General features: G+C 69.3%; 94 protein-coding genes, 2 tRNA genes and 2 pseudogenes (2 of these 98 cut by a window edge). 74 read left to right on the forward strand and 24 right to left on the reverse strand.

Annotated features, from left to right (window positions below; all coding sequences use genetic code 11):
- The 3 genes from FK256_RS07310 to FK256_RS07320 all read right to left on the reverse strand — a co-directional run.
- Positions 1-211, reverse strand: partial view of a YveK family protein gene (locus FK256_RS07310; protein ID WP_021606011.1) — the start only. 452 nt of this gene lie to the left of the window's left edge; the window shows 211 of its 663 coding nt (coding positions 1-211); its start codon is at positions 209-211; the stop codon falls past the left edge of the window.
- 227 nt (positions 212-438) lie between these two features.
- A complete protein-coding gene (locus tag FK256_RS07315) occupies positions 439-1,179 on the reverse strand; it encodes a TetR/AcrR family transcriptional regulator (RefSeq protein ID WP_141424288.1) in 741 nt (246 codons plus the stop codon).
- Positions 1,180-1,183: 4 nt separating this feature from the next.
- Entirely contained in the window at positions 1,184-2,419 is a 1,236-nt protein-coding gene (locus tag FK256_RS07320; protein ID WP_141424289.1) for an acyltransferase family protein, read from the reverse strand.
- A gap of 198 nt (positions 2,420-2,617) precedes the next feature.
- Between FK256_RS07320 and FK256_RS07325 the strand changes: the two genes are divergently transcribed.
- The 4 genes from FK256_RS07325 (at position 2,618) to FK256_RS07340 (ending at position 7,267) form a co-directional block, all read left to right on the forward strand.
- Positions 2,618-2,689: transfer RNA gene (locus tag FK256_RS07325), tRNA-Gln, on the forward strand.
- Between the two features lie 181 nt (positions 2,690-2,870).
- Positions 2,871-3,863 carry a bifunctional UDP-N-acetylglucosamine diphosphorylase/glucosamine-1-phosphate N-acetyltransferase GlmU gene (locus FK256_RS07330; RefSeq protein WP_141424290.1) on the forward strand — a complete coding sequence of 331 codons (993 nt, stop codon included), beginning with the start codon at positions 2,871-2,873 and terminating at the stop codon, positions 3,861-3,863.
- Positions 3,864-3,973: 110 nt separating this feature from the next.
- A complete protein-coding gene (locus tag FK256_RS07335; RefSeq protein WP_141424291.1) occupies positions 3,974-4,966 on the forward strand; it encodes a ribose-phosphate diphosphokinase in 993 nt (330 codons plus the stop codon).
- 441 nt (positions 4,967-5,407) lie between these two features.
- Entirely contained in the window at positions 5,408-7,267 is a 1,860-nt protein-coding gene (locus FK256_RS07340) for a lactonase family protein (protein ID WP_141424292.1), read from the forward strand.
- A 114-nt stretch (positions 7,268-7,381) separates the two neighbouring features.
- Here FK256_RS07340 and FK256_RS07345 read toward each other — a convergent pair whose 3' ends face one another.
- A complete protein-coding gene (locus tag FK256_RS07345) occupies positions 7,382-9,655 on the reverse strand; it encodes a chain-length determining protein (RefSeq protein ID WP_141424293.1) in 2,274 nt (757 codons plus the stop codon).
- A gap of 462 nt (positions 9,656-10,117) precedes the next feature.
- Between FK256_RS07345 and FK256_RS07350 the strand changes: the two genes are divergently transcribed.
- The 8 genes from FK256_RS07350 (at position 10,118) to FK256_RS07385 (ending at position 21,369) form a co-directional block, all read left to right on the forward strand.
- On the forward strand, positions 10,118-11,503 hold the full coding sequence (locus tag FK256_RS07350; protein WP_141424294.1) for a hypothetical protein: 1,386 nt from the start codon (positions 10,118-10,120) through the stop codon (positions 11,501-11,503).
- A gap of 10 nt (positions 11,504-11,513) precedes the next feature.
- Positions 11,514-15,299, forward strand: coding sequence for a transcription-repair coupling factor (gene mfd, locus FK256_RS07355; protein WP_141424295.1), 3,786 nt, complete (start codon positions 11,514-11,516; stop codon positions 15,297-15,299).
- A gap of 222 nt (positions 15,300-15,521) precedes the next feature.
- Positions 15,522-16,376: a hypothetical protein gene (locus FK256_RS07360; RefSeq protein WP_141424296.1), complete on the forward strand. Its 855-nt coding sequence runs from the start codon at positions 15,522-15,524 to the stop codon at positions 16,374-16,376.
- A 194-nt stretch (positions 16,377-16,570) separates the two neighbouring features.
- A complete protein-coding gene (gene eno / locus FK256_RS07365; RefSeq protein ID WP_009234837.1) occupies positions 16,571-17,857 on the forward strand; it encodes a phosphopyruvate hydratase in 1,287 nt (428 codons plus the stop codon).
- Positions 17,858-18,035: 178 nt separating this feature from the next.
- Positions 18,036-18,734 (forward strand): FtsB family cell division protein, encoded by a 699-nt coding sequence (locus FK256_RS07370; protein WP_141424297.1) that lies wholly within the window; start codon positions 18,036-18,038, stop codon positions 18,732-18,734.
- Positions 18,731-19,276 carry a DUF501 domain-containing protein gene (locus tag FK256_RS07375; RefSeq protein WP_141424298.1) on the forward strand — a complete coding sequence of 182 codons (546 nt, stop codon included), beginning with the start codon at positions 18,731-18,733 and terminating at the stop codon, positions 19,274-19,276. Before FK256_RS07370 ends, FK256_RS07375 begins: the two co-directional genes overlap by 4 nt.
- Before the next feature lie 183 nt (positions 19,277-19,459).
- Complete coding sequence (locus tag FK256_RS07380) at positions 19,460-20,485, forward strand: Ppx/GppA phosphatase family protein (RefSeq protein WP_141424299.1); 1,026 nt, start codon at positions 19,460-19,462, stop codon at positions 20,483-20,485.
- Complete coding sequence (locus tag FK256_RS07385; RefSeq protein WP_141424300.1) at positions 20,482-21,369, forward strand: type I 3-dehydroquinate dehydratase; 888 nt, start codon at positions 20,482-20,484, stop codon at positions 21,367-21,369. Before FK256_RS07380 ends, FK256_RS07385 begins: the two co-directional genes overlap by 4 nt.
- A gap of 132 nt (positions 21,370-21,501) precedes the next feature.
- Here FK256_RS07385 and FK256_RS07390 read toward each other — a convergent pair whose 3' ends face one another.
- Complete coding sequence (locus FK256_RS07390) at positions 21,502-22,713, reverse strand: alpha/beta fold hydrolase (RefSeq protein ID WP_141424301.1); 1,212 nt, start codon at positions 22,711-22,713, stop codon at positions 21,502-21,504.
- Positions 22,714-22,807: 94 nt separating this feature from the next.
- Between FK256_RS07390 and FK256_RS07395 the strand changes: the two genes are divergently transcribed.
- The 4 genes from FK256_RS07395 to pth all read left to right on the forward strand — a co-directional run bounded on the left by FK256_RS07395 (position 22,808) and on the right by pth (position 25,762).
- The gene (locus FK256_RS07395; RefSeq protein WP_141424302.1) at positions 22,808-23,533 is read left to right on the forward strand and encodes a TetR/AcrR family transcriptional regulator; all 726 of its coding nucleotides are present in this window, start codon (positions 22,808-22,810) and stop codon (positions 23,531-23,533) included.
- Positions 23,526-24,098: a hypothetical protein gene (locus FK256_RS07400; protein WP_141424303.1), complete on the forward strand. Its 573-nt coding sequence runs from the start codon at positions 23,526-23,528 to the stop codon at positions 24,096-24,098. Before FK256_RS07395 ends, FK256_RS07400 begins: the two co-directional genes overlap by 8 nt.
- Before the next feature lie 368 nt (positions 24,099-24,466).
- Positions 24,467-25,078, forward strand: a complete 612-nt coding sequence (locus FK256_RS07405) for a 50S ribosomal protein L25/general stress protein Ctc (RefSeq protein WP_141424374.1) — start codon at positions 24,467-24,469, stop codon at positions 25,076-25,078.
- A gap of 81 nt (positions 25,079-25,159) precedes the next feature.
- On the forward strand, positions 25,160-25,762 hold the full coding sequence (pth, locus tag FK256_RS07410; protein ID WP_141424304.1) for an aminoacyl-tRNA hydrolase: 603 nt from the start codon (positions 25,160-25,162) through the stop codon (positions 25,760-25,762).
- 118 nt (positions 25,763-25,880) lie between these two features.
- Here the strand turns inward: pth and FK256_RS07415 are convergent, their stop codons facing one another.
- The 5 genes from FK256_RS07415 to FK256_RS14275 all read right to left on the reverse strand — a co-directional run bounded on the left by FK256_RS07415 (position 25,881) and on the right by FK256_RS14275 (position 30,917).
- Positions 25,881-26,615, reverse strand: coding sequence for a response regulator (locus FK256_RS07415; protein ID WP_141424305.1), 735 nt, complete (start codon positions 26,613-26,615; stop codon positions 25,881-25,883).
- Positions 26,597-28,351, reverse strand: coding sequence for a sensor histidine kinase (locus FK256_RS07420; RefSeq protein ID WP_211343545.1), 1,755 nt, complete (start codon positions 28,349-28,351; stop codon positions 26,597-26,599). The genes FK256_RS07415 and FK256_RS07420 overlap by 19 nt, the downstream gene beginning before the upstream one ends.
- A gap of 309 nt (positions 28,352-28,660) precedes the next feature.
- Positions 28,661-29,566 carry an ABC transporter permease subunit gene (locus FK256_RS07425; RefSeq protein WP_211343546.1) on the reverse strand — a complete coding sequence of 302 codons (906 nt, stop codon included), beginning with the start codon at positions 29,564-29,566 and terminating at the stop codon, positions 28,661-28,663.
- An 83-nt stretch (positions 29,567-29,649) separates the two neighbouring features.
- On the reverse strand, positions 29,650-30,594 hold the full coding sequence (locus FK256_RS07430) for an ABC transporter ATP-binding protein (RefSeq protein ID WP_141424306.1): 945 nt from the start codon (positions 30,592-30,594) through the stop codon (positions 29,650-29,652).
- A 161-nt stretch (positions 30,595-30,755) separates the two neighbouring features.
- Entirely contained in the window at positions 30,756-30,917 is a 162-nt protein-coding gene (locus tag FK256_RS14275; protein ID WP_156341018.1) for a hypothetical protein, read from the reverse strand.
- A 174-nt stretch (positions 30,918-31,091) separates the two neighbouring features.
- Here FK256_RS14275 and FK256_RS07435 point away from each other — a divergent pair, with 174 nt between their 5' ends.
- From FK256_RS07435 to FK256_RS07475, 9 genes are all read left to right on the forward strand, one after another.
- Entirely contained in the window at positions 31,092-32,045 is a 954-nt protein-coding gene (locus tag FK256_RS07435) for a Bax inhibitor-1/YccA family protein (protein ID WP_141424307.1), read from the forward strand.
- Between the two features lie 237 nt (positions 32,046-32,282).
- Positions 32,283-32,690 carry an FKBP-type peptidyl-prolyl cis-trans isomerase gene (locus FK256_RS07440; RefSeq protein ID WP_141424308.1) on the forward strand — a complete coding sequence of 136 codons (408 nt, stop codon included), beginning with the start codon at positions 32,283-32,285 and terminating at the stop codon, positions 32,688-32,690.
- Between the two features lie 200 nt (positions 32,691-32,890).
- Positions 32,891-33,931 carry a S66 family peptidase gene (locus tag FK256_RS07445; RefSeq protein WP_141424309.1) on the forward strand — a complete coding sequence of 347 codons (1,041 nt, stop codon included), beginning with the start codon at positions 32,891-32,893 and terminating at the stop codon, positions 33,929-33,931.
- Between the two features lie 399 nt (positions 33,932-34,330).
- On the forward strand, positions 34,331-34,837 hold the full coding sequence (locus FK256_RS07450) for a DUF2992 family protein (protein ID WP_141424310.1): 507 nt from the start codon (positions 34,331-34,333) through the stop codon (positions 34,835-34,837).
- A 285-nt stretch (positions 34,838-35,122) separates the two neighbouring features.
- On the forward strand, positions 35,123-37,009 hold the full coding sequence (gene ilvD / locus FK256_RS07455) for a dihydroxy-acid dehydratase (protein ID WP_009234859.1): 1,887 nt from the start codon (positions 35,123-35,125) through the stop codon (positions 37,007-37,009).
- A gap of 80 nt (positions 37,010-37,089) precedes the next feature.
- On the forward strand, positions 37,090-37,941 hold the full coding sequence (locus FK256_RS07460) for an ATP-binding cassette domain-containing protein (protein ID WP_170197929.1): 852 nt from the start codon (positions 37,090-37,092) through the stop codon (positions 37,939-37,941).
- The gene (locus FK256_RS14755) at positions 37,938-38,930 is read left to right on the forward strand and encodes an ATP-binding cassette domain-containing protein (RefSeq protein ID WP_141424311.1); all 993 of its coding nucleotides are present in this window, start codon (positions 37,938-37,940) and stop codon (positions 38,928-38,930) included. The genes FK256_RS07460 and FK256_RS14755 overlap by 4 nt, the downstream gene beginning before the upstream one ends.
- Before the next feature lie 222 nt (positions 38,931-39,152).
- Positions 39,153-40,583, forward strand: a complete 1,431-nt coding sequence (locus tag FK256_RS07470) for an ABC transporter substrate-binding protein (protein WP_309314079.1) — start codon at positions 39,153-39,155, stop codon at positions 40,581-40,583.
- Positions 40,580-42,328: an ABC transporter permease subunit gene (locus FK256_RS07475; protein WP_141424313.1), complete on the forward strand. Its 1,749-nt coding sequence runs from the start codon at positions 40,580-40,582 to the stop codon at positions 42,326-42,328. Before FK256_RS07470 ends, FK256_RS07475 begins: the two co-directional genes overlap by 4 nt.
- Positions 42,329-42,412: 84 nt before the next feature.
- Here FK256_RS07475 and FK256_RS07480 read toward each other — a convergent pair whose 3' ends face one another.
- Both FK256_RS07480 and FK256_RS07485 read right to left on the reverse strand, forming a co-directional pair.
- Positions 42,413-42,946, reverse strand: coding sequence for a DUF4242 domain-containing protein (locus tag FK256_RS07480; RefSeq protein ID WP_009234359.1), 534 nt, complete (start codon positions 42,944-42,946; stop codon positions 42,413-42,415).
- Positions 42,947-43,386: 440 nt separating this feature from the next.
- Positions 43,387-43,575, reverse strand: a complete 189-nt coding sequence (locus tag FK256_RS07485) for a hypothetical protein (protein ID WP_244936267.1) — start codon at positions 43,573-43,575, stop codon at positions 43,387-43,389.
- A gap of 76 nt (positions 43,576-43,651) precedes the next feature.
- Here FK256_RS07485 and ilvA point away from each other — a divergent pair, with 76 nt between their 5' ends.
- The 4 genes from ilvA to FK256_RS07505 all read left to right on the forward strand — a co-directional run bounded on the left by ilvA (position 43,652) and on the right by FK256_RS07505 (position 49,217).
- Positions 43,652-45,217: a threonine ammonia-lyase, biosynthetic gene (ilvA, locus tag FK256_RS07490; RefSeq protein WP_211343547.1), complete on the forward strand. Its 1,566-nt coding sequence runs from the start codon at positions 43,652-43,654 to the stop codon at positions 45,215-45,217.
- Positions 45,218-45,436: 219 nt separating this feature from the next.
- Positions 45,437-45,991, forward strand: a complete 555-nt coding sequence (locus FK256_RS07495; RefSeq protein ID WP_141424314.1) for an NADPH-dependent FMN reductase — start codon at positions 45,437-45,439, stop codon at positions 45,989-45,991.
- Between the two features lie 144 nt (positions 45,992-46,135).
- Positions 46,136-48,046: an ABC-ATPase domain-containing protein gene (locus tag FK256_RS07500; RefSeq protein ID WP_141424315.1), complete on the forward strand. Its 1,911-nt coding sequence runs from the start codon at positions 46,136-46,138 to the stop codon at positions 48,044-48,046.
- A gap of 220 nt (positions 48,047-48,266) precedes the next feature.
- Positions 48,267-49,217, forward strand: coding sequence for a hypothetical protein (locus FK256_RS07505; protein WP_141424316.1), 951 nt, complete (start codon positions 48,267-48,269; stop codon positions 49,215-49,217).
- A gap of 89 nt (positions 49,218-49,306) precedes the next feature.
- Here the strand turns inward: FK256_RS07505 and FK256_RS07510 are convergent, their stop codons facing one another.
- Positions 49,307-50,026 (reverse strand): hypothetical protein, encoded by a 720-nt coding sequence (locus FK256_RS07510; RefSeq protein WP_141424317.1) that lies wholly within the window; start codon positions 50,024-50,026, stop codon positions 49,307-49,309.
- A 137-nt stretch (positions 50,027-50,163) separates the two neighbouring features.
- Positions 50,164-50,736, reverse strand: a pseudogene (locus tag FK256_RS07515) (IS110 family transposase); the annotation flags it as partial.
- Between the two features lie 893 nt (positions 50,737-51,629).
- Between FK256_RS07515 and FK256_RS07520 the strand changes: the two are divergent.
- A complete protein-coding gene (locus FK256_RS07520) occupies positions 51,630-53,093 on the forward strand; it encodes a hypothetical protein (protein ID WP_141424318.1) in 1,464 nt (487 codons plus the stop codon).
- A 302-nt stretch (positions 53,094-53,395) separates the two neighbouring features.
- Entirely contained in the window at positions 53,396-53,782 is a 387-nt protein-coding gene (locus FK256_RS07525) for a hypothetical protein (protein ID WP_141424319.1), read from the forward strand.
- A gap of 129 nt (positions 53,783-53,911) precedes the next feature.
- Here FK256_RS07525 and msrA read toward each other — a convergent pair whose 3' ends face one another.
- From msrA to trhA, 3 genes are all read right to left on the reverse strand, one after another.
- Positions 53,912-54,628, reverse strand: coding sequence for a peptide-methionine (S)-S-oxide reductase MsrA (msrA, locus tag FK256_RS07530; protein ID WP_141424320.1), 717 nt, complete (start codon positions 54,626-54,628; stop codon positions 53,912-53,914).
- A gap of 155 nt (positions 54,629-54,783) precedes the next feature.
- Positions 54,784-55,269, reverse strand: a complete 486-nt coding sequence (locus tag FK256_RS07535; protein WP_003781147.1) for a GreA/GreB family elongation factor — start codon at positions 55,267-55,269, stop codon at positions 54,784-54,786.
- A gap of 324 nt (positions 55,270-55,593) precedes the next feature.
- Positions 55,594-56,310 (reverse strand): PAQR family membrane homeostasis protein TrhA, encoded by a 717-nt coding sequence (gene trhA / locus FK256_RS07540; protein ID WP_141424321.1) that lies wholly within the window; start codon positions 56,308-56,310, stop codon positions 55,594-55,596.
- 366 nt (positions 56,311-56,676) lie between these two features.
- Here trhA and uppS point away from each other — a divergent pair, with 366 nt between their 5' ends.
- A complete protein-coding gene (uppS, locus tag FK256_RS07545) occupies positions 56,677-57,492 on the forward strand; it encodes a polyprenyl diphosphate synthase (protein ID WP_141424322.1) in 816 nt (271 codons plus the stop codon).
- A 102-nt stretch (positions 57,493-57,594) separates the two neighbouring features.
- Positions 57,595-58,539, forward strand: a complete 945-nt coding sequence (locus FK256_RS07550) for an EamA family transporter (RefSeq protein WP_141424323.1) — start codon at positions 57,595-57,597, stop codon at positions 58,537-58,539.
- A 10-nt stretch (positions 58,540-58,549) separates the two neighbouring features.
- Here FK256_RS07550 and FK256_RS07555 read toward each other — a convergent pair whose 3' ends face one another.
- Positions 58,550-59,263: a FadR/GntR family transcriptional regulator gene (locus tag FK256_RS07555; protein ID WP_141424324.1), complete on the reverse strand. Its 714-nt coding sequence runs from the start codon at positions 59,261-59,263 to the stop codon at positions 58,550-58,552.
- A gap of 126 nt (positions 59,264-59,389) precedes the next feature.
- Between FK256_RS07555 and FK256_RS07560 the strand changes: the two genes are divergently transcribed.
- The 5 genes from FK256_RS07560 to FK256_RS07580 all read left to right on the forward strand — a co-directional run bounded on the left by FK256_RS07560 (position 59,390) and on the right by FK256_RS07580 (position 65,286).
- Positions 59,390-59,917 (forward strand): gluconokinase, encoded by a 528-nt coding sequence (locus tag FK256_RS07560; RefSeq protein WP_141424325.1) that lies wholly within the window; start codon positions 59,390-59,392, stop codon positions 59,915-59,917.
- A 137-nt stretch (positions 59,918-60,054) separates the two neighbouring features.
- Positions 60,055-61,467 carry a GntP family permease gene (locus FK256_RS07565; RefSeq protein WP_141424326.1) on the forward strand — a complete coding sequence of 471 codons (1,413 nt, stop codon included), beginning with the start codon at positions 60,055-60,057 and terminating at the stop codon, positions 61,465-61,467.
- Positions 61,468-61,697: 230 nt separating this feature from the next.
- Positions 61,698-63,212 carry a DEAD/DEAH box helicase gene (locus FK256_RS07570; RefSeq protein ID WP_141424327.1) on the forward strand — a complete coding sequence of 505 codons (1,515 nt, stop codon included), beginning with the start codon at positions 61,698-61,700 and terminating at the stop codon, positions 63,210-63,212.
- Positions 63,213-63,524: 312 nt separating this feature from the next.
- Complete coding sequence (locus FK256_RS07575) at positions 63,525-64,298, forward strand: hypothetical protein (protein ID WP_009234344.1); 774 nt, start codon at positions 63,525-63,527, stop codon at positions 64,296-64,298.
- Between the two features lie 130 nt (positions 64,299-64,428).
- Positions 64,429-65,286: a hypothetical protein gene (locus tag FK256_RS07580; RefSeq protein ID WP_141424379.1), complete on the forward strand. Its 858-nt coding sequence runs from the start codon at positions 64,429-64,431 to the stop codon at positions 65,284-65,286.
- A 483-nt stretch (positions 65,287-65,769) separates the two neighbouring features.
- On the opposite strand, the gene FK256_RS07585 is transcribed toward FK256_RS07580, so the two are convergent.
- Positions 65,770-66,273 carry a helix-turn-helix domain-containing protein gene (locus FK256_RS07585; RefSeq protein WP_034472058.1) on the reverse strand — a complete coding sequence of 168 codons (504 nt, stop codon included), beginning with the start codon at positions 66,271-66,273 and terminating at the stop codon, positions 65,770-65,772.
- 726 nt (positions 66,274-66,999) lie between these two features.
- Here FK256_RS07585 and FK256_RS07595 point away from each other — a divergent pair.
- Positions 67,000-67,728 carry a GNAT family N-acetyltransferase gene (locus tag FK256_RS07595; RefSeq protein ID WP_141424328.1) on the forward strand — a complete coding sequence of 243 codons (729 nt, stop codon included), beginning with the start codon at positions 67,000-67,002 and terminating at the stop codon, positions 67,726-67,728.
- A 41-nt stretch (positions 67,729-67,769) separates the two neighbouring features.
- Here the strand turns inward: FK256_RS07595 and FK256_RS14880 are convergent, their stop codons facing one another.
- A complete protein-coding gene (locus FK256_RS14880) occupies positions 67,770-68,099 on the reverse strand; it encodes a helix-turn-helix domain-containing protein (RefSeq protein WP_141424329.1) in 330 nt (109 codons plus the stop codon).
- A 392-nt stretch (positions 68,100-68,491) separates the two neighbouring features.
- Positions 68,492-68,565, reverse strand: a tRNA-Lys gene (locus tag FK256_RS07605).
- Between the two features lie 70 nt (positions 68,566-68,635).
- Between FK256_RS07605 and FK256_RS14760 the strand changes: the two genes are divergently transcribed.
- The 8 genes from FK256_RS14760 (at position 68,636) to pstB (ending at position 78,298) form a co-directional block, all read left to right on the forward strand.
- Positions 68,636-68,764, forward strand: a complete 129-nt coding sequence (locus FK256_RS14760) for a hypothetical protein (protein ID WP_280525785.1) — start codon at positions 68,636-68,638, stop codon at positions 68,762-68,764.
- Between the two features lie 84 nt (positions 68,765-68,848).
- Positions 68,849-69,511: a hypothetical protein gene (locus tag FK256_RS07610; protein WP_141424330.1), complete on the forward strand. Its 663-nt coding sequence runs from the start codon at positions 68,849-68,851 to the stop codon at positions 69,509-69,511.
- A gap of 426 nt (positions 69,512-69,937) precedes the next feature.
- Positions 69,938-72,775 carry an RNA degradosome polyphosphate kinase gene (locus FK256_RS07620; RefSeq protein ID WP_211343548.1) on the forward strand — a complete coding sequence of 946 codons (2,838 nt, stop codon included), beginning with the start codon at positions 69,938-69,940 and terminating at the stop codon, positions 72,773-72,775.
- Positions 72,776-72,787: 12 nt separating this feature from the next.
- The gene (locus tag FK256_RS07625) at positions 72,788-73,816 is read left to right on the forward strand and encodes an NUDIX hydrolase (RefSeq protein WP_141424331.1); all 1,029 of its coding nucleotides are present in this window, start codon (positions 72,788-72,790) and stop codon (positions 73,814-73,816) included.
- A gap of 241 nt (positions 73,817-74,057) precedes the next feature.
- Complete coding sequence (gene pstS / locus FK256_RS07630) at positions 74,058-75,131, forward strand: phosphate ABC transporter substrate-binding protein PstS (protein ID WP_141424332.1); 1,074 nt, start codon at positions 74,058-74,060, stop codon at positions 75,129-75,131.
- Between the two features lie 100 nt (positions 75,132-75,231).
- A complete protein-coding gene (gene pstC / locus FK256_RS07635; protein ID WP_021610404.1) occupies positions 75,232-76,245 on the forward strand; it encodes a phosphate ABC transporter permease subunit PstC in 1,014 nt (337 codons plus the stop codon).
- 1 nt (position 76,246) lies between these two features.
- Complete coding sequence (pstA, locus tag FK256_RS07640) at positions 76,247-77,428, forward strand: phosphate ABC transporter permease PstA (RefSeq protein ID WP_211343549.1); 1,182 nt, start codon at positions 76,247-76,249, stop codon at positions 77,426-77,428.
- Positions 77,429-77,518: 90 nt separating this feature from the next.
- Positions 77,519-78,298: a phosphate ABC transporter ATP-binding protein PstB gene (gene pstB / locus FK256_RS07645; protein WP_003781705.1), complete on the forward strand. Its 780-nt coding sequence runs from the start codon at positions 77,519-77,521 to the stop codon at positions 78,296-78,298.
- A gap of 420 nt (positions 78,299-78,718) precedes the next feature.
- Here pstB and FK256_RS07650 read toward each other — a convergent pair whose 3' ends face one another.
- Positions 78,719-79,390: a winged helix-turn-helix domain-containing protein gene (locus FK256_RS07650; RefSeq protein WP_021610406.1), complete on the reverse strand. Its 672-nt coding sequence runs from the start codon at positions 79,388-79,390 to the stop codon at positions 78,719-78,721.
- A gap of 174 nt (positions 79,391-79,564) precedes the next feature.
- Here FK256_RS07650 and FK256_RS07655 point away from each other — a divergent pair, with 174 nt between their 5' ends.
- From FK256_RS07655 to FK256_RS07715, 12 genes and pseudogenes are all read left to right on the forward strand, one after another.
- Positions 79,565-80,725 carry a hypothetical protein gene (locus FK256_RS07655; RefSeq protein WP_034474440.1) on the forward strand — a complete coding sequence of 387 codons (1,161 nt, stop codon included), beginning with the start codon at positions 79,565-79,567 and terminating at the stop codon, positions 80,723-80,725.
- A 199-nt stretch (positions 80,726-80,924) separates the two neighbouring features.
- Positions 80,925-81,260: an ArsR/SmtB family transcription factor gene (locus FK256_RS07660; protein WP_039894110.1), complete on the forward strand. Its 336-nt coding sequence runs from the start codon at positions 80,925-80,927 to the stop codon at positions 81,258-81,260.
- Positions 81,253-81,687: an SRPBCC family protein gene (locus FK256_RS07665; RefSeq protein WP_021606584.1), complete on the forward strand. Its 435-nt coding sequence runs from the start codon at positions 81,253-81,255 to the stop codon at positions 81,685-81,687. Before FK256_RS07660 ends, FK256_RS07665 begins: the two co-directional genes overlap by 8 nt.
- 21 nt (positions 81,688-81,708) lie before the next feature.
- A complete protein-coding gene (locus tag FK256_RS07670; RefSeq protein WP_039894120.1) occupies positions 81,709-82,065 on the forward strand; it encodes a TfoX/Sxy family protein in 357 nt (118 codons plus the stop codon).
- Between the two features lie 9 nt (positions 82,066-82,074).
- Entirely contained in the window at positions 82,075-82,329 is a 255-nt protein-coding gene (locus FK256_RS07675; protein ID WP_141424333.1) for a DUF2461 family protein, read from the forward strand.
- Between the two features lie 64 nt (positions 82,330-82,393).
- Positions 82,394-83,122 carry a heme-binding beta-barrel domain-containing protein gene (locus FK256_RS07680; RefSeq protein WP_141424334.1) on the forward strand — a complete coding sequence of 243 codons (729 nt, stop codon included), beginning with the start codon at positions 82,394-82,396 and terminating at the stop codon, positions 83,120-83,122.
- The gene (gene ygfZ / locus FK256_RS07685) at positions 83,122-84,375 is read left to right on the forward strand and encodes a CAF17-like 4Fe-4S cluster assembly/insertion protein YgfZ (protein WP_141424335.1); all 1,254 of its coding nucleotides are present in this window, start codon (positions 83,122-83,124) and stop codon (positions 84,373-84,375) included. The genes FK256_RS07680 and ygfZ overlap by 1 nt, the downstream gene beginning before the upstream one ends.
- A gap of 137 nt (positions 84,376-84,512) precedes the next feature.
- Entirely contained in the window at positions 84,513-84,977 is a 465-nt protein-coding gene (locus FK256_RS07690; protein WP_141424336.1) for a DUF2516 family protein, read from the forward strand.
- Entirely contained in the window at positions 84,977-85,405 is a 429-nt protein-coding gene (gene dtd / locus FK256_RS07695; RefSeq protein WP_141424337.1) for a D-aminoacyl-tRNA deacylase, read from the forward strand. Before FK256_RS07690 ends, dtd begins: the two co-directional genes overlap by 1 nt.
- Before the next feature lie 226 nt (positions 85,406-85,631).
- On the forward strand, positions 85,632-86,456 hold the full coding sequence (locus FK256_RS07700; RefSeq protein ID WP_141424338.1) for an arginase family protein: 825 nt from the start codon (positions 85,632-85,634) through the stop codon (positions 86,454-86,456).
- A gap of 172 nt (positions 86,457-86,628) precedes the next feature.
- Positions 86,629-86,808, forward strand: a pseudogene (locus FK256_RS07710) (D-aminoacyl-tRNA deacylase); the annotation flags it as partial.
- 51 nt (positions 86,809-86,859) lie between these two features.
- Complete coding sequence (locus FK256_RS07715; RefSeq protein ID WP_009234319.1) at positions 86,860-87,324, forward strand: DUF3995 domain-containing protein; 465 nt, start codon at positions 86,860-86,862, stop codon at positions 87,322-87,324.
- A gap of 195 nt (positions 87,325-87,519) precedes the next feature.
- On the opposite strand, the gene FK256_RS07720 is transcribed toward FK256_RS07715, so the two are convergent.
- The gene (locus FK256_RS07720) at positions 87,520-88,560 is read right to left on the reverse strand and encodes a threonine ammonia-lyase (RefSeq protein ID WP_141424339.1); all 1,041 of its coding nucleotides are present in this window, start codon (positions 88,558-88,560) and stop codon (positions 87,520-87,522) included.
- A gap of 81 nt (positions 88,561-88,641) precedes the next feature.
- On the opposite strand from FK256_RS07720, the gene FK256_RS07725 reads away from it, so the two are divergent.
- From FK256_RS07725 to ppdK, 13 genes are all read left to right on the forward strand, one after another.
- Positions 88,642-89,559 (forward strand): LysR family transcriptional regulator, encoded by a 918-nt coding sequence (locus tag FK256_RS07725; protein ID WP_141424340.1) that lies wholly within the window; start codon positions 88,642-88,644, stop codon positions 89,557-89,559.
- A 206-nt stretch (positions 89,560-89,765) separates the two neighbouring features.
- Positions 89,766-90,629: an ABC transporter ATP-binding protein gene (locus FK256_RS07730; RefSeq protein WP_141424341.1), complete on the forward strand. Its 864-nt coding sequence runs from the start codon at positions 89,766-89,768 to the stop codon at positions 90,627-90,629.
- Positions 90,630-90,661: 32 nt separating this feature from the next.
- Positions 90,662-91,516: an ABC transporter permease gene (locus FK256_RS07735; RefSeq protein WP_141424342.1), complete on the forward strand. Its 855-nt coding sequence runs from the start codon at positions 90,662-90,664 to the stop codon at positions 91,514-91,516.
- Positions 91,513-92,667 carry a sensor histidine kinase gene (locus FK256_RS07740; RefSeq protein WP_141424343.1) on the forward strand — a complete coding sequence of 385 codons (1,155 nt, stop codon included), beginning with the start codon at positions 91,513-91,515 and terminating at the stop codon, positions 92,665-92,667. Before FK256_RS07735 ends, FK256_RS07740 begins: the two co-directional genes overlap by 4 nt.
- Entirely contained in the window at positions 92,664-93,413 is a 750-nt protein-coding gene (locus tag FK256_RS07745) for a response regulator (protein ID WP_141424344.1), read from the forward strand. Before FK256_RS07740 ends, FK256_RS07745 begins: the two co-directional genes overlap by 4 nt.
- A 186-nt stretch (positions 93,414-93,599) precedes the next feature.
- On the forward strand, positions 93,600-94,235 hold the full coding sequence (locus FK256_RS07750; RefSeq protein ID WP_141424345.1) for an SRPBCC family protein: 636 nt from the start codon (positions 93,600-93,602) through the stop codon (positions 94,233-94,235).
- A 178-nt stretch (positions 94,236-94,413) separates the two neighbouring features.
- A complete protein-coding gene (locus FK256_RS07755; RefSeq protein WP_009234311.1) occupies positions 94,414-97,014 on the forward strand; it encodes an ATP-dependent Clp protease ATP-binding subunit in 2,601 nt (866 codons plus the stop codon).
- A gap of 664 nt (positions 97,015-97,678) precedes the next feature.
- On the forward strand, positions 97,679-99,073 hold the full coding sequence (locus tag FK256_RS07760) for a hypothetical protein (protein WP_021606981.1): 1,395 nt from the start codon (positions 97,679-97,681) through the stop codon (positions 99,071-99,073).
- Positions 99,067-101,799, forward strand: a complete 2,733-nt coding sequence (gene pelF, locus FK256_RS07765; RefSeq protein ID WP_425321582.1) for a GT4 family glycosyltransferase PelF — start codon at positions 99,067-99,069, stop codon at positions 101,797-101,799. Before FK256_RS07760 ends, pelF begins: the two co-directional genes overlap by 7 nt.
- Positions 101,796-102,905: a putative glycoside hydrolase gene (locus FK256_RS07770; protein WP_003785357.1), complete on the forward strand. Its 1,110-nt coding sequence runs from the start codon at positions 101,796-101,798 to the stop codon at positions 102,903-102,905. Before pelF ends, FK256_RS07770 begins: the two co-directional genes overlap by 4 nt.
- Before the next feature lie 202 nt (positions 102,906-103,107).
- Positions 103,108-104,520, forward strand: a complete 1,413-nt coding sequence (locus FK256_RS07780) for an MFS transporter (RefSeq protein WP_009234308.1) — start codon at positions 103,108-103,110, stop codon at positions 104,518-104,520.
- Between the two features lie 28 nt (positions 104,521-104,548).
- Positions 104,549-104,995, forward strand: a complete 447-nt coding sequence (locus FK256_RS07785; RefSeq protein WP_009234307.1) for a universal stress protein — start codon at positions 104,549-104,551, stop codon at positions 104,993-104,995.
- 726 nt (positions 104,996-105,721) lie between these two features.
- Positions 105,722-108,427: a pyruvate, phosphate dikinase gene (gene ppdK, locus FK256_RS07790; protein ID WP_141424347.1), complete on the forward strand. Its 2,706-nt coding sequence runs from the start codon at positions 105,722-105,724 to the stop codon at positions 108,425-108,427.
- Positions 108,428-108,514: 87 nt separating this feature from the next.
- On the opposite strand, the gene FK256_RS07795 is transcribed toward ppdK, so the two are convergent.
- Complete coding sequence (locus FK256_RS07795; protein WP_141424348.1) at positions 108,515-111,100, reverse strand: bifunctional lysylphosphatidylglycerol flippase/synthetase MprF; 2,586 nt, start codon at positions 111,098-111,100, stop codon at positions 108,515-108,517.
- A gap of 489 nt (positions 111,101-111,589) precedes the next feature.
- Between FK256_RS07795 and FK256_RS14280 the strand changes: the two genes are divergently transcribed.
- Together FK256_RS14280 and FK256_RS07805 are read left to right on the forward strand one after the other, a co-directional pair.
- Positions 111,590-113,755: a restriction system modified-DNA reader domain-containing protein gene (locus FK256_RS14280; RefSeq protein WP_170197930.1), complete on the forward strand. Its 2,166-nt coding sequence runs from the start codon at positions 111,590-111,592 to the stop codon at positions 113,753-113,755.
- Positions 113,756-113,935: 180 nt separating this feature from the next.
- On the forward strand, positions 113,936-115,343 hold the 5' portion of the coding sequence (locus FK256_RS07805; protein ID WP_244936270.1) for a serine hydrolase domain-containing protein. 572 nt of this gene lie beyond the right edge of the window; 1,408 of the gene's 1,980 nt are visible here — the first part of the coding sequence; it begins with the start codon at positions 113,936-113,938; its stop codon lies off the right edge, out of view.

Raw genomic sequence — 115,343 nt, forward strand, 5'->3', positions numbered from 1 at the left:
TCGGGATGATCTTGTCGAAGCTGCTGATCGGAGAAGGGGCGTTGGGATCATCGGGCCGGTTCTCGACAGCGAGCTTCGCGCTTGTGGTCGAGGTGTACTGCGCCGGCGTCAGCAGGCCGAAGACGAGGCCAATGATGGTGCCCAGCACGACGTGCATGACCACGAGGACTGCGTTCTTGCGCAGCGCGACGATGAGGGTTTCCGGGTCCATGGGTTCCGTTTCGGTGATTGCGGGAACAACAGAATAGCGTGCCGCTTAGGGCGTGGGCCGGGCGCAGGAGGTGAATCACCTCGTTCCTGGGCACTTCTCAGCACCCGCTCGTGCCCGATTGGCCGGGCTTGTAGGGCGGCCGACGAGTGGGGACGTGATGAACCTGACGGGAGCCGGGTCGAGCCGGAGCGAGGGCCGCGGCCCCGAGTGGTTCTGAGCGGCCCCGGTCAGGTCTGGTCAGAGGTGCGTTCGGCGGCGGGTTCCTCAGTGTTGAGGCCGCTGGTTCGGCCGGGGGAGCCGGAGTGGAGTGTGGGCCTGGCCTTCATGCCGCGCAGGCCATTCCAGGCGAGGTTGACCATGTGGGCGGCCACCTCCTCCTTGCTCATTGAGCGGTTCTCCAACCACCACTGGGCCGGCATGGCCACGATCCCCACGAGCATCTGGGCGTACAGCGGCGCCGTGCGCGGGTCGAGGTCGTGGGCGGCGAACTGCGAGGCGAGAATTCCGGAGACCTCGATGGCGACGTCGGCTAGCAGCGTGGAGTAGGTGCCGGCGGCGCGGTCCGAGCCCGCAGAGAGGATGCGGAACCCGTCGGGGGAGTCCTCGATATAGGTCAGCAGGGCCAGTGCCGCCCGCTCGGCGATCCGTGAGGCTGAGCCGGAGGCGTCAGGTGCGCCCGATCCGTCGGTGGTGGCGTCCGGGTCCGCTGCGGGGCCGGCGGACGGGTCGGTGATCGCCGAGGAGATCGCAGCGGAGATCGTGGTGATCTCCCGGTCGACGACGACGGCGTACAGGCCCTCCTTGCCTCCGAAGTGCTCGTAGACCACCGGCTTGGAGACCTGGGCGCGGGCGGCCACCTCCTCGACGCTGGTGGCGTCGAAGCCGCGCTCTGCAAACAGCCCGCGGGCCACGGCGATGAGCTGCTCGCGCCGTTCACTGGCGCTCATACGGGTGCGCTTGGCGGCCATGGCGTCACACCCCGCCAACCCGGCTGGCCTGACGGGCGGCTCGATGACGCTCAGACCACTGGGCGAAGCGCGCCGAGGCCAGGGCGCCGGTGCGGCGTGCCAGTCGGTGGCTGGGCGCCTCGATGTAGCGCTGGAACAGCCAGGTCAGGGGCGCCGAGGTCGCCGGGGCCAGGATGAGCAGCCACCATGGCGAGGTCGACTGCGTCAGCAGCCGCAGGGAGACCACGACCGGTTCGTGTACGAGGTAGAGGGAGAAGGACATGAGCCCCAGGTACTGCACTGTGCGCGAGCGCAGCAGGCCGCGCAGGGCTCCGGCGCGCACCACGAGGTAGACCAGGTAGCTGGCCGCCGCCAGGGTGACCGCATTGGTGATGCGCTGGGCCACGTGGCTCTCCATCCCCGGCCACCAGGCCAGGGTGATAAGCAGCAGGCAGATCAGGGCCTGCGCCGTCGCCCAGGGACGGGGGCGTTCCGGGACGACGACGGGATCATGCCCCCAGGCCCAGCCCATGACCGCGCCGACGGTGAAGACCGGCAGGTAGCTGCCCGAGCCGGGGCTGGCGGTGATGACCGGGACGGCCAGGGCGGCCGCCACCGGCAGCCAGGAGAGCCGCCATCGGGCGCACAGGGCCACCCCGAGGATCATCAGTGGAAGCACGAAGGAGAAAATCGCCTCGGCGTGCAGCGACCACAGGACCGTGTTGCGATAGGCGTGCTTGGGGATGAGCAGGTACTCCATGAGCATCTGGCGCACATCAAGGCCCGTGGGGTGGATCGCCGTCATCCAGTGCCCCAGCGCCGGGTTCTCCGAGCGCGGCACGAGCAGCATTGCGATGACCGCGAAGGTGGTGGAGGCCGCCGCCGGCAGCCACAGACGCACAAACCGCCTTGGGGCGTAGTCGACCCAATCGAAGCGCCGCCCCTGGGCATGGCGGCGGGCCACCGGATAGGTGAGGGCAACACCGGACAGGATGAAGAAGATAAGGACGGCCTCATGGCCAGCCCACAGCAGGTGGAGGGGGCTCTGGGTCAGGAGCCGGTGGAACGCGCCGGTGGGCACGACTCCGGGGCGGGCGCCAACCGCGGCCAGCGCCGGCACGGTCTCCAGGCTGTGGTAGATGAGGACGACGGCGGCGGCAAGTCCGCGCAGACCGTCGAGCTCGACGAGCCGCACCGCCGCCGGCTTGCGAGAGGATGAGGGAGGAGGGGAGGCGGTGGGACTGGAAGGGGAACTGGACATGGGACCATCCTGCCCTGCCTGCCCGGTCGACTGAGAAGTCCTGTGAGTGTGGCATCGGTCCGCCTGCACCTGGAACGCGCGTAGAGCGGATGCGCAGCACGCTGAGCTGCGTCGAAGGTGCCGAGGACGACCGGGACGTGAGAGACTATCCCGGCGTCGCGCCCCTCGACACTCGGCTTGGGGGCTGGGACGCACCTTTCCGCCCTGGTGTAGCGGCAGCACGCAGGCCTTTGGAGCCTTGAGGCCCGGGTTCGAATCCTGGGGGCGGAGCGGCGTAGCATGAGGGTGTTGGGGTTCCCTCGCTCTCACGTCCGCCGTCGGCCTTCCGGCTGCTGCGGGCCGTGCGCCAGCCGTCCGTCCATCCGTACCTGATCAGAAACTGTTGGAGTCCGTCCCCGTCTCCGCCCGGAGATGTCGGGAGCCAGGGCGAGAACCTGTGAGAAGAGGACACGTGACCCCCACTGCACCAGCCGCCGTCATCGTCATGGCCGCAGGCAAGGGAACCCGTATGCGATCGGTCACCCCCAAGGTCCTGCACCGGATTGGTGGCCGCAGCCTTGTGGACCACGCCGTCACCGCCGCCAGGGGGCTCGCGCCCCGTCACCTCGTCGTGGTCGTGCGCCACGAGCGGGACGCCGTCGTCGCCCACCTCGCCGAGGTCGCCCCCGACGCCGTCCCGGCCGACCAGGACGAGGTCCCCGGCACCGGGCGGGCCGTGGCCTGCGGGCTGGCCCATCTGCCCGAGGACCTGACCGGGCCCGTCGTCGTTACCAGCGGGGACGTCCCCCTCCTGGACACCACCACCCTCCAGGCCCTGCTGGCCCAGCACGCCGAGCGCGGCGACGCCGTCACCCTGCTGACCACCGAGCTCGACGACCCCAGCGGCTACGGGCGCATTGTGCGCGAGGCCGACGGCACCGTCTCGGCCATCGTCGAGCAGCGCGACGCCACCGAGGCCCAGCGCGCCATCCGGGAGATCAACGCCGGCGTCTACATCTTCGACGCCGCCCACCTGCGCACCGCCCTGGCGACCCTGGGTACGGACAATGACCAGGGTGAGGTCTACCTCACCGATGTCGTCGCCCACGCCCACGGCTCGGGGCGGCCCACCAGTGCGCTCGTCGTTACCGACCACTGGCTCGTCGAGGGCTGCAACGACCGTGCCCAGCTCGCCGAGCTCGGCGCCGAGCTCAATCGGCGCGTCCTGCGCGACTGGATGGCTCAGGGCGTCGGCGTCGTTGACCCGTCCTCCACCTGGGTGGACGTCACCGCCGAGCTCGCCCAGGACGTCACCCTCGAACAGGGCGTCCTCGTGCGCGGCGCCACCCGGATCGGCCAGGGCGCCCGCGTGGGCGCGTACGCGATCCTCACCGACGCCGTCATCCCGGCCGGCTGCGTGGTCGCCCCCTTCAGCCAGTTCGACGCCGACGGCGTCCAGGGCTGAATCGTGAGCGCACCGGCCCGTCGGCCCCGGTCGAGTCGGCCACCTGCCTCCACCTCCGTCTCCAACAGTCACACCGAGGGCCGTACCGGCCGTGAGAAGGGAACCACGTCATGACGGGCATCATCACCAAGGGCGAGAAACGTCTGGTCGTCGTCTCCGGGCGGGCCCATCCCGAGCTCGCCCGGGACGTGGCCAGTGAGCTCGGCACCGAGGTGCTGTCCTCCACGGCCTACGACTTCGCCAACGGGGAGACCTACGTCCGCTTCAACGAGTCGGTGCGCGGCTGTGACGTGTTCGTCGTCCAGTCCCACGGTGACCGTGTCAACGACTGGCTCATGGAGCAGCTCATCATGGTCGACGCCCTCAAACGCGCTTCCGCCAAGCGCATCACCGTGGTGGCCCCCTTCTTCCCCTACGCCCGCCAGGACAAGAAGCACCTGGGGCGCGAGCCCATCAGCGCCCGTCTCGTGGCGGACCTGTACAAGACCGCTGGCGCCGACCGCCTCATGAGCGTGGACCTGCACACCTCCCAGGAGCAGGGCTTCTTCGACGGTCCCTGGGACCACCTGTGGGCCCAGCCGGTGCTCGTCGACTACGTGCGCACCCGTGTTGACCCGGCCAACGCCGCCGTCGTCTCCCCCGACGCCGGCCGTATCCGGGTGGCCGAGCGCTGGGCCAACCAGCTCGGCGGCACGCCGCTGGCCTTCGTTCACAAGACCCGCGACGTCACCCGCCCCAACGAGTCCGTGGCCAACCGAGTCGTCGGTGACGTCGAGGGGCGCTCCTGCGTCCTGGTCGACGACATGATCGACACTGGAGGCACGATCGCCAAGGCTGTCCAGGTGCTCCTGGACTCCGGCGCGAAGGACGTCATCGTCGCCGCGACCCACGGGGTGCTCTCCGGGCCGGCCGTGGACCGCCTGTCCACCTGTGGGGCCCGCGAGGTCATCGTCACCGACACTCTGCCGATCCCCGCCGGCAAGCGCTTCGAGCAGCTCACAATTCTGCCGATCGCACCGCTGCTGGCCCGGGCCATCAAGGCCGTCTTCGACGACGGCTCGGTCGCCTCGCTCTTCGACACGGTCGGCGTCCCGGGCGCCTGAGGCGGGAGACCGGTGGGCCGATCCGGCACAGGGCGGCTCTGCGCCGGGGCTGATTCCACGCTCGCCGGTTCTCGCACCGTTGCGTACCACTGTGCGTCGCCCTCGCCGGGCCCCGCCACCGGGCCCGGCGAGGGCTTCGTCATGAGTCCGGTGGACAACGCTGCCCACGAGGAACAGTCGCGGCCGGCGGCTCCAAGGGTTACAGTCGCATTCAGGTAACGATTTCATTGCTATTCAACCTAGCGGTTGCGTAGTGTGGAGTCGTCACCAAATCGTGTCCCGTTCGTACGGAACGTACTACCTGGAATAACGCGCTCTACCGGTTAAATTTTTTGTTGTAGATGTTCCGACTGGTGGAGCTCGTCGTGTGAAATCCCCGTGGTGTCGGCGATATGTCGCCACCCGCGTGCACAGTCGTAGCCATATCTCCCGGAGGTTCCCGTGCAAGGTCGCTCCAGCGCTCCTCGTGTCCTCATCACCCTGTCCCTTCTCCCGCTCCTCCTCGCCTTCACGGTTGTCTTCACTCCCGCCGCTCCGGTGTCGGCGGCAAAGGACCGGGGCGAGGTCAACTCCGATGACGGCTCTGGAAACGCGAACGATCAAGGTAAGGGCGGAGACGGCGCAGGCGCCGCCGGGCGGTCCTCCGACCCGACCGGCCAGTCGTCCAAGGAGCCCCCGTACACGGCCTCGCCCCTGCCCACGGCCCAGATCGACGGCGTCGCCTGGGGCCAGCTCGTCGTCGGCGACGTGGTCTACGTCGTCGGCGATTTCAAGACCGCCCGTCCGGCCGGGGCCCCCAAGGGGCAGCAAGAGGTTCCGCGCTCCAACATCCTGGCCTACGACATCAACACCGGGCAGCTCATCGAGGACTTCGCCCCCACCCTCAACGGCGCGGGAAGAAGCCTGGCTCTCTCCGAGGACGGCAAGACCCTCTACGTCGCCGGGGAGTTCGACAAGGTCAACGACGAGTGGCACAGCCGCCTGGCCGCCTTCGACATCTCCCAGGGGCACGGAACCCTCATCTCCTCCTTCCGTCCCATGTTCAGCACGACCGTTAAGGACATCGCGGTGGCCGGTGACACCCTCTACGCCGGGGGCTACTTCACCAAGGTGAACGGCCGGCCGCGGGTCCGGCTGGCCGCACTCAAGGCCTCCACTGGCGAGCTCCTGAACTGGACCGCCTCCGCGGAGGGCCCCAATGCGCAGGTCTACGCGATCGAGGTCTCGCCGGACCACTCCAAGGTCGTCATCGGCGGCTCCTTCTCCTCGGTCAACGGCTCGAGCCAACCCGGCTACGGGATGGCGCTCCTGAGTGCCTCCACCGGTGAGATGCTGCCCATGCCCGTCAACGACACCGTGCGCACGGCCGGGGAGAAGGCTGCCATCTTCGATATCGCGGTCGACGACGCCGGTTTCTACGCCACCGCCTACTCCGCCGTCGGACGCCTGGATGAGGCCAACCTCGAAGGGAGCTTCAAGGCCGATTGGGACGGCAACCTCATCTGGCTCGAGCCCTGCCACGGCGACACCTACGGGATCGCGCCCACCAAGGAGATGGTTTACACGGTCGGCCACGCCCACTCATGCGAGACCATCTACGGCTTCCCCAACATGCCCGAGGTGCGCAAGGACGGCCCCCACCCCCTGTACGTGCGGGCGATGGCCTTCACCAACAGCCCCGACATCACCATTCGCCACCAGGGGGTGGTCGATGGCTACCAGGACTGGTCGACCTCGGGCTACAAGAGCCCCATGATCGTCGGCTGGTACCCGGACCTGCAGGCCGGTACCAAGACGGGGATGTCCCAGGCCGCCTACAAGGTGGACGTCACCGACAAGTACGTCCTCATGGTGGGCGAGTTCATCGAGGCCGACGGCAAGGTCCAACAGGGAATCGTGCGCTATCCCAGACGTGCGGGCCAACCCACGCTGCCGCCCGAGGGCAAGGCCGAGACCCTGGGCGCCAAGGCCGAGGTCACGACGTCGGGCTCGGTCAAGGTCTCCTTCACCGCCACCTGGGACCGCGACGACCCGACCCTGACCTACAGTCTCTACCGGGACAAGGGGACGACGCCGGTGGCCACCAAGAAGATCGGCGACACCCGTTGGGCGCTGACGTCCCACACCATGGAGGACACGGCATGCCCGGCGGGCGATCACACCTATCGCCTCGTGGTCTCCGATCCCAGCGGCAATACGATCACCGCCCAGATTCCGAGCGTCACGGTCTCTCAGAATGCGAAGGACGCCGATAAGGAGGCGGAGCAGGCCGACGACTCTGAGGACGACGAGGACGGCTGAATCGGCGCCGGCAGGCCATAACTCCTCGGCCGGCGGTGCGCAGAACAAATGGGCGGGTCCGATGCAAACAATCGGACCCGCCCATGACGTGTGTCGCTGCTCGGCGAGGGCCTCCTACCAGGAGCGGCGCGGCGACTGCGTGCTACGTCGAGCGGAGGCGGCGGAAGCGGCCGACACCGTCGGGCCGGAGGCCGCGTGTCGGGCCGAAGCCGCTGAGGAGGCCGAGGCCATCCGCTGGTTGGGCTGGATCGACGGCGGCGGAGGCGGCGGCGGAGCGTCCGGCGGGTCGGGGCTGCGATGACGACCGCCGACCGAGGCCGAAACCGGCGTGAGGTGGCGGGTCTGATCGGTGGAGGACTCCTCGGCCAGCGGCGCCACAAGTGTGAGACGCGGCTTGGACATCCGCCGACGCCGGGCGAGGGTCTGCCGGCGCGAGGGCGCCTGCTGACGCGCCGATGTCGAACGGGGAGCCGAGGGCTCCTCCGTCTCGAGCAACGACTCCGGGCTGCGGACCGTGGAGTGTGCGGCCCTGGTGGCCGTAGCGGCATCGGGCGCCGACGCCGAAGACTGGGCTCGGCGGCGACTCGTCGCGGGAAGGGAGGTCGCGTCCTGCCGGCCGCTCGGCGATGACGGGCGGTCCGCCGATGGCGACGTGATCCGACGTCGGGTGGGCACACTCGGTGCCGAGGTCGACGTCGGAGCCGAGGCGCGCCTCCGGCCGGGTGCTGGGGCCGGAGAGGATGAGACGGACGCGGACGTCGTCGTGGCGGGCGGGTACTGGTAGGAGGTTCCGGTCGAGGAAGCCGATGAGGCCGAGGACGCCGGAACCGTCTGCCCGGTGGGCAGAGCGGTCCTGCGCCGAGTGGGGGCGTCCGGCGCGCCCGGCGAGCGGTGGCTCCCGGAGACCGGGGCGGACGTGTACGGCTGCACCGCGATCGAGGGGGAGGCCGGCACCGTCAGGTCCGACGGGGTGGGAAGTGGCGGCGGCAGAGGCGCATGCGTGTAGGACGGGGCGGTCTCGGGCGACGGTTCCGGCGAGACGGTCCCGGTCGAGGATGCCGGCGTATGCTCGCGGGCCTGCTGAAGGTGCATGGCCGATGTGATGCCCGACGTGAAGGAGCCGTGTGCTGAGGCCGATGCCGCCGATGCCGAAGACAGCGAAGCCGCCGAGGGAATCGACGCGGCCGAGCCCGTGGAGGCCGCCGACCCCGTCGACGACACGGACGATGTGGAAGGCACTGAGGAGATCGAGGACGGCGTCGGCAGAGGGGCGTGGGGCGGCTCCTGAGTGGAGGACTGCGCCGGTGCGGGGGAGTACAGGGGATCGGGAACCGCGGGCATCGCGGTCGTCTGCTCCGGCGCCTGCTGCGCGGAGAAGGCCGGGGCGGATGACGCCGTCGGCTGAGATGTGGGGACCGGTGCGGACAGCGATGAGGGACCCGGCAGTGCGGGTACCAGGGCAGGTTCTGAGAGAGGCGAGGACGAGGGTGCGCCGAGTTCCTGGGACGAGGCCATCGAGGCCGTCGAGTCGGCCATCGGAGCGGATACCGGCTGGGACTCGACGGCGCCGGATACCGCGCCGCCTGCCCGGGCGGGCTCAGGGCCCTGGGCGAAGGAAGCCTCCGGTGAGGTGGGAACCGGCGACTGGGGCTGGGGCTGAAGCTGCTGATACTGGTAGGGATCCTGCATCTGCGCCTGGGGCGGGGCGGGGGTTGGCCGCAGCAGGTCCGCGGTTTTCTGCCTCAGCGACCGCAGGGAGGCTGCCACTCGTCCGCCGCCGGGCTCGCCGCTGCGCTCGCCGTGGCCGCTGTCGCGGCGGTGGCGGAACATGGCGTAGGAGATGGAGACCAGCAGGCCCAGCAGCAGCCCGGAGAGCGCCGAGGCGCGGGCGCCGGGGCGCTCCATGACCGTGTTGCCCAGGGAGGCCGGCGAGGTCGTGCTCGTCGTCATCCCCAGGCTCTCCTTGCCCAACAGATCGCCGGAGGAGATCTCCTTGTTGAGGGAGACCGCCGTCGCCTGGGCCATGTTGACCGCCTTCTGCCTGTCGTCGGCCTTGGCGGTGATGGTCAGGACCAGGGTCTCGGGCGGGTTGGTGACCGTCAGGGCGTCCGACAGATCGGTGGTCTTCATCTTCAAGGAGCTCGCCGCGGGATCCAGGACCTTCGGGCTCTTGGAGAGCTCCACCACGGTGGGCATGAGGTCCTTGGCCTGGGTCGAGAAGGAGGGGGTCTCCTTGGACTTGGGCTGGATCCCCAGGGTGGTGGTCGCCACCGCGACCGGTTTCGTCGACAGGGCTACTCCGAGCCCGGCCAGGATGCATACGAGCAGGATGACGAGGCAGGCTATGAGATTCCTGCGGATGGCGTGAAGGATCTGCGAAGGCTGCACGCTGCTCCTCATCTGGACTGGAACTGGTCGATTCGGGCGGCCCGTCGGCCCTTTGAGGACTCGGCGGATGCTGAAAGGCTACGGCCCAACCCTAACTGTAAGATCACGCTCAGGTCTCGATGACTGTAGTAACCTTCGCTGCGCCCCCGGCCATGCCGGGGTTCTCCAGTTGTGTGGGACCGAATGATGTGGTGAGTCTTTCACCGGAGCTGCGCGACGGGCGAGGGTCCTCGGGACTCCCGCTACGGCGCTGAAGAAGGCCCCGGAGCCGGCCGAGTGCGGCCGACGCCGTCGGACTTCTTACGGCTCCACCTGACCTTGGTCAGGGCCTCGGAGGTGCTCTCAGCATCTTCCCGGGCAGTTCCCACGACGTCCTACCTGTCCTCATGCACCCCTGCGCCCAGCGTCAGCCGACGACCAGCAGCCCGCCCACCGATCAGCCACCATTACGAGGGAGGAACGATGTCCTTCGCCAGGACCCTGTTCATCGTCCTCCCCATGGCGGCCGCCGCCCTGGCGGTCCTCGTCTTCGTGGCCGACCGCATCCACCGCCGTCCCATCGTCGGGGCAGGGCTGGTCATGTGCGCCATCGGGTTCGTACCGGTGTGGGTGATGATCCCCTTCGAGCCCAACGTGCCTCCGGCCACGCTGGCCTGCTTCCTGGTGATCGTCGCCCTCCTCCCCGGTTTCTCGTGGCGGTTGACCAGCGGGGACCTCATGGTCGCCACCGCCTGGGTCCTGGTGGGCCTGTCCGCCGCCATGGGCTCCCCGCTCAACTACGTCCTGTCTGACGTCGTCTTCGGGGCTCTGCCCGCCTACCTCGCCGGGCGGTTGCTCGTGGAGCGCCTCGGGCTGCGGCGCATGGCCGAGGTCCTGGCGATCGTCTGGATCGTGGTGTCCGTGCTGGCGCTGTTCGAGGCCGTCACCACCATCAATCCCTTCAGCCGCATCCTCATTCACAACAACCTCTACGAGGAGTGGGCCCCGTCCCTGGCCCGGGGGAGCTTCACCCGCGTCGAGGGGGCTTTCGGACACCCCATCGCCCTGGGGGTGTGCCTGGCCGCGGGGATTCCACTGATTCTGGCGACGAGGTGGAAGCCGGGCTACCGAATTGCGGCCGGCGCCCTCGTCCTGGGAGCGACCGTCCCGACCTTCTCCCGTGCGGCGATCGCCTGCGCCGTCATCGCCGTCATTCTCAGCCTCATGCAGGTGCACACCAACATTCCCGCCCTGTGGCGGATGGGTTTCCTCACGGTGCTGGTCGGTGTGGGCAGCGTCCTGCTGCCCCACATTCTGGGTGTCTTCGACTCGGCCGGCCGCGAGCAGGAGGATTCGGCCGGCTACCGCGGGGACATCCTGGTCCTGGTGCGCCAGCTTAAGCCGCTGGGGCTGTCCTCGGCCTACCAGAAATCGGGGAACTCCGTCGCCTGGGGCGGCTATACCTCCATCGACAATGACCTGCTTCTGACCGCGCTGCGCTTCGGCTGGCTCCCCGTGGTGCTCATCATGGCCGGACTGCTGGTCTACCTGGCACGCGCCCTCCTCCAGCGATCCAACCCCGCCCAGATCTCCCTGCTCAGCCTCATTCCGGCTTATGGGACGGTTGCCTTCATCACCCAGATCGGCACCGTCGTGTGGCTCATCGCCGGAATGGCGGCCTCGGCGCAGGTCTCGGTCCTGCTGGAGAGCCGCAACAACACCGTGGGAGGGGGCGTGGGCGTCGTCGCCGGGCGAGACAACCCCTGGAACCGGATCCGCAGCAGGGACTGGTCCCGCAGCGCTTTCACCGGCCGGCCGGTCCGCTCCGCCATCCACGCTGCCGGTGATGCCGAGGCGGGGAGTCACTAGACTCGCCGCCGTGCTCCTGACCGCGCTCCTGCCCCCGCTGCTCGCCGACGCCGACATCGCCCGCACCGTTCGCGCCGCCTCCTCACGCCAGCGCTCCGACCGCAGTCTCGTCGTGGCCCCCGGTGCCCGGCCCGCCGTCCTGGCCGCCATGACCCTGGGTGAAGAGGGCGTCGACCGGGTTGCCGGGGGAGAGGGCGGGGCGGCCAGCTCCGCAAACGCCTCCGGCACGCCCCTGCTGGTCGTCACCGCCACGGGCCGTGAGGCCGAGGAGACGGCCCTGGCCTTGCGCAGCTACTTGCCGGCCGACGACGTCGCCGTCATGCCCGCCTGGGAGACCCTGCCCCACGAGCGCCTCTCGCCGCGCGCCGACACCGTGGCCCAGCGCCTGTCCGTTCTGCGCCGCCTGGCCCACCCCGAGGAGGGCGGGGCGATCCGCGTTCTCGTCGTGCCCGTGCGCGCCCTGCTCGCCCCTGTCATCGCGGGGCTGGGCGAGCTCGAGCCTGTTCGGCTGGCCCCGGGTCTGGCCGTCGGTCTGGAGGAGACCGCCCGCCGCCTGGAGGCCGCCGCCTACACGCGCGTCGACATGGTCGAGTCCCGCGGCGAGTACGCCGTGCGCGGCGGCATCCTCGACGTCTTCCCACCCTCCGAGCCGCGGCCCGTGCGTGTGGACTTCTTTGGTGACGAGATCGACGAGGTCTCCTCCTTCGCCGTCGCCGACCAGCGCACCATCGAGGCGTTGGCCTCCGTGACCGCCACCGCCTGCCGCGAGCTGGTCCTCACCGGCGAGGTCCGCGGGCGCGCCGCCGCCCTGACTGAAGCCGTCCCCGGCGCTGCCGACATGCTGGAGAAGATCAGCCAGGGCATCGCCGTCGAGGGCATGGAGTCCCTCGCCCCGGTCCTGGTCGACAAGATGATCCCGCTGCTCGACCTCGTCGGCGACCGGCTCACGGTGCTCCTGGAACCCGAACGAGTGCGCAAGCGCGCCGAGGATCTGACGGCCACCACCGCCGAGTTCCTCGCGGCCGCCTGGACCTCGGCAGCCTCCGGAGGCACGGTCCCGGTCGACCTGTCCGCCGCCGCCTTCGCCCACCTGGCCGAGGCCCGGGCCCTGGCCCTGTCCACCAATCGCGGCTGGTGGTCCTTCACCGCCCTGGCCTCCGGCCCCGAGGCCACCCGCCTGGACCTCAGCGACCCGCGCACCTACCGCGGCGAACTCGAGCGGGCGGTGTCCGACCTGGGCCAGTGGGCCCGTCAGGGCTGGACCGTCGTTGTGGCTACCGACGGGCCCGGGCCCGGCAGGCGCATGGCCCAGCTCCTGGGCGACGGCGGCGTGCCCGCCCGTATCGTCGACCAGCTCTCCGAGGCGGCCGAGCTCGGCCGCGAGGTCGACTGGGTCCCCGCCCCGGCCGCCTCCGCCGAGGATGAGGCCGATGAGACGGTGAGTCCGGTCGGCGGCGCTGCCGGCGCTGCGGCTGATGATCCGGCGTCCGGCCCCGGCGACGGCGTCGTGCGCGTCACCCGGGCCAGCGCCGGTCACGGCTTCCTCGCCGAGGGGCTGCGTCTGGCCCTCATCGCCGAGTCCGACCTCACCGGGCGGGCCTCGGCCGGGCCCCGCGAGCGCCGCAGCCTGCCGGCCCGCCGTGCCCGCCGCTCCGTGGACCCCTTGTCCCTGCGCGCCGGTGACCTGGTGGTCCATGCCCAGCACGGGGTGGGGCGCTTCATCGAGCTGAGCCGGCGCACTGTGGGCGGGGCCCGCTCGTCGGCCACCCGCGAGTACCTCGTCATCGAGTACGCGCCCTCCAAACGCGGCCAGCCCGGCGACCGCCTCCTGGTGCCCACCGACGCCCTGGACCAGGTCACCAAGTACGTCGGAGGCGACAGCCCCGCCTTGAGCAAGATGGGCGGCGCTGACTGGGCCAAGACCAAGTCCAGGGCCCGCAAGGCCGTGCGCGAGATCGCCGGTGAACTCGTGCGCCTCTACGCGGCGCGCGCCGCCACCACCGGCCACGCCTTCAGCGCCGACACCCCCTGGCAGGCCGAGCTGGAGGAGGCCTTCCCTTACACCGAGACCCCCGACCAGCTCTCCACCATCGACGAGGTCAAGGCCGACATGGAGAAGGCCCAGCCGATGGACCGCCTGGTGTGCGGCGATGTCGGCTACGGCAAGACCGAGATCGCCGTGCGCGCCGCCTTCAAGGCCGTTCAGGATGGCAAGCAGGTGGCGGTCCTGGTGCCCACGACCCTGCTGGTGAGCCAGCACGCCGAGACCTTCACCGAGCGCTACGCCGGCTTCCCGGTGACCGTGAGGGCCCTGTCCCGCTTCCAGGACGCCGCCGAGTCCGCCGAGGTGCTCCAGGGCCTGGAGAAGGGGACGGTGGACGTTGTCGTGGGAACCCACCGCCTCATCACCGGCCAGGTGAGGTTCAAGGACCTGGGCCTGGTCATCATCGACGAGGAGCAGCGTTTCGGGGTGGAGCACAAGGAGACCCTCAAGGCGTTGCGCACCAACGTGGACGTCCTGTCGATGTCCGCCACCCCGATCCCGCGGACCCTGGAGATGGCGGTCACCGGCCTGCGCGAGATGTCCACCCTGGCGACCCCTCCCGAGGACCGCCACCCGATCCTGACCTACGTGGGCGCCTACGAGACCAAGCAGGTCTCCGCCGCGATCCGCCGTGAGCTGCTGCGCGAGGGCCAGGTGTTCTTCGTCCACAACCGGGTTGAGGACATTGACGCCACCGCCGCGCGCCTGGCCGAGCTGGTGCCCGAGGCGCGCGTGGCCACCGCCCACGGGCAGATGAACGAGCATCAGCTGGAGGCGGTCATCGACTCCTTCTGGCGCAAGGAGACCGACGTGCTCGTGTGCACCACGATCGTGGAGACCGGGCTGGATGTCTCCAACGCCAACACCCTCATCGTCGACCGCGCCGACCGCATGGGCCTGTCCCAGCTCCACCAACTGCGCGGGCGCGTGGGACGCGGCCGGGAGCGGGCCTACGCCTACTTCCTCTACCCTTCGGACAGGCCCCTGACCGAGACGGCCCTGGAGCGGTTGCGCACCATCGCCTCCAACACGGATCTCGGGGCCGGGATGCAGGTGGCCATGAAGGATCTGGAGATCCGCGGCTCGGGCAACTTGCTGGGCGGCGAGCAGTCCGGGCACATCGCCGGGGTCGGCTTTGACCTGTACGTGCGCATGGTCTCCGAGGCCGTCTCCGCCTACAAGAAAGCCCTGGCCCGCTCCGGGAAGGCCGGGGCCGACGCCGTCGGATTCGAGGAGGGCGACGACGAGGACGTCGAGCTGCGCATCGAGCTGCCCGTGGACGCCACCGTCCCCGAGGACTACATCCCCCACGAGCGGCTGCGACTGGAGGCGTACACGAAGTTCGCGGCGGCGCGCTCGGGCGAGCAGGTCGATGACGTCCTGGAGGAGCTGGCCGACCGCTACGGGCCGGTGCCCGAGGCGACCGCCCGCCTGGCGGCGCTGGCGCGGCTGCGGGCCCTGGCCGCCGAGCTGGGGGTGCGCGAGATCGTCGCTCAGGGGAAGTCGGTGCGCTTCGCGCCGGTGGACCTGCCCGAGTCGGCGCGCATGAAGGTCACCCGGCTCTACCCGGGCACGGTCCTCAAGCCGGCCACGCGCACCATCGTGGTGCCCGCGCCGGGCACCAACCGCATGGGCGGGGCGGCCCTGTCCGGCGAGGAGGTCGTGCGCTGGGCCGAGGTGCTCCTGCACGCCGTCGTCGAGGGCGATGCCGCCTACGAGACCGAGGCCACTACCTACCGCAAACGCCGGTGACGGCCGGGCTCCCGCTGCTGCACGAAGGGCGGGTGCTATTGGGGGAGGATCGGGTGTAGTGCATGTACAGGGGCCGGGTTCTCGTGCGGTGCGGCCGGAACCGCACTGGCGGGCATCGGGGTGAGGGCTGCGTGCGTCGTCGCAGGCGGAACGGTAGGGTCTGGGGCAGAAATGTTGTGACACCATGTCGCCCTCCGGCGTCGTCCCTTCCAGGAGCAGACCGTGACCCGAAGCCTCACTGCACGCACGCGCGTCCTCGCCGCCGGCGCTGCACTCTTCCTCGCCGTCGGGGCGCTCACCGGCTGCGCCGGCCGTCCGGGCCAGGCGGCCGACCTGACCTACACCGGCCTGGACGGGACGAGCCACTCCATCGTCGTGACCGAGAAGGACATCGACGTGGTGGCCAAGGACATGGAGCCTAGGCCCGGCCAGCAGGCGGACCAGGAGCGCAAGACTCCGACACGCCTGGACATCGCCGGCGCTCTCATCGAGGCGCCCATCATCGCAGAGGTCGGCCAGGCCCACGGTATCGCTGTCACCGACGAGGAAATCGTGCAGCTGGCCAAGGAGCAGCTGGGCTTCGAGCCCCGCAAGGCGAGCACACTGACCTACCTGCGAGCGAACATCCTGTTCAACCAGTTCAACCAGCTCCGCCAGCAGCCGGAGCTGGCCCAGGCCGTCTCCACCGACCTGCGCACGCTCCGTGCCACGCTCACCGGTGATCGCTCCCCCCGCTACCCAGACAACGCTCCGGCCTGGTGGACTCAGACGGATCCCCGACTGAGCGCCGGTAACAACTCCACCGGCGGTGGTCAGCAGCAGGCTCCCCAGCAGGGCGGTGGCCAGCAGCAAGCCCCTCAGCAGGGTAGTGGTCAGCAGCAAGCCCCCCAGCAGGGTGGTGGCCAGCAGCAGGCCCCCCAGCAGGACGGGGCCGAGCAGCCCGCCGATTCCGGCCAGGCGGAGGGGCGGACCGAGGGCGAGCAGGGCTCTGCCGATGGTGCCGCTCAGCCCGGCCAGGCCGACGGCGGCGCCGGTGATGGCGGTCAGGACACCGGTCAGGCCGGCGGCGCCCGGTAAGAGACCGGCGGAACCGGGGCCGCAATGGCGTCCAGTGTTTCTCGCCGGGCGTGAACACTGTGTATTCCCCAGGACCATTGCCCTCGTGGTGTGATGGCGGGCCCGCTAGGCTGGCCCTGCATTCGGCAGTCGTGCGCGATGTGCGTGCCCGACTCCGACGACCGCATCACGATCCCCTCAGCAAGGAGCACCAAGTGGCCCTCATCGAGAACGTTCACGCCCGCGAGATCCTCGATTCCCGTGGCAACCCGACCCTCGAGGTCGAGATCCTCCTGGAGGACGGTGCCTCCGCTCGCGCCGCCGTCCCCTCCGGCGCCTCCACCGGTGCCTTCGAGGCCGTCGAGCTGCGAGACGGCGACAAGGACCGCTACGGCGCCAAGGGCGTCGAGAAGGCCGTCGCCAATGTCAATGACGTCATCGCCCCCGAGGTCATCGGTTTCGACGCCGCCGACCAGCGTGGCCTCGACCAGCTCATGATCGAGCTCGATGGCACCCCCAACAAGGGCAAGCTCGGCGCCAACGCCATCCTCGGCGTCTCCCTGGCCGCCGCCCAGGCTTCCGCCGAGTCCGCCGGCCTGGACCTGTTCCAGTACGTCGGTGGTCCCAACGCCCACGTCCTGCCCGTGCCCATGATGAACATTCTCAACGGCGGTTCCCACGCGGACTCCAACGTGGACATCCAGGAGTTCATGATCGCCCCCATCGGCGCCCCCACCTTCCGTGAGGCCCTGCGCATGGGCGCCGAAGTCTACCACGCCCTCAAGGCGGTCGTGAAGGAGCGCGGCCTGTCCACCGGTCTGGGCGACGAGGGCGGCTTCGCCCCCAACCTCGACTCCAACCGCGAGGCCCTCGAGCTCATCGTCGAGGCCATCGAGAAGGCCGGCTACAAGCCCGGCAAGGACGTCGCCCTGGCCATGGACGTCGCCTCCTCGGAGTTCTTCGACGAGAAGACCAAGACCTACCAGTTCGAGGGCGAGGCCCGCGACAACGCCTTCATGGTCGAGTACTACAAGCAGCTCGTGAAGGACTTCCCGATCGTGTCCATCGAGGACCCGCTCTCCGAGGACGAGTGGGACGACTGGAAGCACCTCACCGAGCAGATCGGCGACAAGGTTCAGATCGTCGGCGACGACTTCTTCGTCACCAACCCCGAGCGCCTCGCCAAGGGCATCAAGCTCGGCGCCGCCAACGCCCTGCTGGTCAAGGTCAACCAGATCGGCTCCCTGACCGAGACCCTCGAGGCCGTCGAGATGGCCCACCGCGCCGGCTACAAGTCCATGACCTCCCACCGCTCCGGTGAGACCGAGGACGTCACCATCGCCGACCTGGCCGTGGCCACCAACTCCGGCCAGATCAAGACCGGCGCCCCCGCCCGCGGCGAGCGCGTCAACAAGTACAACCAGCTCCTGCGCATCGAGGAGGCCCTCGGCGACGCCGCGGTCTACGCCGGCGCTGGCGCCTTCCCCCGCTTCCAGGCCTGAGCCTGACGGCGGACCGTCGCTTCGAATAGCCGATTGACGGCGACTCGACGACGGCGCACGCTCTCGCTCCGGGGCAGACGGGTGATCCTCCCGTCTGCCCCGGAGCGTTTCCGGGGCGTGAGCAACGCGCCCGGTCAGGTGCGTTCCCGCCCGTCCCGCGGTGAGGCAGGATGCCCATATGACTCCGCGCCGCCCCACCTCCAGCCAGTCCGGGACGCGCCGCGTCTCCCGCGGCGCCCGCTCCCGCCAGGTCCCGGCCGAGCGGGCCGCCTCCCCATCCGGATCGGGCTCGGGCGGCTCCGAGCCCGAGGGGATCCCGACGACGGCGCCCGAGCGGATCCTGCCTCCGAGGATCGTCACCCTGGCGGTCGTCTGCCTGTTGGCCTTCGTCGTCGTCTTCACCTCGCTGCGTGCCTACCTGTCCCAGCAGGCCCAGTACGACGCCGTCGTCGCCAAGATCAAGGAGGCCTCCGACACCTCCACCGCCCTGGAGAACGAGTTGGCCCAGTGGAAGGACGACACCTACGTGCGCGCCCAGGTGCGTGAGCGCCTCGGCTACGTTATGCCCGGTGACACCAGCTACGTCGTCGTCGGCGCCGACTCCGTCGAGCAGTCGGACACCGGCGAGGGGGCCGCCCAGGGCTCCCAGGACGTCCCCTGGTACCAGACGCTCAAGGAGTCCTCACAGGCTGCCGGCCAGTCCGAGGACAAGACCGACGGCGCCTCTCAGAACGGTTCGAAGGGCGACACGGGCGGCAAGGTCCTCAACCCCACCCAGAAGGGCCTGCCGACCGTCGCGCCTAGCCGGGCGCCATCGGATCCGCCCAGGACCTCGCCGAGCCCGGCCCCCACCCCGCAGACGAAGGAGACCCCGTGAGCCCCGCCCCCGAGACCCCGGCGACTGAACCGGCACCTGAGCGGGCGACTGAGACGGTCACGCCGGCCGACCTCGAGACCCTGGCCGCCCAGCTGGGCCGGGTGCCGCGCGGCGTCGTGGCCATCGCGGCCCGCTGCGTGTGCGGGCGCCCCACCGTGGTGCGCACCGCCCCGCGCCTCGACGACGGCACCCCCTTCCCGACCAGCTACTACCTCACCCACCCGGCCGCCGTGAAGGGTTGCTCCACCCTGGAGGCCGAGCACCTCATGGAGACCTTCAACGCCGACCTGGCCGCCGACGAGGAACTCGCCGCCGCCTACGCCGCCGCCCACGCGGACTACCTGGCCCGGCGCGCCGAGCTCGGGCAGGTCCCCGAGATCGGGGGCGTCTCCGCCGGCGGCATGCCCACCCGCGTCAAGTGCCTCCACGCCCTGCTCGGGCATGCTCTGGCCGCCGGTCCCGGTGTCAACCCCATCGGCGACCGCACGCTGGAGGCTCTGCGCGAGCGCGGACTGTGGGATCCTCAGCGCTGCTTCTGCTGACCGCCCGGGCCGTTCTGGACCGGAGGTGTGCGATTGTGCGCCGGGGTGCCTGCGCGTCCTTGCGTTCGTACCTTACGATTCCAAGACGTACCTCAAGGGAGCTCCCCGCGCCGAAAACTACGATCCCGCGCTCCCGTCCGCCCCGTTCTCTGCCATCCCGTCCCTGCCCAGGAGGCCGCCGCCATGACCCGCGTCGCCGCAATCGACTGCGGTACCAACACCATCCGCCTCCTCATCGCCGAGGCCGACCGCGACCAGATGGGCCGTCCCCGGCTGGAGGTGCTGCGCCGCCGCAACGAGATCGTGCGCCTGGGGCAGGGGGTGGACCGCACCGGCGTGCTCGACCCCGAGGCCCTCGAGCGCACCCTGACGGTCGTGGCCGCCTACGCCGCCGACTGCGCCGAGCTGGGCGTCGCCCCCGGGGAGGCGGTCCGGCGCTTCGTGGCCACCTCCGCCACCCGAGACGCCCGCAATCGGGAGGACTTCGTCGCCGGTGTGCGCCGGCTGCTGGGCATCGCGCCCGAGGTCGTCAGCGGTCAGGAGGAGGCCCGCCTGTCCTTCAGCGGCTCGCTCCTGGGAGCTCGTGAGGGCACCGGTGGGGGAGCGCAGGGCGAGCGCGCGCAGGCACCGCGCCTCATCGTCGACCTCGGGGGCGGTTCCACCGAGCTGGTCCTGGGCGTGGACGCCCCCAGCGCCGCCATCAGCCTGGATACCGGCAGCGTGCGCATCACCGAGCGGTTCCTGACCGGCGGCGTCACCGCCGAGGCCGAGGCCGCCGCCCGCGCCGAGGTGCGGGGCCTCCTGGACGGCGCCGAACGGGTCGTCGACCTGTCCGCCCCCGGGCAACTGGTGGGCCTGGCCGGCACCATTACGACCGTCACCGCCCACGCCCTGGGTCTTCAGGCCTTCGACCCGCAGGCGTTGGGCGGCGCCGAGCTGAGCCCGCAGGCCGTCCTGGCCTCCTGCGAGGCGATCGTCCACTCCACTGCCGAGCAGCGCGCCTCCTGGGGCTACCTCGCTCCCGGGCGCCGCGACGTCATCGCCGCCGGGGCTCTCGTGTGGAGCGAGGTCGTCTCCCGCGTGGTGGAGCGGACCACCGCCGCCGGGCGCCCACTGGAACGGGTCATCACCAGCCTCTACGACATCCTCGACGGCATCGCCCTGTCACTCGTGCCCGCGCAGAGGCCCGCGGAAGGGGCCGGAGCATGAGCCGGGCGCCGTTACTGACCTGGGGCGGGCACGCCGTCACCAGTTGCCCCGGGGAGCCGCCCGCGGTCGCCGTCTCCCTAACCGGACCGACCGCTGCCCGCGCTCGGGTCCAGGCCCGCCGCGCCATCGACGCCGGCGCCGATGTCCTCGAGTTGCGCGTCGACCTGCTTGAGGAGGCCGACGCCCTGGTCGCCTTCGGTGAGGTCGCCGGTGAGGAGGCGCCCGCCCCGGACCCGATGGTCGTGGCCACGGCCGCCGCCCAGGTCCTGGAGTGCCTGCGACGCATGAGTGACGTCGTCGATGGCGCTCCCCTCCTGCTCACCTGCCGCACCGCCGCCGAGGGCGGTCGGGCCCACCTGGACGACGCCGGCTACGGCGCCCTCCTCGGCGCCGTGCTTGACGAGCTGGCCGACTGGGCGCCCTCGCGCCGCCCGAGTGCCGTCGACGTCGAGGTCCAGCGCGGCTGTCTGTCGCAGGTCGCCGCTCAGGCCCACGGTCTGGGTATCGGTGTCGTCGCCTCCTTCCACGACTTCGAGGCCACCCCCGCCGACGCCGTCTTGGAGGAGGTCCTGACCCGTATGGCCTCCGAGGGCGCGGACCTGGCCAAGATCGCCGTGTGGCCCACCAGCGCCGACGACGTCGCCCGGCTCCTGGGCGTGTGCGCGCGGGCCACGGCGGCCCCGGGGGAGGGGACGGGCCCGGGTGTGCCCGTGGCCGCCATGTCCATGGGGGCGCTCGGCGCGGTCAGCCGCGTCTGCCCGGCCTTCGGATCGGCCCTCACCTTCGCCGTCGTTCCCGACGAGCATGGGGAGGTTCTGGCCTCCGCCCCCGGCCAGCTGCCGATGCGGGACGTGCGCCGCTGCCTGGAGCTGCTGCGGGTCTGACTCGTCCTCCTGGTGAGCTCGTGCCGGGGCCGGTTGGTCGGCCGCGTGCGTTCGTAGGGTAGGTCGCGCGTTCGAGGGGTAGAGGATACGACCGCGACACCTACGGTACGAACGCGTGGAGCTGTCGGCGTCTCACAGGCCCTCCTCCCAGGCCAGGATCGTGCGGGCCACGAGACCGGGGTTGCCGGTCTGGCAGTGGCTCGCCGCGCTCTCGGCCCTGGTGAAGGTGCGGGTGGTGACCGAGCGGGCGGCAGTGAGACGCTCGGCCTGACGAACCATCTGGTGGAGTGGCACGAACTCGTCCTCGGCGCCCTGCATGAGCAGAACGTCCCCGGTGACCCTGGGGGAGACGTCGGCCGTGGAGAAGGCGGCCGCGGCGCGCAGGAACGCGGCAGGCGAATGCGTCCCCGTCACGTGCATGCCCTGCCACATACCCCACCAGGCCATCAGGCTGCGACGGGATCGTGTGGCCAGCACTCGATTGAGCATCCCTCCGGGAACGCGGGCGATAAGTGGTTCGATGCGTGCGAGGGTGCGGCCGGCAATACGCGCTGGAGTCGGCGGAAGCGACTGGGAGACGAGGACCTCCAGGAAGTCGTCGAGCACGTCGAAGGCGACGACGCGCCTGATCCGCGGCTCTCCGGCGGCGGCGTGCATGACGAGTCCGCCTCCCAGGGACATGCCCATGAGCGTGGCCTCATCGACGTCGAAGTGGTCCAGGACCGCGCGGACCGGCGCCGCCCAGTCAGCGCGCATAGTGAGCCTCTCGACTCTCCCGGGCACCGTGTCCACTTCCAGATCGGCCTCCAGGGCGCCGCCCTGACCTGGCCCCTCGAAGGCGATGACCCTCCGGCCGCGCTGCGCCACCGCGGCCAGGAGAGGGAAAAGCTCCTCGATGTAGGAGTCGAATCCACCGAAGACGACCCAGGTGCTCGTCGGAGGCCTCGTGGCGCCCGCATCCACCAGCTCATAGGCGGGCAGGACCCCTCCCTCGAAACGAACCGGCTCGGGTTCCAGTGCGAAGCAGCGTCGCACAGAGGAGACGAACCTCCGGCGAGTCGGCGCCTTGAGCGGATTGCCGGGCTGCATAAAGAACTCCGCCCCGCGGGCGAAGAAGGCCGCCTCCAGATCGTGTCCCTGATCCCCGACCCGATCGGCCAGGTCCAGATAGGTCCGCACCCAGTCGGCGATCCGGGTGGTGCGCGGCACCACCGGCAGGAAGTCGGCGGCCGCCTGCTCAGTGACGAGCCACCGGTTGGCCTGCAGGTTGAGGAAGCTGTTGCCGCTCAGATGCTGGAAACCGATAGCGGGTGCGTCCAGGTCGAGCGCGTGCGTGACATCCATGAGAGCCCCTTGAACTATAAAAGCAAGAAAGTTGCTTTTAGGACTGTAGTGCGCGATCCGCCGTCGACGCAAGCTGCTGGCCTAGGCTGTCGGCATGAAGCCGAGCGGAAATGGCGGGACGACGGGGATCTGCATCAAGAACGCTGTGCGCCCGCGCCCCGGGGGGCGTTCTGCGCGTGTACGCCGGGCGGTGCTGGACGCCGTCGTCGAGCTTCTGGGGGAAGGCGGGGTTCGGGCGGTCACCATCGCCGAGGTCGCCAAGCGCTCCGGGGTCAACGCCTCCTCGATCTACCGCCGCTGGCGGAGTATTGACGCTCTCATCCTCGATGCGGCCCAGGACCTGAGCCTGGGCGCCATCGAGGTGGCCGACACCGGCTCCCTCGAAGGAGACCTGTGCGCGACGGTGAAGTCGGTGGCCGCCTTCCTGCGCACGGACCTGGGCAGCGCCATGGCCCGCGCCCTCATCGACGCGCCCGTGGAGGTCCTGGAGCGCATCGGCGACTGGCCGCAGTTCTGGGCATCCCGCCTCCTGCGCTTCGAGCCGGTCTTCGCCCGCGCCGCCGCGCGCGGAGAGCTGGCCGATGTCGACCGCTCCGCCATCGCCTCCGTCGGCGAGGTGATCGCGGCACAGGTCTACTTCCGCGTCCTCTTCCGCCGCGAGGAGATCGACGCCGACGCCGCCCGACTCATCGTCCGCCGCGCGCTCGCGGCCGAAGGGCTGTCAGTCCGCGCGACCGTACCTTGCGACTTACGGACAGCTTCGGGAGTTCGGAATCCGGGCCGTAAGGCACGGTCACAAGAAAGGTATGAGCATGACTGAGTGCGAGCGGCGCAGCGTCATCGGTATAGGGGCTCTCTCCGGGGTCCTTCTCGCGACGGGCGGATGTTTCTCGCTGCCCGGGAGTCGCCGGCAGGCCCAGGACGACCGCTTCGCCACGTTCACCGAGTACGTCCCTAAGAAGCTGGATGTCAAGACAGAGCTGGAGCAGCTTGAGAAGTGGATGCCCGGTGCTCACCTGTCGAAGGCCCATTGGGTTATGCAGTATCGGCAAGAGAAGCGCGAGATGCTGCCATATCCTGATCGCCCTCTGTGGGTTAACGCGGTTCTTGTACTTGATTCTGAAGTCACCAAGGCTTTTGTCACGGCATCAACCGGTAAAGTCGATCGTCTTCCAGGGATCTATCCCGACCTGCATCAGTACGTCCCCGAGGGTGACGTCTTCTCTTCAGTCCCGAAGGAGAAGGCCGACGAAATCCTCGACGTCGAGCACATGATTCAGGATGACCCCAATATTGCTGAGCCACACCACTTCCAAACCGATCAGGCCGTCATCTGCTCCGACTCCAACCTCCTGATCCTCATTGCGACGGAGTGGCACGCGTGATTCGGCAGCCCGGCTGTAGGCCTGCGGCTCATGCGTTCGTAGGGTAGGTCGCGCGTTCGAGGGGTAGAGGATACGACCGCGCGACCTAAGGTACGACCGCGCGAACCGGTCCGGTCCTGCTGGGGCCCGTTGCATGTGCCTGGCCCGTCGGCCCCGTCAGGTGGGGCGCCTCACCGGGGTGTGGCTGTTCGTGGGGTGCGCCCATGCCGTAGTCTTGCCCACGTTGCCCCGGCGAGGGACGCGCCATAAGAAGGTGCGCATCCGTGATCGACGTGGTGGTACCCGGCGGTACTGCGCGTCGTCGCGCCCAGCCGGACCACCATCAGCCGCGGGGCACCGGGCCCCGCCTCATCCGCAAGGAGAGCCTCATGGCCAACAACGCCATCACCCTCAAGGCCCAGGACCGCACCGAGTTCGGCAAGGGCTCCGCCCGCCAGGCCCGCCGCGCCGGCCGGGTCCCCGTCGTCGTCTACGGTCACGGCACCGAGCCCCGCCACCTCCTGCTCGAGGAGCACGCCACCCGCCTGGCCCTGCGCAACAACGACAACGCCCTGGTCGAGCTGGACATCGACGGCGGCGAGACCCTCCTGGCCCTGGCCAAGGACGTGCAGCGCCACCCCATCCGCCCCGGCGTGCAGCACGTCGACTTCCTCCTGGTGAACCGTAACGAGCGCGTCGACGTCGAGGTCCCGGTCACCGTCATCGGCACCGCCGAGCCCGGCACCATGCACATGATCGAGGCCGCCACCATCATGGTCTCCGCCCCGGCCGTCTCCGTCCCCGAGGCCATCGAGGTCGACATCACTGGCGTCGCGGCCGGTACCGTCCTCACCATCGCGGACATCACCTTGCCCGAGGGTCTGGAGGCCGTCTCCGACACCGAGACCGCCGTGGTCAACGTGGCCAACGAGCACGTCGTCGCCTCCGAGGTCCCCGAGGCCGTCCCCGCCGAGGGCGACGCTGAGGCCGCGGCTGAGTGAACCGCGCGTGATTCGCATGAACAGCCATGACGACGTCGCGGTCTGCTCCTGCCGCGTCCGCCCCGCCCAGTGGTGGGCCGCATGAGTGAGCCCTGGCTCGTCGTCGGGCTGGGGAATCCCGGGACCCGGTACGCCCGCAACCGCCACAACGTCGGCTACATGGTGCTCGACGTTTTGGCCGAGCGCACCGGGTCCCGGTTCTCCAACCACAAGAAGGCCCGCGCCCGCGTGGCCGAGGGACGTCTGGGGCTCCTGCCCGGCGGCGCCCCCGGTCCTCGCGTCATCCTGGCCGAGCCCTCGGTGCTCATGAACCTCTCCGGCGGCCCCGTGGCCGGGCTCGTCTCCTACTACGGCATCGACCCCTCCGCCCGACTGCTCGTCATCCACGACGAGCTCGACCTGCCCGCCCACGAGCTGCGACTCAAGCGCGGCGGCGGCGAGGGCGGCCACAACGGCTTGCGCTCTATCAGCAAGTCCGTCTCCACCAAGGACTACGCGCGCCTGCGCGTGGGCATCGGCCGCCCACCGGGCCGCCAGGACCCCTCCGACTTCGTCCTGTCCGACTTCCCCGGCCGCGAGCGCGCCGACCTCGGCGTCACCATGGAGCGGGCCGCCGACGCCGTCGAGCAGGTCGTCGCGCTCGGCTTCGACGGCGCCCAGCAACGTCTCCACGCCCCCCGATGACGCGGAGCCGCTCAATCCGGGGCCGGGCGGGACTGGTGCTCGAAGGCGTGGACGGGTCTGGCGGGAGTACGTGCGCCGCCCGGCCCGTTGCCTGCCGCCCCAACGATGGTGCTCGGGCTCAGGCCATGAGACCGGTCTCGTAGGCGACGACGACGGCCTGGACCCGGTCGCGCACGTCGAGCTTGGCGAGCACGTTGCCCACATGGGTCTTGACGGTGGTGGCCGACACGACGAGGCTGTCCGCGATCTCCGCGTTCGACATGCCCTGGCTTATGAGCACCAGGATCTCCTTCTCGCGCGGGGTCAGCGAGTCGATGCGCGGGTCCGAGGGCTGGGCCGGCTTGCCCGAGTTCGGCAGTGAGGAGGCGAACATCTCCAGCATCCGCTGGGTGATGCGCGGCGAGACGACCGCCTCTCCGGAGGCCACCGTGCGGATCGCCTCGGCGAGCTCGGTGGGGCGGGTGTCCTTGAGCAGGAACCCGGAGGCCCCGGCGCGCAGCCCGGCGAAGGCGTACTCGTCCAGGTCGAAGGTGGTCAGGATGAGCACGCGCGTGCCCGGGCACTCCCGGGCGATGAGCTCGGTGGCCTCGATGCCGTTCATGCCCGGCATGCGCACGTCCATGAGGATGACGTCGGGGTGCAGGGCCTTGGCCTGAGCCAGGGCGGCCGTTCCGTCGGAGGCCTCGCCGACGACGTTGATGTCGTCCTCGGCCTCCAGCACCATGCGGAAGCCCATTCGCATGAGGGCCTGGTCGTCGGCGAGCACGACGCTGATCGGTCCGCTGACCTCTCCGGGCCGCTCGGCCCCACCGGGCTGGACGGGCTCGCCGTTACTCACAGGGGCATCTGCCATGAGGAAGTCCCTTCGTCATGCTCGTCCCAGCGCAGGACCGCGCGGACTCGCCAGCCCGTGGTGGTTGGACCGGCCTGTACGGTCCCACCATAGACCGATGCGCGCTCCCGCATGCCGATGAGGCCCTTGCCGGATCCGTGCATCGGCCGCGTGCCGGGTGCGGCGTCGTTGTCCACGGTGAGGACCACGGTGCCGATGTGCCTCTCGACGTCGACGCTGACGGCCGGTGTCGTCGGTGCGTAGCGCAGCACGTTGGTCAGCGCCTCCTGGGCGATGCGGAACACCGTGAGCTGGAGCGCCTTGTCCGTCGGGAGGGCGGCGCCGACCCACCGGTAGCTGACGGGCACGCCGGCCGCCTTGAAGCGCTTGACCAGCTCGGTGATGTCGGCCTGCTCGGGGGCCGGCGCCAGGGGCAGGTCGCCCCGGGACCGGTCGGTCCCGCTGTCGGTGGCCTGCCGGCGCAGGCTGGCGATGGGGGCGCTAGGCTCGACCGGCGCCACCGTGCCCAGTGGCGCGAACTCGGGTACCGGCACGTCGCGGACCTCGTGGCTGTGGGCCGACGGTGCAGAGGCCGCCGAGGGTGCCGACAGCTTTGAAGCCGCTGTCTTTCTCCCGAAGCTCCAGCGGGAGCGACGTGCGGGGGCAGGACGTCCGGGGGCTGTGGATGCCTCCGGGGAGATGCCCGCAGCTGAAGGTGCTGACGGCGTCTGCGGGACGTAGTCGGGAGATGATGCGGTCTGCCCCGAACCCGCCGACGCCGCGGGGCCCGACGAGCCGGTCGGGCTGGTGGCGGGGGCGCCGGCGACCGACGGGTCCTCTCGTAGGACTCCCACCAGGCGGCGGGTATCGGCCAGGGCACTGCGTCCGGCCTCGGCCAGGGTCTCCATGGCCTGCTTGGCCGTGGCTGGGTTGCGCTCGACGGTGGCGGCGGCGCCGTCGGCCATGGTGATCATGACGGCCAGGGAGTGGGCGACGACGTCGTGCATCTCCCGGGCGATGCGGCTGCGCTCCTCGGCGGCCGCCAGCAGCGCGGCCTGCTCGCCGGCCAGGGCCATCCTGGCTGAGCGGGCCTCCAGGGCTTTGAGGCGAAGGCGGGCGGAGCGAGTGTTGAGGCCCACGAGAACACCAATGGCCGTGATGAGGCTCACTATAAATAGGGCGCGCCCGAACTGCAGCAAGGAGTAGGGCGAGCCCAGGAGGAAGCCGTCGCAGGTGGTGACGATGAGGTTGATGGCCCACACCGTCCAGGCGATGACCGCTCTGCGGTGCGAGGCGATAGTGCCCAGGCAGATCGGAATGGCCAGGGTGGGAACGAATATGAGGCCGAATGTCATGGCCGAGCTCTGCTGCGCGTCGAGGTGATAGACGTGAACCTGCATGAAGGCGTAGAGCTCGAGGACCACTAGCAAGGCCGCCCATACCCATATGGGATAGCGTCGTCGCAGTGCGAGTAGAACTCCGCAAACCCCCAGTGTGGAGAGCGTTATCGGCAGGTGCAGGGTGATGTTGGCATCGGCATCCGGCCCTTTGATGGATAGGACCATCATGAGCAGGTTCAACAGAACGATCCCGCCTGCGATGAGCGTGTCCGCAATGATCGGGTGACGGTGGTACCACTGCCTGATCGTGCGCAGTAGGCCTCTGGGGACGGGCTCCAGCTGGAGATCCGGGTCGTCGTCTGCGGGTGCATCAGCGGCTGGACGGCCGGTGGTGGGGCTGGGCAGCTGGCTGGACATAGGTCTCAGTGTGTCATTCCAAGGGGTCGTGATCGACGGCGATTTGAGCGGCTGAGGCAGCCGAGCCCGGTGGATGGGCGTCTGACCGTCGTTTGGGGCGGGGGTTGAGCGGTCTGGTGAGGGGGTCGCCGTCGGCAGGGAACGGACCATGGCCCGCAGGAGGGCCGGGTTGCTCAGGACCGAGCGGAGCGACCCCCTCGCCTCGGGAGAGCCGGAATTCTCCCGAGGCGAGATGGGTAAAGGGGCTGAGGGAGGAGGCGTGGGGACTGACATGGGTCAAGACCTCCGATAGCAGGCTGATTCGCCGGCTCAGGCGTCGCGCCGTGAGAAGACGAACCAGGCGATGATGAGCGGGACGAGCGCCCAGGCGGCGAAGACAGCTACGGCCTGGCCGTGGCTGAGGAACTGGACGCCCTGCGCGCCCCATTCGGTGGTGCGCTGGAACGGGTCGGAGACGGCCTCGGAGACGGTGCTGGGCAGGCAGCCGATGACCTTGTTGATCCACTCCCACTTGCTGGCTGCGAGCTGGAGGGGGATGGTGATGACGAACAGCAGGGAGACGACCACGGTGATGGCGCCGGCGGTGGAGCGCAGCAGGAAGCCGATGCCCAGGGTCATCAGGGCGATACCGACGAAGACCAGACCCGAGCCCCAGATGTGGCCGAAATAGTGCGAGTCGGTGAGCGAACCGGCGTGCTCGCCGAGGAAGGGCTTGGAGATCGCCCAGGACAGGAAGATGGATACCGAGCCCAGGAGGAAGGCGGAGACGCTCAGGACCACGGCCTTGGACAGCAGGAGTCGTCCGCGGCGGGGGACGGCAGCCAGGGAGGAACGGATCTGTCCGGAAGAGTACTCGCCGGTGATGATGAGGGCTCCCAGGACCGCCACCACGATCTGCCCGAATGTCAGACCGGAGGTGATCAGGTTCATGGCCCTGTCCTGGTACTCCTCGGACTGTCCGAGAGCGGCGGCCAAGCCGGCGCCGAACAGGACGGTCAGGGCGATGGCGATGAAGGAGGTGATCCAGGTCGAGCGCAGGGTCCAGAACTTGATCCACTCCGAGCGCGCGGAGCGCAGGATGGTCTGACGGCCCTGGATGCGCAGGCCGGTGGGGCGGGGGATGACGTTGCTGGCGGCATTGACGGCATTGACGGCATTGGCGGCGGTGCTCGCCGGTGTCTGGAAGGTGGGGCTGGCGGGAGCGTTGGCAGTCATGGCAGGACTTTCTGTGCGAGACGAATGGTGATTGGGAGCGTGTCGGCGGGAGCGTGAACCTGGGTGCCGGGGTAGGCCCCCTGTTACGCCGCCTGGCCGTGGTGCTGCAATGCGTCCTGGTGGGCGGGGTCGGTGCGGTACTCCACAGAGTCGCTGGTCAGAGTCAGGTAGGCCTCTTCAAGGCTGGCGCGGATGGTGGTGAGCTCGTGCAGGACGATGCCGGCCTGCGCGGCGAGCTCGCCGATGGTGGCGGCGGTGGTGTCCGTGGTCTCCAGGACGCTGGGGCCCACGGGACGGGCGGCCAGTTTGCGGGAAGCCATGAGCTCGGCGAGCTGGGTGGCCTGGGGGGAGGCCACGCGTACGCGGTCAGTGGTGGCCGAGGCGATGACGTCGTCGACGGGGCCGGATGACAGGATGCGGCCGCGGCCGATGACCAGGAGCTGGTCGGCGGTCTGGGCCATCTCACTCATGAGGTGAGAGGAGATGAAGACGGTGCGGCCTTCGCCGGCCAGACGGCGGCAGGTTTCGCGCACCCATTTGACGCCCTCGGGGTCCAGGCCGTTGACGGGCTCGTCGAACAGGAGCACGCCAGGGTCGCCCAGCAGTGCGGCGGCGATGCCCAGACGCTGGCCCATGCCCAGGGAGAAGCCCTTGACGCGCTTCTTGGCCACTGAGGTCAGGCCGGTGATCTCCAGGACCTCGTCGACCCTCTTGGCGGGGATGCCATTGGAGGCGGCCAGCTGGCGCAGGTGGTTGCGGGCGCTGCGCGAGCCGTGCAGGCCCTTGGCGTCCAGTAGGGCGCCAACCTCGCACAGGGGGGCTGACAGCTCCCGGTAGGGGCGCCCGTTGACGGTGACCTGGCCACCGGTGGGCTTGTCCAGGCCCATGATCATGCGCATCGTGGTGGACTTGCCCGCCCCGTTGGGGCCCAGGAAACCGGTCACCGTGCCGGGCTCCACGGTGAAGGAGATGTTGTCCACCGCGGTCTTGCGACCGTAGCGCTTGGTGAGATTGACTGCCTCGATCATGATCTTCCCTCTCGGAAACGGGCCTCTGGGGAGGCTGGTGGTGCGCGTGCGGGATGACGTGGGAGCCGGGTCCTGCGACCCGGACGGTCTACGGCTCGCCCGCTGTGGGATTGGACTGGTTGCCCCGGGGTTTCTCCCGGTTCCAACCTGATGGCTCCAGCCTAGGAAGGCGCCGTCGTCGGCGAATCGGCCGGGGTGACGAACCCGGAGCCGGGCCGGGCCAGGCCGTCAGAGGGAGGAGGGTCATCCTGGAGGATGAGAACCGGTTGGTCGGAGCCGGACCGGGGACGCTGGAAGGACCGGCCGTCGCCCCTGATGCGCATGGGTATCTCTCCCCAGGGCGCTACGTCGTCAGGGAAAAGGGTTTCCCTCACCGCAGTGGGGATGCGCATAATGAGGGCAGTCCCCGGCAGCGGCCCTCTTCGGCCGGCCGGGCTGCGCGCGACCGGCCTCTCCGGACCGGGCGCCCCAGACCCCTCAGAGAGGATGAGAGGATCATGTCCAACCCCTTCTTCAGCCGTAGCGCCGCATTCCAGGAGGGCGGCCGGGTGGCGGGGGCGGCTCCGGCCCAGACGCCCAACGGCTACCCCACGATGCCCGGTTATCAGGCCGGTCAGTACGGCCAGCAGGCCACCGGTTATGGGCAGCAGCCCAACCATTACGGCCAGAGCGCCGGCTACGGCCAGGTGAGCCCTGAGCAGATGGCCGGCCTGGAGGCCCAGTACCAGGCGCCGTCGGCCACCAACGTGGACATGCGCCGCATGACCTACGACGACGTCATCATCCGCACCGCCGGTATTTTCGCCGTCATTCTGGCCGTGGGCGCCATCTCCTGGACCCTGGTGACCAGCGCCGATCAGGCGACCGCCGCACTGGGCGGCATGGCGATGGTCGCGGGTGTGGTCGGAAGCCTGGTCCTGGGGGTGGTCAACGCCATCAAGCGGGTGCCCTCCCCGGCCCTCATCATCGCCTACGCGGTCTTCGAGGGCCTCCTGCTCGGTGGCTTTTCCGGATTCATGGAGGCCCGCTACGAGGGCATCGTGGTCCAGGCCGTGTTGGCGACGGTGGTGACCTTCGCCGTCATGCTCGCCGCCTACTCCTACGGCGGCTTCCGGGTTCAGGGCCGGTTCCGCCGGGTCCTGGGCGTGGCCGCCCTGGGCTACGGGCTCTTCTGCCTGATCAACCTCGGCCTGATGATGACCGGCGCGACCACCGGGGCGTGGGGGCTGCGATCCTTGACCATCATGGGGATCCCGCTGGGAGTCATTCTGGGCATCCTCGCCGTCATCATGGCGTCCTTCTTCCTGGCCGTGGACTTCGAATCCATCGAGAACGGGGTCCGCAACGGGCTGCCCCAGCGCTACGCCTGGGCCGGAGCCTTCGGCCTGGTCCTCACCATCGTGTGGCTCTACGTGGAGTTCCTCCGCCTGCTGAAATACATGCGCGACTGACTTGAGCCGCGAGGTCGGGCCGGTTCAGACCGATCCGGGTTCGCACTGTCATCTCGCCGGGGCCGGGACGCGTCACACGCGTCCCGGCCCCGGCGCGTGCCCGCCCCGACGCCCGTAGCGGTGCCCGCCCCGAAACGTCCTGGCCCGCCACGGGGCTGCATGGATGCGTGTACCCGGTTCGCGCTGGGCCGAGGCCCGCTGCGGTGCCGGACGGACGCGTTCACGTAGGCTCGCCGCATGATCAACATCAACATGCCCTCCGTAGAAGGTGCCAAGGGCACCAAGCCCGTGCTCGCCTTCCCCGGTCCCGACGCCCCCGAGGGGCTGCAGGTCCAGGTGCTCGACGCCGGAGACGGCCAGGTGGTCGAGGCCGGTGACACGATCGTGGCCAATTACCTGGGGCAGATCTGGGGCGGTGAGGTCTTCGACAACTCCTACGATCGCGGCCAGCCGCTGAGCTTCCAGGTCGGCGTCGGCATGGTCATCCGCGGCTGGGACGACGCCCTCGTGGGGCAGCGCGTCGGCTCGCGCCTCCTGCTGTCCATCCCCTCCGAGCTCGGCTACGGCGACCGCGGCGTCCCGCAGGCCGGTATCCGGGGCGGCGACACCCTCGTCTTCGTCACGGAGATCCTCGGCGTCGTCTGAACCGACGTCCCCCGTCCGCTCTTCGCGCGTTCGTACCGCAGGCGCCGCAGACGCACCAACAAGGTGCGCCCCGGAGGCCTACGGTGCGGACGCGCGCTTGCCGTGGAGGCCAGGTCTGCGATAGCTGCGATAGTCTGGGCGCGGCGCACTCGCCCGCCGGATGCTTGCCGGCTCTCCCGCGCGGCTGCTGTAATGGCGCGATGAAGCTGCTTCCGCCCAAGGCTCGTCCCGGTGATCGCGTCGCGATCCTGTCTCCCTCCCTGGCGGCTCCCGGCTTCGCCCCGGCGGTTCACGAGCAGGCCATGGCTAGGCTTGCCGCTCTCACCGGCCTGGTCCCCGTGGAGTACCCGACCACGAGGCAGCTCGGCGCCTCGCCCGAGGAACGCGCCCGCGACCTCAATGCCGCCTTCGCCGACCCAAGCATCCGCGCGGTCTTGGCGACCGTGGGCGGCGATGACCAGATCGCGGTCATACCGCACCTCGACGGCGCCGCGGCGCTGTCCGACCCCAAGCCCTTCCTCGGGTACAGCGACAACACGAACCTTCACCAGTGGCTGTGGTCGCTGGGCATCGCCAGCTTCTACGGCGGCTCCACCCAGATCCACGTCGGCCCGGGGCCACACGTCGACCCGATCCACCTCGACTCGCTGCGGGCGGCGCTGCTGACCGGGGCCGAGCTGGAGATCACCGAGCCGGGGGAGTCCGAGGACATGGGTCATGACTGGCTCGACCCCCGCGCCCTCACCGAGTTCGGCGAGCGCGAGGCCACCGAGCCCTGGACCTGGGCGGGGCCGCCCCTCTCGGTGACCGGCCCCACCTGGGGTGGCTGCCTCGAGGTGCTCCAGTGGGTACTGACCGCAGGCCGGTTCCCGGCCGACCACCACGTTCTGGACGGCGCCGTCATGCTCATCGAGACCTCCGAGACACTCCCGTCAGCTTCTGAGGTGGGGTGGGTCCTGCGCGCCATGGGAGAGCGCGGACTATTGGCCGCCGTCGACGCGGTCCTCGTGGCTCGCCCACCCGCCTCATCGCTGGAGGACCGCCGGAACGCCCCGGCCAGGGCCCGCTTCCGAGCAGAGCAGCGCGATGCCGTCGTCGAGACCGTCGGGCGCTACAACCCTGAGGCGGTCATCTGTGTAGGGGTCCCCTTCGGACACACCCGCCCCCAGTGGATCGTGCCGCACGGCGGAACCATGACTCTTGACGGCGCCTCGCGCCGGATCACTGCCAGCTACGCCTGAACGGCCCGGGGTGAGCGCTTCTCAGGTCCAGCCGTCGGCCGCGACCGCTGCCACGGGGCTCCGGCCGCTACCCTGGGGTAGTCGAAACGCTCGCCCCAAGGAGACGTCCGTGCCTCCGATGCAGGCACGAGGGCGTCGTTACGTGCCCTTCGGCGGCTCGGCCCGGCGATAGCTGCGATAGTCTAAGGGCGGCGCACTTGCGCCACACCCGGTAGCGCGAACTGCACGGTCCGGAGGAAGTCCGGATGACGCCGTCGGGGCTGCAGGCCCCGGACCCGCCCCAACCTCGTCGTGGGCAAGCGAGAACCAGGCGTTCGTCACCTCGGGGCCGCCGTTCATCGGCCGCCGCGGGGACTCCTGCTGCACCGGGTGCGATTACTCGCACCCGAAGGAGTCCACATGCCTGACAGTCGGCCCGACATCCCCGCCAGCATCTCAGCCCAGCTCACCGTCTTCTTCGACGGCCGCTTCTGGGTCGGCGTCCTCGAGCACCATGAACTCCGCCGTGGTGGCGACACGATCGGTCGTGCCATCACGGTGCGGGCGGCGCGACACGTCTTCGGCTCCGAGCCCAGCGACGTCGAGCTCTACGATTTCCTCCTGGCTCACGGCGGGGCCCTCATCGACCGGGCCGCCGCCTCTCCTCCGATACCGACGTCCGGATCGGCGGGATCGTCGGGATCGTCGGCGGCTCCTCGTCCCAACCCCAAGCGCGCCGCCCGACGGGCCGCCAAGGAGGCCGCCAGAGCGCGCCCGTCCACCGCGGCGCAGGCCGCCCTGTCCGCTGCCCGCGAGGAGACCTCCGCCCGTGCAGCCCACGACCGGAGCCGGCGCCGACGCCAGGAGGCGGACGAGGCCTGGGCCCGCCATCGGCAGAGGGCCAAGCGCCGCCACCGCGGCCGATGACCTGTGCCAGGAGCGCCTGCCCCGGCACGCGCAGTCACGCAAGTCGAGTGTTCCGGAAATACTGGCCGCAATTGCCTCGAGATCGGCGTCGACGTCGAGGCGGGAGAGCCCCCGGAACCGCGGCGGGTCAGCCGTATCACGTCTCAGGGAGAGAATGCGGTGCGGCGCCGGGGGCCGGCTGGGGCTACGCTATGGCAACACGGCGTCGTGAAGCGCTGGCCATATCCCCTGCGGCCGGTTCCTTGCGACGCCGTTCCAGTCCGACTGCCTGAAAAGGAACCGCTCATGCCGCAGTACCGCAGCGCTACCTCCACCCATGGTCGCAACATGGCCGGTGCCCGCGCGCTGTGGCGGGCCACGGGCGTCAAGGACTCGGATTTCGGTAAGCCTATTATCGCCATCGCGAACTCCTTCACTCAGTTCGTCCCCGGGCATGTGGGGCTGCGCGACGTCGGACGCCTTGTGGCCACCGAGATCGAGGCCGCCGGTGGCCTGGCCAAGGAGTTCAACACGATCGCCGTCGACGACGGCATCGCCATGGGCCACGACGGCATGCTCTACTCCCTGCCCAGCCGCGACCTCATCGCCGACTCCGTGGAGTACATGGTCGGCGCCCACTGCGCCGACGCCCTCGTGTGCATCTCCAACTGCGACAAAATCACCCCGGGCATGCTCATGGCCGCCATGCGCCTCAACATCCCGGCCATCTTCATCTCTGGCGGCCCCATGGAGTCGGGCAAGATGACCGCCGCCGACGGCACCACCCGCAAGCTCGACCTCATCGACGCCATGATGGATGCCGCCGACCCCACGGTCGCCGACGAGACCATCAGCGCCATCGAGCGCCTGGCCTGCCCGACCTGCGGCTCCTGCTCGGGCATGTTCACCGCCAACTCCATGAACTGCCTCACCGAGGCCCTCGGGCTGGCCATGCCCATGAACGGCACCCTGCTGGCCACCCACGCCGACCGCGGCGAGCTCTTCAAGCGGGTGGGCCACCAGATCGTCGAGATCACCCGGGCCTACTACGAGCACGACGACGTCTCCGTCCTGCCTCGCTCCATCGCCACCAAGGCCGCCTTCGAGAACGCCATGAGCCTTGACATCGCCATGGGCGGCTCCACCAACACCGTCCTGCACCTGCTGGCTGCCGCCCAGGAGGCCGAGGTCGACTTCACCATGGCCGACATCGACCGCCTCTCGCGCAAGGTCCCCCACCTGGCCAAGGTCGCGCCGTCGACGAACCTCTACCACATCGAGGACGTCCACCGCGCCGGCGGAATCCTCGGCATCCTCGGTGAGCTCGACCGCGGCGGCCTGCTGGACACCACCACCTCCAACGTCCTGCGCTCCACCCTGGGAGACGAGCTCGCCGCCTACGACATCGCCCGCCCCGGCACCGACGGCGTCCCCGGCTCCCAGGTGAGCGAGGAGATCCGCACCGGCTACCTCGCCGCACCCGCCGGCGTGCGCACCACCGAGATGTTCTCCCAGGCCTCCCGCTGGGCCTCCCTGGACACCGACCGCGCAGGCGGCTGCATCCGCGACATCGAGCACGCCTACTCCGCCGACGGCGGCCTGGCCGTCCTCTTCGGCAACATCGCCGAGAAGGGCTGCATCGTCAAGACCGCCGGTGTGGACGAGTCGATCCTGACCTTCTCCGGGCCCGCCGTCGTCTTCGAGTCCCAGGAGGATGCCGTCGCCGGGATCCTGGGCAAGCGGGTGAAATCCGGCGACGTCGTCATCATCAGCCATGAGGGGCCGCGCGGCGGGCCCGGCATGCAGGAGATGCTCTATCCAACGACCTACATCAAGTCCATGCACCTGGGCAAGGAGTGCGCCCTGCTCACCGACGGGCGCTTCTCCGGGGGTACCTCCGGCCTGAGCATCGGCCACGTCTCCCCGGAGGCGGCGGCCGGCGGACTCATCGGCCTGGTGCGCAGCGGCGACGTCATCGACATCGACATCCCGGGCCGTTCCATCTCCGTGCGCCTGAGCGATGAGGAGATCGAACGCCGCCGGGCCGAGGAGGAGGCCCGCGGCGAGGACGCCTGGACCCCGCACGTGGACCGCCCCCGCAAGGTCTCCGCGGCACTGCGCGCCTACGCGATGCTCGCCACCAGCGCCGACCTGGGCGCCGTGCGCGACCTCAAGCGCCTCGGAGTGAAGTAGCCCGGGCGGGCCGGGGCGACGACCCAGACTGACCAATTGCATATTTGAAAATCGTTGTCACTTGTATCTAAAGTTTGCTTGTGACAATCGTTCTCAGATCGTTGGTGGTGCGCTCCGGCGACACGACACTGGTCGACGGCGTCGACCTACGCCTCGCCCTCGGAAGCCGGACCGCCCTGGTCGGTGCCTCAGGGGCCGGCAAGTCCCTGACTTGCGCCGCGCTCGCGGGCACCCTCCCGGCCGGGCTGGAGGTCTCCGGCTCCCTGACCGTTGAACCCGACGGCGTTGGTTCTGATAACGGCTCGCGCGCGGACTCCGATCAAGGAGGTGGGACAGAGGTCACCGACCTTCTGAGGCTTCCCGCCGCGCGGCGTCACCGCAGCTGTCGCATCGCGTTGGTGGCCCAGGACCACTCGACCGCCCTGCACCCGCTCATCCCGGTCGGTCGCCAGATCTCCCAAGCCTCCCAGGCCGCCGGATACACCCAGAGAGAGGCCGACGTGCGCGCCACCGACTATCTCTACGCCGTCGGACTCGACGAGTCCTTCGCCGACCGCGTGCCCGGTCGCCTCTCCGGAGGCCAGCGCCAACGCATCAGCCTCGCCCTCGCCCTGGCCGCTGAGCCCGCCCTCATGATCGCCGACGAGCCCACTACCGCCCTCGACGTCGTCGCCCGAGCCGAGATCCTCAGGCTCCTGACCTCCCTCACCAGCCTGCCTGAGGCTCCGGCCCTGCTTCTCATCACTCATGACCTGCCCGCCGCCGCGATCTGCGAGAACGTCGTGGTCCTCCACGGCGGCGCTGTCATAGAGCACGGCCCCACAGCCCAGGTCCTGGCCCACCCTGAGCATCCGGTGACGGTCGCCATGTGCGAGGCCGCCGCCGAGGAGACCATTGAGGGGGCCCTGGCCGCTGTCGGAGCGGCTGCATGAGCGGGCTTGAGGCACGTGGTCTGACGCGCTCCCACCTGGGGCTCGACGGTGAGCATCATGTGACGGTGCGTGGCGTGGACCTGAGCCTGGCGCCGGGGGAGAACGTGGCGCTGATCGGGCGCTCGGGGTGCGGGAAGACGACCCTGCTGCGGGCCCTGCTGCTGCTCGACTCCCCGGGTCTGCAGGACCGGGGCGAGGTTCTGCTGGACGGTGAGGTCGTGCGCCGGGGCGGTGCCAGGCGTCTGCGGGCCTTCCGTCGGGCGGTGCAGTACGTGCCCCAGGAGGCCGCCGCCACGCTCGATCCCCGCCGTTCGGTGCTGGCGCAGGTGACCACCCCGCTGCGCACCCTGGGCGTGGTAGGCGACCGTGATGAGGCCGCCCATCGGGCCCGCAAGATGCTGGGAAGCCTGGACGTCCCGCGCGATACCTGGGACTCGCGGCCCCACGAGATCTCCGGGGGCCAGGCTCAGCGAGTCTCCATCGCCCGGGCTCTGGCCCTGTCGCCGCGCTACCTACTGCTCGATGAGCCGGTCTCCGGGCTGGACCCGGCCCTGCGCCGCCAGACCCTCGACCTACTCGCCTCCATCGAGATCGGCACTGAGACGGCATCGACGCCGGACAGGAGCAACAGAGGCGGTAAGGGTGAACCGGCCGCCCGGCCCGCCCCGGCCCCCGCCGCCGACGGCGCCGTGCCCGCCCCGGCCCCCGCCGCCGACGGCGCCGTGCCCGCCCCGGCTGCCGGCTGCGCCGTGCCCGCTCCGGCTGCCGACTGCGCCGTGCCCGCCCCGGCCCTACTGGTCGTGTCGCACGACCTGGCCGCCGTCGCCCGTGTCTGTCGGCGCGCACTGGTCATGGACGACGGCGCCATTGTCGAGGACGCCCCCATGCACCACATCCTCACCCAACCCAGCCACCCGGCCACCCGCGCCCTGCGCGACGCCGTCCCAACCCTCCCACAACCACCCGACCGACAACCAACGCCCCGGTAGCCACGACGGCACCTCCGTCTCATGCCGTACCGACCGCCACCGACCCGACCGATGACACACCGACACGAGCCTGAAGGAGCCGCCTTGTCCCCCGACACATCCGCCCGGACCCCCGCCGTCACCCGCCGCCAGGTCCTCGCCGCCCTCAGCGTCGGAGCAGGCGCCGCCGCCATCGCCGCCTGCTCGCGCAGCTCCTCCGGTGACGGCCGCATCCGCCTGGCCATGTTCCACGCCCCCGAGAGCAAGCTCAACCCGCTCACCAATGACGGCGTCAAACTCGTTCGCTGGTCGTGCGCCGAGACCCTCACCAAGCTCAACGCCGACGGCGACGCCGAGGAGCTCCTCGCCACCTCATGGAAGCGCGAGGGCGAGACCACCTGGCGCTTCACCCTGCGCGACGGCGTCACCTTCCACGACGGCACCGCCCTGAGCGCCGAGAACGTCGCCGCCGCCCTCACCTTCGCCGCCACCGCCGCCAAACCGCCCCGCAGCCTCGACGGCATCACCCTGACCGCGACGGCCGACGGCAAGGACCTCCTCCTGACCACCGCGGCCCCCGACCCCCTCATGCCGCAGCGCGTCTCCAGCCCCCAGCTCGTCATCCTCTCCCCGGCCGCCTACCCGAGCTCCTCCGACGGCGCCGTCGACCCCGTCGGCCACGGCACCGGCGCCTTCATCCTCAAGCAGAGCAACGGCAGCGCCTCGGCCGCTCTGGACCGCAACGACAAGTACTGGGGCAAGAAGGCCGCCGCCCCCGGCATCGACGTCACCTACGTTCCCGACGGCGCCGCCCGCGGAACCGCCCTGAGAACCGATACCGCCGACATCGTCGAGGCCGTTCCCGTCGCCCAGGCCGGCAACGTGGACAAGAACCTCCTGCATGAGATCGCCAGACCGCGCACCTCCACCCTCTACCTCAACACCCGCTCCGGCGCCTTCGCCGACCCCGCCGTGCGGGCCGCCGCCCGCAACGCCGTCGACCCGGCCGCCCTCATCAAGACCGTCTTCGAGGGCCACGCCGACGCCCCCGCCGGGCTCCTGGGCCCGGCCGTGCCCTGGGCCGCCGACCTGCGCGCATGGAAGAAGGAGACCTACCCCGGCTCCACCGGCGCGGCCGCCACCGGCAAGGTCCCCGGCGCCACCGCAGCCGGCAGTGTCCCCGCCGGCACCGCCATCACCCTGGCCTCCTACACCGACCGCCCCGAACTCGGTGAGATGGTCCCCCTCCTGGCCCAACAGCTCGAGGCCGCCGGCTTCACCGTCACCCAGGACGTGCGCGAGTACAACCAGATCGAGTCCGAGGCTCTGGCCGGGGCCTTCGACGCCGTCCTCCTGTCGCGCTCCACCGTCCTGGACTCGGGGGACCCGGTGGCTTACATGGTCTCCGACTTCTCCTCCACCGGCTCCTTCGCCCTGAGCTTCCTGTCCGATCCCACGGTGGACGCCGCCATCGCCAAGGCCTCCGGCATCGAGCCCGGCGAGGAGCGGCGCAAGGCCATCATGGAGGCCGAGCAGGCCATCCTCGTCACCGACGCGGCCATTCCGGTCGCCCACGAACGCGTTCTGCAGGGGGAAGCCTCCGGTGTCTCGGGCGCCGAGCGCGACCCGAACGAGCGCGACCTCATCACCTCGGCCACCACCGTGAAGAAGTGAACGGCGCGCTCGCCCGGGTCGCCGGGCGCCTGCGCGGACGCTACGACGTCGTCACCGCCGTCTCGCGCCTGGTCGCCCTGGCCTGCCTCGTCGGCCTGGTGGGCGTGCTGCCGTGGCTGTCGGGCAAGGACCCGGCCCTGACCGTTCTGCGCGCCACCTCCTCCGACCGCGAACCCACCCCCGAGGTGCTGGAGTCCATTCGCAAGAGCATCGGGATCGACGGCGGCCCCCTGCACATGATCGGCCACTGGCTCGCCGGACTGGTGCGCGGCGACCTGGGGCGCTCCTGGGTCTCGGGGGCCGACGTCGGGCCGGACGCCGTCGACGCCTTCGGGGTGTCCCTGAGCCTCATGGCCGCTGCGCTCGGCGTCGGAACGATCGTCGCCGCGACCCTGGTCGTTCCCGCCCTGCGCGACGGGCTGCGAGGGCGGAGACGCCCCCGGGGCGGAGCCGTCTCCGCGGTCCTTATCTCCCTGCCCGAGTACCTCCTGGCCCCGATCCTCATGCTCGTCCTGGCCGTCTACCTCAGGGTCCTGCCGCCCTTCGGGTGGGGCAGCCCTGAGAAAGTCATCATGCCCGCCCTCAGCCTGGGCCTGCCCACCGGCGGCTACCTGGGCGGACTCATCTCCGATGCCGTCACCGCCACCTTCTCCGAACGATGGGTGGCCACCTGGTCCACCGCCGGCATCCGCGGCCGGGCCCTGGCAGGGGCCGTCCTGCGCCGGGCCCTGGCGCCCCTGACCGGGCAGATGGCGCTCGTCGTCGTCGCCCTGACCGGCGGGGCGGTCGCCGTGGAGAAGATCTTCGCGATCCCGGGACTCGGGCGAGAGCTCCTGGACGCCGCCACCGCCCAGGACGTCCCAGCACTCCAGGCCCAGATCCTGCTACTGCTCGCACTGGCGCTCACCGCCGGCGTCGTCGCCGGGATCCTCCGCCGCCTCCTCATGGGGCGAGCCGCCGGCGCCGGGGGCCTGAGCGCACCGCCCCCGATGAACCACTCCGGGCGGGCGGCCCGGGTCATCGCCGGGGTCGGGGCGGGGCTGTTGGTGGCCATGGTGGCCTGGGGGATCTGGCGCGATCCGTACGCAGTGGTCGCCGACAAGCTCCAGGCCCCCGGCATCGCGCTTCCGCTCGGCTCGGACTCGCTGGGGCGCGACGTGCTGGCGCGCGTGGCCCACGGAGCGGTCTCCACCGTCACCGGCGCTGTCGCGGTCACGGTCGTCTGCTTCGCTGTCGCCCTGCTCGTGGGTCTGGTGCCGCGGGCCGCGACCGGGTTCATCGAGGTGGCCAACGCCGCCCCTCCGATCCTGGCCGGGCTCATCGTCGCCGGGGTCTGCGGACCCAGCGCGACGGGAGCCGCCATCGCCGTGGCCAGCGTCGGGTGGGCGCCGTTGGCTTCCCACGCCGCCGGGCTCGTCGCCGAAGTCCGTCAGCGACCCGACGTCCTCCTGGCGCCGGTTCTGGGGGAGGGGCGCGCGCGGATCACCCTGACCCGGATCGTGCCCGCCGTCGTCGGCCCCCTGGCGCGCCACGCGGCCCTCAGGCTCCCGGGCAAGGCCCTGGCCCTGGCGGCACTGGGATTCCTGGGCCTGGGTGCCCAGAGCCCTGCCCCCGAGTGGGGCCTGGTCCTGTCCGACGCACTGCCCTACATCGAGCGCGCGCCGTGGGCTGTGGCCACGCCCGCCGTGGCCCTCGTGATCCTGGCGGTCACCGCGGTGGCCGCCTCCCGCAGCGCCAGGCGCTGAGCCGGAAGACGGCCACCGATGGTGCGAACCGGGCCTCGACATCGGGCGGTGTGCCACGGCGCGCCGAGCCGCTCTGCTTGAGCCTCAGCCCTCCAGGGCGTGAAGGCGGTCGATCGGGGTGGAGACGGCCTCGCGGGCGCGCACCACGGCCTCCTTATCGGGGGCGTCGTAGAAGCACAGGCACTTGACCGTGTCCTCACGCACGTAGGTGCGCAGGAAGCTCACCTCCGGGACCTGGGCGTACTTGGGGGAGTTGGCCTTCTTGCGTGCCAGGTAGGTCTCCATCGAGATCTCCTCCGGGATGTCCCACTCCACGAGGTAATCGGCCTTGCGGGCCAGCGCGCGCACGTCCTCGATCTGGGCGCCCACGAGGCGTACCTCGTCGGGGCCGGTGACCTCGGCGCCGGCCGCAGCGGCCCGGACGGCCTCGGTCAGGGCGGCGACGTTGTCGGAGTCGAGTTCGACGACGGTGAAGACGTGCTCGTGGCCGGCGGTGACTTGCGACTCCAGGACGGAGGCGCCCGCGGCCTCGACGGCCTGCGAGACCTGGGCGATGAGGGCCTGGGCGGCCTCGCGCGACGGGGTTGCGGGGACAAGCTCGAAGAGCTGGAGCGACATGGCGGCTCCTTTCCGTAGGGTGTGCGTACCAACCTTGCGGTCCGCCCGAATTATTCCCGCCGGCTCCGGTGAAGTGGGGGTCTGTTCGCTCTGCGGACTCCCATAGGGATGAATATTTCCAGCTATAGGCAGGTGTGGGAGGTGTTGACCGCCAGCGCTGGTGTGAGCCTCCTCCGGCTCTGCGCCCAGCTGTGCGTCGCGGGTCTTGGCACCCCGGGTGCGCCGGCGGGCAGATTAAGGCTGCCTGGCGGTTCCGTTGCGCCGGTTCTTGAGGAGATCGGCCTGAAAATGTCCAAATCGGTGACAAAGACCCGAAACAGGTCCAAGGCGTCGGACAAGAACCGCATGATTCCGCGGTTCCATCAGCGGCCTGATCGAGCCGCAGGCTCCTTTGTCACCGATTTGGACATTCTGAGCCCTTCATCGTGATCGGCGGTCGATCAGTCCTCGGTCCGGGTCGTGCTCTGGGGTGCGTTGTCAACCAGTTCAGCAAGCTGGAGGCGGGGCTCGGCCTCGATGCCAGCCGTGTCGTACTCGGCTTGCTCGGCCTCGGTCATCGAGGCCAGCGACTCCTGCCTGACCTGCTCCCACGAGGATGTGGCCGTGGAGCTGACTGATGTGGTGCTCATATGCCTCGTGCGCAACACGTGCGTGCGCCACCGCCGGCTTGAGCCGGGCGGCGGCCCGCCCGTTACGCTGTTACCCGTGAATGAGCTCGACAGCGTCAGCAGCAACGGAACCCCGGCCTGGGACAGCGCCCGCTACCTGCGGGAGATCCTCAAGGCCCCCGTCTACGAGGCGGCCGAGCACACTCCGCTCCAGGAGATGCCCGCCCTGTCGGCCCGCCTGGGCAACACCGTCGAGGTCAAGCGCGAGGACCTCCAGTCGGTCCACTCCTTCAAGATCCGCGGCGCCTACAACGCCATGCGCTCCCTGGACCCGGTCGAGCGTGAGCGCGGAGTCGTGACCGCCTCGGCCGGTAACCACGCCCAGGGCGTGGCCCGTTCCGCCGCCCTGCTGGGCCTCAGCGCCATCATCGTCATGCCCACCGTCACCCCCCGGATCAAGGTCGACGCCGTCAGGGCCCTGGGCGGAGAGGTCCGCCTCCACGGGGACAACTTCGACGCCGCCAAGGCCGAGGCCGTGCGCCTGTCCGAGGACGAAGGCTACTCCTACATCGCTCCTTTCGACGATCCCCGTGTCATCGCCGGTCAGGGCACCATCGGTCTGGAGCTCATCCAGCAGGACGCCCACCTCGACCGCGTCTTCGTACCCGTGGGCGGCGGGGGCCTGGCCGCCGGCGTTGCCGTCCTCATCAAGCAGCTCATGCCCGCCGTCCAGGTCATCGGCGTCGAGCACGAGGAGTCGGCCTGCCTCAAGGCCGCCCTGCTGGGCGGCGAGCCCATCACCCTGCACCACGTGGGCCTGTTCGCCGAAGGGGTGGCCGTGCGCCGCATCGGCGAGGAGACCTTCCGCATGTGCCACGCCCTGCTCGACGACGTCGTCACCGTCTCCTCTGACGAGACCTCCGCCGCCGTGCGCGACATCTTCGACGACGTGCGCGCCATCTCCGAGCCCTCCGGCGCCCTGGCCCTGGCCGGCCTCAAGCGCTACGCAGCCGAGCACCACCTGTCCGGCGAGCGCCTGGCCTTCATCCTCTCGGGCGCCAACCTCAACTTCCACCAGCTGCGCTACATCTCCGAGCGCTCCGAGATCGGTGAGCAGCGCGAGGCCATCCTCGGGGTGACCATCCCCGAGGAGCAGGGCTCCTTCCTGCGCTTCGCCTCCGTCCTGGGCGCCCGCTCGGTCACCGAGTTCAACTACCGCCTCTCCGCGGCCCGCGCCGCGACCGACCCCGCCCGCATCTTCGTGGGTGTGCGCATCGCCCGCAGCCAGGAGCGCGCCGAGATCGTGGCCGACCTGGAGGAGGCCGGCTACGACGTCATCGACCTCACCGACGACGAGCTCGCCAAGGTACACGTGCGCTCTATGATCGGCGGGCGCGCCACACCCGGCGTGCCCGAGCGCCTCTTCTCCTTCCTCTTCCCCGAGTCGCCCGGGGCGCTGGCCCACTTCCTGGAAGTCCTGGGCACCCGCTGGAACATCACCCTGTTCCACTACCGGACCGACGGCGCCGACTACGGCCGCATCCTGTGCGCTTTCGCGGCCGGTCCCGATGACGTCGAGCTGACCGAGCACATGGACCGGCTCGGCTACTCCTACAATGAGGAGACCACCGACCCCGCCTTCCGCTTCTTCCTGGCTCGCTGAGCCGTGACACCCTCGCGACCTTGACACTTCGGACGATGGGTTCGGGGCCGGCCGGGGCGCGCTGTGGCAGGTGTCATGCAATAAGGGCTCGCTGTTTCTGTCGGGATTCCCATAAGGTTGTTAACAACATGTATCGCGGCCGGACGCGCCATGGCGGCCCATGACGGCCTCAGCCTGACACCGGCCGCACCCCCGACTCGCCATATCAGGAGAAACACCATGACCCGTCTCGCCGTTGTCGTCGGCTCCGTGCGCCCCAACCGCGTGGGCGGCACCATCGCCCAGTGGGTGGTCGACCAGGCCAACGAGATCGAGGGCGTCGACGCCGAGCTCGTCGACATCGCCTCCTTCAACCTGCCCCTGTTCGCCGAGGAGATCCCCCCGCGCATGGCGGTCCCCAATGACCCGGCCGGCGCCGCCTTCGATGAGGCCCTGAAGTCCTTCGACGCCCTGATCTTCGTCACCCCCGAGTACAACTTCTCCATCCCCGGTGCGCTGAAGAACGCCATCGACTTCCTCCAGCCCGGCGCCGTGGCCAACAAGGGCGTGGGCGTGGTCGGCTACTCCTACAACGTCGGCATCCGCGCCGTCAGCCACCTCCAGCAGATCCTCCAGGGCATGGGCGCCACCGTCGTGGCCTCCAACGTGTTCCTGTCGCTCAACACCGACTTCGCCGAGGGCGCCTTCTCGCCGGCCTCCTTCCACGACCCGGAGGTCCCGGCCATGGTGCGCGACGTCGTCGCCCACTCCGACGCCCTGGCCTCCCTGCGCTGAGGCGGACGGGGTCGACAGTGGTCCCGGGCCGTCCGGCTCAGCCCTTCACGTCGCCGTCGGCGGTACCTGCGGGTGCCCCGGCGGTGACGTCGTCTGTGCTCGGGCTGCGGGGGCTCGGGCCGGCGGGTGGGTAGGGTTTCCACCATGACTGAGCGCAGCGAGCGAGGCGGTTCCCACCGCGACGACAGGGGCGGACGCGGCCACCGGGGCGGCGGCGACCGGGGTTACCGAGGCGGTCGCGGGGGAGGGGGCCGCGGCTACCGGGATGGCGCCGGCGGTTACCGGGGCGGCGACCGGGGCCGCTCGCGCCGCGTTTACGACGACGAGCCCCGCGACGGCCTCCTGTCCGACCTCGTGGGCCACCTCCACGCCCTCGACGGGCGCTCCTACGCCGCCTACAAGGCGATCGTCGGGCGCTACCGGGCCCCCGCCGGCTGGTTCCTGCACATCGACCGCGTCCAGTCTGACCCCTATGCCCCGCCCACGCGCATCCACGTGGACGTGCCCACTGACCTGCACGGCCTGGCCCTGCTCGACGAGGCCGACCTGCTGGCCGACGTCGACCGGCGCCTGGCCGTGGGCGACTTCCTCACCCGCGAGCTGCACGCGGGCTTCCGCGGTACGGCCCTGTCGATCGCCTCCCCTGGCCAGGAGATCCTGCAGCGCTCCAGCGTCATACTGCGCCCCGACGAGCAGAAGGAGGGGGCCGGCTGGGTCCTGGAGATCCGCGCCCGCCTGGCCCTGCCCGCCCAGGGACGCTCCATCCAGGGCCGCGAGGCCTCCCGGATCGTGGGGCGCGACCTCGTGCGCGAGCTGGAGGAGGCCACGGACCTCACCGGCGAGCGGGGCGACCGGCTCGTGCGCCACGTCGCCATCCTGGAGGACCACCGGGCCCTGAGGGCGGCGGTGGCCCGCAACGGCTGGGTGTCCTTCCTCGCAGATGGCGCCGTGTTGCCGCGCCGCTCCGGCGTGAGCGATGAGCCCCTGGACGGCGGCGTCCCCCTCCAGGCCCCCGACTCCATGGCCGCCACGGTCGAGCTGCCCCACGCCGGGAGCGTGCGCGGTACCGTCGTCGAGGCCGGTGTGAGCGTCATCGTCGGAGGCGGCTACCACGGCAAGTCCACGCTGCTGAGCGCCATCGAGCGCGGCGTCTACCCGCACGTGCCCGGGGACGGGCGCGAGCTCGTGGCCACGGTTCCCGACGCCGTCAAGGTGCGGGCCGCCGACGGGCGCGCCGTGACCGGCGTGGACCTGACCCCCTTCATCTCTCACCTGCCGGCCGGGCGCGACACCGCCTCCTTCACCACCCGCAACGCCTCGGGATCCACCTCCCAGGCCGCCTCCATCATCGAGGCCGTCGAGGCCGGTTCCACCGCACTGCTGCTGGATGAGGACACCTCCGCCACGAACCTGCTCATCCGCGACTCGCGCATGCGCGAGCTGGTGGCCGCCGAACGTGAGCCCATCACGCCCCTGGTGGACCGCATCACCGCGCTGTTCCGCCAGCGGGGCGTCTCCACGGTCATGGTCATGGGCGGCTCCGGGGACTACCTGGACGTGGCTGACCGGGTCCTGCTCATGGACGCCTACCACCTGCGCGACGTCACCGAGCAGGCCCGCCGGGTCGTGGCCGACCAGCCCCGGCCCCTCACCGAGCTGGAGGACTTCGCCGCGCCCAGGCAGCGCGTCCCCGAACCCGCCCCGCCGCGCACCCGCCGGGGCCCCGTGCGCACCCGCGCCCAGGGCACCTCCACCCTCATCCTGGACCGGGAGGACATCGACATCTCCGACGTCGGCGGCGTCACCGACCCCGGGCAGGCCGAGGCCATCGCCTACGCCCTGCGCGCCCTGCTGGAGCAGCGCTTCGACGGGGTCTCCCCGCTGCGCGAGTGCCTGGACGATCTCGAGGCCCTGCTCGACGACGAGGGCCTGGACGCCCTGACCGACGAGCGCGAGCGCCCCGCCTTCCTTGTGCGCCCCCGCATGGTCGACGTCGGCGCGGCCGTCAGCCGCTACCGCAGGCTAGAACTGGCCGGTCGGACGGACGAGGACTGACGGGCAGTCCCTGCACTTTGACTGACGGACCGAGGACTGACGGCCGGCCTCTCGCACTTCGACAAAAACTTCAAAAACGACGCGGCTCCGGGTCATCTGTGAAGATTTGGTTGAAGTGGTCCGCGATGCGGGTGTCCACATCGGCGTTGTCGGTCTCCTGTGTCCACAGGAGGGCAACCGTGTCGGGTGAGCGCTGTGGCGCCGTGGGCAGCATAGGCGCATGACCACCTCGATCTCCTCCCTGCCCTTGTCCGACGGCGGGGCCCTGCTCCCGCTCCTGTGGAACGAGACTGGTCTCGACGGCGCCGCGTGTGCGCGTCCGGAACTCAGCCACGACTGGCTGCGAGTCGCCGCAGGCGTCTACGCGCCCCGCTTGGCCTGGCAGGCGGCCTCGGGGACGGAGCGCTACGGACTGCTGCTCGAGGCGGCGCACCGGAAGTACGGCGAGGATCTGGTGCTGGCGGGTGCCTCCGCCGTCGCCGCCTACGGGCTGCCGCTGGTGGGGACGGTCCTGCGCAGGGTGGAGGTCGTGGATGGGCGTCCCGGGCGGGTGCGGACCTCCTTGCTGTGGCGCCACGTCCGGCGTCGCGGCACTGAGGTCGTCAGGGTGGGTAGGCATCTCGCCGTCGCGCTGCCGGACTCACTCATTGACCTGGCTCGGTGGAGCGGGGATATGGCGGGAGTCGCCGCCATGGACGCGGCCTTGCACAACAGGCTGTGCTCTGCGGAAGCCATGGAGGAGGCGCTGGAACGTCTGCCCGCTACGGCACGTGGTGGCCCTCGCGCTCGGCAAGCTGTGCGCCTGGCCGACGGCCGATCCGAGTCGCCGGGTGAGTCCATGTCCCGTGTCCGCATGTGGGAGCACTGTCTTCCTCAGCCGGAGCTGCAGGTGAGTGTGCGGGTCGGGCAGAAGGTCTACATCCTGGACTACTACTGGACGGATCGTGAGGTGGCCGGGGAGTTCGACGGCCGAGTTAAGTACCGGTCGGCCTCCTTCGGACAGGATCCGGAGGATGTCGTGTGGCGTGAGAAGCTCCGGGAGGACGAGCTGCGGGCCTCGGGCCTGACGGTGGCCCGCTGGACGTGGTCGCAGGCCTGGGATGAAGCCGGGGCGCAGATGCTGCGGCGACTGGCCGCTGCGGGGGTCAGACCCATTGGCCGACGCTGGTGAATCCCCCAACTTCGACAAAAACTTCAGAAACGACGCGGCTCCGGGTCGTTTCTGAAGTTTTGTTGGTGAGTGAACGTATGGCTTGCACGCTAGGCGGCTGAGCTGGTCCGGTATGTGCTGCGGTACTCGCTGGTCTTGGTGTGGATGAGACGCGGGATCGAGATGGTGTTGTCGAACAGGCCGTCGCGATAGCCGGACTGGAGGGCGAATAGCACCATGAAGCGCAGTGCCATGGGGTTGGTCGTCGGGGCCACGCGCCGCAGCGTGGAGTTGGGCATCTTGCGCAGGATGCCGACGATTTTGCCGGCGTCGCGCCAGTTGGCCCGCACCGGGGGGACATTGAGGCGGTCGAGGGCCTCGACCTCGCGCAGGAAGAAGTCGGCGCCCTCCCGCTCGGCCGAGCGCCACCATCCGGCGCGGTAAGTGGCCTCGAGCTGCGCGACGGCAGCGCACACGGCGGTGTAGTCCACGCCGACGACCTCGGTGCGCAGCTCCTCGGCCCGGATCCGCTCCAGCGTGGCGTGCGCCAGCGGCAGGATGGCCCGGGCGACGTCGTCGACGGCGTTGTTGCGGGTGAGTCGGTCGGCCTCGGGTAGGGGCTCGCCGTCACGCGGCAGGCGCGCGTCGATCTGCTCCAGGCGGGCGATGGAGGTGCGCAGATCTTGGGTGAGGCGGGCGATGGAGCGCGGGACTCCCAGGGCGATGAGCAGCTCGGTTGCGGCGCGCCACTGGAAGTCCGCGTCCTCGGCCCAGTGGATCTCAGGCTCCATCTGGTCCGGCGACGACGTGCTGGTCTGATGAGTGCTCATCGGGGTTGAGCCTCCTGTGGGTGCGCAGGGAAATAGTCAGGCGGTCGCGGCTACTCAAGGCTGAAGAGTGCGGGTTCGCGACCGGTGGCGAGTGTCTCAAGGCAACGTGTGAAAACCCTGATGATTGACACTTCAAAGGCTGGGGTGGGCCAGGCGGCGACGGGCCTCCAGGATGGTGTCGTGCTCCAGCCAGGGTCCCAGCACCCGCTCGAGGGCGGGGTGGATCTGGGTGTACAGGCCCTGGATGCGGCCCTGGGTCTGGTTGACGGCTCGGGCCAGGTCCAGGTCGAAGCCAGTCAGCATACTCAGCGCTGCGGCGTCCTCGTCCGAGGCGTTGATGGCTCTCAGGGTGTGGGGCATGGTCCTGGCCGCGCCGGCGATGACGGCCGCGTCCTTGGCGTCGGTCTTGGCGCTGCCCGGCGTCAGGTCGGCGATGCGGCGCATCGACAGTCCGGGCAGGTAGCCCACGGTGATGCCCATGTCCTGAGCCACCGCCACCGCCAGGGCCCCGATGGTGGCGGGCTGGTCTACTACCACCAGCAGGTGTCCGTGATCGGCCAGCTTCTTGTAGAGAGCACGCAGGCGCTCCTCGTCGTTGGGTAGGGCCCTGTCGAGGACCTTCCGCCCTTCCTGGCTCAGGGCCGTGGCCCAGTGCTCGCTCCTTGCCGACGCCCGGTGCCGATGAAGACGTCGATGTCCTCGATATCCATCTCTCCTGCCGCCTCTCGGTCAAGTCGATACGGGGTCAGCCAGTGGACAACCGGTCCCGCACCCACGCCTGCGAAAGACCTCTACTGTTTTGCGGTGGGTCGTTCCCCTTATCAGCGGTCACCAGCGCCCGGCTACCGCAGGTGACTCTCGCCCCCCGGATCATTAGAAGACAGGGGCAAGACACCCACGCCCACGCCAGCTGGCTCAGCCCCGGACCACCCAAGGTAACGGGCAACAGCCCCCGCAGCGAATCGAACTAATGAGGCTCTTGCAAATTGTACCGGTTTCGTCATGAGGCGCCTCGCCCTTTGCGTAGGGGCGCATTTAGGGGCGAATAGCCCTATCGTTGGGAAAACGATGTAACTACCGTAGAACGCGATGCTCGGGGCATGAACTATGGTGTGATCGTCTTGGCTGGGCGTCTGTTTCTGTGCGCGCGGAAGTGTGCGGTGAGAAAGGTCAAGAACTATGGATGGCGCGAGTCATGACGTGCTGCACCGTGACGGGATTACGTGGTCGCCACTGTTGCTCGTAGTTGGAACAGTACTTCAAGTTGTACTGCTGATGCTGGCGTTCTTGGCAATACTGGCTGTTCCTGGGCTGGCGTACGACGCAGTTGAATCTGTGCGGTCCGTGGTTGGAACTGTCACCTGGATGAACGGGCTCTCGTCATTCGTTGCCAGCCTGTTGTCAATGTTTGTCGTAAGGCGCCGTCTTCGGTCTATAACGATATTTGTAATGCATTCTGTGGTTCCTGCGATTGTTGTGAGCGCCGTCAATATTGTTCCTACGTACGAGGTGCGTGGCTGGGCGCCGGTTTTCATGGTGATCATTTTCGCGATAATCGCATCGATTGTCTCATCTCTGGTGTATGTGTATCTGTTTCGAAGGGATGACTACTTATGATTGTGGAAAGTGGCTCGATATGATGAATATTTCGATTCTTCGTCCCCTGCGTAAGGCTGTTGATGTGCTGGAGCGTGTGGTAAAGGTGGGAAAACGCATGTTGGTCTTGTCGTCGAGCCGGAATGTTTGTGATCGCGGATTCCGGAAAATGCGTGAAAATGGTGCGACACTCGTTGAGTTCGCAGGAATGGCTATCGTTGTGGCGATCTTCATTGGTGGGGTGATTGCTGCGGCTCCGAGCCATGGGCGCGAAATTTCTTGCAGCATCCTCTCCAAGATCAGTGAGGCCGTTGGGGCTGGAGGGATTCAATGTGGTGGGACTGACGATAACGCGCAAGAGGATAAGCATAAGCCGACTGAGGCGTGTACAACTAATCAACGGACCCAGAGCGTCAATGCATCTGTCGGTGTGGCAGTCATCAGTGCTGAAATAAAAGGTGGTTTTGTCGTCGAAAAATTGTCAGATGGTCGCTATAGAATTACCGACACGCGCACGCTAAAAGCTGGAGCCTCTTTCGGAGTGGGTGTAGGAGTTGAAGTGGTCGCTAATAATAAAGGGTATGGGGCATACGCGGGTGCAGATGCTTCCGCTGGCGGGGCTGTTGAGGAGGGGCTCATCTATGAGGTCGATTCTGAGAAGGCAAAAGATGACTTAATGGGTTATTTGACTAGAAAAGCTGTAGGAGATGGGGTTGGTTTTGTAGGTGCTCTACTCAATGAAGTGGTAAACGGCGTTATGGGCTATCGGCCTCCGGGGCCAACTGCATACTATGTTCAGGCTGGTGTGGAAGGCTCTGCGGGTGTTGATGTTACACAAGGAATCGAAGGCGCGCAAGCTGAGGTTAACGCTGCCGCTGCGATGGGGGTTAAGGTCAATCGCGATGCGGGGACGACTACACTGTACTATAAAACAAATGCTGATATCTCGGGAAATGCTAGAAAACTAGGTGTGGGAGCGGAGGCGAGTGCGTCAATGGAGCAGATCGTTGCCGTCACGATTAACAGCGAGGATCCCGATAAGGTGTTGAATGTATCTGTTACCGGTATGTATGATGCCCAAGTCGGGGCGACAACCCCGCTGGGTGTGGGCAATCCTCAGCCACTTGAATCGGGTCAGGTGTGGACTGCGTCAGTCGATCTGAATTCGGCGGAAACGAGCCGAATGGCCCGTAACTTCTTGGCGGCTTCGAAAATTCCTGGGTTTGAGAACGGCAAGGGTGCTTTAGAAAACCTTGGTGAGGCCACATCGACGTTCATTAATGCTGCGGCAGATAGAGGTGTTTTGACGCGCCAGGATATTTCAATGAGTTCCTCTAACTATGGGGTGAAAGTGGGTGCGAAGCTGGGGTTGGAGTTGAGTGCCGGCCTTGGATATTCTGATGAGAATATTGAGTTTTCTAATGGGCAGTACTATTCTGGTGGAAAGTGGAATCGGTGGGAGGGATGCTGATGTCTTTGTTGTTGTCTCGTCGGTCAGTTTTGGTTCCTTTAGGGGTTGTTGGATTGTCATATGTGACAGGTTGTTCGGGGCGCAGTGCTAGAGATGCTGGATCATCCTCGTCAGGAGGCTCTGGTGTGTCAGGAAGACCCTCTTCCAGCCCTGGCGAAACATCCACGTGGCGGCCTGTTGCCGATATCCAGGTCGTCCCTGACACGCAGCCGCGAAACGTGCAGCCGAAGTCCCCCTCGGGTGAGTCGGTTGAGGTTCACGGTCTGACGCTCACCGCCCCTGCTGGTGCAACCCTCAGTGAGGTGAGTAACTCCGAGGGGCATCCAGCCACGGAAATCCTGATGCCGGGGGCGAACAACGGGGTCCCACGGGTGAGAGTCCGGCGGGTGGAGTCGTTCGGGCGTCCGCTTGTTGACGAAACCTACGCGCAAGAGGTGCTTCTGGTTTCAGAGCGTCAAACCAATGTGTTCCGGACGAAGGAGACGTGGCCGCATATGAAGGAGGCCTACATCATCACATGGGACACAACCATCCCGGCCTCGGACGGATCGGATCTGCCGCTGAGCGCTTTGGGGTTCTGGCTCGGTGATACTGAGACCAGTGGCTGGACACTATTTGCCACTGCCGAGCGGGGTAAGCTCGAGAACTCGCCTCTGTGGGACGTCACCTTCTCCGCACGTTCTGCGTAACCGAGTCCCGAGCCTGGGAACACCAAGCAGTGCGTGAGCACAGCCAAGGCGGAAGATGGAACGAGGAGGAATACACGTGCTGGCGGCTAACCGCGATCTCGATGTTCCAACGTGTGGACTGGGTACGGTTCAGGCCGGCGCGTCTTCGGGGGCCAGGATGTCGGTCTGGGCGGGCAGGTCCGTGATGCCAACCGGGCAGGTCACCCCGTTGGGGCCGTGGTTGCAGTAGCCGTTCGGGTTCTTGTGCAGGTAGGCCTGGTGGTAGTCCTCAGCCAGGTAGTAGGGGCCGCCGAACTGAGCCGGCGCGTCCGCCGCATCCCCGATGGTGGTCACGCAGGTGCCCAGGCCCAGGTGGGTCAGCTCGCCCTGGAAGGCCTCGCGGATCCGCACGGCTGCTTCGCGCTGGGCGGGCGTCGTCGTCCATACCGCCGAGCGGTACTGGGTGCCGACGTCGTTGCCGTGGCGGTTCAGGTGCGTGGAGTCGTGGTTCTCCCAGAAGGCCCGCAGCAGGGTCTCCCCACCCTCGCCGCAGACGGCCGGGTCGTAGACGACGCGCACCGTCTCGGCATGACCGGTCGCCCCGGTGCACACCTCCTGGTACGTGGGGTTGGGCGTCTGGCCGCCCATGTAGCCGACCGACGTCGAGACGACGCCGTCCTGGCGCCACAGGATCCGCTCCACGCCCCAGAAGCAGCCGCCCGCCAGATAGATGACCCGACTACCCTCGGGCCACGGTCCGTCCAGGGGCGTCCCCAGCACCGGGTGGTCTCCGGGGGCGGGCAGGACTGGTGTTTCGCGGCCGGTCGGCGCCGATCCGCTGAGCGAGTGACGAAGGGCGTTGAACATGAGAACACGGTACTGCGCCCCGCCTCTATTCCCGCCCGCGCTTCACTGACCGCGAGGAAGAGGAGGTACGAGACATCGAACCGGGCATTTCTCGCGGTGCCCAACAGAATTTCGGTGGGGCTGCGCGAAAAATGCCCGGCTCGGTAGAGACAGAGTCAGACCCGCTCGACCTTGACGATCTCGGCCTTGATCTCCCGGCCGGTGGGGGCCTCGTAGGAGACGGTGTCGCCCGCGCGATGCCCCATGAGGGCCTGGCCCAGCGGGGCGTCAGGGGAGAAGACCTTGACGCCGTCGGGCACGTCCGCGGTGATCTCCTGGCCGCCGAGGGCGAAGACCTGCTCCTTGCCGGCCACCTTCGCGGTGACGATCGTCCCGGCCGAGACCGAGCCGTCGTCGGCCGCCTCGCCGATCTGGGCGTTCTCCAGGGTCTCCTCGAGCTGGATGATGCGCGCCTCGTTGAGCCCTGCCTCCTCGCGGGCCGCGTGGTAGCCGGCGTTCTCCCGCAGGTCACCCTCCTGGCGGGCCGCCTCCACGCGCTGGGCGATCTCCTTGCGCTCGGTCGTCTTGCGGTGCTCGAGCTCGGCGGACAGGCGGTCGTAGGCCTCCTGCGTGAGCCAGGTGCCCTGTGACTGCTCGGACATGGGTCCTCCTTGGATGGCTGGTGCTGGTCACTTGGCGGCGGTTGGGCGGCGCCACCTTGCGACGACGACACCCGGCGGCTCCTCGCAGGGCCAACCGGGTTTGAAGCGCGAGTCTACGCCGGAGCCTGAAAGAACGCTGAATGCTTGGCGGAAGCTGCTGGGGTGTCAGTCGTTCGTGCGCGCCGCAGTGCCGGGCCGAATGTCCGCTGACCTGCCCGATCGGGGTCGGCCGCCGCTTTCAGAAAAGGCGGTGGGGAGATAGACCGATTGACGTCGCGGTGGCGTGCGGCGGTGTTCTCGCCGCGCGCTGCAGCCCCGGTCCGCCTACCGCAGGATTGCCAGGAAGCAGGCCACGCACTGGCAGGCCCATGCGGCCACGGTGCACACGTGGAAGATCTCGTGGAAGCCGAACCAGCGTGGCGAGGGGTCGGGTGTCTTGCGGGCGTAGACAACGGCGCCCAGCGTGTAGGTCACGCCCCCGGCCACCAGCAGCCACACGATCGCCGGGCCGCCGGTTCGCCAGAACTGCGGCAGGAACCAGATCGCCACCCAGCCCAGGATGATGTAAAGCGCGGTGGTGAACCAGCGTGGCGCACTCATCCACAGCAGGTTCGTGGCCGTGCCGATCGCGGCGCCTGCCCACACGATGCCCAGGACCAGGGCGGCCGTGCGCGTCGGCAGTAGCGCCACCGACAGGGGCGTGTAGGTGCCGGCGATGAGCAGGTAGATGTTCGCGTGGTCGATCCGCCGCAGAGTGGCCGCCACCTTCGCGGACCAATAGCCGGTGCCGATGTGGTAGACGCCGGAGTTGGCGAACAGCAGCAGTGAGCAGGTCAGGTAGATGGCACAGGCCCACTTCAGGCCCGCCCCCGGCGCCAGGACGGTCAGCACGATGCAGGCCGCCAGGGCCAGTGGTGCCGTGCCGGCGTGGATCCAGCCGCGCAGCTTCGGCTTGACGGCGGCGATGACCTCTCTGGCGGACGTGGACGCAGTGCGGCGCGGAGCCGGTGTCGGCGGCGTCGGTGACAATGTCGAAGACATGGGCGTGGGCGTCCTTCTGGGTGGCTCGGGCTAAGGGCGGGGTCAGTTCTGGACCTTACGACTCCGTAGGTTACGCGAGCGTAGGTTGCGGTGGTAGCTATCTGAAGGGCGATGTGATGCGGGTGGCACGGCGTCCCTCTCCAGTTGGTTTCTCGGCCGCTGCTGCCTGGGTCGGCACGGTCGAACGGTCCTGATACGCCCCTGTTGTGCCCCGATAACCCTGAGCGAACCTGACGGCCGGATTTGACCCGGCTGTTAGCCGTCTGACCCAGCGCGGGAGGGATGACGCGCGATACCGTTGGCGGTGGCCCCGCGCCGTCGGGTCCCCGTCCCTACAACCCCGCTGAGGAACCCCGAGGAAACGGCATGGCAGGCGACAACTTCCTCTACGACATCTACGAGCGCCGGCTGGCTGCGCGCATCGACCCGGCCACGGTGCCCCGCCACGTGGGTGTCATCCTCGACGGCAACCGGCGCTGGGCCAAGTCCATGGGGTTCGGGGCAGCCCAGGGGCACAAGCGCGGCGCGGACAAGATCGAGGAGTTCCTCGGGTGGGCGGAGCAGATGGGGGTCCGGGTCGTCACCCTGTGGCTGCTGAGCACAGACAACCTCTCCCGGGACCCGGCCGAGCTCTCGCCCCTGCTCGACATCATCGCCCACGCCGTCGACGAGCTCGCCGAGACCGGCCGCTGGAGCCTGCGGCTCGTGGGCGCCGTCGACCTCCTGCCCGAGCCGCTGGCCGAGCGCCTGCGCGCGGCCGTCGCCAGGTCCCGACTGCCAGCCACCGATGCCCCTGAGTCGGACGGGAAGGCGGGTGAGGCCGCCGCTCAGGATCGGCGCATGCAGGTGAACATCGCCGTCGGCTACGGGGGCCGCCAGGAGATCGCCGACGCCGTGCGCGAGCTGCTGCGCGAGCGGGCCACCGCCGGGGCGAGCCTGGAGGAGGTCGCCGCTTCGCTCAGCGAGGAGGACATCACCGACCACCTCTACACCAAGGGTCAGCCCGACCCCGACCTGGTCATCCGCACCTCGGGCGAGCAGCGGCTCTCCGGGTTCCTGCTGTGGCAGTCGGTGCACTCCGAGTACTACTTCTGTGAGGTTAACTGGCCGGCCTTCCGGCGCGTGGACTTCCTGCGGGCGCTGCGCGACTTCGCTGGCCGGGAGCGCCGCCTGGGCAGGTAGCCGGGCGAGCCTTGCTGCGCCCGGCGTGCCGGGTGCGCCGCGCTGGAACCGTGGAGGGGTGGCGCGTGAAGGAGCCGCAGGAGGGCGGGCGACAATACGGGAGTGACGAACGGTGATTCCCGCCCGCCCCACGGCCTGAGCAATAGCGCAGGAGCGAGTGGCGCGGGTAGTGCGGGTAGCGCGGTGGTGGGAAGGGTTCCGGCACCGCTGGTCTTCGTCGTCTCAGCCTTCTCCCAGTACCTCGGTGCGGGCCTGGCCGTCTCCCTGTTCTCGCTCATGCCCTCAACGACGGTGGCCTGGTGGCGCCTGGTGGTGGGTGCCACCGTGCTCATGGCACTTCGATGTCCTTGGCGCCGGAGCTGGACACCCAAGGCGCTGGCGCTGGCCGCTGCCTTCGGGACGGCCACGGCCACCATGAACGTCATCTTCTACGCGGCGATCTCACTGCTTCCGCTGGGGGCGGTCGTCTCCCTGGAGTTCCTCGGGCCGGTCGCCGTCGCCGCCTTCACGGGGCGCGGGTGGCGGCCGCGCTGCTCCGCGGTGCTGGCACTACTGGGAGTCGTGTCCATCTCCGGGCTTGGCGTCGACGTGGGCGAGCCGGATCAGAGGACGGGGGTCGTACTCGCGCTGGCGGCCGGTGCGGCCTGGGCGGGCTACATCCTTCTGGGGCGACGTGTGGCCTCGGCCGGGGCCGGGATCGACTCGCTCGCTGTGGGCATGGTGTTCGGTGCGCTGGTCTACGCTCCCTTCGCCGTCGGCACGGCTGCCGGCGCCCTGGCGTCGGTAAGGTCGACGGCGATGGCGCTGGGAGTCGGGCTGCTGTCGACCGCGGTGCCCTACGGACTCGATCAAGTGGTGCTCAAACGGCTCGGGACAGATACCTTCGCGCTCCTGTCCTCACTCATGCCGGCGACGTCGATGCTGGTGGGAGTGGTGGTGCTGGGCCAGCTGCCCAGCGGCTGGGAGGTCACCGGGCTCGTGCTGGTTTCGGTGGCCGTTGCCCTGGCCAGCGCGGACGGCCGCGCGCCGCGCCCTGCGAGTCACTGAGGAAGGGGCGTCAAGCCTCGAGGAAGCCGCGCAGACCGCGCTCGAGCAGGGCGCCGCGCACCTCGGCGACGAGGTCTCGCATGGAGGACTCCGCCGTCGCGGCGTCGCCAGCAGCGATCGCGCCGGCGACTCGCTCGTGGAGCTCGAGCGCCTCAGGCTGGGGCACCTGTACCCGGCCGGTGAGCCTGGCTCTCCCGGAGAGCACCTCCGCGACGATGCCGGTCAGCGCCTTGAAGGTGTCGTTGTGGCTGGCTTCCAGGACGAGGCTGTGGAAGGCGATGTCGTCGTCGAGATAGGATGCGACGTTCCCGGTAGCGCCCTTGGCCCGGATCTCGGCCGCCAGCGCCAACAGCCCGGAGCGCTGCTCCTCGGTGGCTCGGCGGGCGGCCGCCGCCGCGGCGACCGGCTCGATGGCGGCGCGCAGCTCGGTCAGGGCGCCGAGCTTGGGGCCGTGCGGATCGGCCTCGAGCTGCCAGCGCACGAGCTCGGGCGCAAGGGCTGACCAGTGCTCGCGCGGCTGAACCACGATGCCCACCCGACGTCGCGAGGCGACGATGCCGATGGACTCCAAGGTGTGGACGCAATCGCGCGCCAGTGTCCGGGAGACGCCGTAACGGGACTGGATTGCCTCCAGCGTCAGGCTCTGGCCCGGCGCCATCTCCCCGGTCACGATGGCGCGCCCGAGGGAGTCGAGGACGTCGCGACGTCGGTCAGTGGAGGGCATAGGTGGGCTTCCGGAGGAGTGGCGCGAGATGTTTGTGGGAGATGCTATCCGACCCTTTTAAAAGTACTACGTTTGAGGTATATTCGTCGTATCAGTTCACGACAATGGCGTCATCAAGGAGCAGACATGAGCCGATCCGTCGAGCACCTCGTCCTCATGGGGGTCTCCGGCTGCGGCAAGACCACAGCCGCACTCAACCTTCACAACGCTCTGGGCTGGCCCGTCGCCGAGGCCGACGACTTCCACCCCGAGGCCAACATCGACAAGATGAGCCGCGGCATCGCCCTGACCGACGAGGACCGCTGGCCCTGGCTGGAATCCATGCGCGACTGGATGAGCGAGCGCGCCGCCGATGGCGTCAAGACGATCGTCACGTGCTCAGCGCTCAAGCGCTCCTACCGCGACCTGCTCTCCTGCGCGCAGGGCCGGGTCTTCTTTATCCACCTGCTCGCCCAACCCGAGGAGCTCCAGGAGCGCATGGCCCACCGCGAGGGGCACTTCATGCCCCCGAGCCTGCTGCCGTCCCAGTTCGCCGCCCTCGAGCCCCTGTCCGACGACGAGGACGGCGTCACCGTGGTCTCGCGGGCGACGCCGGAAGAGACCTTCGAGGCAATCCTCGCCGCACTCGAGCAGGCTTCGGCCGACGCTGGCTGAGCGCCGATCTTCGCTGATAGCCGCTGGCGCCCACGTCAACCAACCGAGGCGCGCGGCGCACATTCAACCCGGCCCGCCGAACCCGGCATGCGCACACCTCGTCCTCACTCCACCTCCCGACGACAACGGAGACAACAATGACGTTCACTCTTCCGGCTCAACCGGTCGTGCTGCCGGCAGCCGACACCGTGAGCCACACGGACAATCACACGCAGCTCATCGCGGCCGCTCTGCTCGGCATCGCCACGATCATCGTGCTCATCGTCTGGCGCAAGATGCACCCCTTCCTCGCGCTGACGCTGGGCTCGGCGGTCCTGGCCGTCGTCGCCGGCATCCCGCTGGCCGACACCTTTACCGCCTTCACCAAGGGAATGGGCTCCACGATCGGTGACGTGGGCACCCTCATCGCCTTCGGGGCGATCATCGGCCGCCTCCTCATCGACTCCGGCGGTGCCGACCAGATCGTCGACACCGTCCTGGCCCGCGCTCCCGGCCCCCGCCTTCCCTGGGCGATGGCGCTCATCGCCTTCGTCGTCGGCATCCCGCTGTTTTTCGAGGTCGGCATCGTCCTGCTCATCCCCGTGGTCATGATCGTCGCCCGGCGGGCCCACCAGCCGCTCATTGCGCTGGGCGTGCCCGCCCTGGCCGGCCTGTCCGCGCTCCACGGCCTCGTGCCGCCGCACCCCGGACCGCTCATCGCCATCAACGCCGTCAAGGCCGACTTGGGGCTCACCCTCGGACTGGGGCTGCTGGTCGCCGTACCCACGGTCATCATCTCCGGGCCCATCGCGGCCCGCTTCATGGCCAGGTGGGTACCGATTGAGGCGCCCGAGCCACTGGGGGCCTCGGATGAGGAGCACGGGGGACCGCGACCCTCCTTCGCAACCTCGATCGTGGTGGTTCTGCTGCCCGTGGGACTCATGCTTCTGCGTACTGTCGTCGAGACCCTCGTCCCCGAGGGCAGCGACAACCTGGTAGTCCACGCAGCCCTATTCGTGGGCAAGCCGATTGTCGCCCTGCTGATCACGGTCCTGGCCGCCATGTACCTCTTCGGGGCCCGCCTAGGGCTGGGTGCCGACGACGTCAGCGGACGGGTCGGGGCCTCGCTCGCACCCATCGCCGGGATCCTGCTCATCGTCGGGGCCGGGGGAGGATTCAAGCAGACCCTTGTCGACTCAGGGATCGCCAACATCATCGCTGCCTGGATCCAGCAGGCGGCCGTGCCCGCCCTCCTGGCCGGATGGCTCGTGGCCGTCGCCGTGCGCCTGGCCACGGGATCGGCGACCGTCGCCACCATCACCGCGGCCGGCATCATGGCGCCGCTGACCACTCACATGCCACGGGTCGAGGTCGCTCTTCTCGTCCTGGCGATCGGCGCGGGCTCAGTGTTCCTCTCCCACGTCAACGACGCCGGCTTCTGGTTGGTCAAGGAGTACTTCGGGATGACCGTGGGGCAGACCTTCAAGACCTGGTCGCTGATGGAGACGATCCTGTCCGTGGTCGCCATGGTCGCGATCGGCCTCCTCGCACTCGTCCTGGGAGTCTTCTGACCAGCCGCTGAAGTATGTGAGCGGCGTCCTTGGGGAACGGTGATATCTCGGGCAGGATGGCGTTCTGGTCCGGGCGCCGCCCGGTCTGGCTGGTGCCCCGGTCCCGGCGCGCGTCAACTCATCTGACGCCTCGCGCCGTCGAGCCGCGTACGCCGGCACCTCACGCACCGACGCGCACGCCGCCAGCGACTCGCGCCGGCGTGCTCGCGGTCCCAACCGACAGGACCCTCGTGGCCGCACACCGCACCTCCGCCTCCCACCGCTTCGCCTCCGGGAAGACCCCGGCCGCCGGGGAGGCCACCTTCACCTCCCTCGGCCTGGACTCCGACCTGGCCACCGACCTCGACTCGCGCGGTTTCACCGCGCCCTTCCCCATTCAGGCCGCCACCCTGCCCGACACCCTCGCCGGGCGCGATGTGCTCGGCCGCGGCCGTACCGGATCGGGCAAGACCCTGGCCTTCAGCCTCCCGCTGGTCCAGCGCTTGGCCCAGCAGGACAAGGCCCGCCCCGGCCACCCCATTGGCCTGGTCCTGGCCCCCACCCGCGAGCTCGCCCTCCAGATCGCCGAGGTCATCGAGCCCCTGGCCCGCGTGGTCGATATGGACGTGACCACCATCTTCGGCGGCGTCTCGGCCAAGCCCCAGGAGAAGGCCCTCAAGGCGGGGGTCGACGTCGTCGTCGCCTGCCCCGGCAGGCTCCTGGACCTCATGGGGCAAGGGCTCATCGAGCTCGACGAGGTCGAGATCACCGTCCTGGACGAGGCCGACCACATGGCCGACCTCGGCTTCCTGCCCAATGTCCGCCGCATCCTGCGCGCCACCCCGCAGCGCGGCCAGCGCATGCTGTTCTCCGCCACCCTGGACAACGGCGTGGACACACTGGTCAAGGAGTTCCTCCACAACCCGCTCCAGCACTCCGTGGACCCCTCGACCTCGCCGGTGGACGCCATGGCCCACCGCGTGTGGATGGTCGCGGACAAGACCGCCAAAGACGGCATCGTGCGGCGCCTGGCCTCCGGAGAGGGACAGCGCATCCTGTTCACCCGCACCAAGCACCTCGCCCGGCGCCTGGCCCGCAAGCTCGTCCAGGCCGGCATCCCCGCCGTCGAGCTGCAGGGGAACATGAGTCAGAATGCGCGCGAGCGCGCCATGCGGGCCTTCTCCACCGGGCAGGTCCACGTCATGGTCGCCACCGACATCGCCGCCCGGGGGATCGACGTCTCCGGCGTCGAGCTCGTCGTCCACGTCGACCCGCCCGCCGAGCACAAGGCCTACCTGCACCGCTCCGGGCGCACCGCCCGCGCCGGGGCAGCCGGGAGTGTCGTCACCCTCGTCTTGCCCGAGCAGGGCCGTGACGTCCAGGTCCTGCTCAAGAAGGCGCGTATCCGCGCGGACATCGAGCGCATCCGGCCCGACGACGACGCCGTGGCTGCCCTCGTGGGGCGGGTCGCCGACGCCGTCGCGATCGAGGACATGCCTGAGGGCGTGGCCGTCAAGGGCGGCAGCCCCAGCGGGCGGGCCTCCACCGGCCGGCCGGGACACGGCCACGGCGAGGCGGGACGGGGACGATCCGGGCGCGCTGGCCGTAGCGGGGGCGGCGGTCACGGTCGCGGGGCCAAGAACAGCGGGCGGGCAGCCGGTCAGGGCGGCCGAGGCGGCGGACGCGGCCATGGTTCCCGGCGGGGCGGCGGCGCCTCGCGCTCAGGGCAATCCCGGCGAGGGCGCGCCTCCGGCGGGCAGGGCTGATCGAGCGAATTGATCGAGGACTCAACCTGTCTGTACCGGGGCCGACGTCGACAGCAGTGCGACTGACCTCGTTGATACTGTCTCAACCTTCGATATCAATAGGAAATGCTGGGTGCCGCCGATGGCCTCCGCTGTGATCGCATTATTCATCTACTAAAGTGGAGCGAGACGAAGGTAGGACTGATCGCGCCAATTGTCGGAATCGCGTCAACACCAAAATCTCCTCAGGAATAATATTGCATTATTTCGGGCGGTAGATACACTAGGCTGGTGAGAACTCGGCCCCATTGGGTCTGGAAAGGTGGTTGGTCCATGTCTTGTTCACGTCGTTCTGCAATCGGAGCCACGGCTACTCTTATATTCACTGCTGCTCTCAGTCAGCAAATCGGAGTCGCGGCGGCGGAAGAACCCAGCTCGGAGGAGGCTGTGGTACCGGTGCGGTTCTTCCCAGGAAAAGGTGAGAAGGCTGGGCTGGTCATCTTCTTCGATGGTGATGGTCAAGCGTTGCACGACACCGATGGCGGTGATGGCGAGGGGGTCAGAGGGGGCCTCTCCGGGTCCGGAAGTGTGGCTGGGCCGTCAACGGCCTACGGGTACGACGTGATTTCTATCCGCGCTCCCGGCGAAGAGGGGTCGTGGAGGAATAGCGGTCAAGGGGGCGTTGATTACGTCAAGACCGTGGTCCACGACGTTGCTGCGGAGCATGGTTCGAATACAAAATGCCTGTGGTTCGCCGGATATGCGAGCGGCTCTGACTTCATTACGCAAACAGTCTTCCCCGCGTTCGCGGAAGATTTGGAAGGCGGTGGACTCATTGTTTTCGCCGGCGGCGACTCGCCCAGTGAGACTCTTGTGTTCTCTGAACGAATCAAGTCGTCTTTATCTCTGAACTGGATTACAGGACGATACAGCGCTGGTGGGGGCAGTGGAGACCTCGATCGTGCCAGAAGAGGTATAAAGTATTATAAGGAGGCGGGTTTTAAGAATGTCTGGAAAGAGATCTCTCATGACAACCACGTGTCCGTCATTAGGGTGTTTGGCCACTATGTGAATAGGAGGCTTCTGGCCTATGCGGGCAAACGGTAGGCGCGTGATACTGATGGCCTGAGTGTGCGGGAGCGGGGCGCCGGTGCTACGGTCGAACGGCTGACCGTGATCGGGAAGGTGGGTGGAGAGCGTGGCGGCACACCTTTCGCGGCGGGCCCTGGCCGGGGCGATGGCGGGTGTCATCCTGACCGGTTGCGCTCCGCAGGGGCCACATCAGCCGGCCGCGCACCCGACTCCACCGCCGCACCTGCGTTCGCGAGGGGCGAGCGTTGATCCGAGCCTGCGTCCGGCGCCGGAGGATCTTTCGATTCCCGCCGCGTTCTCCTACACCGACTCCGAGGGCGAGGCCTCCGACTGCATCTTCTACGCGACCGCGGATGCGCCGGTGGGCCTGGTCGTCTACCTCGACGGCGACGGGCAGCCGTTCCACGGTCAGGGCGACCAGAGCCCGAGCGCGAGGTCCCGTGGCGGGCTGGCCGGCACTGGGGGAGTCGTCGAGGCTGCGGGTGCTCGCGGATACGACGTTGTCTCGGTGCGTTCTCCCGGAGATGATGAAGCCTGGTGGTTGGATGACCAGGACGCCAAGGTCCGCTATCTGGAAGAGGCTCTCGACTATGTGGCCATCGAGTGCGGGGCCAATACGGAGCAGGTATGGTTCGTGGGGTACTCCGGCGGTTCGGAGTTCGTCAGCCAATGGTTCTTCCCCGCCTACGCCGAGCGCATGAACGGTGGGGGATTCGTTCTCTTCGGGGGCGGTGACGCACCTGACTCGAGCACCGTGACGTTCTCCGACGACGTCAAGGAACGACTTCGGCTCAACTGGGTGACCGGGACGCGCGACGTTCCCAGCGACAGCGCCGACGGGTTCGACGGCATCGGGCGCGCCCGCAACAGCTTGGCCTACTACCGCTCCGCGGGCTTCCGTCACACCTGGAGCGAGTGGCCCGACGACGATCACGGCAGCATCACTGAGAAGTTCGGCCACTATGTTGGGCGTGTTCTCGATGCTGCTGCAAGCGGAAAATGACAAAGCTGCCTCGGAGGTTGGACGGTGAGTCTCCAGAGCAGTCTGCGATCCGTAAGGCGCGGTCTTCAGATCCGGGTATGTCATTGTGACTGCGTGAGCTGTGCTCGCATCCGGCCACCTGGGCTGGCGCCGATCAAGCCCGGCTCAACATGAGCGTCCTCTCCCGCCCCCGCTGGACTGGGCGTCCACCCCACGTGGATCGGTGCCACCTGAGCTCACCTGATTCCAGCAACCATCACGCAGCCCGAAACCATGTGCTGGCAGGGCACTGGGATACTGCTTTTGGCCTGTTCCGGGTGCCCCACTTCCTATGCTCATTGTGGTCCACGGATCTCGCGGGCAGTCCCACCGGAGGTACCGAGCCCCCTTGGCGGGCGTCCTTGATGCGACTCGTCGAGGTGCAGACATGACAGAGCAGCGCTGGCCATCATGGTGGGGAGTCACCCGGGTACAATCGGGTGACTCCCCAGGCAAGCAATCGGCTTAGCTGAACCAGTTGCTCAGGGCATCCGCAAGGGCGCTGGCGGTCAGGACCAGGCGGGCGGCGTAGTTCACTGCTTCGCCCACCTTCCGGACCGTTACCTTGCACTTGTGGGCTATGATGTGTTGGTCCACCTGCTTGGACGCGGACTCGCTTTGCCTGTGGGGTCCGGTCGGACGAGATCCTTGCGAGCCGTTTCTGGGGGCGCCCCAGTCGGGTGCAGCACCTATATGAACCTGATAGACGTCCGTCAACCGAAGCGTATCGGTCGACTCATCCATCGCCCACCGGTACTCATGCGTCAGCAGCCCCAGTTTCTCCAGATGCCCCAGGCAATGACGCAACGTCGATGGCGATGTCCCCATCATGTGGGCAAGTCGATCTTGTGACAGCCGCACGCAGTCACGATCATCCGCATGCTCCGCTAAGACCAGAAGCAGCAACCTCTCCAGTGGCTCCAGGCCTCGCACCTTGTGAACAGCCCAATGTGACGCCTTGAAACTCACGCCAGCTCTCCTTTCATCAACGCCGGCACTACGCCAGCAGAATTGCTTTCACCTAGGACGACGACCGGGGTGAGCACATTGCGACCCCGCGGCCCAGAAGCAGCGCCTTACTGCTCCCACCTACATCCGTGCCGACGTGCGCCACGCCCTATCCGAACTGACGAGCTCAACATCGAACCCGTGCTCAACCCCCAAGAAACTAGCCCCAAGTGGTCCGTCACAGCTCCACCTCAGAGGGCTGCACCAACATGCACTCCAGGCCTCAGGCTGGATAATCTCGTTGCTTCTTGTGGTGAGGGGGAGTAGGCGCCAGTTGCCTGCGTCCCGGGTGTGAAGAAGGCGCCGGCCCTCGGCACACAGCCGCAGCACACCGCAGTACCTCCTATCCAGGCAACCGCCAGGAGGGCCGAGGGTTCGAACAGCCAGCAGCACCATGGCTCCAGATCCAGCGCATGCCAGTAGGACTCAGGAGAAAACACCATCACGACCACCTCGAACCTCGCCGCAGGAATACTTGTCGTAGGTCACAGGAACAATTGGGGACGTGTGGGAGGACGCCAGCCTGGGCGCCCTCCCACCCCGGCCAGGCGACGCACCACCGCCACCCGGCCACCAGGACCAGCAGAAACCACCTACCGACCCCATAAGGGCGACAACGGACCAACCGCCACGCCCCACTGAAGCAACGACGGAACCGCCGCCGTGCTCCAAGAAAGGAGAGCCACCATGGCTCACAACATCCTCAAAACCCTCAGAAACCTCCTCCGCTGGCCTACCAGCGACACCGACGTCATCCCCACCAGCAGGACAGGAACCACCGAACTCGACATCCGACCCGCCGCGACGCAGGAAGAAGTACAGGCAATCCACACCCTCCTCACCGAACAAGTCCCGTACCCAAACTTCGTTCCGCTCCCAGAAGTCCTGCCCAACCGGCACAACCACCTGCACCGGGAACTGATAGGAGCTTGGCGCGACAGCCACCTCATAGGAGCCGCCTTCATCGGACCCGCCGAACAAGAGGCCCACAACCTCGTAGGACCCACAGCGCACCACGACGCCGAGGTGATCCTCCGCGACGTGGCCATGATCCACAGCCTCGCCGTAGAACCCGCCCACCGGCGCCAAGGCACCGCTCTGGCCATCAAGCACCACCTCAACACCTGGGCGCGCGACCACGGCGCACACCTGATCCTCGCCGTCCCAATGAACCAGGCGTCCCGCAACCTCAACGAGGCAGCCAACTACATCCTCCTCCCACCGGACATCACGCTCATCATGCAGATCAAGGCACACGCAAGCGCCCACGGATTCCCCGCGAAAGAAGGCACCACCTGGGCGCTTCGCATCCTCGACCAAGCAACCGACCCTCCCATCCGCGTGGGAGTACACCAACCGATGCCCCACGCGAACCGGGGCGAACACCACATCCTGAGCGTCCAGTTCCTCAACTGACACCACGCACTCGGCCCACGACCGCCCCCCAACGGCACCCATCACAACAACACCCCCTCACCAGGCAAAACCCCATCCTCAACCCCAGACATCGACGACGAGGGAGAAGCGGGAAGCTCGGATGGGCGCTGCGGTCGAGACAGGCGGGTCATCTTCTCCAGTTCCTCCTTAACGGCCCACCAAGGAACCAGGTACTGACCCCCAAGCGTCTTGCTGGCCGGGAGTCGGCCGCTCCGAATCTGGCGCCGGACAGAGTCCACACTCATCCAGAAGAGAACCTCCGCGACCTCCTTAGGGGTAAGAAAGTCATCGTCCTTCCTGTTGGCAAGAAGATCGTCTTCGTCTCCATATTGCATGTCATGCACCCTCATGGCAGTAACATATGTCGTGCACCGCGTATCGTCAAGACTCGTGTTGCACGTAATGTACGTTATGCACTATGCTCATGCCATGAGAACTACGAGTCCAAGCCGTGCCGCCTACAACGAGGCGTTGGGCATGACTGTCAACCAGTTGCTCTTCGAGCATCGAATGACGCGTAAGGACTTGGCTGACCAGTTCGGTGTCACGCGATCTGTCATCAGTCGCAAACTCCGCGGTCAGGTCAGCTGGACCGCTGAAGAGCTCTCCATCATGGCCTTGCTATTCGACCGTAAGGTGGATGACTTCGCTCCGATCCGCAACGGTGAAGAGTGGGTGCCGGCTGAGTGGCGTCCGGCTATGAAGAAGGCACCGGTCCCTGGTGGGGCGAAGGCTGAGGGAGTACCCCCTGTGGGGCTCGAACCCACGACCTTCGGATTAAAAGTCCGCAGCTCTAACCAACTGAGCTAAGGGGGCGCAGCGACGACCGGAAGCAGAGTCACAGGCGCCGTCGGCAGGGGCCAGCATAACCGAACAACCGATCGTCGTGTCGAACTCGCCGCGCCGCCGGCCCGCCCGGGCCGGCGGCGGTCGTCGCGAGCCCTCCACCGGCCGCGCTCTTCCCGCCCCGTCGAACCCGTTGCCGCCGATCGTCTCCGCCGTCGGCCGGAAGTGAACCGGTGGGGGAGGGCCTGCCCACTCGCGAGACAATAAGCCTGCGCGTCGTCGCCGGCGCGCCCGCACCGCGTGAGGAGTCCCCATGGCCCGCCAGTTCCACCGTCCCGCCCGGCTCGACCCCGAGGCCGCCGAGCAGATCGAGGGCAGCGCCGATACCGCCGTTGCCTCCGAGCTCGCCCACCGGGCCGCTCAGGCCCTCATCGGCGGCTTCCCCGGTACCGAGGACGGTGACGACCCCATCACCCGCTCCGGCATCGTCACCGCGGTCGCCACCAACGGCGTCGACGACATCGCCGAGTTGTGGGCCGACTCCCCGGCCACCACCCTGCCCGGCGCCCTGTGGCGCCTATTCCTCGTGCGCGAGTGGATCCGCCGCGATCCTGAGCTCGTCGCCCGTCGCTACGCCACCGTCGTCGACCTCACTGGCGCCGACGATGCCGCCACCACCCGCCTCGAAGCGGCACTCGGCCAGGCGCGCGCCGTGCCCGCCCCCGACGAGCTGCGCGAGCGCCTCGATGCCGTCCTGGCCGGAGACGTCATGGGCTCCGTCACCGGGCTTGCCCCGCTGCTGACCGCCACCGCAGGTTTCCTGCGCGCTCTGGCGGCCGGCTCCAACCCCGTGTGGATCGAGGACGACACCGACGAGCTCGCCGACCGCGTCACCCGCCGCGACTCCGCCCTCCTGGCCACCGCCGACGAGCTCACCGACTCCGCCGGTCGCGCGGCCGCCGGACTCCTCGACTGAGAGGGCCTTGCGCAGGGGCTATCCGAGCGCGGGATGTCCAAATCGGTGACAAAGGCCTGAAGCAAGCGCCCGTAGGTGGATCAAAACCGCATGATTCCGCGGTTCTGTTGAAGGTATGAAGAGTGTGCAGGCTCCTTTGTCTCCGATTAGGACACCAACGGCACCATCGGCGAGATTATGAACGCTGCGTCGGTGCAGTTACCGGCGTGAATCGCAGCCTCTGTACGTAGGGGAGTCGTGCGGGCCTCCGAATGGCTGCTGCGCGAGGAACAGGTAGGTGCATTGCGCGCGAGGTAGGGGCGTGCAGCGGGGTTGAGGTTCAGCCGGTGCACCCCGGGGCTCGCGCAGTAGCGGCGCCCTGCGCATTCGCCCAACCGGAGCGGATCATCGTCCCACAAGGCCGCTCGGACGTGGGACCATGTGGTCATGACCAACGACGCGCCTCACTCCGCCCCTACGCCGCTCTCCCGCTTCCTGGGCGGGTGGATGCGTCACCCGAGCCCCCAGGAGCCTGAGCAGGTGTCCGACGACGTCGAGGCGGCCGAGGCGGCCCAGTCGGCGGTGTCCCCGGAGGCCGCGGGCCCCGGCGAGCCGGCGGTCTCGGCTGAGGTCGCCGAGCCCGAGGGCCGCGGTGAGCTTGACGACGCCCCAGCCTCTCCCGGCGGCTCGCCCACCGACGACGGGAGCCCCGAGGGGCACAATGCCGCCGGACGCCTCGAGCAGCCCGACGACTCAGCCGACTCCGAGGATATCGAGGAGTCCGCCGAGGAAGAGCACGTCATCGAGGTCGCCGACCCGCGCGACTTCGCCGACGACTCCGGCCCCCAGTACGAGGATGAGGACTTCGACGACATCGTTGACGGCGAGGCGGCCCCGGCCCCCGGCCCCATCGGCACCGCGACCCCCGCCATCGCCCCCTCCTCCATCACCTCCGCCAGCTCGCAGTCTGCCCCCTCCGCCGCCGAAGCCCTGGCGACGCCATCGACCGCCGTGCTGGGGGAGCAGGGATCCTCCGCCCCCGGCAGCGCCGCCAGCTCGGGCCACGCCGTCAGCCCCGCCTCCTCGGCCTCCTCACTGAGCTCGGCCAGCGCCGCAGACGCCGCGGCCTCGGCCGCCTCCGCCGACACCGCCCAGGTCGACCCCGAGAGCCTCCTGCCATCCCTGAAATCCTTCAAGAACCGTTTCATCGACCGGGAGCTGACCTGGCTGGACTTCAACGAGCGGGTCCTGGAGCAGGCCGAGGACCATACCTTGCCCCTGCTGGAACGCGCCTGGTTCCTGGCGATCTTCTCCTCCAACCTGGATGAGTTCTACATGGTGCGCGTCGCCGGGCTCATGCGCCGCATCAAGGCCGGCATCACCCCGGTGCGCGCCTCCGGCCTGGACGCCAACCAGGTCCTGGCCCAGGTCACCAGCCGCGCCAAGGAACTCACCGCCCGCCAGGCCGCCCTCTTCCAGGAGGACATCCGCCCCGCCCTGGCCGAGCGCAACGTGGACATCCTGGGCTGGGACGAGCTCAACTCCGACCAGCAGGAGCGCCTGACCCGCTACTTCCGCCACCAGATCTACCCGGTCCTGACCCCGCTGGCGGTCGACCCCTCCCACCCCTTCCCCTACATCTCGGGCCTGTCCCTCAACCTCGCCGTCATCCTGCGCAACCCGCGTAGCGGCAAGGAGCACTTCGCCCGCATCAAGGTCCCCGACTCCCTGCCGCGCCTGGTCCAGGTCCCCGGCCGCGAACTCGACGCTGCGGACAAGGCCACCGGCTGCGCCGTCATCCCCCTGGAGGTCGTCGTCGGCCAGCACCTCGACCACCTCTTCCCGGGCATGGACATCCTGGAGCACCACCTCTTCCGGGTCACCCGCAACGAGGACCTCGAGGTCGAGGAGGACGACGCCGAGAACCTCCTCAAGGCCATGGAGAAGGAGCTCGAGCGGCGCCGCTTCGGCGACTGCGTGCGCCTGGAGGTGGAGGACACCATCTCCTCCTTCACCCGTCGCTACCTCGTGCGCGCCCTGGGCCTGAAGACCGACGACGTCTTCGAGCTCCCCGCGCCCCTGGACCTGACCTGCCTCAACCAGCTCCACGACCTGGACATCCCCGACCTGAAGTACCCGCGATTCGTGCCGGTGACGGCCGCGGGGCTGGCCGCCTACGAATCCTCCTCCGCGCCGGACGTCTTCGCCGCCATGCGCGAGCACGACGTCCTCCTGCACCATCCCTACGACTCCTTCTCCACCTCCGTCCAGGAGTTCGTCGCCCAGGCCGCCGCCGACCCCAAGGTCCTGGCCATTAAGCAGACCCTCTACCGCACCTCGGGCGACTCCCCGATCGTGGACGCCCTCATCGAAGCCGCCGAGGCCGGCAAGCAGGTCGTCGCCATCGTGGAGATCAAGGCCCGCTTCGACGAAGAGGCCAACATCTCCTGGGCCCGCAAGCTCGAGCGCGCCGGCGTCCACGTCGTCTACGGCATGGTCGGCCTCAAGACGCACTGCAAGCTGCTGCTCGTCGTGCGCCAGGAATCCGACGGCCTGCGCCGCTACTGCCACGTCGGCACCGGCAACTACCACCCCAAGACCGCCCGCGGCTACGAGGATCTGGGCCTGCTGACCTGTGACCGCGATGTCGCCCAGGACCTGACCACCCTGTTCAACCAGCTCTCCGGCTACGCCCCGCGTGCCCGCTTCCGCCGCCTGCTCGTGGCGCCCCGCGGCCTGCGCGACGGGCTGGTCGAGCGCATCGAGCAGGAGATCGCCAACCATAGGGCCGGCCTGCCCGCTTGGATCCGCATCAAGGTCAACTCCATCGTCGACGAGACCGTCATCAACGCTCTCTACCGCGCCTCGCGCGCCGGGGTGCAGGTCGACATCGTCGTGCGCGGCATCTGCGGCCTGCGCGCCGGCGTCGAGGGCCTCAGCGAGAACATCCGGGTGCGCTCGATCCTGGGGCGCTTCCTGGAGCATTCGCGCATCTACGCCTTCGCAGCCGGCGGCCAGACCGAGCTGTTCATCGGCTCGGCCGACCTCATGCACCGCAACCTCGACCGCCGCGTCGAGGCCCTGGTACGCATCACCGATCCCGCCATGGTCGAGGACCTCCAGTGGCTGGTCACCCACTGCGCCTCCGACGACGTCTCCTCCTGGCACCTCCAGCCCGACGGCTCCTGGGAGCGTCACCTCCTCGACGCCGAGGGCAACCGCCTCGAGGACATCCAGACTAGCCTCATGGCCCGGGCGCGCTCGCGCGTCAAGGGCCGTCACTGAGACGGCCGTGCCATGAGCTCGTCCAGCAAGAAGAACAGATCGCGCGAGACTGTGAAGGCCGCCGGCGCCCTGGTGTGGCGCGAGAACGGCAAGCACCTCGAGGTGCTCCTGGTCCACCGCCCCCGCTACGACGACTGGTCCATTCCCAAGGGCAAGGTCGACCCCTGCGAGTCGGTGCGCACCTGCGCCGTGCGCGAGGTCGCCGAGGAGACCGGCGTCCAGGTGATCCTCGGACAGCCGCTCAGCCGCGTGCGCTACACGATCGGTGGCGGCGCCCGGAAGGAAGTCCATTACTGGGCCGCCCGCGTCGCCCCCGGCTCCTCAGCGGCCGTCGCCGCCCGCGCCGCCGTCAAGCCCGCCTCCACTAAGGAGATCGACGACGTCGAGTGGCTGCGCGTGGGCCAGGCCCGCAAGCGCCTGACCTACTCCTACGACCGCGACCTGCTCGGTGAACTCGTCGACCTGTGGGAGGACGGCAAGCTCGACACCTGGACCCTGGTCCTCGTACGCCACGGCCGAGCCGTCAAGCGCTCGGTATGGGATCGCCCCAAGGAACGGGACAAGGAGACCGACGAGGCCACCCGCCCCCTGACCCACGACCAGGGCGAGACCCGGGCCCGCGCCCTCGTCCCGATCCTGGCCGCCTACGGGGTGGGCCGGGTCATCACCAGCCCCTGGAAGCGATGCGTGGACACGGTCGCCCCCTATGCCGCGGCCGCGGGTCTGACCCTGGAGATGGCCGGCGCCTTCACCGAGATGGCCCACGCGGACAACCCCAAGGGCGTGCGCTCCGTAGTCAAGAAGGTCCTGCGCGTGCGCGAGGAGCCGGCGGCGCTGTGCACCCACCGGCCCGTCCTGCCCACCATCATGGACGTCGTCTCCCACTACGCGCCCGGCAAGCTCCTGCGCTCCGTGCCCGACCGGGACCCCTGGCTCAAGACCGGGGAGATCCTCGTGGTCCACATGGCCCGCCGCCCCCGCGGCAAGATCCGCGCCGTCGCCATCGAGAAGCAGCGCCCCGTCCTGTCCGAGGGTCGCTGACCGATGCCCTGGGGGCATGCCGTGGTTACTCCACCTGCGAGCGGGACTTGCGCCATGCCTCGATCACTTTCCATGAGGTGCTGTCTATCGACCACCATATCAAATAGTGGCGGTCCTCACAGAGGGTGTTTACCGTTCGTTTACCGCCGTCACCCGGAACCTTCATTCGGGGCGCCTATCGTTTCGGCTGCCTGACATTCGCCCGGCATCCGACTGAACCCCGACTCAGCGAGGAGAGCCTGTGCTCCTGACCCGTCGCGGCGCCCTGGGCGCCCTGAGCGCGGCCGCCCTGACCGCGCTGGCCGCCTGCGGGCGCGACGCCGGCGTCGCCGACCCCAACGCCTCCAGCGACCTGGAGGGGGAGATCCGCGGTGCGGGCGCCACCTCCCAGTCCGACGCGCAGGACGCTTGGATGAACGCCTTCATGGGCGCCAACCTGCGCGCCACCGTCGACTACGCCGGTGGCGGCTCTGGGGCCGGACGCACCAAGCTCGTCGAGGGCGCCATCGACTTCGCCGGCACCGACACCCCCATGACCACCGACGAGATCAACAAGGTCGGCGGCGTCGTCGAACTGCCCCTGTACGTCTCCCCGATCGCCGTGGCCTACAACCTGCCCGGCCTCACCGGCGAGTCCCACGTCAACATGACCGGCGAGGTCCTCGCCCGGGTCCTCTCCGGCGCCATCACCCGCTGGAACGACCCCGCCCTGGCCGCCCTCAACCCCGGCGCCGCCCTGCCGGACCAACGGATCATCGTCGTGGGACGCTCCGACGACTCCGGCACCACCAAGGCCCTGACCACCTACCTGGCCACCGTCGCCCCCGAAGTGTGGTCCCACGAGCCCGAGGAGACCTGGCCGCTGCGCGGCGGCCAGTCCGGCGACGGCACCGCCGGCATGATCCAGACCGTCTCCGCGGCCACCGGCACCATCGGCTACGCCGATGCCTCCAAGGTCCCCGCCGCCCTGGGAACCGTCGCTGTCGGCAGCAACGGGGCCTACGTGCCCGTCTCCGCCGACGCCGCGGCCGCCGCCCTCGACGCCGCCACCCTGGGCGCCGAGGCCGACGAGACCCGCCTGCTCTACACGCCCAGTCACGACGCCGACGGCGCCTACCCCATCGTCCTGGTCTCCTACCTCGCCGCCCGCCTGCGCTACGACGACGCCGAGATCGCCGCCGTCGTCAAGGCCTACCTGCGCTTCGCGGCCTCCACCAGGGGGCAGGACGCCTCAGTCAAGGCCACCGGCTGCGCCCCCATCACCCGCCAGATGCGCGAGAAGATCAACGCCGCCATCGACAAGATCGCCGCCTGAGCCGGCCGGCCAACCGTCACGACGCCGCACCGAACCGCACATGTCCAGTCAGCACCCGCCCGCCCAGCCGCCGCCCCAGACACCCCGAGGAGGGTCAGCCGTGGCCAGCACCACCGCACCGTCGTCGGCCCCACCGCCCGGCGCCACGACCGCGCCCAGCAGCTCCGACGACGTCGCCATCCAGCCCGGGAAGGCCCCCGGACAGACCGGCAACCGGATCTTCACCGGCCTGTCCTTCGGGGCCGGCACCCTCATCATGGTGGTCCTCGCCCTCGTGGCCGCCTTCCTCATCCGGGAGGCGCTGCCCGCCCTGACGGCCTCGCGCGAGACCCTCGCATCGGTCTCCTTCATGCGCGAGAGCAGCCTGTGGGGCTACGTGGCCCCGCTCGTCTTCGGCACGCTGCTGTCCTCGGCCATCGCCCTGGGGGTCGCGGTGCCGCTGAGCATCGGGGTGGCCCTGTTCATCTCCCACTTCGCCCCGCGGCGCCTGGCCCAGGCCTTGGGCTACATGGTGGACCTCCTGGCCGCGATCCCCTCGGTGGTCTTCGGCCTGTGGGGCTTCCTGTGGCTAGTGCCCCTGCTCGATCCGGTCAACACCTGGCTGAGCGATACCCTCGGCTTCATCCCGCTGTTCGCCGACTACACGGCCCCGGCCAAGAACATCACCACCGCCTCGCTGGTCCTGGCTGTCATGATCCTGCCGATCATCACCGCCACCATCCGCGAGATCTTCCTGCAGACCCCCACCCTCCAGGAGGAGGCCTCCCTGGCCCTGGGCGCCACCCGCTACGAGATGATCCGACAGGCCGTCCTGCCCTTCGGCCGCTCCGGCATCATCTCCGCCTCCATGCTGGGGCTCGGGCGCGCCCTGGGCGAGACCATGGCCGTCCTCATGATCCTCTCGCCCGGCATGGGGCTGAACCTGCGCATCCTCCAGGCCGGCCAGCACCAGACCATCGCCGCCAACATCGCCTCGCAGTTCCGCGAGGCCTACGGACTGAGCGTCAACGTACTCATCGCCACCGGCCTGGTCCTGTTCATCATCACCTTCGCGGTCAACTCCCTGGCGCGGTGGATCATCGCGCGCCGCTCCGAGTTCTCAGGAGCCAGCTGACATGACGCCCACGAACACGCCCGAGCCCACGTCCAGCCCCAGGTCCGATTCGGCCGCCGACGGCGCCAGGGCGCCCAAGTCCCTCAAGGCCGCGCTCGCGGCCGCCGAGGCCCCGGCCGCCCCCGTCGACCCACTGGCCGACCCGCCCTCCATCGAGGGCGTGCCCCTGACCTCCTACCGTCTGCCCGACTGGTTCATCTGGGCCGCGCTGGGAGCCGCGTTCGTCGTCGTCGGCGGGATCGGCCTGCTGGCCGGCTGGAGCATCGCCGCCGTCGTCACCCTGACCGCCGTCGTGTGGGTGGTGGGCGCTACGGCCGTCTCCTGGGTGCGCGAGGGCGATCGCTGGGGCCGCAACACCCTGGTGACCCTCCTCATTTACCTATCCTTCGCTGTCGTCATGGTGCCCCTGGTCTCCCTGGTGTGGATGGTCCTGTCCGGCGGCTCGGCCCGCTTCGGCTACGACTTCCTGACCACGAACATGCGCGGCGCCGACGCCTCCAACGGCGGCTTCTACCACGGCATCGTCGGCACCCTCCAGATCACCGGGATCGCCACCCTCATCTCGGTGCCCCTGGGACTGTTCACCGCCGTCTTCCTCGTGGAGTACAACGGCGGCTGGATCGCCCGGGCCATCACCTTCCTCGTCGACGTCATGACCGGCATCCCCTCGATCGTGGCCGGGCTGTTCGCCTACTCGATCTTCCTCATCGCGGCCGGCCCCCGCTACCAGGCCGGCATCATCGGCGCTGTGGCCCTGAGCGTCCTCATGACCCCGGTGGTCATCCGCGGCGTGGAGGAGATGCTCAAGCTCGTCCCCTCCCACCTGCGAGAGGCCTCCTACGCCCTGGGCGTGCCCAAATGGCTCACCATCGTCAAGGTGGTGCTGCGCACCGCGGTGGCCGGCATCACCACCTCCGTCATGATCGCGATCGCCCGCGTCATCGGCGAGACCGCCCCACTGCTCATCACCGTGGGCCTGACGATCCGCACCAACACCAACCCGCTGGACGGCTCCATGGCCACCCTGCCGGTACTCGTCTACGACCAGTACTCCCGCGGGGAGGCCGCCGCCATGGAGCGGGCCTGGGCCGGGGCGCTGACCCTCATCATCCTGGTCATGCTGCTCAACCTCGCGGCCCGCCTCATCTCGAAGTACTTCAGCCCCAAGGGCGGCCGGCGCTGATCCCCGCCAGAGCCGCCGGGCCCACAGCGCTCGCAGCGAGCCAGAGCCCTCAGAGTCCCTCCACCGTTCACCTCAGGTAAAGGAACCGACGTGTCCAAGCGCATCGACGTCATCGGCGAGAACATCTACTACGGCGACTTCCTGGCCGTCAAAGACGTCAACGTCGTCATCGAGCCCAAGTCCGTCACCGCCCTCATCGGCCCCTCCGGCTGCGGGAAATCCACCTTCCTGCGCACCCTCAACCGCATGCACGAGACCATCCCCGGCGCCCGCGTCGAGGGACAGGTCATCGTCGACGGCGTCAACCTCTACGGCCCCGGTGTCGACGCCGTCCAGGTGCGCCGCGCCATCGGCATGGTCTTCCAACGACCCAACCCGTTCCCCACGATGTCCATCGCCGAGAACGTCCTGGCCGGCGTTCGCCTCAACAACCGCCGCATCAAGAAGTCCGACGCCGACGACCTGGTGGAGGCCTCCCTGCGCGGGGCCAACCTGTGGGACGAGGTCAAGGACCGCCTCGACCGGCCCGGCCTGGGCCTGTCCGGCGGCCAGCAGCAGCGCCTGTGCATCGCCCGCGCCATCGCGGTCAAGCCCGCCGTCCTGCTCATGGACGAGCCCTGCTCCGCCCTGGACCCCATCTCCACGCTCGCCATCGAGGACCTCATCTCCGAGCTCAAGACGGACTACACGATCGTCATCGTCACCCACAACATGCAGCAGGCCTCACGAGTGAGCGACATGACCGGCTTCTTCAACCTGGAGGCCACTGGCAAACCGGGCCACCTCGTCGAGTACGACTCCACCGACAAGATCTTCTCCGCCCCCAGCCAGCAGGCCACAGAGGACTACATCTCCGGCCGCTTCGGCTGAGGGACGAGGGCCCAGATGTCAAAAATGGAGGCTTTTCAGACCGCCTGGGGCCGATGTGAGCGCACCCTGATTCACGTTTGTGCAGGTCAGCGTGTTACATGTCGGTCCGGGAGCCTGTGCCGAGTAGGTAAAAGCCTCCCAGAGTGACACTTTTAGTGCGTTGCGTGACGCGGCGGTGCGACACGAGGGGGTAGGCGGGCGACAGTCTGCTCCGGAGATTGAGAGAGAGGAGGACGTCGGGCCGGAGAGCGCCAGTCGGCGCGAATGCCGCTCGTGGCGGCTTGAGTTGGAGCCCGGGGCCCGTCGCGGCCCGACGCCGCCCAAGAGTTTACAGGTCCGGGCTGTCGGCCGTCCCGGTGTCCGCCAAGCGGCCGTGGGGAGTCCTCTGCCCTCCCTGGTCCGCTCCTGACCGCTGCGCCTCTACGCGTCCTCGGGGGCGTCCAGGCGGTAGCCGACGTTGCGAACCGTGCCGATGAGGTTGTCGTGCTCGGTGCCCAGCTTGGCGCGCAGGCGGCGGATATGGACGTCCACCGTGCGCGAGCCGCCGATGTAGTCCTCGCCCCACACCTCGTGCAGGAGCGCGTCGCGGGTGAGTACCCGGCCCCGGTTGGCGGCCAGGAACTTCAGCAGTTCGAACTCCTTGTAGGTCAGGTCCAGGATCGAGCCGCGCAGACGGGCCGTATAGGCGGTGACGTCGATGACGAGGTCGCCGACGTCGATGCGGTCGTCGTCGGCCTCGGCCGTCACCGGGACATGGGCACGCAGCAGCCGCAGCCGGGCCGACAGCTCGGCGGGCTCGGCCCCGGCCATGACGAAGTCGGCGGCGCCCCAGTCGATCTGGACCGCGGCGGCGCCGCCCTCCTCCAGGATGAGGATGATGGGCGGGCAGTCCATGGGTCCGGTGAAGAGCTGGCACAGGGCGCGGGCCCGGGTCAGGTCCCCGCGCGCATCGATCATGACGACGTCGGCGCGGTCCACCTCCGCGTAGGAGGAAGGAATCGGGGGAAGACACTCCACCTGGGAGTCGAGGAAGGACGCTGCGGGCAGAACGTCGGTGGCGTCACTCTCACGAGTGAACATGATGATCCGCATGGCTGCTCCCTTCGGGGCTCTCGACCGGGACTCACCGGCGCAGACGACCTGAGCAGCGGCGATACTGTCGGGGCCAAGTCAACCACACCTGGGCGAGAGCTAAATCTTCTGGGTGGGAACTGACCGGATAGGGCGACGGCGGAGTGGGGCCGCCGACCGTCCGGGTGTGCGACGATGCGTACTGTGACTACCCATCACCGACGAGCCCAACCGGCTGCGCGCGCCCGCGGAGCCTCCCGTGATTCCCGCGCCGACTCCAGCGCTGCCGCCGTTCCTACGGCGCCCGCGGACGTCCGTGGCGCGACGGACTGGGCCAGCGTCATCGGGGCAGGTTATTCCAGTGGCTCCGGTGAATCCTCCGGAAAGCCGGCTCCCAGCACCACGATGTCGACGGGGTCGACGGGGTCGGCCCGTTCGGCAGCCTCCGGAGGCACCGCCGGTTCTGCGGCGTCGGCGCGCTCGGCCGACTCGGTGGATACCCTCGACGTCGCCGAGGACCTGGGCTACGCCACCCGCCGCGCCTCCAATCGCCCCAAGGAGCCGGGCCTGGTGGACCCGGCCTGGACCCGGCTCGCTTTCGCGGGCATCGTGCCGCTGCTGCTGGCGGTCGGCTCGGTGCTGCCCGGTTGGGTCAGGCTCGTACTCGTGGCCGTCCTCGTGCCCGCGGCCGCCCAGGGCTGGCCCGCGCTCGTGCGCGCCCGGCACGACCTGGGCGGCACGATCGTCATGACGATCAGCGGGCTGGCGGCTGCGACCAGCGTCTACCTCCTCGACGATATGGGGGTGGCCGGCCTGGTCATGGCCTTCTCGATCCTGGTGGCCTTCGTCGGCCAGATGCTGAGGCGCGACGGCCGGCACAACCTGGTCGAGGACCTGTCCTCAACGGTCGCGGGCTGCCTCGTGGTGGTCTCCGGCTCGGCCTGGTGCGCCTTGGAGCCGGGGCTGGCCGACCCCGCCATCGTCGTGCCCACCTGTCTCGCCCTGTTCGTCGGCGCGGTGCTGACCGTCCTCAACGTACGCGCCCGGATACTGGAGGTCCTCACCGTCACGCTCCCGGCTCTGCTCGCTGGCGGTGCCGGCTATGTGCTGGCTGCGGCCGGATTCTTCGGCCTGTCCCACATCAGCACGGCCACGGCCCTGCAAAGCGCCGTGGCCTGCGTCGTTGTCGGCTTCGTGGCGGGGATCCTCATGGCCGCAGGCAACCGCGTCCTGTGGACCCACCGGTGGGTGCCCGGCGGGCGGGCGGCGGTGGCCTCCGCGCTCGTGCCGATTCTGTCGGTGGGCGTGCCGGTCTACGCGATCGCCCGCCTCATGGGCGGTTTCCTCGCCGGCTGACGGCGGCCTCCGCCGTCTGCGCGCCCGCTGCCGTATCTGGAGTTCCGCGTCCCCGCGACCGCGCCTTACGGTTCGCGCGCTATCCCGCAACTTCCGAATCCGCGCCGTAAGATGCCGACCCGCGGCTCTATATACAAAAGTACATGAGTACAAATGATTGTTTGTGTTAGGGTGGGGTCGTCAATCTGAGGAGGAGCGCGTGGGAGCAGCAGAGGCGATCGATGTCGATGCGGTGTTGCGGGCGCTGGCTGACGGGAACCGTCGGGCGATCTTGCGGGTTATCCGCTCGGGGCCGCAGCCTGTCGGTGCCGTTGCGCAGGCGGTTGGGATGTCGCAGCAAACCGCCTCGCATCACCTTCGGACCCTTCAGAAGGCGGGGTTGGCGACCGTCACCGCCGATCACACGCGCCGCTTGTACGCACTCAACACGGATGGACTCACGGCGGTGCGCTCCTACCTTGACGACTTCTGGCCCGAGAGGCTGGCGGCCCTCAAGTCCGCCGTCGAGCAGCGAGAGGAGAAGCAGCATGGCTGAGTTTCGGGACTCCATAGAGATCGAGGCGCCCCCGCAGGCGGTGTTCGAGTACCTCACCACCAACGAGGGCATGACGGCGTGGATGGGGCAGTACGCAGATCTCGACCCGGTGCCGGGCGGCCGGTTCGCGGTCGATATCGCCGGCTATCCCGTACGGGGTGAGTACCTTGCGGTCGAGCCGTTCAGGCGCGTGGTGGTCTCCTGGGGATTCGCCGGCAGTGACGAGCTGCCCGCCGGTGCGTCCAGAGTCGAGTTCCTCCTGACTCCGATCGCTGGCGGCACGCGTGTGGACCTGCGCCACGTCAACCTGCCGGAGCCCGAGGTCCGCGGGCACGAATATGGCTGGGCCCACTTCATGCCCCGCCTCGCGATTGCCGGCGCAGGCGGGGACGCCGGACCAGACCGCTGGCAGCCCCTGACCGACTGATCGCCGATGGGAGGCGAAGCCATGGCAGCAATGACACCCGAACAGCGCCACCTCATTCAGCGTGTCCGTGTACTGGTTGATGAGGGACCGGATGTGCGCGAGGTCTCCATGTTCGGAGGCCGAGCAATCATGGTCAACGACAAGATGATCGTCAGCGCCGGAAAGACCGGAGATCTCCTCGTCCGTGTTGATGCCGAGCGTCATGGGGCGCTCCTGGCCGAGCCGGGTGCCGAGCGGGCTCAGATGGGGACCGGGCGCGTCATGGGGCCCGGCTGGATCACCGTCGCCCCCGAGGCCGTCGCCGACGACGAGAGGCTTGCTTTCTGGGTCGACGTCGCCATGAGCTACAACCGCACCATCACCGGCGGAATCGGCTAATACCTCAGCTTGTCAGCCACTGGTATCACCACCGGCTACGGAGCCATGCGGATGACCGCTGACCAGCCACTGAAGAACGCACCGCGCGGCTGGCCGATCGACTACCCCCGCATTAACTTCCTCAGGTGGAAAGGGGCAGCAGTCGTTCAGGAATGGGATACCGATGCCTGGATGTACACCTCTCAGGTGCATGCGGAGAACCGAGCCGTCTGGGCTGCCGTCGATCCTCTCAGGGCCTGGCTCGACGACCACGTATCACAGTGAGCTCGGGGTGCCTGTGCGGGCGGCGTGCGTGTCGCGGGCCGGGCCGACATCGTAGGCTGCAGGCATGGCATTCACCCTTCCTGACGACCTGGCCCCCGAACTCTACCCGCTGGCCTGGCTGGCCGGCACCTGGCGCGGTTACGGCATCCTCACCTACGGCGAGACCGTGCCCGAGCAGGCCGTCTACCAGGAGATGACCTTCGACCACGACGGCGGCCCCTACCTGCGCCAGACCACCACCATCTGGACGGTCGACGCCACTCGCTCCAAGAACCTCGACTTCGAGATGCCCGGCCTCCAGGGCGCCTCCCTACTGGCCCCCGCCCAGATCTGGTCCACCGAGACCACCTACTGGCGGCCCGTCGGCCAGGAGCAGCCGGACGGCGCAGACGCCGCTGAAACCACCGAAGCCACCGCCGACGCCGAGAACTCCGGTGGCCCGCTCACCCCCGTCACCCGGCTCGAACTCGTCTCGGCCGACCCCGCCGGCCACGTCGCCGTCTGGGAAGGTTGGATCCAGGGCCCGCGCGCCCAGGTCGGCACCCAGGCCGTGGGCCGGGCCCGCACCGCCGTCCCCGTGGAGGAGATGACCCGCATGTTCGGACTCGTGGGCGGCGACCTCATGTGGACCCAGGACATGGCCGCCTTCGGTCAGAGCGAGGTGACCACCTACGCCTCCGGCCGCCTCGGCCGCGTCGATGACTTAGACGATTCCGCCGCCCAGCCCGGCTCCGCCCTCGATCCCGTTGATACTGCCGAGCCCGCCTCCGACGACGCCGAGCCGACAGTCTGATGCGCCCCTCCCCACTGCTGAGCCGCCCCGGCGCCATCGCCACCGCTCCTGGCGACCCCGACGAGGCCGTCCCCGCCCACCTCGGCGACCCCGGCCGCGAGCAGGCCGCCCTGACCGAGGGCCGGGCCGCCTGCGCCCTGGCGCGCGACGTCGTCGCCGTCACCGGACCGGACCGCCTGAGCTGGCTAACCACCCTGTCCAGCCAGGTTCTCACCTCCCTGGAACCTGGCGATGGCGGAGCGGAGGCGCTGCTGCTCGACGCCCAAGGGCACATCACCCATGCGCTCGCGGCCCTCGACGACGGCCACGCGCTCTGGCTCGTCACGGAGGCGGGCGGCGGTGAGGACCTCACGGCCTTCCTAGACTCCATGCGCTTCATGCTGCGCGTCGAGGTGGCTGAGCGGCCCGACGTCATGGCGCTGGGAGCCCTCGGGGACGGCCTCGACGCCCTTGCGCAGGCGGCGCGAGACACCCGGGTCGACGTGGCCGACGCCGCCGAAGCCGCTGACCCCGCAGACGCCGCGGAGTCGGCCGGTGCCGAGGCGCGGGGCTCGCTCATCGGCCTGTGGCGCGACCCGTGGCCGGGCGTCGTCGAGGGCGGCACGAGCTACGACGTCGGACTGGAACGGCCGCATCCCGGCGAGGGCTACCGGGCTGGCCTCGTCCTGGTGCCCGCCAGCAGCGTGAGCGCTGTGACGACGGCCTTCCTCGCGACCGAGCCGAACCGCCGCCTGGCCGGAGCCCTGGCCTGGGAGGCACTGCGCATCGAGGCGGGCCGCCCCCGCCGCGCCCGCGAGGCCGACGCCCGCGCGATCCCGCACGAACTGGACTGGCTGCGCACCGCCGTGCACCTGACGAAGGGCTGCTACCCGGGCCAGGAGACGATCGCGCGCACCCTCAACCTGGGGCGCCCGCCGCGCCGCCTGGCGGTGCTCCAGCTCGACGGCCTCGGCGGAGGTCTGCCCCAGCCGGGCGCGAGCGTGCGCATGGGGGAGAGGACCGTGGGCGCCGTGACCTCCGTGGCGCGCCACCACGAGCTCGGCCCCATCGCCCTGGCCCTGCTGCGCCGCGCCGTGCCCGCGGGCGAGCAACTGACCGTGGAGATCACCGAGGTCGACGAGGCCACCGGCGAGACGATCGCCGTCGGGCGGGTCGACGCCGCCCAGGAGCTACTGGTCTCTCCCGAGGGACGCGCCCAGGCCAGCCCCGCCGAGCGCCCCGGCGCCGGGCTGCGCAAGGGCCTGCGGCTCTGAGCGTTTCCCGGCTCCGGGTACCTCTCGCCGGCTGGCGCGTCACCAAGCAGCTACCGGGTGCATGAGACGTCAACTGTTCTCGCTGAGCGTGGCTGTATCACTGGGTTCACGGGCCACCGACCGGTAGCCTGGGGCGCGTGAGCCTCCTTCTTCTCATCGCTTACTACCTCTCTCTCGCCGTCTCACTGATCTGGTGCGCAGCGCAGGTCCTTGCGGCTGTCCTCGGGGTCTGGGCTCTCATCGACTCAGCGCTGAGGCCGGCTCAGCACTACGCCGCGGCGGACAAGCGCAGCAGGAACTTCTGGCTCGTTGTCAACGTGGTGGCGGCCGCGGTGGTGGCTTTCCAAGCGTATGAGGCTTACTGGCACTGGTACTGGGCCATCACGTACGGTAAGGGGGCGTCGACAGGAGTGTCGTTCATCGGTCTGCTGGCCGTGGTGGCCAGCGCTGTCTACCTGGCGGATGTACGCCCTGCTTTGCAGGCGCTGGCGCCTGTGCGGGTGCGCTCCTCGATCCGCATCCCGGGGCGGGCCTCGCAGCGCCGGCCCGGGCGAGGTGGGCGCGCCGGCCGAGGGCCGCGCGACTGGAGCTCTGATCGCTGATGCGCGCAGTTATACAGCGGGTCAGCCGGGCCGCCGTTCGCGTCGACGGCGAGGTGGTTGGGGAGATCACCCGGCCCGGCCTCATGGTCCTGGTCGGGGCCACGCACGACGACGGCCCCACGCAGGTGGCCACGGTGGCCCGCAAGATCGCGGACCTGAGGCTCCTGGAGGGAGAGCTCTCGGTGTCCGATGCCGGTGCGCCGGTGCTCGTCGTCTCCCAGTTCACCCTGTACGCCGATACACGCAAGGGGCGGCGCCCCACCTGGAACAGGGCGGCTCCCGGTGAGGTGGCCGAGCCCCTGGTGGAGGCGGTGGCCGAGGACCTGCGCGGGCGCGGCCTGGAGGTGGCCACCGGCCGCTTCGGCGCCCACATGACGATCGACATGGAGGCCGACGGCCCGGTGACTATTCTGGTCGAGGCCGAGTAGGGGCTGTTGCGAAACTAGGGTGAGGCGTCCGCGTGTTCGTACCCTCTACCCCTCGAGCGCGCGTCCCAAGGTGCGACCGCGACGTCGGCGACCGGTGTGCAGACATCGGCCCATAGTCGTGATGGGAGGCGGGGGGCTGCGGCTCCTCCTCGGTGATTGAGGCACGGCACCGTCGGTCCGTAGCGTTGTGGGTGACGTGAGGCCCGCATAACGAGAGGAGCCGGAGATGACCACAGGGGCCAGAAGAGAGAGGGTCGTGGTCACCCACGTCGCCGGGAGGATCGGCGACCACAACGACCGAGCCATGGCGGCCTCGCCGCGCCTGGCCGCTGCCCTGGCGCGGCGCTACGACGTCGAGCCCGTCGTCATCGGATCACCCCGCCCGGCACTGAGCGTGGGTTGGCAGGTCGAGCTCGACGCCGCCTGCGACGAGCTGGAGGCGCTCGCGGCCCACTACGAGGCGCTGTGGGCCGGCTCTGCCGTGCCGGTGACCGCGTTGAGCCGCTGTGCCGGGGCGCTGGCGACCCTGCCCGTCGTTGCTGCCAACCGGCCCGACGCGCTCGTCGTGTGGTTCGATGCCCACGCCGACCTCAACTTCCCGGAGAGCACGCCGAGCGGCTACCTCGGCGGCCTGGCCCTGTCCGGACCGTTGGGGCTGTGGGACTCCGGACTCGGCGCCGGGCTGGGCACGGACAACGTGGTCCTGGCCGGGGTGCGCGACATCGACCCGCCCGAGGCCGATCTCATCGAGGGTGCGGGCATCCCCCTCGTCGGGCCTGGAGAGGGCTTCGCTGAGCGGCTCGGGCGGGTGGTGGACGGCAGGCCCGTCTACATCCACATCGACTGCGACGTGCTGGAGCCCGGTGTCGTGCCGACCGACTACCTCGTCGGCGGAGGCCTGAGCCTGGCCGAGCTGCGCCAGGCGGCCGAGGTCCTCGCCCGCGGCGAGGTCGTCGGCATCCAGATCGGCGAGCTCGAGACGGCCACTGGGGAGGAGGACCTCGACCCGCTGCTAGACGCCCTGTCCCCCGTGCTCGACGCCGTCGGCTGAGCCGGGCTGGCCCTTGCGGTCTGTCCCGCCCATGGACGGGGTGACTGCTGTGGGGCGACAATGAGACATGACCAAGCGTGCGGCGTTCTTCGATCCGGATCCCGGGGCGGGCCTCGCAGCGTCGCCCGGGGCGCGATGGCGGCCGAGGGCTGCGTGACTGGAGTGGTCGCTGATGCGTGCGGTTATTCAGCGGGTTAACCGGGCGGTTGTTCGGGTTGACGGCGAGGTGGTCGGGGAGTTCGCCCGACCCGGCCTCATGGTCCTGGTCGGGGCGACGCACGACGACGGCCCCCAACAGGTGGCCACCGTTGCCCGCAAGATCGCGGACCTGAGGCTCCTGGAGGCCGACGGGCCGGTGACGATCCTGATCGAAGCCGAGTAGATCCGAGGAGGAGCTGCTGAGATGACGGGGCGCTCACGGGCGGTGGTCATCGCCATGATGCTGTGGTGGGCCTTCTTCGGCTGCATCAGTGTGTCCTGGTCACTGGGCTCCCCATGGCTGGTCGATACGGTCCTTCAGGGCGATGCCCTGCGGCTCGCTCAGGAGCGGCCCACCTGGTTCGTCGTGGTCGTCCTCGTCTCCGGGCTGGTGAAGCTGGGCTTCGTCGTCTTCGGCTTCGCCCTCCTGCGCCCAGACGTCATCAGGGTGCCGCACTGGATGCGCCTGGCCTTCGGCTGGATCTCGGGAGCCCTGCTCATGGCCTACGGGCTGATCGGCTCGGCGCCTGCGATCCCGAGGCTCCTGTCGGGGCAGCCGCTCTCGCGCTACGGCTGGTGGCGGCTACTGCTGTGGATGCCTCACTTCTGGGTGGGCGGCATCCTGGTGCTGGCCGCAACGGTCGCCTACCTGCGCTGGAGCCGGCCCTAGCCGGTTCATGTCCGCTCGGTGTTCACTCGTGGCGGTGGCATGGTCCGGTGATGCTGGTTCAGCCGCCGGAGCAAGGGGGAGGGCCGGGTATGCGCCCCCGACTGCGCTTCCCGGCCCTCACTTGAGTGTCTCCCCGGCGGGCGCTCCTGCTCAACGGGGAGTGTTCCCCAAATCGTCCGACGGGTAGTGCCCGGCTCAGCAGGTCAGGGCCATGTTGGTGACGGCGGAGTCGGCGGAGTCGGCAAAGCCGGCGATGGCAGCGAGCTCGCCGTCGTCGGCGTTGCCGCCAGTGCATACGACGGCGCAGGGACCCCTGCGGGCGGGGTCAGCCATGAGTCCGGCCAGGCTCGCGGCCCCAGCACCCTCGGCCAGGGTGTGGGCGTGGGTGGACATGAGGCCGACGGCGCGCTGGATGTCGTCGTCATCGACCAGGATGAAGTCGTTGAGGCTGCGGCCCAGCACGGACTGGGTGAGGGCGAAGCTCGCCCCGACGGCCAGGCCCGCCACGCGGGTGTGACTGTGGACAGTGGCCGGCTTGCCGGACTTCCAGGCGCGGTGCGCGGCCGGAGCGGCGCTGGACTGGACGCCGATGACCCAGCACTCGGGCGCCAGGACATCGCGCACGAGGCAGGCGCCTGCGGCCCCGGAGCCCGAGCCGACCGGGGCGTAGACGGTTCGCAGACCGCGGTGGCGGCGGAAGAGCTCGAGGTAGACGGTGGCGTGCCCGAGCACGATCGCCGGCTCGTCGCCGGGGGAGACCATGCGCATCCCCTCGCTCAGGGAGAGCGCCTCGGCGTGGGCGAGCGAGTCGCACATTGTGTCGCCCTCGACGACGACGCGGGCGCCCAGGGCACGCACCGCGGCCACCTTGCGGGCCGGGGCGCCGGCCGGTACGACGACGGTGACGGGCACGTCGCTGCGGGCGCCCGCCCAGGCCAGGGACTGGGCGTGGTTGCCGGTAGAGGCGGTCACGACGCCGCGGCGCCGTTCCTCGGGGCTGAGCGCCGCCATGAGCGCCACCCCACCGCGGACCTTGAAGGCGCCGGTGGGCTGGATGTTCTCGTGCTTGACCACGACGTCGACCCCGGCCTCGGCGCTGAGCAGCGGGTAGGACCAGGCGGGAGTCTCGGGCAGGACGCGCGAAACGGCCTCGTAGGTGCGCAGGATGGCGTCGAAGTCGAGGCCCTCCCGGGGGCTGAGGGAGGAGAACGGGGTCAGGGTGTCGATTACGGTCATGAGTTCATGATGATGAAGATTGCACTATCGGTCCAATGAATGTTTTGACGTATACCCATCGATTTGAGCCATACTTAGTGGGTGATCGATGTGCAGCAGCTGCGCGCCCTCGTGGAGCTCTCCCGGCTCGGCACCGTCTCGGCCGCCGCCGAGTCGCTGGGCTTCAGCCAGTCCACCGTCTCCCACCAGCTCGCCGCCCTGTCGCGTGCGACCGGCGCCGTCCTGCTGACGCGGGCCGGGCGCGGGGTACGGCTCACCGAGGAGGGACGAGTGTTGGCGGTCCGCGGCCAGGAGATCCTCGACCTGCTGGATCGCACCGAGCGTGAGGCCATTTCCATGGCTCGGGCGGAGGCGGGGCGCGTGCGCCTGGCCGCCTTCCCCTCCGCGGTGGCCTCCCTCGTGCCCGGGGTGCTTGACGTCGTCGGCCGGCAGCACCCGGGGCTGGAGGTTGAGCTGGTCGACGCCGAGCCGCCCGAGGCCCTCGACGCATTGCGGCGCGGGCGGGTGGACGCGGTCCTGTCCTTCTCCTACGTCGACGACGATGTCGGTGAGGGGCTTCAGGCGGTGCACCTGCTCGACGACGTCCTCTACCTGGTCTCCCATCCTGGCGGCATCACGCGCGTCGCCGACGGCGCCCGGTGCCGGTGGGTGACTGGCTGCGCGCGCTGCCGCGAGGAGCTCATCGCCGTGGGGCGTGCCAACGGCTTCGCGCCCAAGACCGCTTACGCCTCCGACGACTACGTGGCCGTGCAGGCGCTCGTGGCCGCCGGGGTGGGGGCGGCCCTGCTGCCCGGGATGGCGCTGAGTGCCTACCGGCACGAGGGGGTTCAGGTGCGTCCGCTGACCCGTGAGCACCGGCGGGTCGAGGTGGTCACCCGCGCCGAGAGGCCCCGGCCGCTGGCCGTCGACGTCCTCGTGGAGGCGTGCCGGACGGCGGCCCGCCGCACGAGCCTGCGCCGACCCGCGGTGCGGGGTGGCGGGAGCAATGCCGTGCGATGATCTGTGGCACGGTGCGCCATCGCCCTGATATGACGGCATTGACTGGCGCGCAAGGGTCGAGGAGCGGGGTCTGCGCTCGGATGCACCGGTCTGAAGACGTAGGTTGACGCGCATTCGCCGCAGACCGGTTGTCCACCGAACGGTGGACAACCGCGTGGTCCGACCGGTCGCTACCGGGGCTGCGATCCAGCTCACACACTGGAGGTATGTCGCAGCTCCCCGCCGTCCAGATCAGTGGCCTGACCAAGTCCTACGGGAACAAGCGCGTCCTTGAGAACCTGGATCTCACTGTCCCGGCCGGCACCGTCCTGTCCCTCCTGGGGCCCAACGGCGCCGGCAAGACCACCGTCGTTGAGATCCTCCAGGGCCTGCGCCGCCGCGGCGGCGGCACCGTCTCCGTCCTGGGGGAGGACCCCGGGCGGGCCTCGCGTGCCTGGCGCGCCCGCATCGGCGTCGTCTCGCAGACCTCCGCCGACCTCAAGGACCTCACCGTTGCCGAGGCCGTCGGCCATGTTGCCCGCTTCTTCTCCCGGCCTGCCGACGCCGCCGAGACCATCGACCGCGTCGGGCTGTCCGACGACGCCGGTACCCGCGCCTCGCGCCTGTCCGGAGGGCGTCGTCGCCGCCTCGACGTCGCCCTGGCCATCATCGGCCGTCCCGAGCTGCTGTTCCTCGACGAGCCCACCACTGGCTTCGACCCCGAGGCCCGCCACGTCTTCTGGGACCTCGTCAAGGATCTGCGCACCGACGGCACCACCGTCCTGCTGACCACCCACTACCTCGACGAGGCCGCCCACTTGGCGGACGAGGTCGCCATCATCCTGGGCGGCCGCGTCGTCGAGTACGGCACCCCCGAGGCCCTTGCCCGCCAGGCCGGCAGCAAGCGCACCGTCAGCTGGATCGAGGACGGCGCCGAGCGCACCGAGTCCACCGCGACGCCCACCTGCGTCGTCCGGGGCCTCATGGACCGCCTCACCGGTCCTGACGGCGAGGTCCCCGGGCTCCAGGTTCATACCCCGAGCCTCGAGGACCACTATCTCGAGCTCGTCTCCCGCCACCACATCGGCTGAACCTCCACCAGTCTTCGACACGAGGAGCATTGATGACTACCGCCGCCCTCAACCCGCGCACCCCCGCCGCAAGGGGGACCCGGACGGTCCAACGGCCCGGCAGTGCGGCGGCCGCCGTCCTGACCCTGTCCTGGGCGAGCCTGGTCGGCTTCGTGCGCGAGCCCATGGCCTTCGTTATGGGGCTGCTCTACCCCCTATTCATGCTCATCCTGTTCAACGCCGTCTTCCCCGGCGAGATGAACGGGGGCATCACCTTCGGCGAGTACATGCTGCCGGCCATGATCACCATGGGCGTGCTCATGACCTGCATGCAGATACTGGCCATCTCCGTGGCCGCCGAGCGGGAGTCCGGCGAGCTCAAGCGCCTGGCCGTCCTACCCGTACCCGCCTGGGCCTACGTAGCCGCCAAGTGCCTGGCCAACGTCGTGCTGTCCGTGCTCAACATCGTCGTCCTCATCGGCGTCGGCGGCCTTGCCCTGGGGCTGAGCCTACCCACCCGGGCGGCCTCCTGGGGGCTGGCGGCCCTGGCCCTTGTGCTCACGATCGGAGCCTGCACCGCCCTGGGCCTGGCCATCGGCCGCTGCTGCCCCTCCTCGCGCGCCGCCTCCGGGATCCTCACGCCGATCATCATCATCCTCCAGTTCGTCTCCGGCCTCTTCCTACCCCTGTCCCAGCTGCCGGCCTGGATGGTCCACGGCTTCTCGATCCTGCCGGTGCGCTGGTCGGCCGAGCTCATGCGCGAAGCCTTCCTGCCCGCCTCCGCGGCCGCTGTGGAACCCACCGGCACCTGGGAGACCGGCAAGGGCCTGGCCGTCGTGACCGCCTGGCTCGTGGGCGGCGTCGTGGCCGCCGTCGTCATCACCCGTCGCGATACAGTGGACAGATGACCCCGGAGACGCAGGATCTGGTGTCCTGGCCGCGCGACCTGCGCGGGAAGCTGCGCCTGGCCTGCGAGGGCACGGACAGCCCCACAGGCGTGTACCCGCCGCTCGATCGGGCCAATCTGCCCCGTTGGGTCTGGTGCGTTCTGACCTGGTCGATGGCCGCCGCCAGCCTGGCGTTGGTGTCCTACTCCGAGCTGGCACTGCTGGGCTTCTTCATCGTGCTGCCGATGATCTGGTGGGTCTACACCAAGTGGTGGACCGCCGTCGTCGGGCACCTCATCTTCGGGGCGGGCTTCGCCGCTGCCGGGTACCTCAGAGGCGATGAGGCGTGGTGGGTCAACTCCATCATCATGGTCGTCGTCGTCCTGGTAACGGGCACCTGGGTCACCTGGGTCCACATCGTCCGCTATGAGGCCATCCACGCCCTGGCCGACAAGGAGAAGGCGCTCGCGGCACTGGCCCGCACACAGGGCGAGCTCGTCGCCGCCGAGCGCGCCGCGGGCATCGCTGCCGAGCACGAGCGCTGGTCGCGCGAGGTCCACGACACCCTGGCGCAGGGGTTCATCTCCGTGGTCAACCTCGCCCAGACGGCTCTCAACGATCTCTCCGAGCACTCGGAGCGCTCGGAGCACTCGGGCAGCGACTCCGGTGAGGCCCGGACCCTGTACGGACTGCTCGCCGAGATCGAGGCCGTGGGCCGCGACAACCTGGCCGAGGCCCGGGCCCTGGTGGCCGGGGAGAGCCCCAGCGCCCTGCGCGACGACGGCCTGGAGGCCGCGCTGCGGCGCCTGACCCGGGCCCCCGAGCACCACGGTCTGGACATCGTCCTCGTCGCCGAGCTGCCGGCCCAGATGACCTCTGCGCTCGAGGTCGCGGTCCTGCGCATCGTGCAGGAGTCCCTAAGCAACGTCGTGCGTCACGCCCGGGCGGGGCGCGTCGACGTCGTCGTCTCCTCTTCTTCCGAAGCGGGCGAGCTGATCATCACCGTCGCCGACGACGGCGTCGGCGCGGGAGGTGCGCCGGAGGGAACCGGGCTGACCGGGATGCGGGCACGTGTGGAGACCCTCGGCGGGACGTTGACCGTCGACCCGCTCCAGGAGCCCGACGAACGAGGGCGTGTCGGAACCGTTGTCGAGGCCAGAATGCCCCTGTGAACGACGCCGGCCCCTCCTCAGCAAGCGCTCCGAGCTCCGCAGGCCCCGCCCATACGTGTTCAACGCCCCGCCCGGAGGGCCGCAGGGTCCGCCTCCTGGTGGTCGATGACCACCCGGTGGTGCGCTCCGGAATCGTCGGCATGCTCTCCGGCGAGCAGGACCTCCAGGTGGTGGGGCAGGCCGCCGACGGCGCCGAGGCCATCGCCCTGACCGCCGAGCTCGCCCCCGACGTGGTCCTCATGGACCTGCGCATGCCCGGCGTCGACGGCGTCGAGGCCACCCGCCGGATCTCCGCGCGTTCCGCTGCGCCCCGCGTCGTGGTCCTGACGACCTACGACACCGACGGGGATATCCTGCGCGCCGTCGAGGCCGGTGCCATCGGCTATCTCCTCAAGGACTCCCCGCGCGAGGACATCATCGCCGCCGTGCTCTCCGCCGCCGTGGGCCGCAGCGCGCTGAGCCCGGCCGTCACAACCCGGCTTGTAGGGGTGGCGCGGGGCGCCGGGCACGGCGCATTCGGATCCTCTCGCCGGGTGGAGGCGCCGGTGACCCTGTCCCCGCGCGAGAGGCAGGTCCTCCAGGCGGCCTCGCGCGGACTGTCCAACGGCCAGATCGGGGCCGAGCTCTACATCACCGAGGCCACCGTCAAGACCCACCTGCTGCGCGCCTACTCCAAGCTCGGCGTCGACTCGCGCACGGCAGCCGTCACCGAGGCGCTGCGCCGGGGCCTGCTCGAGCTGGACTGAGCCGCGTCGCTGCGTCCCGGGCGCTTCGCTTCGGCCGCGACCCCCGCGAGTTCGTACCTTAGGTCGTGCGTTCGAGGGGTAGAGGGTACGACCGCGCGACCCACCCTACGAACGCGACCGGTAGGGACAATGCGCGAGGCAGAGGGTGAACCTGCGAAGGCGACGGTGAGCGGAGATGATGGCCTCATGAACCGCTCGCACTGCCGCCTCGCACTCCTGATGACCGCCGGCATCGGGGCCTGCTCGGGGGCTCTGGTGCTGGCTGCCTGCGCCGGCCGTCCGCGCGGGGATGACTCGCTTCCGCTTCCCGGCGACGACCTGGTACCCGGGGCGACCGTCATCGAGACCCACCAGATCGACATCGATGCCCCGGCAACGGCGGTATGGCCATGGCTGGTGCAGCTGGGCTACGAGCGCGGCGGTTTCTACAGCTTCGATCTGCTTGAGCGTTTGGCGGGCGTGGGTATTACCAATACCTGGCGCATCGAGTCGCAGTGGCAGGACCTCGCCGTCGGCGACCGGGTGCGTCTGGCCGCCGACGCCGCCCTGACCGTCGCGCGTCTGGAGCCCGGGCACTGCCTTGTCCTGTCCTCCGACGGCGGCGTCGCGCCGCCCGGGGCGGGCATGGACTTCGACTTCTCATGGGCCTTCGTGCTCGACGAGCTCGACGATCACGGCTCCGGTCATTGCCGCTTGCGGATCCGGGAGCGCTACCTGCCCCGCCGGGGCACGACGACGGCGGTGGTGTGGGCGATGCGCCCTGTCGCCAGGTTCATGACCCGGGGAATGATGTGGGGCCTGCGCAGGCGCGCCCAGGCATGAGCGGACCCGGCTCAAGCCTGACTCACGCCTACCGCGAACAGGGGCATGGGCAAGGCATCCGGCTGGTTAGCCTTGTCAGCACGTGCTCCCAGTGCCGTCTCTCCACGGCGCTGCGACATCCCTCGCCACCACCGGACGAGCGGTACCGCACCGAGCACGTGCCGAGGAGGAACTACTGATGTTTGAACGCTTTACCGACCGCGCCCGCCGCGTCGTCGTGCTCGCGCAGGACGAGGCGCGGGCCCTGAACCACAACTACATCGGCACCGAGCACCTCCTTCTCGGCCTCATTCACGAGGGCGAGGGAGTTGCCGCCAAGGCGCTGGAGTCCATGGACATCTCCCTGGACGCCGTGCGCTCCCAGGTCATCGAGATCATCGGCGAGGGGCAGTCCGCTCCCACTGGCCACATCCCCTTCACGCCGCGCGGCAAGAAGGTCTTCGAACTCTCTATGCGCGAGGCCCTCCAGCTCGGCCACAACTACATCGGCACCGAGCACCTGCTGCTCGGCCTGCTGCGCGAGGGTGAGGGCGTGGCCGCCCAGGTCCTGACCAACCTCGGGGGCGACCTTTCCAGCGTGCGCCAGACCGTCATGCAGATGCTCTCGGGCTATGAGGGCAAGGAGACGGTCAACGCCGGCGGCCCCTCCAAGGAGGGCACCCCCTCGGGCAGCGCCATCCTGGATCAGTTCGGGCGCAACCTCACCGCCGCCGCCCGCGAGGGCAAGCTGGACCCGGTTATCGGCCGCAAGAAGGAGATGGAGAGGGTCATGCAGGTCCTCTCCCGGCGCACCAAGAACAACCCCGTCCTCATCGGGGAGCCTGGCGTGGGCAAGACCGCCGTCGTCGAGGGCCTGAGCCAGGCCATCGTCCACGGCGACGTTCCCGAGACCCTGCGCGACAAGCAGCTCTACTCCCTGGACATGGGCTCGCTCGTGGCCGGCTCGCGCTACCGCGGCGACTTCGAGGAGCGCCTCAAGAAGGTCCTCAAGGAGGTGCGCACCCGTGGCGACATCGTCCTGTTCATCGACGAGATCCACACGCTCGTCGGTGCCGGCGCCGCCGAGGGGGCCGTCGACGCCGCCTCCATCCTCAAGCCCATGCTGGCCCGCGGCGAGCTCCAGACCATCGGGGCCACCACCCTGGACGAGTACCGCAAGATCGAGAAGGACGCCGCCCTGGAGCGCCGCTTCCAGCCGGTGACCGTCGACCAGCCCAGCATCGAGGAGACCATCGGGATCCTCACCGGCCTGCGCGACCGCTACGAGGCCTTCCACCGCATCGTCATCACCGACGAGGCCATCGAGGCCGCCGCCAAGCTCGCCGACCGCTACATCAACGACCGCTTCCTGCCGGACAAGGCCATCGACCTGGTCGACGAGGCCGGCGCCCGCCTGCGCATCCGCCGCATGACCGCCCCGCCCGAGCTGCGCGAGATCGACGAGAAGATCGCCGAGGTCAAGCGGGAGAAGGAGTCCGCGATCGACGACCAGGACTTCGAGCGCGCTGCCTCCCTGCGCGACGACGAACGTCGCCTGGGCGACGAGCGCGCCGCCAAGGAGAAGGCCTGGAAGTCCGGCGACCTGGACCAGGTCGCCGAGGTCGACGAGGCCCTCATCGCCGAGGTTCTGGCCATGTCCACCGGTATCCCGGTGGTCAAGCTGACCGAGGCCGAGTCCGCCAAGCTCCTCAACATGGAGTCCGAGCTCCACAAGCGCATCATCGGCCAGAACAAGGCCATCGAGGCGCTGTCGAAGTCGATCCGCCGCACCCGTGCCGGCCTGAAGGACCCCAAGCGCCCCGGCGGCTCCTTCATCTTCGCCGGCCCCACCGGCGTCGGGAAGACCGAGCTGGCCAAGGCCCTGGCGGAGTTCCTGTTCGACGACGAGGACGCCCTCATCCAGCTCGACATGTCCGAGTTCGCCGAGAAGCACACGGTCTCGCGCCTCTTCGGAGCCCCTCCCGGCTACGTCGGCTACGACGAGGGCGGCCAGCTCACCGAGAAGGTGCGCCGCCGGCCCTTCTCCGTGGTTCTGTTCGACGAGGTCGAGAAGGCCCACCCGGACATCTTCAACTCGCTGCTGCAGATCCTGGAGGACGGGCACCTCTCCGACGCCCAGGGCCGCGTGGTGGACTTCAAGAACACCGTCATCATCATGACCACCAACCTCGGCTCCAAGGACATCGGCAAGTCGGTGGCCACCGGCTTCCAGTCCACCGAGTCCGGCGCCATGGACTACGAGGAGATGAAGTCTCACGTCAACCGCGAGCTCAAGCAGCAGTTCCGGCCCGAGTTCCTCAACCGCGTCGACGATCTCATCGTCTTCCCGCAGCTGACCAAGGAGGAGGTGCGTCAGATCGTCGACCTCATGATCGCGCGCCTCGACAAGCGCCTGGCCGAACAGCAGATGACCATAGAGCTGACCGACGCCGCCAAGGAGCTCCTGGCCGAGCGCGGCTTCGATCCGGTCCTCGGCGCCCGCCCGCTGCGCCGCGCCATCCAGCGCGACATCGAGGACGCCCTGAGCGAGAAGATCCTCTTCGGGGAGATCGAGCGGGGCCAGAAGGTCATCGTCGACGCCGAGGGCGAGTCCATCCTGGGCGAGTTCATCTTCCGCGGCGAACCCTGGGAGCAGGGCGAGGCCGAAGTCGCCGCGCTGCGAGAGGCCGAGGAGGCCGCGGCCGGCGGCGGGGGAAGGGGCTCCGGCCCGCTGCGCATCCCCTCGGCGCCGATCAGCCGCGACGGCGGAGCCTCGCCGGCCGCCGAGCCCGGTCGCTGAACCGGTGCACTGACAGGGCACCGAGAGGGCCGGGCCCTCTTGCGAACCCGACACGATGGGCCGCAACCCCGACGGGGTTGCGGCCCATCGTGCCGAGTCTTGTCCGCTCGTCGTCTGCGGCACCCTCGATGTCTCGGTTTGATATCAGCCACAGTCGGGCCGGGCGCCAGGGAATTGTTCCGCAACCCCATTTCTTCAGGTGACGTCCGTCTCGATGTGCCCTCGACCTTCGCGAATGGCGTTGAAGGTTCGCTCATATTTACGGGATGAGGCCCTGATGGCGCGATGAAGCGAACAGGGTGAATGTTTAATAAAGCCTGAGTGCGCCAAGAGAACGGACTGAGAGTTTGGCCTGACCGTCACCTGTTCGTCATCTGACCGATACAGTGGAGTGGCGCTCCGACGGAAGTCGTCCCTGGGACTTGGCCGGTCGGTGTCGTGGCCCCGCACCGTGCGGGGCCGTTAGTCAACCGCTTCTGCCCGTACTCGTCCGTAATGTCCGTACCTGCCCGCCCTCATTCAGGCTGCCGTTGTTCTCCTCACCCGCGCAACTGAATACTCGGCTCGGATCGCCCGTGCGTGCTCGCGCATCATTGGTGCCACTACTCCCATGACACAACTCAGATACGAACCGCGACATTTTCATCAGCACCGTTTCCCACGCTTGCGGACCGCCAACTCTGCTGCGGCCCTGAGCGTCGTCGGTGTTGTGACAGCGTTGCTGGCCTGGGTCGCCTGGCCGGTGGAGGCGACGATCAGCGTTCTGGCCGTTACCATCCTCATCGGTCTGGGGCTTATCACGGCGCCCCCCACCAGGGCGCTCAAACGCGGAGGGATCGCCCCCGGGGCCCGCTGGCACTGGGCGGCGGCGATGCTCCTGGGGATGTCCCCGGCGATCCTGCTGGGCCTGAGCTTCCCGTTCGTGTCCCAGAAGATGGCTGCTAACACGATCGACGGCACTGGCCTGCCGGTCATCGTCCTGAGCGTGTCGGTGGCGGTTCCCTGGCTCAGTCAGATCATCGGCACCCCCGTCTACCGTCTCCTGGGCGACTCGCTCGGGCGCGGACCGCGGGCGGTCCTGGAGCGCTACTGCTCCATCTGGCCCGCTCTATTCCTGTGGGCGCTCGTCCCCACGGCGCTGGAGATCCTTGTCGTGGCGGCCGTGACCGGCTGGAACCTGCACGTCATGGGGGTGCACACAATGCTCCTCCTCCTGCACGTCGTCTTCGTCCAGTCGCTCATCGTCGCCGACGTCTCAGGCCGGCGCCGGCTGTGGTCGGTGGGATGGCTCTTCTACGCCGTCGCCCTCATCGCCGAGCCCACCTGGTGGTACCTGCCCCCGCTGCTGGGCGCACTCAGCCAGATCCTGTCCATGGGGCGATCGCTGGGCAAGATCCTGCGCCCCCGCGGGGTCTCCACCGGCATCCTCATGCAGGACATGCTCCGGGGTGCGATCCTGGGAGGAGTGCTGTGGTCGGACAAGTTCTTCCTCTTCCTGGGCGCCGGTCGCGACTTCGACGTGGCGCTGGTCTACCTGTGTCTCCAGCCCGCAGTCGTCGCCTACTGCTACTACTTCGCGGTCACCGCGCCCCGGGTCAACACCGAGATCGCCCTGTTCCAGACGGTTCTCAAGCGCGAGGGCATGACCAGCCTGCGCGACCGTGGACGCACCCTGCGGCGGCTGCTGGACGCCAGCCTCATCCGCGCCTGCGTCGTGGGGGCCGCGGGCGTCATCGTCGTCGTCTGCTCCATGGCGCTCATCGCTCCGGAGCAGGTGCTCCTGGTCCTCGAGGTGTGCCTCTCCTCGACCCTGTTCACGGTGCTGACGCTCCTGAGCTACGAGATCGACCACATCGGCGACTCGACCTCCGCTCTGCTCCTGTCCGGCATCCACGTGGCCGTCGCCGCGGCACTGCTGCTGCGGGTGGCGAGTGCCAGCGCCTACCTGCCGCTGGCCGGAGTCGACTTGGCTCTGTGCGCGCTGGGCCTGCTGCTCTACCGCAAACGGTGGGCTGCACCGGAGTACTCCTTCTTCTGGGGAAAGGCCATGTCCTGGTGAGCTCGTCTTCCTTCCGCGCCCGACTGGAGAGTCTTCCGCTGTACTACTCGGCCCCCGCCGGCGGCTATGCCCCGATGCCCAGCCCCGACGACGCCCCCGGCATCGGCGACCGGGGCCAGGACACGGGTCCCACGGTCAAGGTCGGCCCCGATGGCTACGGCGTCGTTGTCACCACGGGTGGGGCCGGCGCACTGAGCGGTCCCGCCGGCTCTCGCAGCACTTCCGGTGTCCGCAGCGCTCCCAGCGCCTCCGCCGCTGCCGGCGTCCCCAGCGCCTCGGCCGAGGCCGAGAGGCCCGGCGACCACCGAACCCGCCGCGGCCAGCACCGGGCGGATCCTCCCAGTACGACGCCGCCTGCCAGCGCGCCGAGCACGGACGGCGCTGTGACCTCCGAGCCCGGCGGGCGTGCGGAGTCTCCCACCACCCAGTCCGTGAGCGAGTCCGCCTCCACCCCGGATATATCCGCGGCGCCGATCTACGGCGTCGTCCAGGCCCCTGCCCCGGCCGGCTACGGCGTGGTCCAGCCGCGCCCACGGCGCCCTCAGCCGGCCGAGCCCTCCGGGGACGCCGAGATTCTGGACTCCCCGATCTTCGGAACCATGCGAATCGCCGCCCCGGAGCGAACCGCATCCCCGGAGCACGCTGCCACACCGGATATCCCGGCCGCGCCGTCCGCCCCCGCTGAGTCTCCGGCACCTGCCGAGCCCCCGGCACCCGCCGAGTCTCCAGCCCCCGCTGAGTCTCCAGCCCTCGTCGAGTCTCCGGCCCCCATCGAGCCCCCGGCCCCCGCCGAGCCCTCTACTGAGACGACTTATGGGATTATCCCGCCGTCGCCCGCCGCGGCGGCGACCTTCCAGGAGACGGTACTGACTCCGCAGGAGCAAGCCGTCCCCGCCGCCGGCGCAACCGATCCCGGTGGGCTCGACGGCGCCGGGGACGCAGCCGCGCAGGCGCCCATCGCCTGGGAGTCCGTGTCATCGGCCGCCTCCGAGGCCGCCGCGCTGCCCCTGTCCCAGCAGACCGCCGAGCCGGGGCCCAACACCGAGGAGGCTCCCGCAGGCAGCGCCGAGATCGCCCTGCCCCCCGAGGAGCCCGAGCCGGAACCCGACACCGACGTCCTGCCCGACGGCGTTCCCGAGGACGGCGTCTACGTTGACGTCGACGTCGCCATCGTCATGGAATCCACCTACCCCTACCTCAAGGGAGGGGTCTCCGCAGTGGTCCACGACATCATCACCGGCAACCCCGAACTCACCTTCGGGATCATCCACATCACCTGGGACTCCAACTCACCGCGCAAGGACCTCTACGGCATGCCGGACAACGTCGCCTGGGTCAGGGTCCTCTACCTGTCCATGGAGGAGCACCAGGAGGACTTCCTGCGCGCCCGCCCGCGCGACCTGCGCATGAATCGCCGCCAGCGCCGCGAGCTGTCCCGCCGCATCCTGGGCGCCATGCTCTCCCTGGCCCAGAAGGGCCGCACCGAGCCGCTGTGGGACCTCATCAGCGAGGGCCTGAGTGCCTCACGGCGCTACCCAATCTGGGCGATCCTGGGCACGCGCGAGTTCATGGAGGCCTACCACGACATGATGCCCGACCTGGGCATGTCGATGACCGACATCTTCTGGTGCCTGCGCGACTTCTTTTCCCTGGCCTACGCGGTCCTGGCCGAGCCGGTCCCGCGCGCCCAGGTCTACCACGCCCACACCACCGGCTACGCCATGCTCCTGGGGGTCAACGCCGCCCGCGAGCACGGCACCCGGGTGCTGCTGACCGAGCACAACCTCTACGTGCGCGACACCGTCAACACCCTCCTGGAGCGCAGGCTGGACCTCAACATCAAGCTCACCGACTACCGCACCTTCGACGTCACCGGTCGCGAGCGCATGTGGATGGCCTGGTGGCTGGAGATGGGGCGCCTGTGCTACCCCTACGCCTACGCCTCCACCTACCTCTACCCGCGGGCCATCACCGAGGCCAACGAGCTCGGCGGCGACTCCGGGCGGGCCATCGTCATCCCCAACGGCATCGTCACCAAGGAGTTCGACGCCTCCTACGCCGCCCGCCTGGCCGCCATCGAGGAGATCAAGAAGGAGGGCGCGGACAAGCACCTGTGGAAGCTCGTCTACATCGCCCGCGTCGTGCCCATCAAGGGGCTGCTGGACATGATCGACTCGGTGCGCCTCATGGTGGACCGGGGCCTGAACATCCACCTGGACGTGTGTGGGCCCACCGAGCACATGCCCTCCTACTTCGAGCAGTGCCTCACCCGCATCGTCGAGCAGGGCCTGGAGAGCGTCATCACCATCCGCGGGACCGTCAAGGTCCGCGAGCTCCTGCCTGAGTTCGACCTGTTCGTCCTGCCCAGCTACAACGAGGGCCTGCCGGTCGTCTCCCTGGAGACCATGGGGGCCGGCATCCCCACGGTGAGCACCGACGTCGGCGCCGTGCGCTCCGTCGTCGAGGACTTGATCGTCACCGACGAGGGGGAGACCTGGGACCCCTGCGGCATCATCATCGAGCCCGGTGACCCCGCCGTCATGGCGGACAAGGTCCAGGAGGTCATCAGCGACGTCGATCTCTACGAGCGCCTGAGCCTCAACGCCCGCGGCCGCGTGGAGGCGGCCTACGACCTGGTCAAGGTCAACGCCTCCTACAACAAGATCTACCGTCAGGGCGGTGCCGGCGAGCAGACCGGTACCCGCGCCGACCGAGGAGGAGCATGAGGAGCAGCACCGGCGGCGTCGGCGCCTGGATCCGTTACGGAAACCCGCTCGAGCCCGGGGAGCTGGACTTCGCGATCGCCCACTACCGGGCCGCGATCCTCCAGCCCTGGGAGACCGAGGCAGCAGCCCGCCTCAAGGAGGCGCGACCGGACATGACGGTCCTGGCCTACCGGTGCCTGTCCTCCACGCGGGACTTCGAGCCGGACTCCATGCGCGCCTCCGGGCTGTCCTACCGCGAGGCCCTCCGCCGCGGTTGGCTCGCCAGGCGTGACAACGGCGACCTGGTCGAGTGGAACACCTACCCCGGCCACTTCCAGGCCCGTGTGTGGGACCCCGACTACCGCGCCCGCTGGGTGGAGGAGGTCTGCCAGGCCACCGCTGAGACCGCCTTCGACGGCGTCATGGCGGACAACGACGTCTTCGACGACTACTACGGCCTGGACCTCCCCCTGGACGGAATCGCCGACACCGCCGCCCTGCGCGCCGAGCTGAACATCTTCGTGGACCAGGCCGGTGCCGGCCTCAACGGCGTCGGCAAGATCCTCATCCCCAACGTGGCCGAGGCCCGCCGGGAACCCGGCCGCTGGGAGCGCCACTCGGCCTGGGGTGGTGGCTTCGACGAGTGCTGGCTGGGCTGGGGGGACCATCACCTCTTCGATGAGGCCACGGCCCTGGCCCAGATTCACGAGCTGCGAGGGCCGGGCCTGTCCATCGTGCGCACGCCCGACGGCGGGGGCGGCGGCTCCATGTCCGGTGCCCGCACGTCCCCCGGCCTCTACGGGCTGGCGGCCTTCTGGGTCTTCGGGGGAGGGGAGGGCGCCTACACGGCCACCGGTCACGACGACTACTCGCGCACTCCCTGGTTCCCCGCCCTCGACGCCGACCTGGGGCGCCCGCTGGGACGGCCCCGGAGGACCTCGGGCGCCTGGGTGCGCGAGTTCGAGGGCGGAGTGGCCGCCGTCGCGCTCGGCGAGGAGGGAGGCGGCACCGTGCGTCTCCCGGCGGGCCTCAGGTCACCGGGGCCCACCGGGGACCCGGACGGTGAGGCGCTGGCTCTGGAGGTGCGCCTCAGCGCGCATCGTGGGATGATCGCTCTGCGTGCCTGAGTCATGACCCGGTCCGGCTCGTGCGAGATCCGATAATGGGACTAAAGACCTGTCAAACGTTAGTCATGTTGGGTGGATCATTGACCTGCTTGACTTCCTGAGATCCCCGCCGTCCCGTACAGCGTTCTCTCGGGCAGGAAGCGCGGCGTCCGTCTCGGGCGGCGTCGACAGAGTTCCACAGGGCCCAGGACAAGGATGACCTATGGCACAGACTTCCCAGAATAGCGCGGCGGACATCGCGCACAAGCCCATGATGAGCACTGCTCAGATCCTGCTGATGAACGTCGGATTCTTCGGCATCCAGTACTCCTTCGGCATGCAGCAGAACGCCATGTCGCCCATCTACCAGTTCCTCGGGGCTTCCGCTGATGAGATCCCCATCCTCAATCTGGCCGGACCCGTCACCGGCCTGCTCATCCAACCGCTCATCGGGGCGCTCTCGGACCGGACCTGGAGCGAGAAGTGGGGACGCCGTAAGCCCTTCTTCCTGATCGGGGCCGTCGGCTGCTCCGTGTTCCTGTTCCTCATGCCCTTCGTCACCGCCGTGTGGATGGCGGTGCTGTGCCTGTGGCTGCTGGACGCCTCGAACAACACGGCCATGGAGCCCTACCGGGCCTTCATCGGCGACCGCCTGCCCTCCAAGCAGCTCGCCAAGGGCTTCCTCGCCCAGTCCCTGTTCATCGGCGCCGGCTCGGCCCTGGCTGCCGGGACCCTCGTCGTTCTGGAGAAGACCCTGGCGGGCGCCACCGCCGCCGGCATCCCCTACTGGGTCTTCGGCGCCTTCATGGTGGGCTCGGTGTGCTCCATCGGCTCGGTGCTCATCTCGGTGCTCTCCACCAAGGAGCTGCCGCCCACGCCGGAGGGCTTGGTCGAGCTCGAGCGCAAGAAGCGGGAGGAGGGCCCCTTCGGCTTCGTCAAGGACATCGGCGTCGCCATCGTCGAGATGCCCCGCGGCCTGAAGAAGATGGCCCTGGTCTACCTCTTCCAGTGGTACGCCATGAACGTCTTCTGGCAGTACCTGGGCCTCATGTGCGCCGTCACCTACTTCGGCGTGAACCTGTCCGACCCGGGGTACGCCAAGACCGAGGCCTTCAACAACGCCTCCGGCTTCGCCACCGGGCTCATGGTCGCCTACTACGTCTCCTGCACGGTCGTCGCCCTCTTCCTGGCGCGACTGTCCAACCGCATCGGCCCCAAGCACGTCCACACCGCGGCGCTGTGCCTCGCCGCCGTCTGCCTGGTCCTGCTCACCCGCATCGGCAGCCCCGGCCACACCGCGGTCCTCTACCTGCCCATGATCGGCATTGGTGTGGCCTGGGCTTCTATTACGGGCGTACCCTACATCATGGCCATTGAGATGATCCGCAAGGAGCGCCGAGGCGTCTACATGGGCGTTATCAATATGATGATCGTCATCCCCCAGTTCATCCAGACCCTCACCTTCGGTCCCATTTACAAGCACCTGCTCGGCGATCACCCGGTCAACGCCATGCTCTTCGTCGCAGTCTTCCTCGTCATCGCCGGTCTGCTCATCGAGTGGATCGACACCGTCAAGGACGCGGACCCGCGGGTGCGCGCCGCCGCCGTGTCCGCCACTGAGACTGCCGTGGCCTGACCGGGTGCCCCACGAAAGGATGTCATCCGTGACCTATACCACCATTGTCGCCGGAGTCGGCGATGTCGAGGCGAACACCCACGTCATCGATCGCGCCTGCGAGATGGCTCGCCTGTGCGACGCCGCTCTTCTCCTCGTCGCCGGCTTCGACCCCGTCTCGGCGCGGGACAAGGCTCGCATCAACGAGTTTGCCCCCGTCGCCGATGTGCGGGTCGGGCTCACCGAGGACCAGGCCTACGCCGTCGTCGAGAAGGCGCGTGATACCGCCGTTGAGCGCGGCGTCGCCCTCGCCCAGGGCGTCGTCGTCGAGGGCACGGCGGTCGATGCCGTCACCCTCGTCACCTTGGAGACCGAGGCGGACCTCGTCATCGTCGGATCCAAAGGCGTCGATTCGCTGTTCGGCCGCATCTTCGGAGCCGTCTCCGTCCAGGTGCTCCGCAAGTCGAAGTGCGACGTCCTCGTCGTCGTTCCCTAGTCGCCGGATAGACGTCGGACGCACGCGTCGGATCCTGCGCGATCGGACCGGCGGCGGATGCCCGCCACGCGGAAGTGTGGCGGGCATCCGCCGCTATGTTTTGAGGTTCTTCGTGTGTGAGGGCGTGGTCGGGGTGAGCGGGTGCCGGTGGTTCGGCGTCTCGGGGTCCTGCGCGGTCGTACTCGGCGTCGCGTGGTCGTACCCGGCGGCGCGCGGTCGTACCTTAGAGGGGCTCTAAGGTACGACCGCGCGGTTTTACGTACGACCGCGTGCGCTGGGGGTACGCCCACGCGGTTTTACGTACGACCGGGTGGGATCGCGTACGACCACGTACCCCGAGACCCCGACGAGGAAAGCCCCGCACAACCCCATCCCCACGACACGAAGAACCCGTTTTGAGCAGTTGTCGTAACTCCTGTGATACGTGGGGCCGGGCTGGGCGCATGGTGGCGCTGCGTCTGCCCGGGTGGCCCCGCGCCCCGACCCGCTCCGGGACGCGGCGCTCGGCGTTCCCTGAATCTCCTCCCCTCGACGTCGGCCGCCCATGCCGCCGAGCCCCGCGGCGTAGGCGGGCGCGCCGGGAGGAGGCGCGCTGGAGTCGGCGTGTTTGGTCTAGGACTGAAGTCACACTAGAGTCATATCGTGAACGACGCGTCGCCGCGTCACGCCTGCATCAGGACGATCTGAGTCAGACCCGAGAACGACCCGAATCAGAAAGGGGCATCGATGCCCAAGTACGTGTACCGCTTCAGCGAGGGTGACAAGGACCAGAAGGACCTCCTGGGAGGCAAGGGAGCGAACCTGGCGGAGATGACCCGGCTGGATCTCCCCGTTCCCCCCGGCTTCACCATCACCACCGACGCCTGTCGCGCCTACCTGGCCAGCGGCGAGGTCCCCGAGGAGCTCTCGGTCCAGGTCACCACCGCTCTGCGTGGAGTCGAGGAGGAGCTGGGGCGCGAGCTCGGCGCCGCCGAGGACCCCCTGCTCGTCTCGGTGCGAAGCGGCGCCAAGTTCTCCATGCCCGGCATGATGGAGACCGTCCTCAACATCGGCCTCAACGACGTCTCCGTCAAGGGACTGGCCGCCGCCAGCTCCGACGAGCGCTTCGCCTGGGACTCCTACCGCCGCCTCATCCAGATGTTCGGCAAGACCGTCCTGGACATCGACGGCGACCACTTCTCCGACGCCCTGGACGCCAAGAAGGACGCGCGGGGCGTCTCCATGGACTACGAGCTCCCCGTGGACGCCCTCCAGGAGCTGGTCGAGGAGTACAAGGCCATCGTCAAGGAGCACGCCGGCATCGACTTCCCGCAGGACCCCCGCTCCCAGCTGGACATGGCCACCGAGGCCGTCTTCCGCTCCTGGAACACCGAGCGCGCCCACATCTACCGCCGCCGCGAGAAGATCCCGCACGACCTGGGCACCGCGGTCAACGTGTGCACCATGGTGTTCGGCAACATGGGGGAGACCTCCGGTACCGGCGTGTGCTTCACCCGCGACCCCTCCACCGGGCGCACCGGCGTCTACGGCGACTACCTGGTCAACGCCCAGGGCGAGGATGTCGTCGCCGGTATCCGCAACACCCTGTCCCTGGCCGACCTCGAGCGCCTGGACAAGGCCTCCTACGACGAGCTGCGCTCCATCATGCGCCGCCTGGAGACCCACTACCGCGACCTGTGCGACATCGAGTTCACCATCGAGCGTGGCAAGCTGTGGATGCTCCAGACCCGCGTGGGCAAGCGCACCGCCGCGGCCGCCTTCCGTGTGGCCACCCAGCTCGTGGACGAAAAGCTCATCACCATGGATGAGGCCCTCACCCGCGTCTCCGGCGAGCAGCTCACCCAGCTGATGTTCCCCCAGTTCGACGACGACTCCAGCCGCGACCTGCTCACCCGCGCCATGGCCGCCTCCCCGGGCGCCGCCGTGGGCTACATCGCCTTCGACAACGACGAGGCCGTCTCGCGCGCCGAGAAGGGCGACTCCGTCATCCTCGTGCGCCGCGAGACCAACCCCGACGACCTGCCCGGCATGGTCGCGGCCGCCGGCGTGCTCACGGCCCGCGGCGGCAAGACCAGCCACGCCGCCGTCGTCGCCCGCGGCATGGGCAAGACCTGCGTGTGCGGCGCCGAGGCCCTCGAGGTCGACTCCGCCGGCAAGACCCTGCGCATCGCGGGGCGCGAGGAAGTCCTCACCAGTGAGGACATCATCGCCATCGACGGCACCACCGGCGAGGTCTTCCTCGGTGAGGTCGGCGTCGTCGACTCCCCGGTCATGACCTACCTGCGCCGAGGCCTGGACGAGGCGCTCAAGGCGGCCGGAGACGAGGACACCCGCGAGCTCGTCACCGCCGTGGACCGCCTCATGCGCCACGCCGATGAGGTCCGCCGCCTTCAGGTGCGCGCCAACGCCGACACCCCCGACGACGCCCGCCACGCCATCCACCGCGGCGCCCAGGGCGTGGGGCTGTGCCGCACCGAGCACATGTTCCTGGGCGAGCGCAAGCAGTTCGTCCAGAACCTCATCCTGGCCTCCTCCGACGCCGAGCGCGAGGCCGCCCTGGCCGCCCTCCTGCCGCTGCAGAAGGGCGACTTCATCCAGATGTTCGAGACGATGAACGGCAAGCCCATGACGGTGCGCCTCATCGACCCGCCGCTGCACGAGTTCCTGCCGGACCTGACCGAGCTGAGCGTCAAGGTGGCCGTCGACCGCGAGCGCGGCGAGCTGGACCCGGCCGACGAGGAGCTCCTGGCCGTGGTGCGCAAGAGCCACGAGGCCAACCCGATGCTCGGCCTGCGCGGGGTCCGCCTGCTGCTGACCATGCCGGGCCTCATCGAGCTCCAGGTGCGCGCCATCGCCGAGGCCGCCGTCGAGCGCCTCAAGGCCGGCGGCGACCCGCACCCGGAGATCATGATCCCGCTCATCGGCTCGGTGCGCGAGCTCCAGCTGGCGCGCGAGCGCGTGGAGCAGGTGCTGCGGGAGGTCTCCCAGGCCTCCGGCTACGCCCTCGACTTCCCGGTGGGCTGCATGATCGAGCTGCCGCGCGCGGCCGTCACCGCCGCCCACATCGCCCAGGAGGCGGACTTCTTCTCCTTCGGCACCAACGACCTGACCCAGACCACGTGGGGCTTCTCGCGCGACGATGTCGAGTCATCCTTCGTGGGCCGCTACATCGACGACGGCATCTTCGGGATCTCCCCCTTCGAGACCATCGACGTCGACGGCGTGGGCGGCATGGTGAGTCTGGGCGTCGAGGGCGGCCGCTCCACCAAACCGACGATGAAGATGGGCGTGTGCGGTGAGCACGGCGGCGACCCCGAGTCCATCATCTTCTTCCACCGCGTGGGCCTGGACTACGTCTCCTGCTCGCCCTTCCGCGTGCCGGTGGCCCGCCTGGAGGCCGGGCGCGCGGCCGTCGAGGACAAGGACGAGTAGCGGTCGGGAACCAGTGTGTGGCGCAGCCGGCCGGTTCGACCCGAAGGTCTGAGCCGGCCGGCTGCGTCGTCTGTGCTGCGCCGGGTCTTAGTCGCGGTTCATGAGCACCTGGGCGAAGCGGGCGGTCTGTGAGGGCTTGAGATCGGGCAGATAGGCGCGGGCGATCGCGATCCCCACAGTGGGCAGGTCCACCAGGTCGGGGACTGCCAGGTACATGGGCACCGCCCGAGGCTTGAACTTGCGCTTGTAGGCGTGCAGGGAGCCGAAGCCGTAGGCCGGCTCCAGCACGGAGGCCAGCAGGTCGATGAGCGGATCGAAGCGCGAGGAGGTGCCGCCGTCGGCCGGGGCGGAGCGGGTCAGCGGCGCCCCGGACAGGGAGAGGATCTCCAGGCCCTCGGCCTGGGCGTCCTGGGCGGCGCGCCCGATGAGGAACTCCATGACGGGGCGGAAGCCGCCTTCGCGGCGCCGCATGAAGTCCAGGGTCAGGCCGATGACCTTCCCGTTGCGGTAGACCGGCAGCCAGGAGGTGACGCCCTGGACGGTGCCGTCGGCGTCGACGGCCAGCAGCAGGCGCGTCTCGGAGTCGTCGAGCTCGGCCAGACCGCCGAGTGTGAATCCCATCTCCGGCAGGGGCTTGTCACTGGCCCAGGCCTGGGAGATGGCGCGGATCTGGTCGCGCTGGCCCGCAGGGCAGTCGCAGAAGCTGGTCCACACGGTCTCAATGCCCTCCTTGCGGGCGTGGTTGAGAGCCGTGCGCACGTCCTGGTAGGCCTTGCCGCGGAAGGCCAGGTCCGGAAGGTCCAGGAGGGCCTCCTCGGCCACCTGCATGATCGTCCAGCCCATGTCGCGGGCCGCTTCCATCGCCGGGGCGTGCACCGAGTAGAGGGCCGGGATGAGTCCGGCGTCGGTGGCGAAGTCCGCGAAGTCGCGCACCGCCTGGGCGACCTCGGCGTCGTCGGCGGCCGGATCCCCGACCGTCAGGGCCACGTCGCGGCTGGGACGGTAGGAGAAGCCGGCCGTGCCGGCTTCGTTGACCCAGGCCTCGTTGCCCTCCCAGGTGAGCATCCAGCCCAGTGTTCCGGCGCCGCGGGTGCGTACCAGCTCGGTGAGCTGCTCGCGGCTGGCCACCGGAGTGCGGGCAGGCGCCGACTGGGCCAGCCACACCCACAGGATCGTCAGGATCCACACCAGAACCGGCGTCCCCTTGGTGATGAGGTGGGCCATCGGGGTCAGGGGCTCGACGATGAGGCCCATGACGCCGCCGGTACCCACGGGCAGAAGGTAGGACAGGTAGGTCTCTAGCAGATCGGGCCAGCTCGCGTAGGGGGAGAAGTCCCGGGAGATGAGCAGGCCCCCGAACACGGCGATGGTGGCCCCGCCGACGACGGTGAGGGCCCAGGCCACGACGGCGCGGTAGAGAACCCCGGGACGTGATCTCAGGGTGAAGCAGCCCATCTTCCAGCACACGAGGCCGATGACCACGATGTTGAGCAGCAGGGGGACCAGCAGGTGGCCGGAATGCACCCAGCTGGGCAGGGTCTGGGCCGTCTCGGAAGCGGGCTCGGGATGCTGGGCGTCGAGCTTCTCTACGAGGGCGAACATGGCTGCGCAGGCCCCCAGGAAGGTCTGGAGGAGGATGGTGCCCAGTGCCGCTGAGCGGCGTCCGCGGCGCAGGCCGTCGGCCAGGACGAGTTGGAGGAAGGTCGGCATGCACAGCAGGAGCAGTTCGACCGGGGAGATGGCGGCGTTCTTGGGCAGGATCGCGGGGGTCAGTCCGAAGCGCGCGTCGGCCAGGGGGCCGGCGGCGTTGCTCAGGACCGCCAGGGCGCAGCTCACCGACCAGCAGGCCACCAGGAAGGCCACGAGCTCGCGCTCCACGCGCCGGGGCAGCTCCTGGGACGGCGCCGTCTTCTGACCGCGTTCCAATGCGATCCCCAGGACGAGGCCGACGGCGCCCGATCCCAGACGGGCCAGGGTCCCGACGGTGCCGCTGACGGCGGCCGAGACGCCGAGGACGGCGAACATGACCAGGCGCACGCGCCGCCGCCAGGACGGGCGCATGACGCTGGTGGAGGCCGCCACGATACCGGTGATGGGCAGGCCGACGCCGTGGATGGGGGCGTGGATGAGGAAGGGCGGCCAGGCCTCCCACACGCGCCCGATGAGCGGGTAGAACGCCTGGGCCAGGGCGATCCCCCCGGCGGAGGAGACGATGCTCGTCACCAGCCACCGCTGCGTGCCCAGGAGCCGTTCCAGCAGGACGCCGATGGACAGCAGCACGATGGCGCCTGAGACCGGCAGCAGGTGGCCTGGGGCGGCCCAGGCGGTCAGCAGGGTCCACACGCGCTGGGGCTGGTGGATGTAGGCGGACAGGGCGATCTGCCCCCGGTGCCCCCAGGGCAGGAGGACGAGCCCGATGAGGAGGGTGAGCGCGGCGGCGGCGGTGGCGGCCGGTGCGGGGGCCAGCCAGGCGCGCGTGGCCCGCCAGGCCCGGTGCGCGTACGCGATCAGGCGGGAGGGCCGGGCGGCGGGCGTCGTCGGAACGGTGGATGTGTCGGGGGCCTTCTGGGAGGGAGGCGCCGCAGGTGGCTGCGAGGAGACGGCGGAGGACGCCGGGGAGGGCGCGTTCTCGGGCACGTCCGGGGGAGCTGTACTGGACGGGGCCGACGGCATGAACACTCCTCAGACGGTAGGTGATGAGAGGTTGGCGGCGGATAAAGACCGGTTGGTTCCCCAGGGCCGGGGCCCACCGGTGAGCGGCGGAGACCAGAAGGGCTCATGGGATGCCCGAAGGTACCGCAGAGGGTCGGGCCGGAGGGGACCGGCCAGCCGACATTCTTATCCACTTCGTAGGCATCCTCATCCCCCTCGAGGGGGATATGACCATGAGACCGGTCTCTCCGAGAGTCGGGGGCGCCCCTGAGAGAAACCCCCGAGCGCCCCGCAGGGCGGCGGTTTTGTCACTGTTTCGGGTCCGGCGTACAGGCTCGGTGGACCACCCAGCGTTGCTGTGATGAGATAGTCTGCCGTGTGCTAGCGGTCGTGACAGGATGGCTGGGCGCTGCGGTGACGGACGGCTCGACCGTGCATTCGTCTGTTCGCGTGCCTGCCCGTGCTGGAGGCCATCGCGGAGCAGGACGACGAGGAAAGGCGGCCCCATCCATGGCCATGTACGAGCTTGATGGCAACCACCTCCTGCCCGTGCGCCTGGGACGCTCCGCCGATTCCATCACACTGTCTCACAGCCTGGTCGCCATTCAGCGTCAAATCGTCGATGTCCTGCGTCGTCCGCTCTTCCCCCTGTCCTGGGACGAGATCGACGGCGGAGCGAGCCTGACCGCTCTGGACGCCACCGGGCAGGTCGTCGTCGTCGAAGTCCTTGAACGCGTCGACTCCGCCGGGCTGCTGGCCGCCATGTCGCGCCTGACCCAGGCCGCCGCCGCAGGCCGACGCGAGATTGCCAGCAGGTACGCGGGCGGGCTGGGGGCCTTTAGCGAGGACTGGAACGAGTTCCGCGAGGCCATGCCGGCCCAGGTCGAGCCCGGGCCGCGGCTAACGATCCTGAGCGCCGCCCTGGAGCCCGACGTCGTCGGGGGGCTGGGCGTCCTGGCCTCCTCCGGCCTGGAGATCCACGAGGTGGACGTGCGCATCGTGGATGAGTCGCGCATCGTCGTCGTCGTGGAGAAGATCTCGGGGATGGACGTGGCCTCGGGCGGGCCGCTGCTCGTGGCCCGCGCGCCCCGCCCGGCTCTGGCAGGTTCTGCCGGCGCTGCGGGCGCGGACGGCTCGCGCGCCGTTGACGCCTCCGAGCAGGTCGAACAGACGAGCCCGGTGACCGGCCCCATCGAGATCGTCCTGCCGCCGGAACCCGTCGGAGACCCCGACGCAGACGGTGGCGGAGCCATCCCCGCGGGAGCTTTCGCCGCGTCGGGCGCCGCCGATGCGCTCTCCGAACTGTTCGAGCCGGTGGCCGTGACCGCCGAGCAGCCACAGCTGCATGCCCTGGCGGCCCAGGGACGGGCGGAGGCCAGGGACGAGGACCGGGCCGAGGACATCGCCGATGACAACGCCCATGGCGCATCCGGCGACAGCTCCGATAAAGCCTCTGGGGCAGACGGGCCCGACACGGCGGACGACCCGCCAGAATCTCATACGGATGCCTCAGCCGGTGCTGCCGCCGATGACCCCGACATCCTCGGCGGTGCTGAGTCTCGACCCCGCACCGCCGCATCTGACTCCGAGAACGGGCCCGGCGATGCCGACCGCGATGGCGACGACGAGGACGCCCCAGACGGTAAGGATGATGGTGAGCGGCCCGGTGCGTACGGCACTGATAGCGGTGCTGGCAAGACTGCCGGTGTCGGCCGGGACCTGGCCGACATCCTCAGTGGGGACTCCCTGACCGGCCCCATCACCATCGACCTGGGTGACGGTCCTGAAACGGACGCCGACCGTGCCGACGAAGCCGACCCTGCTGATGACGCTGATGATGCCGATCCTGCTGATGACGCCGGTGCTCAGGCACGGGCCGTTGCGGCGCTGGCCGGCGGCGTGGACATCCTCGGCGGGAGCAGCCTGTCCGGGGGCGGCGGCTCGGCGGCGTCGGCCGGTTCGGCGCTTTCGGATGCGCCGCTCGGCGCGGCGGCCGACAGCACGAGCGTTGCTATTGCCGGTGGAACACTTGGCACAGCAGCCTCGCATACCGCCGCAGGCGACTCCGAGGCGTCCGGGGCCTGGCGCAAAGACGATTCCCGCAGCCGAATGGGGCGGCGCTCGCGGGCGACACGGCCCCCGTCCCAGAACGATGCCCCTTCCTCGCCCACCTCGCATGCCGCGACGACGCCCGCCGCTGTCTCAGGAGCTTCCGAGACCGGTGAGCACTCGGCGCAGGCCGCCGAGGCCTGGTCCACCGTGGCCCCCAACGAGGCGCGCCCGGCCGAGCCCACCGGGGCAGTGCCCCTGGTGTCGTGGGAGCCCCTGCGCGGATCGGCCGATGCACTCGACCCGGTGGCCGAGGCCCTCGGCGGGGACCCGTCGAAGTCCCTCGTGGTCCAGGAGACTGCGGAGCTGGCAGCCGTGGCGGCCACACTCGGGGAACCGACCCAGCTCATCTGGCAGCGGCTGCGCCGGGGCATCTACCACGAGGCGATGCTCTCGGTGGAGGGCGTCATTACCCTGTCCGACGGGCGCTCCTTCACCGACCCGACGTCGGCCGCCAACGCCGCCCAGGACATCACCGACGCCGATGGCTGGCGCGTGTGGCGCGTGGGGGTACGCGGCGCCCACCTGGGCGACCTGCGCGATGACCTGGCTGATCGCAGCTCTTGAATCGCCCGGCCGATGCGCCTGTGGGGTGGTTTCCCGGCCGTCTCACCCGTGTGGTCGGGTCCCCTTACGTCGTAGGTCGTAAGCCCCCTGACGTCCTGCGCCCGTAGAGGAGAGCCGCCCGGTAACGCGAGTCTGGAGGCGGCTCGCGGCTTCCCGACCACGCGGGCCCGGGAGATGATCATGAACGCGACGCGCAGCATGACGCGCAACGTGATGAGCAGGGGTGTAGCCCTGGTTGTGGTGGCCCTGTTGGCCTCGCTGTCCCTACTGACCGCCTGCGGCTCGACGTCGTCGTCGGCCGGTCTGCCGCCGCGTGAGCCGCCTGCGGGGGAGCATCAGCTCACGGCCGAGGATGTCAATGCCTGGCTGGACGGGAAGCTGCCCGATGCCCTCAAGAACGGCGACATCCCCGGCGCCGTGGTGACCGTGGTCAAGGACGGACAGGTGGTGACCACCCGCGGCTACGGCTGGGCCGACACGGGCGCCTCCGGCGGGCAGCCGGTGGCCGTGGACCCGCAGACGTCCCTGTTCCGGGTGGCCTCGATCTCCAAGATCCCGACCTCCATCGCGGCCATGCAGCTGGTGGAGCAGGGCAAGGTGGACCTCGACGCCGACATCAGCGCCTACCTCGACTTCGAGATCGAGCGGCGCTTCGATAAGCCCCTGACCCTGCGCCACCTGCTGACCCACTCAGCGGGCTTCGAGGAGAGCATGAGAATCGCTCAGAATGAGACGGACCTGGAGGCCTACGTCAAGACCAATCCACCGGTGCAGGTCTTTACGCCGGGCACCACCCCGGGCTACTCCAACTACGGGATGGCCCTGGCCGGTTACATCGTGCAGCGGGTGAGCGGTCAGCCCTTCGAGACCTATGTGCGTGAGCACGTCCTGGAGCCGGCGGGCATGACTACCTCCACCTATGAGCAGCCCCTGCCCGCGGGACTGGCCGGCTCTCTGGGCCCGGGCTACACCTCCACCGGCGAGAAGATCCCCTTCGAGCTCATGGGCGACTTCCCGGCCGGCTCGCTGACCGTCTCGGCCCCGGACTTCGCCGCCTTCATGAACGCCCAGCTGAGCCGCTCGCCGAAGCTGTTGCGTGAGAAGACCTGGGAGCAGATGTGGTCCCCCGGACTGGGGGAGGACAAACTCGGCAATCGCGCCAAGGCTGGGGAGATGGGCCTGGGCTACTTCGACCTCTCCCGTCACGGCCGGCGAGTGGTGGGGCACGGCGGAGACATCCAGGGCTGGCACTCCCAGTTCGAGCTCTACCCCGAGGAGAAGACCGGCATCTTCATCTCCTACAACGGCGACGGCGACGGCAGCGACTCCTCGAACAACCTGCGCGAGGACCTGGCTCAGGGCTTCGCCGACCGCTACTTCCCCGGCGAGACAGTCAAGGCCTCCGGCAGCAAGGACTCCGCTGAGCGCGCCCGCCAGGTAGCCGGCTCCTACGTGCCCAGCAGAGTCCCGTGGGCCTCCTTCGCGGCGGCCTGGGTACCTGCTCTCTTCCCGGCAACGATCGAGCACACAGGCGACGGGGGACTCAAGGACGGCGAGACTCAGCTGGTCGAGGTGGAGCCCTGGGTCT

Origin of the sequence: Actinomyces johnsonii, assembly GCF_006546835.1 — a bacterium.
Lineage (GTDB): Bacteria > Actinomycetota > Actinomycetes > Actinomycetales > Actinomycetaceae > Actinomyces > Actinomyces johnsonii.

Coding starts and splice junctions, on each gene's coding strand:
- uppS (WP_141424322.1), top strand. CDS start 56,677: ATGGCAGGCGACAACTTCCTCTACGACATCTACGAGCGCCGGCTGGCT.
- FK256_RS07440 (WP_141424308.1), top strand. CDS start 32,283: ATGATCAACATCAACATGCCCTCCGTAGAAGGTGCCAAGGGCACCAAG.
- FK256_RS07770 (WP_003785357.1), top strand. CDS start 101,796: ATGAGGAGCAGCACCGGCGGCGTCGGCGCCTGGATCCGTTACGGAAAC.
- FK256_RS07795 (WP_141424348.1), bottom strand. CDS start 111,100: ATGCCGTCGGCCCCGTCCAGTACAGCTCCCCCGGACGTGCCCGAGAAC.
- FK256_RS07370 (WP_141424297.1), top strand. CDS start 18,036: ATGACTCCGCGCCGCCCCACCTCCAGCCAGTCCGGGACGCGCCGCGTC.
- FK256_RS07560 (WP_141424325.1), top strand. CDS start 59,390: ATGAGCCGATCCGTCGAGCACCTCGTCCTCATGGGGGTCTCCGGCTGC.
- FK256_RS07650 (WP_021610406.1), bottom strand. CDS start 79,390: ATGCGGATCATCATGTTCACTCGTGAGAGTGACGCCACCGACGTTCTG.
- FK256_RS07445 (WP_141424309.1), top strand. CDS start 32,891: ATGAAGCTGCTTCCGCCCAAGGCTCGTCCCGGTGATCGCGTCGCGATC.
- FK256_RS07730 (WP_141424341.1), top strand. CDS start 89,766: ATGTCGCAGCTCCCCGCCGTCCAGATCAGTGGCCTGACCAAGTCCTAC.
- FK256_RS07380 (WP_141424299.1), top strand. CDS start 19,460: ATGACCCGCGTCGCCGCAATCGACTGCGGTACCAACACCATCCGCCTC.
- FK256_RS07575 (WP_009234344.1), top strand. CDS start 63,525: ATGTCTTGTTCACGTCGTTCTGCAATCGGAGCCACGGCTACTCTTATA.
- FK256_RS07350 (WP_141424294.1), top strand. CDS start 10,118: ATGTCCTTCGCCAGGACCCTGTTCATCGTCCTCCCCATGGCGGCCGCC.
- FK256_RS07420 (WP_211343545.1), bottom strand. CDS start 28,351: ATGTCCAGCCAGCTGCCCAGCCCCACCACCGGCCGTCCAGCCGCTGAT.
- FK256_RS07385 (WP_141424300.1), top strand. CDS start 20,482: ATGAGCCGGGCGCCGTTACTGACCTGGGGCGGGCACGCCGTCACCAGT.
- FK256_RS07505 (WP_141424316.1), top strand. CDS start 48,267: ATGACCACCTCGATCTCCTCCCTGCCCTTGTCCGACGGCGGGGCCCTG.
- FK256_RS07425 (WP_211343546.1), bottom strand. CDS start 29,566: ATGACTGCCAACGCTCCCGCCAGCCCCACCTTCCAGACACCGGCGAGC.
- FK256_RS07485 (WP_244936267.1), bottom strand. CDS start 43,575: ATGAGCACCACATCAGTCAGCTCCACGGCCACATCCTCGTGGGAGCAG.
- FK256_RS07580 (WP_141424379.1), top strand. CDS start 64,429: ATGGCGGGTGTCATCCTGACCGGTTGCGCTCCGCAGGGGCCACATCAG.
- FK256_RS14755 (WP_141424311.1), top strand. CDS start 37,938: ATGAGCGGGCTTGAGGCACGTGGTCTGACGCGCTCCCACCTGGGGCTC.
- ppdK (WP_141424347.1), top strand. CDS start 105,722: ATGCCCAAGTACGTGTACCGCTTCAGCGAGGGTGACAAGGACCAGAAG.
- pstA (WP_211343549.1), top strand. CDS start 76,247: ATGACGCCCACGAACACGCCCGAGCCCACGTCCAGCCCCAGGTCCGAT.
- ygfZ (WP_141424335.1), top strand. CDS start 83,122: ATGCGCCCCTCCCCACTGCTGAGCCGCCCCGGCGCCATCGCCACCGCT.
- FK256_RS07510 (WP_141424317.1), bottom strand. CDS start 50,026: ATGAGCACTCATCAGACCAGCACGTCGTCGCCGGACCAGATGGAGCCT.
- FK256_RS07610 (WP_141424330.1), top strand. CDS start 68,849: ATGGCCCGCCAGTTCCACCGTCCCGCCCGGCTCGACCCCGAGGCCGCC.
- FK256_RS07620 (WP_211343548.1), top strand. CDS start 69,938: ATGACCAACGACGCGCCTCACTCCGCCCCTACGCCGCTCTCCCGCTTC.
- FK256_RS07450 (WP_141424310.1), top strand. CDS start 34,331: ATGCCTGACAGTCGGCCCGACATCCCCGCCAGCATCTCAGCCCAGCTC.
- FK256_RS07625 (WP_141424331.1), top strand. CDS start 72,788: ATGAGCTCGTCCAGCAAGAAGAACAGATCGCGCGAGACTGTGAAGGCC.
- FK256_RS07495 (WP_141424314.1), top strand. CDS start 45,437: ATGACCCGTCTCGCCGTTGTCGTCGGCTCCGTGCGCCCCAACCGCGTG.
- FK256_RS07565 (WP_141424326.1), top strand. CDS start 60,055: ATGACGTTCACTCTTCCGGCTCAACCGGTCGTGCTGCCGGCAGCCGAC.
- FK256_RS14880 (WP_141424329.1), bottom strand. CDS start 68,099: ATGAGGGTGCATGACATGCAATATGGAGACGAAGACGATCTTCTTGCC.
- FK256_RS07680 (WP_141424334.1), top strand. CDS start 82,394: ATGGCATTCACCCTTCCTGACGACCTGGCCCCCGAACTCTACCCGCTG.
- FK256_RS07430 (WP_141424306.1), bottom strand. CDS start 30,594: ATGATCGAGGCAGTCAATCTCACCAAGCGCTACGGTCGCAAGACCGCG.
- FK256_RS07735 (WP_141424342.1), top strand. CDS start 90,662: ATGACTACCGCCGCCCTCAACCCGCGCACCCCCGCCGCAAGGGGGACC.
- FK256_RS07595 (WP_141424328.1), top strand. CDS start 67,000: ATGGCTCACAACATCCTCAAAACCCTCAGAAACCTCCTCCGCTGGCCT.
- FK256_RS14275 (WP_156341018.1), bottom strand. CDS start 30,917: ATGCGCATCAGGGGCGACGGCCGGTCCTTCCAGCGTCCCCGGTCCGGC.
- FK256_RS07655 (WP_034474440.1), top strand. CDS start 79,565: ATGCGTACTGTGACTACCCATCACCGACGAGCCCAACCGGCTGCGCGC.
- ilvD (WP_009234859.1), top strand. CDS start 35,123: ATGCCGCAGTACCGCAGCGCTACCTCCACCCATGGTCGCAACATGGCC.
- FK256_RS07470 (WP_309314079.1), top strand. CDS start 39,153: ATGTTCCACGCCCCCGAGAGCAAGCTCAACCCGCTCACCAATGACGGC.
- FK256_RS07435 (WP_141424307.1), top strand. CDS start 31,092: ATGTCCAACCCCTTCTTCAGCCGTAGCGCCGCATTCCAGGAGGGCGGC.
- FK256_RS07335 (WP_141424291.1), top strand. CDS start 3,974: ATGACGGGCATCATCACCAAGGGCGAGAAACGTCTGGTCGTCGTCTCC.
- FK256_RS07390 (WP_141424301.1), bottom strand. CDS start 22,713: ATGGATGTCACGCACGCGCTCGACCTGGACGCACCCGCTATCGGTTTC.
- FK256_RS07780 (WP_009234308.1), top strand. CDS start 103,108: ATGGCACAGACTTCCCAGAATAGCGCGGCGGACATCGCGCACAAGCCC.
- FK256_RS07720 (WP_141424339.1), bottom strand. CDS start 88,560: ATGACCGTAATCGACACCCTGACCCCGTTCTCCTCCCTCAGCCCCCGG.
- FK256_RS07315 (WP_141424288.1), bottom strand. CDS start 1,179: ATGGCCGCCAAGCGCACCCGTATGAGCGCCAGTGAACGGCGCGAGCAG.
- trhA (WP_141424321.1), bottom strand. CDS start 56,310: ATGTCTTCGACATTGTCACCGACGCCGCCGACACCGGCTCCGCGCCGC.
- FK256_RS07740 (WP_141424343.1), top strand. CDS start 91,513: ATGACCCCGGAGACGCAGGATCTGGTGTCCTGGCCGCGCGACCTGCGC.
- dtd (WP_141424337.1), top strand. CDS start 84,977: ATGCGCGCAGTTATACAGCGGGTCAGCCGGGCCGCCGTTCGCGTCGAC.
- pth (WP_141424304.1), top strand. CDS start 25,160: ATGAGTGAGCCCTGGCTCGTCGTCGGGCTGGGGAATCCCGGGACCCGG.
- FK256_RS07520 (WP_141424318.1), top strand. CDS start 51,630: ATGACTACTTATGATTGTGGAAAGTGGCTCGATATGATGAATATTTCG.
- FK256_RS07480 (WP_009234359.1), bottom strand. CDS start 42,946: ATGTCGCTCCAGCTCTTCGAGCTTGTCCCCGCAACCCCGTCGCGCGAG.
- FK256_RS07670 (WP_039894120.1), top strand. CDS start 81,709: ATGGCAGCAATGACACCCGAACAGCGCCACCTCATTCAGCGTGTCCGT.
- FK256_RS07500 (WP_141424315.1), top strand. CDS start 46,136: ATGACTGAGCGCAGCGAGCGAGGCGGTTCCCACCGCGACGACAGGGGC.
- FK256_RS07405 (WP_141424374.1), top strand. CDS start 24,467: ATGGCCAACAACGCCATCACCCTCAAGGCCCAGGACCGCACCGAGTTC.
- FK256_RS07395 (WP_141424302.1), top strand. CDS start 22,808: ATGAAGCCGAGCGGAAATGGCGGGACGACGGGGATCTGCATCAAGAAC.
- FK256_RS14280 (WP_170197930.1), top strand. CDS start 111,590: ATGGCCATGTACGAGCTTGATGGCAACCACCTCCTGCCCGTGCGCCTG.
- FK256_RS07755 (WP_009234311.1), top strand. CDS start 94,414: ATGTTTGAACGCTTTACCGACCGCGCCCGCCGCGTCGTCGTGCTCGCG.
- msrA (WP_141424320.1), bottom strand. CDS start 54,628: ATGTTCAACGCCCTTCGTCACTCGCTCAGCGGATCGGCGCCGACCGGC.
- FK256_RS07415 (WP_141424305.1), bottom strand. CDS start 26,615: ATGGCAGATGCCCCTGTGAGTAACGGCGAGCCCGTCCAGCCCGGTGGG.
- FK256_RS07665 (WP_021606584.1), top strand. CDS start 81,253: ATGGCTGAGTTTCGGGACTCCATAGAGATCGAGGCGCCCCCGCAGGCG.
- FK256_RS07715 (WP_009234319.1), top strand. CDS start 86,860: ATGACGGGGCGCTCACGGGCGGTGGTCATCGCCATGATGCTGTGGTGG.
- FK256_RS07400 (WP_141424303.1), top strand. CDS start 23,526: ATGACTGAGTGCGAGCGGCGCAGCGTCATCGGTATAGGGGCTCTCTCC.
- FK256_RS07535 (WP_003781147.1), bottom strand. CDS start 55,269: ATGTCCGAGCAGTCACAGGGCACCTGGCTCACGCAGGAGGCCTACGAC.
- FK256_RS07555 (WP_141424324.1), bottom strand. CDS start 59,263: ATGCCCTCCACTGACCGACGTCGCGACGTCCTCGACTCCCTCGGGCGC.
- FK256_RS07320 (WP_141424289.1), bottom strand. CDS start 2,419: ATGTCCAGTTCCCCTTCCAGTCCCACCGCCTCCCCTCCTCCCTCATCC.
- FK256_RS07750 (WP_141424345.1), top strand. CDS start 93,600: ATGAACCGCTCGCACTGCCGCCTCGCACTCCTGATGACCGCCGGCATC.
- FK256_RS07700 (WP_141424338.1), top strand. CDS start 85,632: ATGACCACAGGGGCCAGAAGAGAGAGGGTCGTGGTCACCCACGTCGCC.